This window comes from Snodgrassella communis, from assembly GCF_914768045.1.
In the GTDB taxonomy this organism is placed as follows: domain Bacteria; phylum Pseudomonadota; class Gammaproteobacteria; order Burkholderiales; family Neisseriaceae; genus Snodgrassella; species Snodgrassella communis.
Map to the genome: position 1 here is coordinate 1 of NZ_CAJZCD010000004.1, position 115343 is coordinate 115343.

Here is a 115343-nt window from a genome sequence, read left to right on the forward strand (position 1 = left end):
TATTGGTACAATCATAAACGGTTACATTCGTCGTTGGGCTATTTGCCTCCGGTAGAATTTAACAAACGGCTACCCCTTAATTTTGTTGTTTGAATAGGTGTTGCCATTCCACTGGTTTTAAATAAGATATGCCATTAGCAATAGTATGGGAAATATTGTTATTAAATTCCTCATCTATCGACAAACCAAAGTGCGTAAGCTCAAAACCATAAACACAAATATAAGTAAAAAATGCGACCAGAAAAACCAACATCGCAATCTGGTATTTGTCATTCTGGCTAGTCTCAACATACTGCATTCAGCATCGCCTTAGTTAAAATAAAACTTATGGTTTGATGATATATATTGCACAGACTTGCTTAACATAAGCATAAAAATTCTGTGCATAAACTAAAGCTTATTTTTCCAATACAAAATTATATTCTAAATTTTATGGTGTAAATTATCAAAACAGCACGTTACGGCTAGCGTACCGCTTGTGGATAACAAAGAATGCACAAGGTTAGCGCTGTTTCCTTCTCCCTTAATAGAAAGCCTTGCCCCCCAGTGCCATAAGTATCTATTAGCAACGCATAGCGATTAGACAGGTCGGTTGAAAATTTGCACGGTTGCAAACCCGTCAATGACGTTTGGTCATGGCGGGTTTTTATGTATTTATTATATATAAGACTGATTGAAATTCTTAAGAAAATTTATTTATTTATAAATAGTATATAAATGACTTATCTAAAATTAATTTATGTAGAATAACGGTAAATTTAGTTTTGTGTAGCGCTTGAAATTTGTCAATATATATTGAAGGAAGAAGAAATGGGAAAGAAAGCTCGATTAAAAAGGGAACGTAGAGAAAATCAAGAAAAAAATATATTTAAAACAATGATTCAACAAAAAGAAGATATTCAATTCGTATCAAGTATTAATAAAATGAAATTATTATTCAGACAATATAAACTTTTAGATATAGCATTGGCGATTAGTGTATCAGAACTGTGGCCAATGAATGTTACGAGTCCCGCCAAACATGCATTGGCTTGGTCGATATTACTGGAACTATCCGAAGATGAAGTAGAGGCAAAATCTATTTCAGACTACAAAGAATTTAGCTTTTTCCTTACTGAGCTTTATAAAATATGGCCTGAATTTCCATCTTTAGAAGACTACTCTCTTCAAGCTGATTGGGGGCAAATTAAGGTACGTCTTGGTTCGGAATTTGTGCCTATTTTCTATGGTAGTGATCTTAATCGTGTGCCGGATTTTATTGAATCATTTCGGATCAGTTTTGCAGATAACCCTGAGGCATTGGCAGATATGGATCTTGTCATTGCCATTCAAAGCTATATGATTAATTCCTTTGATGGTTTTGCTAATGTGGATGTCTCCCAACCAGAAAAAGGATATGTTGAAGTGCCGCCGAAAAATTTCTGGTATTCATGTACTAAAGCACTGGTACAAACAAGACAGGAAATAAATAAATGGGTCAATGAAAACAGTGACAAGTTAATAACATCATTTGGCACTTCCTATAAAGATTTAACTCAAAAAAAATTTGTTAATAATTTTCTTGAAGGTTTTATTGTACCTTATATATTTTTGTCAACAGATGAGCTGTTAATCCCGATATCAGTACGCCAATTACCGGGTAAAATAATTGATTACTGGGCAAATAAAAACATAAATAACAGTTCTTATTTACCCCATATAAAAATTGCTGAGTTTTTAGATAAACGTTTCGCAGATGTTTATGGGTGTAGAGAACCAATTTTTATACAAATTGATAAAGAAATTATTTCAGATTTAAGAATTAGTTGTGTTGTCGGGGGAGAGAACCTATTGCATTTAATCTGTTATTGTAAACATAATTTTTATCAGGCTGCTGTAAATGCAACAAACAAAATTTATATAAAGTTGCAAAAAGAAGCAGAAATATTTTTTATATTATCAAATAACCAAATAATAAACTTAAAGGAAATCGGTAAATCAAAATATTGTGTGGATGATATTCGTATTACACTGGTTTTGGAACAAAAAAAATTAGGTAGATCTTCTGTGGATATACCTCAAGAACCGGCACAATTTTTACCATTAGCTGATTTTATTTCAATTTATGATTCAATAAAAACAATAGATGAAATCGAACAGTTAATGCAATATATACATGATAGGTTTGATGAATCAGATTCAGTCACGCAAATGTACAATCGACTATTATCTAAAGTAGACTGGTATGCTAGCTTTTGTTTTTCTAAAAATATTTCATGTGATGATTATTTTTCTGAATACAATATAAATTTAGTTAGCCCTTGTTGGGGAAATTATTGGCGATTTAAAAAGTTAGCTCAATTTTGGCATGAAGCACCAGAAAGATTTCCGGACAATGAATTAACTTGGGAAATAACAAGAAATCAAATATGGTCAATAAATAAAACAGATGCCATAAAAGGATTAGTATCTTTTTGGAAACCTTTTTATGCCTATTCTACAAATGTGGGTACTTGTACAGTACAAGCCATGTATAATTTAAAAGAAATGGTAAACATAGCAAATTTAGAAATTCACGGTTATTTTGCTTATTTGATAATCAATGTAATTACTCAAAACAGAGATTTATTAGTTAAGATGCCTTTTATGCAACAAAAACATATAGTTTTTGAATGTAAAGCAGATAAAAGATATTTGCGTAATTTTAAATTACATGAAGAAGCAATATATAAAAATGATAAACTGCTTTCTCAAGTAAGATTAATTGATGGGAATAAATATCTTTTAGTGTTTAATCCTAAAGTATTGTATTTTAACTCAATAAATATTAATAATAATTCTTTTGAAATTAGATGTTTATTGGAGTTGCTAAAGAAATGCCATGAACAAAAAAAGATGAAATTAGCTGAAAATTTCATTACTTTGATTACTGAACAGGCCTCAAAACCACAAAAACTTCAATTTTCAAAGTTTATACATGATGTTGAAGTTCCAATTAATGATTTAACTGTTTTGATTACTGAACAGGATATGATTCAGGTTAAACGAAAAATTGCTAATACACTATTCAGTAAGGGTTTGAAACCTGGAAGATACCAAGCAGATGAAGCTAAACCAAAAATAAAAGCTATCTGTGATTATTTAAAAAGAAGTATCGAATCAATGTTACAATCATTCAATAAAGAATCATTAATTATCAGGTGTATTGAACAATTAAATGCTGCTCTAGTAGTTGAAAATACAAAGCTTTTGAATATAACACAAGATTTGTTATATTCGAAAGAAGATAATGGCGTAAAAATAGCAGATAGTATCAGAACCAAAAATTTAATTTCAGCAGTACGTTATAGATATCTATTAGAAAAAGTAGTTAGTTTACATATACAAGGCCAAATCAGGGTAACTGATGATGCTTTGCGAGAGTTATATTGTTATGTTTATATTTATTTTTCTTTTAATTCTGCCAGTGATGTTTTACATCATAGCATTGCTGATGGTGGACTGATTATAAGTGAGGATTATATTCCAAATGTTTTTTTTATAAATAATTTTGAAAATGATATGTCTAAATTTCAGCAAGAGCATACTAAAAATTTATTAGGTTTGGGTGTTAATACTGACGATAACATAAGTGGTTTAAATGCTGATTTGATTGACAATAATGAATTTAATCAATTATATCGAAATGAATTGGGCTTTGAATATTGGAAATTATTATTTGTTTTAATTATATTGACTCAACCACAACGGCATGGTTTAAGCCAAAAGATAGATTTAGTTTATAATTCTAGTTTAGAAAATTTATTAATTACTCTTCAAAAGTATATAAATTCAATTACAGAAGAAGAAGCGCGCACAATTGTTGAATTTTTAACCTTACCTGAAACTAAAATTCTTCAGTTAAGTAGTAAAAATCATAATGAAAATGAAGTACCGTATTGGGAGTATAATAAACGGCCTTATCGACATTCACTCAGACCATTAGTCTATTTTAATAACAAATTTTATTGGGGCGCTGAATTAACTTATCGTACCCTGCAAATATGGCGAAACAATTTACACAATGGCTTCCTGCCAGCAGATTTCAACTGGCCTAATATTAAACGATATGTAAATGGTATTAAAGTTGAGCTAGAAAAGAAACTGGAAAAACACACTATTGAAATATTTAAGAGATATACGCAATATGTTGTAGGTGGTTTAGATTTTTACGACAGGTTTAAAGCTGAAAGATTTGATGATGTGGGCGATTTTGATGGACTGGCGTATTGGCCAGAGATAAATGTTTTAGTATATGCTGAATGTAAATATATCAAACCAGTTTTTGTTATAAAAGATAGTCGCCGCTTACGCGATGAAATATTTGGAAGTAAAAAAGATGCACATATGAAGAAAATCGCCAAACGGCGCGCATTTGTTCAGAAAAATAGACAGCGTATGCTTGAGTTGCTTGGATGGCCTGTTTCTGAAAAACCAGAGATTAATATAGAATTATATATTAGTAAGGATTTACATTTTTGGATGGTTGCTCCACCTGATGATGTACCAACTAAATTTGTCTGTATCGAAAAATTAGATAGTTGGATTAAAACTCATATTTTAAATCAAGATTAATTTAGTATATTTTAAATCTGGATTAAATATATCTTAATTTAAACTTTAAATATTTGTTAAGTTAATTTTAAAAACCCAGTGATGTTTTTAAAGGCATCACTGGATTTTTTATATTTCAATAAATTGTGATGAGAAAGTAATACCTACTCCACTGTCACCGATTTCGCCAGATTGCGCGGTTTATCCACATCGGTGCCACGTGCCAGTGCGGTGTGGTAGGCCAGTAGCTGTACGGGTATGGTGTGGACGATTGGGGAGAGTACGCCCATATGGCGCGGGGTGCGGATGATGTGGACGCCTGCGCCGGCGGTGAATTCGCTGTCAAGGTCGGTGAAGACGAAGAGTTCGCCGCCGCGTGCTGCTACTTCTTGCATGTTGGCTTTGACTTTTTCCAGCAGGCTGTCGTTGGGCGCAATGACGACGACGGGCATGTTCTGGTCTACCAGTGCCAGTGGGCCGTGCTTGAGTTCGCCGGCGGGATAGGCTTCGGCGTGGATGTAGGTGATTTCTTTGAGTTTCAGTGCGCCTTCAAGGGCGATGGGATAGTGGATGCCGCGTCCCAGGAAGAGGGCGTTGTTTTTGGCGGCAAACTGGTTTGCCCAGCTGGCGATTTGCGGTTCGAGGTTGAGTACGTGTTGTACGCTGCCGGGCAGCAGGCGCAGTTCGCTGGTGTATTGTTCTTCTTCTGCAGGGGTAACCAGTCCGCGCATTTTGCCCAGTGTTACAGCTAAGCCAAACAGGGCTACTAGCTGGGTGGTAAAGGCTTTGGTGGAGGCTACGCCGATTTCGGCGCCGGCACGGGTATACAGTACCAGTTCGCTTTCGCGCGGCAGGGCGGATTCCATGACGTTGCAGATGGACAGGCTGTGCTGTATGCCAAGTGATTTGGCATATTTGAGTGCTTCCATGGTGTCGAGGGTTTCGCCGGACTGGGAGATGGTGATGATGAGTTGCTCGGGGTCGGCGATGACTTTGCGGTAGCGGTATTCGCTGGCAATTTCGACATCGGTGGGTATCTGGGCGATGGCTTCGAGCCAGTAGCGCGCGGTAAGGGCGGCATAGTAGGAGGTGCCGCAGGCAAGGATTTTGATGCTGCGGATGCGCTCGAAGATGCTGGCGGCGCTGGCGCCAAAGTTTTCTGGCTCAAAGCCGCCAACGAGAAATACTTCGGCGGTGTCGGTGATGGCTTTGGGCTGTTCGTGGATTTCTTTTTGCATGAAGTGGCTGTATAGCCCCAGTTCGAGAGAGGCGAGTGACAGCTCGGACATTTTGATTTCGCGCTGTGCTGGCTGGTTGTGTTTGTCGAGCAGGGTGTCGATACCTTGTGTGGACAGCTGGGCGATGTCGCCATCTTCGAGGAAGACGACGCGACGGGTATAGGCGATAACGGCGGAGACGTCGGAGGCGATAAAGCTTTCGTTTTCACCCAGTGCTACTAACAGGGGGCAGCCCATGCGTGCAGCGATGAGTTGGTCGGGGTTGTCTTTGGCGATAACGCCGATGGCGTAGGCACCCTGAAAGCGTTGGCACGCGGTCTGTACGGCCTGAAACAGGTTGCCGCTGCTGGTGTGGGTGTATTCGTAATGAATGCTGTGGGCAATGACTTCGGTGTCGGTCTGTGAGGTGAATTCATAGCCCAGTGCTTGGAGGCGGCTGCGTTCGGCTTCGAAGTTTTCGATGATGCCGTTGTGGACGATGGCAATCTGGTCGTTGGAGATATGCGGGTGGGCGTTGGGTTCGGTAACGCCGCCGTGGGTAGCCCAGCGGGTATGGCCGATGCCAAGGCAGCCTTTGAGGCCGGCGGCCTGTGCGGCTTCTTCCATGAGTTTGACGCGGCCGACGCGGCGCACGCGTTCGATGCTATTTGGTGTCCATACGGCGATGCCTGAGGAGTCATAACCGCGATATTCCAGTCGTTCAAGACCGCTGGTAAGAAATTCTACTACGTTATTCTGAGCGCGAATGGCGCCGACTATGCCACACATGGTTTATCCTTTTGCTACGAACAGGCTGAGTGGTGCGGATGCGGGGTTATGGTGAGACGGGCTATGCTGTTGCTGGTTATGGGCTAATGCAGCAGTGGTAGTCTGTCTGGTGTGCATCGCGGCGCCTGTTGATGCTGTTTCTATTTTGTTTGAGAAGATGATTGTAATGGAAATGACTGGTTTGCACAGTAGTGTTTGTTAATGGTGGCTGATGCTAAGCGGTAGGTATGGCTATGTTGATGTTTTGTGGTTGTGGGTATTTTGAATAAATTATCTTTATTTATCAAATGCGTTATTTTTGTGCTGCTGTGTTGCCAGTTATTTGTTCTGGTTAATATGGATTTGACATTGATTTATGCTGTCACGTTGCTAATGTGTTTTGACTTAGATAGGGGGTAGTCAGGTGCTGTGATTAATTGGGTTGATGGGGATGGTTGTATGTGGGCTGGTGGTGATTTGATAGATTTTTTTTACGCCGTCGGGGCAGGCGATGCAGTCGCTGCATTTGTTCTGGTTACAGGCGGGCTGGCTGGGGGTAAGCTGGCGAATGGTGCCTTTTCTGAGCCAGAAAGCGAGCATTTGCTCCATGGCACTTTCCTGTACTTGAAAATGGCGCGCTAAATCTTGCAGGCTAGCCTGTCCGATGGTGTGGAGGTAATCGCGAATGGCGGTGATGAGCATGTGCTGGTAATCCTCTGGTGGGTGGTTCCTGTTGGTTGAGCTGTTGAATATTGAATAAATAGATAGTGATGATGGGGAAAATATCACTATTTGTTTGGGTAAAAATGTCCATACTATTGCAAACACTTTACAAGGTGTAAGTAACTTATTGCTAATGGCTACTCTATTGATATAAATCTGATAGCCCGAAACATTAACGGGGTTGTTAAGGTTGGTGCTCTGAAGCAGTTAGATGCCTTTACTATCATTACCCATCTGGCAGCCACAGAACGGGCTTTAAATGCCGTTGGTGGCTATCTTGAAAGCTGATTATGATTGTTCAGTTTTTTAATCGAGGAAAAGGTGGCGCAGCTGGATCCGTTAATTATTTGCTGGGGCGTGACCGCTGCAGGGAGGGCGCTAAGCTATTGCGAGGTAATGCCGATGAGTAGGTGGTGTCTGTCAGATTAGGTTTGAGCTAGTACAGCTAAACAATGAAAAAAATCCAAACGGGCTTTTTTTAGCTGTACTGGCTCATTATTATTCTTGTTCTATATGCTTTTTTGTACAAGGAGGAAAGCACCATGTTAATTGTTCTTTAACCTCTTCAAGTGCATTAGAGAAATCAGTTGTTTGTAGATATGATGGTCTCAATTCAGGATTTAAGCTATAAACAAGAGCAGATATATTAGAAATATTGTGTATGGCCTCAGCACATAGGCTAACGGTTATATCTGGGAAAAATTGATGTTCATGGCGAAGAGCAAATGCAAAAGCATTTATTGCCTGCATAAGCTCATCAGCTTTTTTTTCAATCTCGATCAACTGTGTTTCTTGTTTATTCATAATCCATTACCAATGATGATTCGCGGCACTTTCTGGTAAGTCAAAAATTCCATTTTGACCTTGGTAGTACCTAAATGCTGCATGGTATTGATGATAGGCTATATATAGTGATTAATTTTGAACGCTGTTCAATATCGAATCTTCAATATCAAATGCCGCTGTTGGGTTCTTCTGGAAGGTTAGCGCACAATGATGTTTAAGTCAGCTCATGCCTTATCTGTCCATTTGACTTGCATTTTTCAGCTCAGTTAGTAACTCGGTTCGGCGATGCGAAGCAATGGTAATTACTTCATTATGTGTATGTCATGTTTTGCTTTTCAGTGCAGCGTCAACTTTTTAGTTAGCCACTGGCTATGGTCATCGGTCTGCTGTTGAGTGTCAATATGTTTGATAGTTGGTAAAAATAGTTTGCTATTTAGTGGCAGCCGTTGTTTGTGCTGCGCGGGCTGGTTTTTATGGTTGGCTGGCTGGTCTGCCACCGGCTGCCGATGAGTTTCATGGCGCAGACGATGATGCTGAAAAGGCAGGCTACGCCGGCAATCCAGTAAGGGGCGCTGGTGCTGTGGCTAAGCTGATGGTATTGGTAGTAGATGGTGGCGCAGCTCCAGCCGGTGAGAAATGTCCAGCCGGCGACAAACAGCATCCAGCGCGCGCCTGCTTCGCGGTAGATGGTGCCAAGGGCAGCGGCGCATGGGGTGTACAGTAGGATGAATATGAGGTAGGCCATGGCTGCGGTACTGCTGCCAAAGGAGGCTTCTAGTTTGGTAATGGTTCTGGCGCTGATGTCCATATCCTGCTGTACGCTGTCGGCGCTCTGGTCCAGTGCGCTGAAGCCAAGGGGGTCGAGGAAGGAACTGGCCAGTTCTTTGATGTTGGCGGGAATGGTTTGCAGGGCTTTGATGACGCCGGCTTGCAGGTTGAAGTGTTCTTCGCCGCCATTTTCTTCTGCTTTCATGGAGTACAGGGAGTTGAGGGTGGCAATGACGGCTTCTTTGGCAAAGATGCCGGTAAATATGCCTACGGTAGCCGGCCAGTTGTGTTCGCTGATGCCCATGGGGGCAAATGCCGGGGTGATTTTCTGGCTGGCTACAGACAGGACAGACTGGCTGCTGTCGTTGTGGCCGAAAGAGCCATCGCTGCCGAGTGAGTTGAGCAGGCTGAGGATGGTTACCATGAGGACGATGGCCTGTCCGGCGCGGAAGATAAAGCCTTTGAGGCGTGACCATGTGAGGTAGAGCATGCCGCGCAGGGTAGGCAGACGGTAGGCGGGCATTTCCATGATGAATGGGGTGATGGCGCCCGGCAGTAGGGTGTGTTTGAGAATGAAGCCGGTGAGGATGGCTACGGCTATGCCGAGCAGGTAAAGGATAAATACGACGGTAGAGGCGTTGTGGGGGAAGAAGATGACGGCAAAGAGGGTATATACCGGTAGTCTGGCACCACAGGACATGAATGGAATCATGCTGATGGACATGAGACGGTCGCGGGTGCTGTCGAGGGTGCGTGTGCCCATGATGGCTGGTACACCACAGCCGAAGCCTACCAGCATGGGTACGAAAGCTTTGCCTGGTAAGCCGATGGCGCGCATGCCTCTGTCGACTACCATGGCGGCACGCGCCAGATAGCCGGAATCTTCGAGAAATGACAGGCACAGGAACATGGCGGCGATAACGGGAATAAAGGTGGCGACGGTCTGTATGCCGCTACCGATGCCGTTGGCGAGGATGGCAATCAGCCACTCTGGCGCGCCAATTCTGGTGAGTAGGGTGGAAAAGCCGTCGACAAATATGGTGCCGAAAAGGATGTCAAAAAAGTCGATGAATACGGAACCGAATTTTACTGCCAGCATGAACATGAGGTACATGACAAGCAGGAAAAATGGGATGCCGCTGTAGCGACCAAGGGTGATGCGGTCGATTTTGTCTGAAAGTGACAGGTTGGCTTCGCGTGGTTTTTCGATAACGCTACGGCTTAGCTGGTCGATGGCGTCGTAACGGGCGCTGGCCAGTGCGATGTCGATTTCGTGGTTGCACCAGTCGGACAGGGCATCGCGGCACTGTTGTAAGGTGTGGTTTTCTGCTTCGCTGAGGGGGATGGGATTTTGTTTGAGTAGCAGTTCAATCAGTGCCCACTGGTCGAGCTGGTGAACGGCGCTGTCTGCGGGCAGTTGTGCCAGATGGTTGCGGATGATGCTGCTATGTTTGCTGCCAAGGGTATCCAGCTGTGGGTTGGCTGGTACGGGATGGGTAATGGCTGCGGTTATGGCTTGTTGCAGTTGGGACAGGCCGGTTTTTTTGGCGGCAGAAATGGCGATAACCGGACAGCCGAGCTGCTGGGTAAGGGTGCTGATGTTGATGTTTTCGCCTATGTTGTGCAGGGCATCCATCATGTTGAGTGCCACTAGCATGGGACGTTTCAGGTCAAGTAGCTGAAAGGTAAGGTATAGGCTGCGTTGCAGGTTGGTGGCGTCGATGATGTTGATAATCAGGGTGTCGGGTTCGTTGAGGACGAATTCGCGCGCTATCATTTCGTCCTGTGAGGCGGCTATGTCTAGGTTTTCGATGGCATAGGTGCCGGGAAGGTCGACGATTTCAATTGGTTGCTGGTTTATCTGGATGCTGCCGGTTTTGCGCTCAACGGTGACGCCCGGCCAGTTACCTACTTGCTGGCGGGAACCGGTAAGGGTGTTGAAGAGGGTGCTTTTGCCGCTGTTGGGATTACCAATTAATGCAATTTTCATTTTTTTACCTCAACTACGCTAATGGCTTTTGCTTCGCTACGCCGCAGACATAGGTAGAAACCACGGGTTTTGATTTCCAGCGGGTCGCCCATGGGTGCGGTGCGGATAACGGTGACGTGGCTGCCGGGGGTGATGCCCATGGCTAACAGGCGGCGGCGAAATGGTAGGGATTCTGGCAATAGGTGGGTAATCACTGCCGGTTGCCCAAACGGTAGTTGATCGAGGGTAAGTGTTGACACTGCGCTAAACCTTTGGATATAGGTATTTTGTTGTTGTTTTAAGTGGGAATCATTTTTATTGTGCATGATATTACGTTTGGTTGTTAATTTGCATGCATGGATGGCTAAGTGAAGCAGTTTTGTTAGGGGTTTGTGTCAATAATATGGCTTTTTATGTAATTATTATGCGGTTTATGATTCTGTTTTATTTAATTTTGTTGTGATTATGTGTTTTGTGTATCTGGTTTTTGAGTGTTTAGTTGATGTTTGATGGGCTGTTTGTGTGGGTGAAGAAGGGTGGCGGTAGGCAGCCATCAACTCGTCATGCGGTTTTAGCATGATGGGTTGATGGTGTGAATAAGGAGGGGGATTACCCTTTGGCTGGTTTTTCAGGACGCTGCCATTCTGGCAGGGTGGTTTGGCGGCTGCGCGCCAGTGTGAGTTTGTCGGCTGGGCAGTTTCTGCTCAGGGTACTGCCGGCGCCGGTGGTGGCGCGGTCGCCGATGGTGATGGGCGCAATCAGCATGTTGCCGGAGCCGATGCGTACCTGATTGCCGATGGTGGTGCGGTATTTGTTGACGCCATCGTAGTTGCAGGTGATGGTGCCGGCACCGATGTTGCTGTGTTCGCCGATGGTGGCGTCGCCCAGATAGGTTAGGTGGTTGGCTTTGCTGCCATAGCCGATGATGCTGTTTTTAACTTCGACAAAGTTGCCGATGTGTACGGCGTCGCCAATCTGTGCCTGTGGGCGCAGACGGGCAAATGGACCAATCTGGGCATTGCTGCCAATGATGCAGTTATCCAGATGGGAGTTGGGGTGAATGGTGGTGCCGGCGCCGATGGTGGCGTTTTTAATTATGCAGTTGGCTCCGATGGTTACGTTGTCGCCCAGTTCTATGTTGCCTTCGAGTACGACGTTGATGTCGATTGTTACGTCCTGTCCGTGGGTGAGCTGGCCGCGTAAATCGAAGCGTGCCGGGTCGCGCAGGGTAACGCCGGCCTGAAGCAGGGCGGTGGCCTGCTGCTGTTGCAGGATGCGTTCTAGTTGTGCCAGTTGCTGTTTGTTGTTTACACCTGCTGCCAGCCATGAGGTGCGTACCTGTAGCGGATGTACGGGGATGTTGTCCTGCTGTGCCAGTGCAATTACATCGGTGAGGTAGTATTCCTGCTGGGCGTTATGGTTTTGCAGGGCGTTGAGCCATTGTGCCAGTTTGTGATTGGGCAGTACGAAGATGCCGGTGTTGGTTTCGCGGATGGCTTTTTCGGTGCTGGTGGCATCTTTTTCTTCGACAATGGCTATAACGTTACCTTGTTCGCGAATGATGCGGCCATAGCCGGTGGGATTGTCGAGTACGTCGGTCAGCAGGCCGATATCTTCACCGGCAATGCTGAGTAAATTCTGTAAGGTTTGCTGGTCAATTAGGGGTACGTCGCCATACAGGATCAGGGTACGTCCGTTGCTGCTCAGGTGTGGCAGTGCCATTTTTACTGCATGGCCGGTACCCAGCTGCTGGTTTTGTTCAACCCAGTGCACATCTGCCTGAATGCGTTGCCGCACTAATTCTTTACCATGGCCGATGACGACGCTGATGTTGTCGGGGTGCAGGCTCTGGGCGGTGTGGATAACGCGCTGGAGCATGCTGATGCCACCGATTTCATGCAGTACTTTGGGCAGGCGGGAGTACATGCGGGTGCCTTTGCCGGCAGCGAGGATAACGATATTAAGGGGTGTAGTAGGCATAAATCAGTATGTATTCAGATGTTTAAACGGGCTGCCGGAATTCATGTCTGATTCTGGCAGCCCTGTATGTGGGTGTAGGTGGATTATTCGGCACTGCTGTCTGGGTTTGCCCAGTGGGTATGTGCCGGTAGTTTTTCGTTGGCATCACCTACGCTGGGTTTCATGACATGAGGTTCGGGACGCATGCTGTTGTAACGCATGTTGTGCGAGTAGGTACCATCCTGATATACCACTCGTGTACCCGGCTCGTATTTCTGGCGCAGTCTGGTTTGGCCGGTGGCATCCTGATAGGTTTCCCATGTACAGCCACTGAGAGCCAGTAAACCGCATAATAAACAGATTCCCGCACGCATGGTGTTGTCCTTTGTGGTTGGTGATTTATAGGCTGTTATTGTAGAGAATTTGTGTGCTGGCGTATAGCGTCTCACAATAGGTCTGAGGCGATGTGCAGTAGGCTGGACATGTCTGGGGCTGTGGCATTGATTTCAGGGGTGGGATGGCTGTGCTTTCCATACCATACGGTACGCATGCCCAGTGTATGTGCGGTTTTCAGGTTGGCCAGACTGTCATCTACCATGATGCATTGTTGTGGCTGTATATGCAGCTGCCGGCACAGGTTGTGGTAGGCTTGAGGGTGGGGTTTGTGGTATAGCTCAAGGTTGTCTGTGCCAAGCAGGGCATGGAAGTGTGGCTGAATTTGCATGGCGCTTATGAGTGCCTGCACGTAATGGCTGGGCCCGTTGGAAAAAACTATTTTGTGTCCGGGCAGGTGTGCCAATGTGTACTGTAGCTGTGGCATGGGCTGCAACAGGGGCAGAATCTGCGCCAGTGGATGACAGGCAAGCAGAAAGTCGTGCAGGTTTATTTGGGGATGATGCAGTCTGAGCCCCGCCAGTGTGGCGCCGTAGTCCTGCCAGTATTGCTGGCGCAGTTGTGAGGCTGCTGCGCTGTTTATGTGCAGGTTAGTAGCCAGATAGGCGGTCATGTGCTGATTGATAATGCTGAAGATGCCTGCATCCGCCTGATGCAGGGTATTGTCAAGATCGAAGAGCCAGTAATGGGTTGTCATGATTTGTAAGTTGGCGTCAGGTTTGTACTATGTACACGTAAAACAGGTATGATTGTACACAGGATATGGATAATTTTAAGTACAGGAGGCTGGGATGAAGGCAGGTAGGTGGTTAATCGGGGCATTATGTATGCTGATGACCGCATGGGCACAGGCGCAGCCTGAAGTGCGTCTGGCAGTGCATGATTCTTTTGCTTTGCCGAAAAATGTTCTGGCTCAGTTTGAGCAGGATAATCAGGTTAAGTTAACTGTGATTAAGGTTGGCAGTGGCAATGAGATGCTTAATAAGCTGATTTTAACGCGTGCCAAACCGATTGCCGATGCGGTGTATGGTCTGGATAACAGTAATATCAGCAAGGCACAGCAGTTTAAGCTGTTTGCTGCCAGCCAGCCGGCCAGCCGCGCGGTAAACGTGGACTTGCCGCAGGTGCTGGCAGTGGATTATGGCTATATTGCTATTAATTATGATAAGGCATGGTTCCAGAAACACAAGAAACCTTTACCGCGCTCGCTGCAAGAGCTGGCCAGCCCGGCTTACAGGGATTTGCTGGTGGTACCTAGTCCGGCCACTTCAACGGTGGGGCTGGGGTTTCTGCTGGCCAATATTGGTGGCCTCGGTGAACAGGGTACGTGGCAGTGGTGGGCAAAAATGCGCCAGAACGGGGTGAAAGTGGCCAAGGGCTGGAGTGAGGCTTATTACACTGATTTCACGCTAAATGGTGGTAGCCGGCCGATGGTGGTGAGCTATGCTTCCAGTCCGGTAGCCGAGGTGTATTATGGTAAAGGCAAATACGAGACGCCGCCAACTGGGGATTTGCGCTTTAAGGGTGCGGTATTCCGCCAGATTGAAGGTGCTGCGGTGCTGAATAATGCCAGCCAGCCGGTACTGGCGGCGAAGCTGGTGCAATATCTGCAAAGCAATCAGGTACAAAGTGCCATACCTACATCAATGTGGGTTTATCCGGCTGTGAAAGGGGTGAAGCTGCCACCGGTATATGCTCATATGAGTATTCCTACTATTGTTGCCCAACCGAGTATGGCTGATATGGCCGCAAAACAGCAAGGCTGGGTAAAGCAGTGGGTGAAGGTGGTGCAACGCTAGGCAGATGTTGGGCGCTGCTCTGAAATAGGGCTGTCTGCCATCGCTAGATTAGGGAGTAACAACAGGGCATGGTGGTGCCCTGTTTGATTGTACAAATGGTGAGTTTAAAGGTAATGAACAGGTGCATATGAAGGTAAACGGCATTAAAGCAAACGCTGGTGGTATGGCGCAAAAATTGCTGCTGGGAATGCTGTTACTGTTGCCGCTGCTGTTTTTACTGGCTGTGGTGCTGCTGCCGTTGTGGACGATGCTGCAACAAACGGATGCAGACAGTTTCCGTATGGTTTGGCAGGATGAGTATTTGCGCCGCTTACTGGGCTGGACAACTTGGCAGGCCGCTATCAGCAGCGGGCTGACTTTGTTGCTGGGGGTGCCGGTGGCGTGGGTGGTTACCCGTTTGCAGTTTGCAGGCCGAAGCTGGGTGTTGCGTTTGCTGATGCTGCCGTTTGTGATGCCAACGCTGGTGGCTGGTATGGGGATTCTGGCACTGTTCGGGGCGCAGGGGCTGTTGTGGCGTGGCTGGGAAGAAACACCGTGGTTATTGTTGTATGGCAATGTGTTTTTTAATCTGCCAGTGATGGTACGTGCGGCCTATCAGGGCTTGTGTCAGGTACCGGCGACGCGTTTGTATGCGGCGCAGACTCTGGGTGCAGGGGTGTGGCAGCGTTTTGTTTATGTTGAGTTGCCGCAAATGTTGCCGTGGTTGGCCGGTGGTATGTGCATGGTGTTTTTGTACTGTTTCTCTGGTTTTGGTTTGGCTTTGTTGCTGGGGGGGCAGCGTTACATTACGCTGGAAGTGCAGATTTACCAGCTGATTGCCTATGAGCTGGATATGGCACAGGCCGGTGTGCTGGTGCTGTGGACGCTGGCAACGACTTTTCTAGCTGGTGTTGTGTATGCCTGTCTGAGTAAATATACGGCACAAACGGCAGTGGTGCAGATGCGACCTCCACAAAAACCGACTGCACGGCAGAAACTGGCGCTATTGCTGGCATTGCTGCTGTTGCTAGGCTGTTGTGTGCTGCCGCTGCTGGCGGTTGGCTGGCGTGCTGGGCTGGCGGGCAGCTCATGGCTGGTATTACTGGAAAGCACTACATGGCAAGCGTTTTGGAATACTTTGCGCTTTACTGCAATGGCAATGGTGTTAGCGCTGCTGCTGGGTTGTACGCATGCGGCACTGGCGCGGCGGCTGGTGTGGTTGCGCACGCTAACTTTCTTGCCGTTTATGGTGTCGCCTGTGTGTGTGTCGTTTGGACTGTTATTGTGCTACCCGGATTGGGCGGCATCATTAAGCATGCTGGTATGTGCCTATGCGCTGCTTGCCTATCCGTTTATTACTAAGGATGTGCTGGCGGCGTGGGATAGTTTGCCGCGTAGTTATACGCAGGCGGCGCGGACTCTGGGAGCTAGTCGCATACAGGTGCTGCTGTATGTGATTTTACCGCTGTTGCGTCCGGCTATACAGCGCGGGCTGGCACTGGCGGCGGCTACCTGTGTCGGGGAATTTGCGGCCACGCTGTTTTTATCGCGGCCTGAATGGCAGACGTTAACTACGCTGATTTATTATTATCTGAGTACAGCAGGGCGTGATAACTATGACCGTGCGATGGTGCTGACCTTACTGCTGATGTTGCTGGCAATGCTGATTTTTGCCTTGCTGGAGTGGGGTAGAGACAGAAAGGAACAACGCATATGCTGAGCTGGCGGCAGGTTCATAAGAAGTTTGCTGGTAAGGTGGTGGCAGAGGGTTTAAGTCTGCAAGTGGCCGATGGCGAGCTGGTGGCGGTATTGGGTGAGAGTGGCAGTGGTAAGTCGACTTTGCTGAATATGGCAGCAGGTCTGACGAAACCGGATAGTGGCAAAATATTGATTAATGATACAGATGTCACTTTCTTACAGCCAGAACGGCGCCGTATCGGATTGATGTTTCAGGACTATGCTTTGTTGCCACATCTGAATGTCTGGCAGAATGTAGCTTTTGGCCTGCGTATGCATGGGGTAAGTAAATCAAGCGCCCGGCAGCAGGCACAACAGCTTTTAACTGAAGTGGGGCTGGCTGAGGCAGCTACTCAGCCGGTAGGGGTATTATCCGGCGGGGAGCGGCAACGGGTAGCGTTGGCGCGGGCATTGGTTCTGCAACCACAGGCATTGCTGTTAGATGAACCTTTTTCAGCACTGGATACGACTTTGCGTGCCAGTTTGCAGCAATTAACCTTGCGTTTGCTACGCCAGCAGAAATGCCCTACTGTGTTGGTTACTCATAGTCCGCTAGAGGCATTTGCGCTGGCTGATCGCATTTGCCTACTTAGGTATGGTCGCTGGGTGCAGCAGGGTAAGATTTCTGAATTGCTGGCGCAGCCGGCAGATGCTTGGGCTGCGCGTCTGCTGGGCTGCGATAATGTCAGTGATACCTGCTATATACCGCAGAATGCGCTGCAATACGACCGGCAAAACGGGGTGCAGGTACAGGTAATTGAGGTGGGTTTAACCGCCAGATTATATGATGTGAAGTTGCTGCATCCGCAATACGGGGTATTACGCTGGTGGCTGCCACTGCATCAGGCAGTGAATGCAGGTGACTGGCTGCCATTGACTGTACGACGCGAACAAGTCGTTTTTTTTCAATAATTCCTGTGGTTATTTGTTTAGATATGGGTTTGCCGAATAGTTTATGCTCAAGCCTACAAATATGGCTCATGGTGGTATAATTACGCCGAATTTTTACCCATTATTGCTAAGTACACACGGAGAATCTCATGGCTTTAGTTTCTATGCGTCAACTGCTGGATCATGCTGCTGAAAACAGTTATGGTCTGCCGGCGTTTAATGTCAATAATCTTGAACAAATGCGCGCGATTATGGAAGCGGCCGATGAAGTTAACGCTCCGGTGATTGTGCAAGCCAGTGCCGGTGCGCGTAAATATGCTGGTGCACCATTTTTGCGTCATTTGATTCTGGCAGCTACTGAAGAATTTCCGCATATTCCGGTGGTCATGCATCAGGATCACGGTGCATCGCCAGAAGTTTGTCAGCGTTCTATTCAGCTGGGTTTTTCATCAGTTATGATGGACGGTTCGCTGCTGAGTGATGCTAAAACACCTTCAACTTATGAGTACAATGTGGATGTTACGCGTAAAACTGTGTATATGGCACATGCCTGCGGGGTATCAGTTGAGGGTGAAATCGGTTGTCTGGGTAATCTGGAAACGGGTGAAGCCGGTGAAGAAGATGGTGTAGGCGCTGCTGGTAAGCTCAGCCATGAGCAGATGCTCACCAGTGTGGATGAAGCTGCGCGCTTTGTGCAGGATACGGGTGTAGATGCGCTGGCAATTGCTATTGGTACCAGCCATGGTGCCTATAAATTTACCCGTAAGCCAACTGGTGATGTATTGCGTATTGACCGCATCCGCGAAATTCACGAACGCCTGCCCAATACCCATTTGGTGATGCATGGCTCCAGCTCGGTACCGCAGGAGTGGTTACAGGTTATCAATGAGTATGGTGGCAATATTCCGGAAACTTACGGTGTGCCGGTGGAAGAGATTGTGGAAGGGATTAAATACGGTGTGCGCAAAGTAAATATTGATACCGATTTACGTCTGGCCAGTACGGGAGCCATCCGCCGTTTTCTGGCTACACATCCGGCAGAATTCGATCCACGCAAATACTTTACTGAAACCATTAAAGCAATGAAACAGATATGTATCGATCGCTATGTCGCATTTGGCGCTGCTGGTCATGCAGACAAGATTAAACCGATTTCTTTGGAAAAAATGGCTAACCGCTATGCAGCGGGTGAGCTGGTACAGATTGTAAAATAAATATTTCTGCCAGTGATAACGGACTGTACCTGTATGGACGGTCCGTTTTTGTTTATCAGTGCTAACAGGTAGTAATAGCCAGTTTGGTAGATAAATGATTTAGCCGTAGCTTGTTTGATCTGTTAGTGCAGTAGTTTGAGCAAACTGCCGCTGAAAATACACCAACCCCTGATTTTCCTGCGAATTCACGTGGATATGTTCAATGGCTATATAAAACACGCTGTGACTGCCCATATCATGGCTGTCGATAATATGACCATGTAAATGTGCCAGTGCACCTACTAGCTGAGGCTGGGTGGTATGCTGATGATTTTGCCACTCATTCTGCAAAAAGCGCTCAGTTGCTGGAATAGATGTCATGCCGGCAAAGTGTTCGGCTACATCTTGCTGTGTAGTGGCCAGAACATTAATACACAACTGCCTGTTGGCACGCAGAATTGGCTGAATACGCGCATTGCGGTTAATACATAATAAGAGTGTGGGTGGGGTGTCCGTTACTGAGGTGACAGCAGTGAGCGTGATGCCATAACGGCCGGCAGAACCTTCTGTGGTGACGACAAATACTGCTGCCGCCACTTTGGACATGGCTTCCCGGTATTGCAAAGCCATAGCTGAAGATGGTTGATCCATGTTATCTGGCTTCTTTTTCTTCTTTATCAACAGCGATATTGGTAAATTCTTTCAGCAGTTTACCCAGTTGTTGCAGCTTTTCCTGAGTAAAGCGCTGTTCCAGTACTTTGTAGCGCGCATCTACTTCAACACAGAAATCCTCATACAGTTTTTCTCCTGTTGGTGTCAGTTTCAGAAATACTCTTCGCTGGTCATTGGAGGGTTTGAGGCGAACCACATAATTCAGTTTTTCCAGTCGCGTCAAGATACCAGTGAGGCTTGGGCGCAGAATGCATGTCTGTCTAGCCAGATCCTGAAAATCCATGATACCATTTTCTGCCAGTAGGCGGATAATACGCCATTGCTGGTCGGTGATGCCGATATCGTTCAGCATGGGGCGAAAATGGGAAAGTAATGCTTCACGTGTCTGAATCAGGACGATGTTGAGGGACGAGTATTTAGATGTATTTACCATCTTATTGCTCCAATCTTTCAGTATATCCAGTTCATATGTCTTTGGAATAATAGACCAAAAAACAAATCATTATTGCTGAATTTTACATAAGATTATTATAAAATAAAATAATAATGTGTAAATCAAATACAAATTAAATATATTGTACTTGCTTAAATGTATGTTTTTAAAAAAATAAATTATTTTCGCCTAATATTAAATTATACTTAATTGATATGAAAATTTGGTATGAAAAACCACCAGACTGAGCAAATATATATGCTTATGGTCTGGTGGTTGCTATGACAAAGTAAATAATTTAATTAGCGGTATTTCTGCAATTGCAAGTTGATTTTGGCCATTTTGTCCTGCAGTTGTGCCAGTTCGCTACGGTCTTTCTCTACCAGATGTGCCGGTGCTTTATCGGTATAGCCCGGTTTGGCCAGCTTAGTAGTAATTTTATCAATGTTTTTCTGGAGTTTTTCTGCTTCTTTTTGCAGACGTGCGGTTTCGGCAGCTTTGTCTATCTCTACTTTCAGCATCAGGTGTGCGCCCTGACATACTGCTACAGGAGCATCATCACTTTCCGGCAGCTGTGCTATTTGTCTGGCTTCACTCAGGCGAGCCATAAGCAGTAGATAGGGCAATAATGTGCTCAAATCTGTTGAACTTTCTACCAGCAGCGGCACTTTTACACTCATGGCCAGCCCCATTTCACCACGCAGATTACGTACGGAATTCACCAGCTCCTGCAAATAATGCATCTGGTTTACTGCCTCGGTATCAGTCAGGCTGTTGTCTGCCTGTGGCCATGCTGATAGCATGATGCTTTCGGTATGCTTTGCATTGGCCAAAGGCGCGATGGTTTGCCACAATTCTTCCGTAATAAATGGCATAATCGGGTGCAGCAGCCGCAACACCACTTCCAGTACCCGTACCAGTGTACGCCGTGTTGCGCGCTGTTGTGCTTCGTCACCACGCTGGAGCTGGGTTTTGGCCAGCTCTACGTACCAGTCGCAGTACTCATTCCAGATAAATTCATACAGTGTTTGTGCGGCCATATCGAAGCGGTAGGTATCCATTGCTTCGCTCACTGCGGTGATAGTCTGTTGCAGTCGGGTCAGCAGCCATTTATCAACGAAACTGTAGTTTAATGGCAGGCTTTCGTTCTGTCCGCAATCATGATTTTCAATGTTCATCAGAACAAAACGGCTGGCATTCCACAGTTTATTGCAGAAGTTGCGATAGCCCTCGGCACGTTTGAAGTCAAAATTAATGCTGCGACCAAGGCTGGCATAGCTGGCCATGGTAAAGCGCAGTGCATCTGCACCAAATACCGGAATGCCATCAGGGAAAAGTTTTTGTGTGGCTTTGATTACTTGTGGCGCTTTTTCCGGCCGGCGCAGGCCAGTTGTGCGTTTTACCAGTAGTTTTTCCAGATCAATGCCATCAATCAAATCTACCGGGTCAATCACATTGCCCTCGGATTTAGACATTTTTTTGCCTTCATGGTCGCGCACCATGCCATGAATATAAACATCATGAAATGGTACTTTACCAGTGAAGTGGGTAGTCATCATAATCATGCGCGCTACCCAGAAGAAAATGATTTCATAGCCGGTTACCAGTACCTGAGACGGCAGGAATGCCTGCAATTCGGGTGTGTCTTGCGGCCAGCCCAGAGTAGAGAAGGGTACTAGTGCGGAAGAAAACCATGTATCCAGTACATCTTCATCGCGGGTTAATACTGCATCTGTTCCGGCCTGTGCACGTGCTTCGGCTTCATTGCGTGCAACATATACGCGGCCGGTCTGGTCATACCAGGCCGGAATCTGGTGTCCCCACCATAGCTGGCGCGAGATGCACCAGTCCTGAATATTGTTCATCCACTGGTTATAGGTATTTACCCAGTTTTCCGGGATAAAGCGTACCTGTCCGCTTTCCACGGCATGGATACATTTTTCGGTTAAGGTTTTACCTTTGAATTCTGATTCTGGTTCCGGATGGGCAACATTATTGTTGGCACTGCGGGTCATGGCGACAAACCACTGACTGGTGAGCATCGGTTCAATCACACTGCCGGTACGGTCGCCTTTTGGCGTCATCAGTTTGTGTTCTTCTATCTTAACCAGTAAGCCTTCTGCTTCAAGGTCGGCTATCATCTGTTTACGTGCAGCAAAACGATCTAAACCAGCATATTTCGCCGGCAGGTTGATAGCTGTCTGTGCCTGCCCCTGAAAATCAAACACTTCTGCCTGCGACAGGATTTTGGCATCCAGACTCAGTACATTAATCAGTACAGTTTGGTGGCGTTTACCCACTTCGTAATCGTTAAAATCGTGTGCCGGTGTGATTTTTACACAGCCAGTGCCAAAGTCTTTATCCACATATTCATCGGCAATCACTGGAATAGTGCGGCCGGATAATGGCAGGATTACCTGTTTACCAATAAAGCCGGCATAGCGTTCATCTTCAGGATGTACAGCCACGGCTACGTCGCCTAGTAAGGTTTCTGGGCGGGTAGTGGCTACAATCAGGGCATTGTTCGGGTCGTCAGCCAGTGGATAGCGGATGTGCCACATATGGCCGTTTTCCTCGATGTTTTCCACTTCCAGATCGGATACCGCTGTACCCAGTACCGGATCCCAGTTTACCAGCCGTTTACCACGATAAATCAGTCCCTGCTCAAACAGGCGTACAAATACTTCGGTTACCACCTCAGCACGGACTTCGTCCATGGTGAAGTATTCACGGCTCCAGTCTACTGAGCAGCCGACGCGACGCATTTGCTCGGTAATGGTGCCACCGGAGAATTTTTTCCAATCCCAGATTTTGGCAATAAACGCTTCACGACCCAAATCATGGCGGGAAATATTTTCCACAGCTAGCTGGCGTTCCACCACAATCTGGGTAGCTATACCGGCATGGTCGGAACCGGGTATCCAGCAGACGTTTTCGCCTTTCATGCGGTGATAACGCGTTAATCCATCCATGATGGTCTGGTTAAACGCATGTCCCATATGCAGGGTACCGGTAACATTTGGTGGTGGCAGCTGAATAGCGAAAGAGGGTTTACTTAAATCTAGAGACGGGTCGAAGTAGCCGCGCTGTTCCCACTGCTGATACAAACGGGTTTCGATTTCACTGGGAGAATATTGGGTGTTTAACATGGTTACTGAGTTAGGAAAAATCAAAAAATAAGACTTCAATTATAACTCATGCATTAATGCATGGTTTAAGATGATGCGCTTTTGTTAGCGTCTGAATAATATGGCAGCAAACTACGCGTTATTAGTGTGCGAAAGTAAATAAGATGAGTAATGATTTGTCGATAAGATCGGTGAAAAAGTGAAGTGCAGTGTATATCGGTATGGTGATTGGCTGATATTGGTGACAGCATAGCCCAATTGCTGTATCTGTTGATTATTTGCCCATCAATCAGCTATGCAAAAGCAATTAATAATTTTCCGGTATGCTGGTAACACTAGTAGCATACCGGAAGATAGCAATTAAAGGCTGATTAAATCAGTAACGATACAAGTGGCAGACATCAGCGGAAATAGTCATGTCTGTTGCTGCCATCGAAAGCAGCCTGTTTTTAGGCAACATTTTTTGAAAGCTGCGGCCAGAACCGCATGGACAACGATCATTGCGACCCAGCTTTTCATGCAGAATTTTATCGCCATGAACAATCCGTACTAATCCGCGTTTAACGCTGGTTTCGGACGGGAAACCTTTACGGCGTTTACTGGTTGGCTCGAAAAAAGCCTTTATCGTTAAATTTACGCATAATATTACTCCTTTTTTAAGTAGAGTGATTGAACAGAAAAAATCAACTGTCCTAAATAATTTACAATAAAAATATCAGTATGTACAGGCTGAATTAAAACTGTCTGTTGAGGTGGCACCGATAGTAGAAATAAAAAACTGCCTGAACTAGTCAGGCAGTTTGGGATGATTATTGAGGGATGATGCCTTTTATGCCTTTGGCCAGACGCATCAATTTACCCATTCCGCCTTTAGTAAATGATTTCATCATTTTCTGTGATTGCTCAAATTGTTTGAGCATTTTGTTTACTTCCTGCACGGTAACGCCAGAACCATTGGCAATGCGGCGTTTGCGGCTGGCTTTAATCAGCTGTGGGTTGGCACGTTCTTTGGCTGTCATTGAATTGATGATGGCTTCTACCCGGCTCATGGCTTTTTCTGCTGTGCCTTCCGGTACCTGTTTGGCCATTTGTCCCATGTCGCCCGGTAGTTTGGCCATAATCGATTCAATCCCGCCCATTTTGCGCATCTGCTGAATCTGTGCTTTAAAGTCATTCAGGTCAAAACCTTTGCCTTTATGCAGCTTTTTGGCCATCTGCTGTGCGGTTTTTTCATCAATGCCTTTTTGTACATCCTCAATCAGTGAGAGTACATCGCCCATGCCAAGAATGCGTGAAGCCAGACGATCAGGATAAAATGGTTCCAGACCATTGATTTTTTCGCCGACACCGATGAACTTAATCGGTTTGCCTGTTACATGGCGTACTGATAAGGCAGCACCACCACGGGCATCACCGTCCATTTTGGTTAATACTACACCGGTTAGGGGCAGGGTGTCATTAAAGGCCTGTGCCGTGTTTACAGCATCCTGCCCTTGCATGGCGTCCACCACAAACAGTGTTTCCACGGGATTAATTGCTGCATGAATCTGCTGGATTTCGTCCATCATTTTCTGGTCAATAGCCAGCCGACCAGCGGTATCGACCATTAATACATCATAGAAATGTTTTTTGGCGTGATCCAGTGCATTCAGGGCAATGCTAACTGGTTGTTCACCTTCATGAGATGGAAAAAAATCCACCTCAACCTGCTGAGCCAGCAATTTTAACTGTTCAATCGCTGCTGGTCGGTACACGTCGGCGGAAACCACCAGCACTTTTTTCTTTTGTTCGTTTTTCAGCAGCCGTGCCAGTTTGCCTACAGTGGTGGTTTTACCTGCCCCCTGCAAACCCGCCATCAGGATGACAGCCGGCGGTACCGCGGCCAGATTCAGGCTGCTGTTCTCAGTACCCATCAGCTCGGTAAGGGCGTCATTCACCACCCCGATAAATGCCTGTCCTGGTGTGAGGCTGCCAATGACTTCCTGCCCAACTGCACGTTCTTTTACAGAAGCCATGAAATTTTTTACAACTGGCAGGGCAACGTCTGCTTCCAGTAGCGCCATGCGTACTTCGCGCAGGGCATCTTTAATATTGTCTTCACTCAAACGCGCCTGTCCGCGCAGGGTTTTCGCAATTTTACTAAAGCGATCGGATAAATTGTCTAGCATCGAAACCATCTCCAGCTATGTGTAAGCAGCCTGTATATATCGGGTGAAAATTGGCTGTTGTCTGTAATTGACGCAATAAATGGGTAGGACAAGAAGCGATTTGGTTATAAAATGGCGTCCTGTTGCGATGCCTGCCCAAGTCTGGAGCAGGCATCGTGATAAATAAATGCCTATTTTACACTATGCGCGCCAAGTTTTGGCGCGCTATTGCTGCGGAAAAATCATGAGCTTATTGTTGCTGGTGCTTATTCTTGCCTATGCTGTGCTTTCTGTACTGGCATGGCGGTTTTGGCAACGCCATACTGATGTGGCTTATCCGTTGCGAGGCGAGCAGTTGCTGTTGTTGTTGGTATTGCTGCTGCATACTTTTGTGGTGTGGCAGCCCATGTTACAGCAACGAGTGCTGCTGGTGGGGTTTGGTCATGCGCTTAATCTCATTACCTGGCTAATGGTGCTGCTGTACTGGGTGGGTAGTTTTCGTTATCGGCTGCAAGGGTTGCAGCTGGCGTTGTTTCCCTGCTCAGCAGTGGTGTTGCTGGTTGCTTGGCTGTTGCCGGGGCAGCCTACTGCTTATCCGATGCACAATAGTGCTTTCATGATACATGTGTTGTCGGCTTTGCTGGCGTATGCCTTGTTTGGCATCACCACACTGCTGGCCGGGCTGATGCTGGTGCGTAACCATTATCTGCACCGGCGCAAAACGGTACCGCAGCAATCATTCCTGCCGCCATTGCTGGCAATTGAAAAATTAATGTTTCAAGGTCTGCAAACGGGATTTGTGCTTCTGACTATTGCGGCTATCAGTGGCACAGTATTTTCCGAGGCTGTATTTGGTGAACCGGCACGCTTTAACCATAAAACGGTGTTTGGCGTGCTGTCGTGGCTGATCTATCTGGTTATCCTGTTCAGACACCATACGCAGGCCTGGCGCGGGAAAAAAGTGGCATGGTGGGTCATTGTGTCATTTGTCAGCCTGATGCTGGCTTATTTCGGCAGCAAGTTTGTGCTGGAAATTTTGTTTTAACCTTTTGTTTCTAAGTAGTATTACCCTGATTTGTAACCATAGGATATTTGAATGAGTGACTTACAATCGTCAGTTGACAGCCATAAGCAGAGCGCAGCTGAACAACGTTTAGCCACCCCCGAAGGACGACTGGAATTTATTAAGGCAACACTTTCCTGCTGGCTTGGTACCACCATGGAATATGTGGATTTTGCCCTGTATGGCCTGGCCGCAGGCCTAGTATTCAGCAAAGTATTTTTTCCGGATGTTAGCCCCACAGTTGCTTTGTTATCAAGTTTTGCCACTTATTCAGTTGGTTTTGTTGCCCGCCCGATTGGTGCCATTTTCTTTGGCCGGCTGGGCGACCGTAAAGGACGGAAATTTGTACTGGTAACCACCATTGCCCTGATGGGGATTTCCACCACCCTGATTGGCTTTATTCCCAGCTACGCCACTATTGGTCTATGGGCCCCCATGATTTTAGTTGTATTACGTTTTGTACAGGGCTTTGGTGCCGGTGCCGAGCTTTCAGGTGCTACGGTTATGCTGGGAGAGTATGCACCGCCAAAACATCGTGGCTTAATTGCTTCCATTATTGGTATTGGTTCCAACAGCGGTACGTTGATTGCTTCTGCGGTATGGCTATTGGTATTAAGGCTGAATGAAGATGATATAATCACTTGGGGCTGGCGTATCCCATTTATCCTCAGTGCCCTGATTGCCGTCGCTGCAACCCTTATCCGCCGGCATGTACGTGAAACACCCGTTTTCGAACAGGAACAAAACGAATTAAAACAACTACAAGCACAACCTAAAACCGTTACTTCTACCCAATCACCAGTTGATACTCTGTCCAGCAAAACTTCGTTCTGGGCAAGGAATAAGGCCTTTTTTGTGATGCTGGGCTTGCGCATCGGCGAAAACGGCCCATCTTATCTTGCGCAGGGTTTTGTCATTGGGTATGTAGTTAATGTTCTGAGCGTTAATAAAACCGTTGCCACTACAGCGGTATTCGTTGCCTCGTTGCTCGGTTTCTTTGTGATACCTTTTGCTGGCTGGTTGTCTGATCGTTATGGTCGCCGTATTGTTTACCGCTGGTTTTGTTTCTTGCTGATGCTGTATGCCGTTCCGGCCTATATGTTTCTGGAAACCCGTGATCCCTTTATTGTAGCCAGTATTATTGTTATCGGTATGTGTCTGGCTTCACTGGGTATTTTTGGTGTGCAGGCAGCCTATGGTGTGGAGCTGTTTGGTGTACGTAACCGCTATTCCAAAATGGCACTGGCCAAAGAACTCGGTGGAATCATATCAGGTGGCACCGCATCATTAGTCGCCTCGGTATTACTTAATCATTATCATACATGGTGGCCGATTGCCATATACTTTGCAGCCATGGCCGGCATTGGTTTCTTCACCACATTCTTTGCCCCGGAAACCCGCGGGCGCGATCTGAATGCGGTAGAAGACGCCATTTAATCGTTTTGACAAACTGATTGAAACATATGTACCGGAGTCAGCTACTGACTCCGTTACCATTGACGCATAGGTAATACTTATGAAGCGCATCGTGATTGACTGTGATCCCGGTAATGGCATTGCAGGGGCAAATGTTGATGATGGTCTGGCACTGGCGCTGGCATTGGCCGCAGATTCAATTAAACTTGAACTTATTACTATTGTAGCCGGTAATACCCCACGTGATACCGGCTATCGGGTAGCTCGCCAGCTATTGCAAGAGCTGAATAAAGATATACCGGTAGTTAAAGGTGCGGCACAGGCATTGATTGAACCGGCTGCTCCATGGCGCGAACAGTTGGATAATAATGTTCGCAAACAGGGGTTGCTCTCTTTATGGGACAATCTGCCGCCATTGCCCGCACTCAATGACTACAGCGCACCTCATGCGGCGCAGGCGATTGGCGAACTGGTGTGTGGCAACCCTGGTGAAATCACCGTGGTAGCCATCGGCCCTCTGACCAATATTGCCCATACCATTCAACTATATCCGGATTTTGCCCGTTCGGTAGCTGAAATCGTTATCATGGGCGGTGTTTTTCAGTTGGACGGCTATCTGAAAGATACCAACTTTGCAGTCGACCCTGAAGCGGCCAAAATTGTAATTGAAAGCGGTGCCAATATTACACTGGCGCCTCTGGATGTCACCACCCAGACTATGCTTACCCATCAGGATTTGGATAAACTGCAAAGCTTTGCTAATCCGCTAACCGACTTTATCGTGCGCACTTCACGCCCATGGATGGATTATTCCATCCAGACCCGCCATCTGGCGGGCTGCTGGATTCATGATGTTTTATGTGTGGCCAAACTGATAGACAGTGATATCGTTACCAGCTCGCCCTATATTGTTGACGTATCCACTGCGCGCGACTGTACTCGTGCCAGTAGCCGACGCTGGAAAGAAGGTGCTTTAAGACTTACTGTGGGTATGCCTGAAGTAATTCATCAGCCTGTCAATGTCATGGAAAGTGTGGATAATCAGCGCTTGCTTGAGATTATATTCAACGCATTAGGCCAGTATTGCTGCTAGGCAGTCAGAAAACTGATTTAGGACGTTGCATATACTAAAAACATAGCTAATACGGCAACAATAATAACTATGATCGTTTTATTGCTATGCCATTATCGCTAATCTGTGCCAATGATATTGCATTTGTTTATGCTCATGATTAGGATAAACGGGCAATATTAAGAGAAATCAGCAGGTTTATTATGCATGCAGTGAACAGATATATTTCTGTTTTTGTTTTGTTGTTCCAGTAAAACAGGAGCGCAGAATGTTAGCTAGGATCAGCCAGAAATTACCTGAATTATCCTCGGCAGAGCGCCGGGTGGCTGAGTGTGTGCTGGCTCAGAGTAAATGGTTTGTGCAAGCAGCTGTTGCCAATATTGCCCAAGAAGCCCGTGTCAGCCAGCCTACTGTTATTCGTTTTTGTCGCAGTATGGGCTTTAGTGGGCTTTCAGAATTCAAACTCAACCTGTCAGCCAGTATTGGCCATGACGGTATGCCTTATGTGCATGAAGAACTGAACAGCACAGATTCTATGCAGGATGTGCTCAATAAAGTTATCGCTAACACTGCGGCCACTGTGTTGGGCAGTCGCAATTCGCTTAATGCCGCTGATCTGGATACAGCAGTAAAGCTTATGGCTAAAGCCCGCCGTATCGAATTTTATGGTGCCGGTAATTCCGGTATTGTAGCAATGGATGCTCAGCACAAACTGTTTCGTTTTGGCTTGTCTACAGTAGCCTATACTGATAGTCATGTGCAGCTGATGGCTGCTGCTGTGCTGTCTCCACAGGATGTACTGGTAGTTATTTCCCATTCCGGTTCATCACGCGATTTACTTGATGCCATCAAAATTGCCAAAGGAAATGGTGCTAAAATTATTGGTCTTACCCGCGCCGATTCACCGGTAGCCCAAGCTTGCGATTGCGTGATTAGTGTTATCACGCCAGAAGACAGTAAAAAATACACGCCAATGATTTCTCGCCTGTTACAGCTGATGGTAATTGATATGCTTACTATCGGTCTGGCCTTGCATCTGGGGGAAAATGTCAGCGAAATGTTGGCGAAAACCAAAGCAGGCGTTAAGCTGAAATTTCTGCAAAACTAGGTTGTTTTAGGGGATAGTTACGTAATATATCTACGTAAAAAAATGTTTCTTCGTAAGAAAAAATCATTTTATTCCTATTGGCAATAAAAAGAATACTTGTTTCATCACTAGGATAAAAAAAATCATCCCATGATTTTACGAAAATATCCGTAGGTATAATCGCACTTGCTTTTTTACTCCAAAAGAAAAAAACAAGTGAGCTGTCTGTTAATCTTTTTTTAAAGAATAAAGAAGATTCTTTAGGATGCTCAAAATTTAAATTAATTTTTTCTATAACTGAGAAGAATGATGAGTCCATTTTAATTATATGCTCAAATGGAAATGTCATGTTCCAGAGATGATCAGATTCTTCCGGATCAAGAAAAACAATTTTGCTTTTTTCAGCAGAAGACAGTAAGCAATCTTTAGAATTAAATCTCCATGCAATAGGGTATTTTTTTCATCAATAGTTAGTAATTTTTTATTCATGAAATTTATGTCCTGTTCTACTCGTTCTTTTACCTATATGCCAAGCTTTTTATTTTATATAGTGTTGATTATTCTTCAATAAACTCTTTTGCCTGATTGGCTGATGCAAAGGTCTAAAGCGGGTGCGAGCAAATTATATTCTTTGATCAATTAGCTGCATGATTTTCCTTGCTGCTAAGGTGTAATCATTTGCGCTTTGAAATCAGTACTGAAAATTCGGCTGGCATATTGTTGTTGATGTATTTTTTTCCCTTTCTTGTGTGAAGTCTCTCCTAATAAGGTTGTATGAATTGGTGTAGTCTATCCAATTGCTTTTTGTACGGTATAGGTGGTTATGTGGGTTGTAACGCTACCGGTATGGTTTTACTGGTAGCGTTTGTTATGGTGATTGCTGGTTTAGCGTGCGCCGAAGCCGGTGAGCATGGTTTTGAGGGTCTTAAAAAATATGAGTATGTCCAGTGAGAAGGAGAAGTGTTTGATGTAGTAAAAATCGTGTTCGATTTTTATCTGGGTCTGTTCGGTGTCGGCGGCATAGCCTTGGGTGACCTGAGCCCAGCCAGAAATGCCGGGTTTGACGATGTGGCGGTAGTCGTAGAAGGGGATTTCCTGAATAAACTGGTCGACAAATACTTTTTGTTCGGGGCGTGGGCCGATAAGGCTCATGTCGCCTTTGAGGATGTTCCAGAACTGGGGGAGTTCGTCGATGCGGGTTTTGCGAATGATGTGTCCGATGCGGGTGACACGGGCGTCACCTAGTTGTGCCATTTGGGCGCCATTTTTTTCGGAGTCGCTGCACATGCTGCGAAATTTGTAGATGCAGAATTCGTGCCCGCCGCGCCCGACGCGATTCTGGCGGAACAGGATGGCACCGGGGCTTTCGAGTTTGATGGCGATGGCGGTGATAAGCATTACCGGCAGGGTAATGGGGGCAGAAAGCAGGATAAGCAGGATGTCTGTGACGCGTTTAATGAGGACGTAGGTAGGTGAGGGTAAAAGGGAACCGAGGTCGTTTTCGTATAGGTGATGAATTTTGACGCGGCCGGTTAGAAATTCTTCTACCTGACGGATGTTGTAGACGGGCATGCCGTTGAGGGTCTGGCGTGCAAGGAATTTCTGCCAGTGATGATCAAGTTCGGGTTCGTGCAGGTCGGCGACGATGCCGTTGATGGTGGTGGCTGCGGGCAGGCTGGGGCTGGTAAGTTTTATCCAGTTGACGTTGGGCAGCTGGTCGGCATTTAAGGCACGGCCATAGGGCAGGTAGGCGTAGGTGGTGATGAATTTGTTGCGGTAGTAGATGTAGGCTACGCATAGAAAGAGTGACACGCAGCCGGCTATAAACAGGAACCACACGGTATAGGGTAGGTTGAAGAATTTGGCGGCCATCCACATGCCGAAAAACCAGAAGTAAGTATGCGGCAGGGCAATGACAGCGGATTTCCTGCCGGGAAAATTGCTGAATACGGACAGGGATTTGGTGTTGAGGATGTGGGCAATGCCGGCAAGGACGATGCTGGTGAGGAAGGCAGCACGCCCCTGAGAGAAGCCTTTGATAGGCTCCATGATGGCTAGTGGCAACAGCATGACCAGCAGGGTACCGAAGAAAAGGCGACTTTTGTAGGACAATAAACTTCGCATAATAGGTGCTTTATTTGTTCAGGCGCAAATGTTGGTAGAGGTTGCCCAGCAGATTTGCAGGCAGCAGACGGCTGCTGCTGCGCAGGACAAAGCAACTTAGGGCAGGTAATAGGGGCTGGCTATGGAGGCGGTGTTTAAGCCGCAGAAGCTGCCATTCGCTGCTGAGGTAGCGCAGTCCGCGCCGGCGTGCATGCATGTTGTGGCCAGCGCGGGCGTAGACGAGGATTTCGGGCAGGTTGGCAGCGGGAAAACCGGCAGCTAGCAGACGCAGCCACAGGTTGTAGTCTTCCATCCACTGGTGGTGCTGATAGCCGCCTACTGCCTGTACGGCACTTTTCCGATAGGCGGCAGCCATGTGGTTGATGGGATTGCGCCATTGGGCATAGTGGCGGATGGCACTGTCGCTAAGGGGCACTTGTCTGACGGCACTGGTGTGTTCCGGGGTGGTACTGAATTCGGCTATCTGGCCGCTGAACAGGGCTATTTGGGGGTGTTGCTGGATATATGCCCATTGGTGCGCAAAGCGTTCTGGTGCGCAGATGTCGTCGGTGTCCATGCGCATGATCCATTCATGCTGGCAATGCTGCAAGCCGATATTGAGGGCGTTACCAAGGCCGACGTGTTGTGGCAGGGGGATGATTTGCAGCGGCAGCCGGGTTTGGTAGTGGCTGAGTACGTGATGCAATTCGGTGCCAATGCTGCCATCCAGTACGATGATGATTTCTTCTGGTTGTATGCTCTGCGTGCACAGGCTATCCAGACAGGTGCTGAGCCAGTCAGGTTGTTCCTGTGCATACAGGGAAAGCAGAACGGAAAAAGGACGGGTTCTCATTGTGCTGGCAGCAGTGGGTGTCTGTACCGGTAATCTGTGAAGATTTGTTTATTATATCGCAACAATGTTGGTCGGTGCCGCTTGGGTGGCCGGCGCGGTGGGTTTGTGCTGTTAAATTAAGGATAGCTGTTGATTTTTTTATAATTATAGATGCGATGGCAGTGGCAACTGGCTGCTGTTTTGTTCGAATGAGGCCGGGTTGGGCAGGTAGTGTTCGTAGAATGTGTTCTGGATAGTGTTGAGTTGTGCCAGTTCGCTGCTGTTATTGCTGGTGCAGGTGTCGTTGAGGCAGACAAAACGGATTTCAGGATGTTGGTGCAGGTATTCGATGGCGCTGTTGAGTTCAGCCAGATTGCTGATGTTGCGTACGAAGCCATCGTTGTGTTTATGAGGGACGAAAGCACCGCTGGCCAGATGCCAGTAGCGGTTGAGGTAGATGGTGAGGTCGTTGTGAGCTCGAAAGCGGTTGGCCGTGCAGGCGAGGATTTCCGGCTGGAAATGCTGATAGACCTGTTGCAGGGTGCTGCGGGTATATGGCTGGGGCAGGTGCCAGTGGGCAAACCAGAAGTAGTGGCGGTGGAGATATTTAAGCAGGGTGTTGCTGAGTTTTTCGCGCAGGCTGTAACTGGGGGCAAAAAGTTGCTGTGTGTTCAGGGTAGCGGGTTTATAGATGCGGTTAATCAGGGCGATGTTGTTGTTGAGGGCGTCTACCCAGCTGTTCTGACCGCGTAGACGGCGAAACAGGGCACTGCGCTTGAGCCAGCCATGGCAGAGAAAGTCGACCGGCAGGCCGTGCTGAAACAGGCGTTCACGCGGGGTGGGACGCAGGATAACGGTGTCATCATTGAGGTAGACGAAGTGTTCGCTCAGGCCTTTGAGGTTGACCAGATTCATTTCGATGGCAGATGAGTTGAATACGGGCAGGTTCTGCGGCTGGATAAACAATTGCTGATGGCTGACAATTTCGATTTTTGGATGGCCGGTTTGTAACCAGTGCGGGCGCTGATCGGCGGTTATCAGGTAAATTTTATGATACCACGGGCAATTTTGTTCAATAGAGCGCAGTACGTAGCGCAGGGTACCGAAGTCCTGATAGCGGTTGCTGCCGGTGGCATCGCTGCGCCCATGATGCTGGGGCAGGTAGTGGTTTTTTTCAGCCTGCCATGCCGGGTCGCTGCCATCTACCCATGGCAGGACGAAATCAATCGGGGCATTGTCGGTGTTGGTGTTCATTAATGTTTCCGTTTGAGCAGGGTGATGAGTTTCTGGCTGTTGTGGGCGCCGAGGGTGGTTCTCAGGAGGTTGAGTAGCCGGCGTTTGAGCTGGTCGATGCGTTTGCTGTCGTTAAGCCATGTGCCATCGTAGTGATGAATGCAGACGGTATTGGCGGTGCGGTTCAGTTCATGGGTATAGGCGTTTTTGGCCATGAAGTAGTCGCTGGGGTAGACGCAGACGTAGCCGGGGACTTCCTGCTGCTGGTTGTTGAGGATAATGCCGTGCTGCTGGTAGAGCTGTTTGAATAGCTGATTGATGGTGATGAGTTGCTGCGGGTTGAATTCGAGGTTCTGGTATTGCTGCCAGATGTCCTGCATGAGGGTGCTGCCGGCTTCACAGCCCATGACGCCGGCCTGTGGGTTACAGGTGAGCTGGCGGGTGTAGGGATTCATGCCCTGCTCGAAACCAGTAAAGCAGTGATGGTGCAGGAAAGGGTCGAATGAGGCCACCATCTGTACGTCAGTGTCCAGATAAATACCACCGTGCTGATACAGTACCTGAATGCGACAGACGTCGGCAACAAAGGCATATTTGCCGGCGGCGTAGGCGGCGCGGGCGTAGGGATTGGCCTGATAGTCGAAGTTGTGTTCGTTCCATAGCTGGATTTGGTAGTCGGGCAGAAACTGGCGCCAGCTATCCAGATAGCGCTGGGTGGTGGCAGGTAGTGGCTGAGAGCCAAACCAGCAGTAGTGAATCAGTTTGGGTATCATTGGGCAGGACGGCGATAGATGAGAAACAGCAGAAGGGCGAAAGGTATGGCGGTGCTCAGGCCGGTAATGCAGCTCAGTTTAATCCAGTCCAGATAGTTGTGTACGCTGATGCTGCTGACGGGTTGCCAGCCGATGGTGATGGTGATGGCGATGGTGGCAAATACCACCAGCCATAACAGGTAAGGGCGTATGCAGGACAGGGACAGGATATGTTTGCAGGTGTAATGTACCATTTCGCTGCTGCGGTAAAGGAAGGATACCAGTGCGGCCAAGAGGATGCCGGCACTGCCCCATAACTGGATAAAGCACAGGGAGCAGGCAATGTTGAGACCTGCTTCAAGCAGTGCCTGTGGTTTGGTGGCTTTGTAGCGGCCAGCGGCCATGATGATGGTCATGCTGGGGATACGGCTGTTTTCGATGATGCCTACCAGTAAAAACAGAATGGCCAATGCTGGCTGGTGGTAGTTGGCATCAGTCATGTTGTGGGTGTAGAGCTGAATAAAAGGTGTCAGCAGTAGGCCGGTACAGGTGTAAACCCAGCCGAGAAAGCACATGAAGAGGCGATTATAGCGGCAGAAGTTGTGCCGGACACGTTCGGGGTTGGTGGCGAGACTATGGCCGAAGATGGCTTGCATCCCCTGCGACAGGGATTGTAGAGCCATTTTGATGGCACCAAAAATCAGGGCATAGACGGCGTAAATGCTGGCATCTTTTAGTGACAGGAAAAGGGTAATCAATACCAGTGGGGAGCTGAATATAAGCAGGCCGGTAAGCTGGTGGGTGAGGGCATCCCAGGTTTGTTGCAGCTTGTAGGCGTTGTGTTTGTTGTAGTACTGATTCAGGTTGTCGTAGTGGTGTTTGACATACTGGCGGTAGAGCAGGAATTTACTCGCCTGTATCAGGGTAGAGGCTATCTGTACGGTAAGGATGTTATAACCGGCGCTAATCAGCCAGTAGCAGACGGCAATGTTGGCGAGGATGCTACCAGCCTGTATGGTGGAAATGATGTAGGTTTTCTGGTCGGCGGTGAGCAGTGCGCGGTAGCTGCCAAACAAGAAGAAATCAAGGATGTTGACCGCACCCATTACCAGTACCATATAAAAGGTGAGGCTGGCGCTGATTTCGTTGTGGGTAAGCCATGCAAGCAGGATGGCCAGTGCCAGTAGCGCAATGACAAACAGGCTGCCACAAATGCGATAGAAGTGATGGGTGGCTGCGAGAATGCGATTACGCAGCTGGTTGTCGCGGGTGGTGAGTGCCTGATAGAGGGCAACAATAGCGGCGGCGCCAATGCCAGCCTCAAGCAGGGTGAGATAGGCAATAAACTGTTTGATGGAGGCGAGCATGCCATTGGTAGCCGAACCATAGGTAACGACAATCAGTGGCGGAAGAATGAATCCGCCCAGTGCAGTTATCAGTTGTAGTAACAGATTGGCGGATATGTTTTTCAGGATAACTGCACGGGTACTCATGAAGCCTCTGGGCGATTTGCTAGCTTACTGACAGTTACCGCTGCGTTGTATACGGCCGTAACGACCAGTAATGGCGTTAATGTCATGTATGGCTGAGTTGTCCACGCTACTGAATACAACGCGCATTTTGGCAATGCTGGTGGCGGAGTGAGCAGACTGGCTGTCACTATCACTGTCACTGCTGCTGCCGCCCAGAGTGGTGACGAAAGCATCGCTGAATCCCTGCATTTTGGCGCGTGCCATTAAGCTTTCGGCGTCTTCGCGTCGGTTGAATACACCGAGGCTGACTTTGCCCTGATTGATTCCGTAGTCAAAACCTTGCTCCTGTAGACGCGCACGCGTGTTGCTGTCGCTACTGGAGGAGAGTGCCACCATGTAACGGGTGGGTGTGGGTGCACGATGTGGTTTGGTTGTGTTGCTGACCTGTTCGATGAAGCGGCTGGTGGTAAACGGCCAGTGATTAAGCAGACCTTTGATTCGGTGAAAATCATCTTCTGGCAGGGTGACTGTGGCAGTACAGGTATTGGTTGTGGGTGTAGTCGGTTTTTCCGATTTGTCGGACTTGTCGGATTTGTCCACGTTAGTGGGATTGTCTGTCTTTGGTTTGTTAGCCGCAACGGTATCGATTTTGCTGGCGGTTCTGGCAACCGGCATGCTGCTGGCAGTCGCCTCAACATCGTGGCGCACACTGATGTCCGGATTGGCTGGTGCGACCGTTTCAACAGCAGGGCTGGGGGCACTGGCCACACTGGCCACAGCGGGCGAGGCAGAAATACCATGTACCAATTTACCAGCTATCATGCTGCCGAAAACAATAATATTTAATGCTACTAAGATTGCAAACAGCCATTTCATGCGTATTCAACCCAATTGAGTAAACCGTAAATCACTAAATTATCCACAATTTCAATGCGGTTGTCTAAGACAAATGTATTGGGTAATGCCTGAGCTACTTTATTGGCACCGCCGCCGGTGATAATGATGTCGACAGGCTTGCCGGCGCCGATTTTCTGTTGTAGGCGCGTATGCATCAGTACGATGGCACCACAGACTGCATCCATGATGCCGCTGGCCATGGCATTCGGTGTGGTAGTGGCAAAAGCATAGGGTTTGCCTAGTGGGCGGTTGAGGTTGGCTGTGCGTTTGGATAAGGCTTCTTTCATTAAGTGAAATCCCGGCAGGATGCTGCCACCCAGATAATGATTGTTATCGGTAAGCGCATCTATTGTGACGGCTGTACCACAGCTGATCACGACGCAGGCCTGCTGGCTGTAACGCCGGCAGCCAATTACGTTAAACCAGCGATCGGCACCATGTTCAGCCGGATTGCGGTAATGATTATAGATGCCAAGCGCTTCCGGCATGGAGGACAGCCACGTTACTGAGCACGGCAGTATGCTGGCAATTTGTTGCTGACGTACTTTGCTACAAACAGCACAGCCGATAATGCGTTGTACGCTGGCACCATGTTGTGCCCAGTCCTGTATTAAAGGTTGCAGGTTGTAATAGGCTGCTTTGCCATAGCTGAGTATGCAACCGTTTTCTACCCATGCCCATTTAAGTTTGCTATTGCCCGCATCCAGCAGTAGATAACGTTTTTTGCTGCTCTGTGTCTTGGGGCACTGCGCTGCGCCCGGGCGCAGGCTGATTTCGCCGGTAACAAAGCTACGTTCACCGCTGGCAGTTTGCAGCAGCAGGGCTCCAGACGCAGCAATGCCACTGACTGTGCCTTCGGCAAGGTTACAGCCATCGACTAACAGATGTACCAATTGTCCCTGATCACGATGCAGCAGATTGTAATCATTCAGAAACGGGTTGAGTCCATGCTGATTGAAGTGTGGAAGGTATTGTACCAGCCGAGCCAGAATACCCTGAAAAATCTGTGTTACCTGTGCCTGCGGCTGTAGTGACTGAATGGCAGTGGCTGTGCCTATCTGATCGGGAATACTGAAGTTTAAGCCAATACCGATGATGGCGGTAGTTTGTTTCTGTTGTGGTATGGTTTCAATCAGGATGCCACCGAGTTTGCTGTTATCCAGCATCAGGTCATTCGGCCATTTGATTTGTGCTGTTATGCCTAGCTCGCGCAGGGTTTGGGCTACAGCCAGTGCTACAACCAGTGCCAGACCGCCTAATTGAGCCTGTGGACGCAGGAATGACCAGCTCAGGCTGAACATCAGGCATTCGCCGATACGATTTTGCCATGACTTACCCTGCCGGCCACGGCCAGCAGTCTGTTCATAGGCCAGACAGATTTGGGGCGGGATGTCAGTAGGGGCGTGGCGCAGTTGCTCCAGTAGGATGGTGTTGGTGGAGGTGGTTTGTACCAGCAGGCGCGGATTAAACCCATGCTGGCGGGCACAATCATTAAAAATGTGTTCTGGTATCAGTGCCAAGGTTTTGGTGAGTTGCCAGATGTCATTGTGTTGACGCAGCAGATTTTGGATATGGACAGGCATTTCCTGCCAGGCTGCATTGAGCTGGGGAATTTTTTTATTCAGGGTATTTGCCAGTGTTCGGACATTATGTGCCTGACCATCAGCAAGTAGAGCCAGTAAAGGCCAAAACGGTGTGTTCATAAAATGGCATCACCATAGTTATTATGGATAACAATGGGTTAGCCCGGTATTGCTGCTTCTGCTGCGTAGCCGGGCGCGGGTAGACTATGTCAACGGTTGTGCAGTTGCAACCGCTATGAATATTAGCGCATGGTTGGGAAACTGTCTCTGTTTGTTGAGGCTTATTCAACCACAATTTTGGGGAAACGCTGGCTGTAGTCTTTGCCCTGATCTGCCAGTGCCTGAACCAGTTTCCATGCGGCTTGTTCGTACAGATTGGCAATTTCAGGCTGCTGTTGTGCCAGTATGCAGGCGGTACCGTTATCCATGGCTTCACGTACAGTCAATGTTAATGGTAGCTGACCCAGCAGGGGAACGCCAAGTGTGGCTGCCAGTTCTTTACCGCCATCCTGCCCGAAAATGGATTCAGTATGGCCACATTGAGAACAGATATGTACGGACATGTTTTCGAGCACGCCAAAAATGGGAATATTGACTTTCTGAAACATATTCACAGCTTTGCGTGCATCAATCAGAGCCACATCCTGCGGGGTGGTGACTACTACAGCACCGGTAACCGGAATTTTCTGTGCCAGTGTCAGCTGGATATCGCCGGTACCGGGTGGTAAATCGATAATCAAGTAATCCACATCATCCCACTGACTTTGAAACAGTAGCTGCTGCAAGGCCTGACTCACCATCGGACCGCGCCAGATAACTGCCTGATCGGTATCGACCAGAAAGCCCACTGACATCACCTGAATTTCACCGGCAGCCATCACTGGAATCATCTGACCTGCATGCTGGCACGGTTCTTGTCCGGCCACACCAAGCATAGTGGGCTGGCTGGGGCCGTAAATATCGGCATCAAGCACACCTACGCGCGCACCCATACGGCTTAAAGCTACCGCCAGATTGGCGCTGGTGGTGGATTTACCTACCCCACCTTTGCCTGACGCTACGGCGATGATGTTTTTTACGCCGGCAATGGTCTGTACGCCAGGCTGTACTTTATGTTTGCCGATAGCCAGCTGTACCTGTACAAATAATGGTGTATCGCCAAATTCGGCAGTGATAGCCTGATCGATACGCTGTTGCAGTTCTTCAATAAGGTGTGCAACCGGATAGGGAAAGGTAAGGTCAAGATGAATGCCATCACTGTCGATGGTAACGTTACTTACGGCTTTTTCACTGCCCAAAGTACGGTTACTGGCTGGAATGATGATGCTGTTGAGTAAGGTCGTAATGGATTGTGTGTTCATATAAGTTTAATTTGCAACTGTATTGCTGGCGCATATTTTACCCTATATTAGCCAGCAGCCAGTGTTTGCTTGAGGCTGCGCCGGTTAATCAGGATGGTGACTGAGTGCTTGCAGGTTGGCCGGAGTTATCCGAATCATCCATACTACTGTGCTGCCGATACCGGATCCAGAGTAAATGCAGACACAAGCCAGCCGGATACAGTAACAGGATTGAAACCATGAGATAATGCAGATTATGCCATTCAATGACATGATGGCCGTGAACCAGTGCCCATAATGCCCATAACCATTGCCACCATGCAGGCAGGCTGAAAGCCAGTACAATCAGCAGTGCGGCCACTCTTACCGGTGTCAGTGGCCAGAACTGATGTCGCTGCACGGCACGATTCAGTTGCAGCAGGATGTAGAAGGTAAAGCTGAGGGTTAATACCATGCCTCCATTGGCGATTACTTGCAACCAGCTGAAAGCGATTTCTGGTGATACCGGTAAATTATTTCGTGGCACCGGTGTTGGTTCTAGTGAAATGCTGGCAACAATATTCAGGCCGAAACCGTAAATCAGATCCAGCCATAACAATAATAATGGCCAGGTACGCTTCAGTCGTTGAAACATTGCTGTGTAACCATGAGAACCAAGAATAATGTGACAGTGTAACCATTGGTACAGGCTGCTGTAAATGGCTTTCAAATGGATGCTTCCGAAAAAAATGGCCGAAATTACGGTTGCGCTGTTTGTAATACTTTGTTGTACAGGTTGCCTTGGTATGCGGCAGCTGCTGTATAAAAAATAATTAATGATTGCAAAGTCGGGCAAATACAGAAGTGGTGCAGTAATGGGCTTTGATGTTTGGCTGTATCAAGTTTTTTATAATTATTTTCTGGCTGTATTTGTGTTTTGAATATTTATGGCTTCTCAGTTAGCTGATGACCATCACTGGCATGGGACTTAGACAGCAGGTTTTGCTGCACATATATGTTTCAAGTTTGGGTGGATTAAAATAATTTCGCTGTTATTTGATTTTTGTGGTTTTAATTTGTCAGTCTGATTTGCAGGTGTTTATATGTTAGTGAGGTTTAGTAATTTCAATTTATACAGGAATGGCCGTTAGGTTGAATTCTTATGCCTTTAGGGTGAAGAAGAATTATATTCAGATATCAGGAATTTAATTTAGTTGAATAATTGTAAGACTATTAAACGGCAATTTTTGTTTTTTTGAGTTAGAATAAACACTCAAATTTAGTTGATTTTCAATTTTTATTGAATTTTTATTTGTTTTCAGACCTTTAATTAGGTCTTTTTTATTTTCGGCTTTTGAGAAACAACACGATGATAAGACGTTTACCAGTTGTGATGAAGATAAGCACTGCATTTATGAGTGCTGCTATGATTATTTCTCCTGTATATGCTTCTGGATATCATTTAGGGTTACAGTCGGTAACAGCGGTAGCAACCGGTAATGCGGCAGCAGCAGAGGCCGCAGATGCGGCAACTATAGTAACTAATCCGGCCGGACTGGTGAATCTGGATGGTACGCAGATTGATACCAATCTGTTTGTAATCAAACCTGAGATTAAATACCATAATGCCCGTGGTACGTTTACAGACGGCTCTTCAGTGCAGGGACCTGAACACGGCAATATTGCCAATACGGCACAACTGGTGCCGCAGCTGTATTTTTCCCACCGCCTGAATGATAAATGGGGTATGGGGCTGGGGGTATATATTCCGTATGCAGCCAGAACCAATGACAGTTCAGATTCGGTGCTGCGTTATAATGTGAATAAAACTAATGTGAAAGCACTGGATATTAATCCGGCTGTGGCATATAAAATTAATGAGCGGCATTCAATTGGTGTAGGACTGATTGCGCAATACCTGCATGCGGAAGTGCAGAAATATGCCGATTTTGCGCCGGTAGGCAGTGCAAAGTTTGGCATCCCGCAGGCTGCATTGCATCAGAAAGCGCCAGGCGCATTTGATGCGCGCGCTACAGTTAAGGGCAATGATTGGGGTTATGGTTTCAATGCCGGCTGGCTGTGGGATATGAATGATGATGTGCGGGTGGGTATCAGCTATCGTTCCAAAATTAACCAGCATTTGCACGGTACTGCACGCTGGCAGCCAATGGGCAGCTACGCGAAAAACTATGCACCGTTGTTTGAGCAGTTTGGCTTTAAATCTTTGGAAAGTGCAGAGGTACAAATTACCACGCCGGAAGTGGTGTCGCTGCACGGCATGTGGAAAGTGAATCCGCAGTGGAATGTGTTTGGTAATGTGAGCTGGACACGTTCGTCGCGTCTGCATCAGCTGGATATTCAGTTTGAACATGATAAAACGATTGACCCGGTACATGGGGTTACTTCGAATACCACACATATTGCCACCAACTGGCGAGACACCTATGCGGTTGGGGTAGGCGCTTCTTATCAGCAGAATCCGCATTTGCAGTGGCGGTTTGGCGTTAATTATGACCAGTCGCCGGTGCGTAGCTCAACCACACGGCTGTCAACCATTCCAGATGGTAACCGCTGGCTGTTTGGTGGTGGCGTGAAATATGATGTAAACAAAAACGATACTGTAGCCGTGTCGTACGCTTATCTGCATATTCAACATACACATATGAACCAGCAGGATCAGGGCGCACATGTATCAAGTAACGTACGTGGTATAGCTGACTACCGCTCAAATGCACATATTGCTGGTGTTTCGTATACGCACCGTTTCTGAGGTTTACCGCAGCAGGTTGTTGTGCTGGATATGGATAATTACGTTTAGTATTCATCCTGCTTTGGTTATATTCTGTCATAATGTGTATATAAAAATCTAAGCCATTGAGATTAATAAATTTTAACTACAATGTTGACATAAATTACAGGAAACTTTCTTTGCTCGCATAATAATCTGTCGTATGATGGTTTTGCTGTTCCATTTGGATAAAGCATTGTTAAACATGGAGATGTATTATGAATCATCAAGAAGGTTTACAAGATCCAAGAACCAAGTACTATCATCAAGATTTTTCTAAACAGTCTCAGTCTGCACCGGGTCTGCAAAGCAAAATGGATCCGGTTCCAGATTGTGGTGAACAAAGTTATGAAGGTCATGGCCGTTTGTGCGGACGAAAAATTCTGGTGACTGGTGCCGATTCGGGTATCGGGCGCGCTACAGCTATTGCTTACGCCCGTGAAGGTGCAGATTTGGCAATTAACTATTTGCCCGAGGAAGAAGAAGATGCAAAACAGGTTGCGGCACTGGTGCAGGAAGCCGGCCGTAAAGTGGTCTGCATTCCCGGTGATTTAAGTGATGAGCAATTCTGTAAACAGTTGGTTGAAAAAGCGCGTACAGAGCTGGGCGGATTGGATGGCTTAACTCTGGTTGCCGGCAAACAGACTGCAGTAGAGCGTTTCTGTGATATCAGTACGGAACAGTTGAAAAAAACATTTGAGGTTAATGTATTTTCCCTGTTCTGGGTAATTCAGGCTGCTATGCCTCATCTGCCCGCTGGTGCAACCATCGTTACCACCAGTTCTGTACAGGCTTTTGAGCCCGGTGCCAATCTGGTGGATTATGCTGCAACTAAAGCAGCGATTGTGGCCTTTACTCAGGCATTAGCCAAACAGGTAGCCGCAAAAGGTATCCGAGTAAATTCTGTGGCACCAGGCCCAATCTGGACTGCACTGGAAATCACCGGTGGCCAGCCTACTGAAGCAATTCCAAAATTTGGTCAGAGTGAATCTATACTTGGTCGTGCCGGGCAGCCTGCTGAACTCGCACCTACCTACGTTTTCTTGATGTCTGATGAATCCAGTTATGTAACAGCTCAGGTATATGGGGTTACTGGCGGTATCGTACTGTAAAGCAGTAATTTGCTTGTAATCCAGATTAATCCGTACGGGATCTTTCCATCTGTTCTGGCCGAGTGTCAGCAGGAAAAATGAGTTTCCGTACGGATTTTTTGCGGCTTTTAAATGGCTAGTATGAATAGCTATTTTTAATGCCTGAATTATGTAAACAGGCCTTTATTATATTTTATATGAATAAAAATATATTGTTTGTTGGTGAAGTACTACACAAATAATTGTAATTAAAAATTAACCTATTAACTAAATTTGTGTATTTATCATAATTTTATTTAGTATAGCCATCAATTGCGGGTCTAAAAAATACAGGATAGTAAGAAATTTCGTTTAAAAATAAATATGATGGTAAATCTGTATTTGTAAACTATTAAGAATAGCGGTATTAGCTTGATCAGAATAATCAGTTTATAGGTTAATTTTGTAATCTGTTGCAGTTTACGCATATCATTAGACAGAGGCTGAATCATCATTATTATTAGATTATTTTTTAAATGATGACTATTAAAACATGAGGAAAAACGGATGACTGCCCAAAAATCAGGCCGTACAACTATGCCCTTAAAAATTCTGTCTACAGGTGCCGCTGTACCGGCAAGATGTGTGACGTCATCTGAATTAGACAGGCGTTTTAACAAGCCTGATGGTTATGTGCAGCGACGTTCCGGTATTGAGCACCGTTTTCATATTACTGATGATGTCAGTCAGGCACAGCTGGCCGTTATGGCGCTGACCGATGCGTTGCAACGCCAGCAGATTGCACCGGAATCTATAGATCTGCTGATTTCTGCTGCGGCAATCGGTACACAGGCTTTACCCTATACAGCCGCGCATATTCTGAAAATTAGCGGTTTGCCTCAGCATATCGCCAGTTTTGATATCAATAACAGCTGTATCGGATTTATGACTGCGCTGGAAATGGCAGCCTGTCTGCTTAATCAGGGCGTATATCGACGCATTGCTATTGTTGCTGCGGATCTGGCGTCGCGCGGGCTTAACTGGGATGATGAGGAATCTGCGCTGATTTTTGGTGATGGTGCAGCATGTGCAATTGTGGAAAAAGGCGATGGCAGCAGTGGTATTCTATCGTTTTTACTGGAAACCTATCCTGAAGGGTTAAATTTGTGTGAGATCCGTGCTGGCGGGACGCGGCGTAATCTGCGGATAGGGATGGAGGACAGTGATTTCCTGTTTGATATGAAAGGTAAGCAGCTGTTCAGACTGGCCTCCACACTAATTGAAAGCTTTGCCGAACGTCTATTGCAACAGGCCGGTCTGAGTATGCCACAAGTGGATTGTGTGCTGATGCATCAGGCCAGCCATCTGGCGATTAAACACATTTGTAAGCAGCTACATATCAGGCCGGATCAGTATGTGGATATTTACCGTTATCGCGGTAATCAGGTAGCCGCTTCCCTCCCTTCGGTAATGCATGAAGCATGGACGACAGGTCGGGTGCATGTGGGTAAACCACTGATGCTGTTTGGTACAGCTGCCGGCCTGACACTTGGAGGCATGGTGTTGCTACCATGAAAATATTGGTCACGGGTGCCACCAGTGAGCTAGCACGGGCTGCCTACCTGATGATTCATCATTCGAAGCGCACAAAAGCCATTTTATAGGTTAAATATAGTTAATAAATAAAAATATTTTATAATTTTTCGACCTGCAATGGGAGATCAGGAAGATTTTAATAAATGATGATAACCATTATTGTTCTAATAATTTGTTTTAATTGAATATTATCTATAAATATAGAAATTTTAAGTGAATAATGATGAAAATTAGTCTCATTTAGATAAAAATCGTCATGAAATTTAATGTTATGATAAGTCGAAATAGATGCATGGATTATTGTATTTAAAGTATTGCGTAGTTGATACAAATGCTTAAAGGGATGCAGGTCGCAGATTGAACTGAGTGTGCAATCTAGGACTACTCAAAATACTGATACTCATAAATTTTCATTGGATACAGGACTGTGATGCAAATATATGTTTAATATGCTAAATAAATATTTTTTTGCGGCGCACGTATGAAAATTAATAGCAAAATTTATCCTATTTAAATAATTATTCTGGTAATGATAGCTACAGGATCATGCCAGACTGGTGACAGATGTTTAATGATTAATTAAAGCTGGCTGACTATGGCAACAGAACAGCTTTGAGCAAAAAGGAAGCAGATATGGAAGGCAAAAAAGTTGTACTCGATTGTTTAAACCGTTTACTGGCAGGAGAACTGGCCGCCCGTGACCAGTATTTTGCGCACTCACGCATGTATGAAGATATGGGCTATATGCAGCTTTTTCAGCGCATAGATCATGAAATGCAGGAAGAAACCGACCATGCTCACCAGTTTATTCACCGTATTCTGATGCTCAATGGCAAGCCAAACATGGTGCCGGATGCCGTCAATGTCGGAACTGATGTAGTGAGTATGCTGCAAAATGATCTGGCTACCGAGCTGAGTGTGCGCCAGAACCTGAAAGATGCAATTAAACTATGTGAACAGGAACAGGATTATGTCACCCGGCAATTTCTGGTGGCGCAGTTGAAAGATACCGAAGAAGACCATGCTCACTGGCTGGAACAGCAATTACGCCAGATTGAAGTAATGGGTTTGGCAAACTATCTGCAAAACCAGTTGTAAGGAGAAAAATATGCAGGGTGACCGTTTGGCCTTACAGGCACTGAATAAAAATCTGGGTTTGCTACTGGTATCCATCAATCAGTATTTTTTACATGCAAGAATTTTACGCAACTGGGGCTTTGCCGAGCTGGGTGAAGTGCTGTACAAACATTCCATTCGCGACATGAAAAGTGCCGATGCACTGATTGAACGCATACTGCTGCTGGAAGGACTGCCCAACTTGCAGGAATATGGCAAGATTCTGGTGGGTGAAAACATCACCGAGATTTTACAGTGTGACCAGCAGGCGGAACAGGCCAAGCATATCGCGCTGGCCGATGCGATTGCCGTGTGTGAAAACCAGCTGGACTTTGTGTCACGTGATTTGCTTGAGCAGCAAAAAGTAATAAATGAAGAATATCTGGACTGGCTGGGTACCCAGCTAGATCTGATTGAAGAAATTGGCTTGGCTAATTATGCCCAGACAGCAGCACGGGCAGGCTAAAACCGATTGTACAGAAAACAAAAACAGCACGTCTGTGTACGTGCTGTTTTTTTATGGCAGCAAGCAGCTTATGGCTAAGCTGCTGCCGCGCCGGTGACAGAGTTGTCCTGTGGCTGAAACCACGCCAGTTGCTGGCGCAACCGTACCACCTCCCCAATAACCATCAGCGCTGGCGTAGCAGCCTGTTGTGCCAGTGCTGCTAACTGATGCAGTTCACCGGTTAATACATGCTGGCTGACCTGAGTGCCATGCGAAATTATCGCTACCGGCGTACTGCCCGCCCGCCCGTGGGCAATTAACTGCCGGCTGATTTCCGCTGCTTGCAACGTGCCCATATAAATCACCAGTGTTTGCTGTGCACGAGCCAGCGTCTGCCAGCCGTATGTTTGGCTGCCCAATTGCTGGTGACCGGTAACGAACAAAACACGCTGGGCGTAATCGCGGTGCGTGAGCGGAATACCGGCATAGGCGGTAGCCCCCAGACCGGCACTGATGCCGGGAATAATACGAAAAGGAATATTGGCTGCATGCAGGAACGCACATTCTTCACCACCACGGCCAAAGACAAACGGATCACCGCCCTTGAGGCGTACCACACGCTTACCCTGCTGTGCCCACTTTACCAGCAGTTCATTGGTTTGCTGCTGTTGCACCTGATGTTGTCCGCAGCGTTTACCTACACTGATTTTTAAGGCATCGAGACGCACCAGTGCCAACACTTCTGCCGATACCAGTGCATCGTATAACACCACATCCGCAGCCTGCATGGCTTGCAAAGCATGTAAAGTTAGCAGGCCGGCATCGCCTGGGCCGGCACCGACCAGCACCACTTCACCCTGCGGCAGCGGCTGGTGCTGAATTAACTGTTGCTGTAACAGTGCTTCTGCTGCGGCTTCATCACCACTGGCAATGAGCTGGCCAAAGCGGCTATGCTGGAATAGCTGCTCCCAGAAACGCCGGCGCTCACTGAGGCTGCGTAAGGCAGTTTTCACCTGTTTGCGCCAGCGTCCGGCTACCGCAGCCACCCGCCCCAGCGAGAATGGCAGCAACACTTCAATTTGCTGGCGAATCAGGCGCGCCAGTACCGGCGCGTGGCCGCCACTGCTCACCGCTACCTGTATCGGACTGCGGTCAATCAGTGCCGGCACAATAAAGGAACAGCAGGCCGGCTGATCGACACAGTTGCAGAAAGTGGCTGCCGCCTCGGCTGCCTGAAAAATACGCTGATTCAGCGCAGGATCGCTGGTGGCTGCAACCACCAGAAACACACCATTTAATAAATCGGGGCTGAATTCCGTGCTAATGTATTCGGCCTGTTGTGCCGCAAACCACTCTGCAAACTGAGCAGTGGCCTGCTCTGCAACCACCTGTAACTGCGCGCCGGCCTGTATTAACGCACTGGCCTTGCGTTCGGCCACCAGACCGCCGCCTACCAGTAACACCTTGCGCTGGTGTAAATGAGTAAATATCGGGTAGTGATTCATACTGGCTTATCGTTGTATTTAGTCCACCATCTTATAATCACCAGTGCCCGCCTGAAAAAGAAGCAATTTTTCTAACCAAAGCGTTGGCAGTTATATCTGCCATCGCCATGCACAGACTGGGGATTTGGTTATAAAGAAAGAAATTTTTATTCTTTCCTTGCCGTTGCCTGCGCTTGCTACTATCCGTGTGATTCAGACAGTAATCTGCTTAAGCAGTTGCTGTGATTAACAAATTATAGATTCAGGATAGTCATAACCATGTTGCGCCCCCGCCTGTGGACACCACCGCATGATGCGGCCGCCGCCAAACGCCTGCCGGCCTTAACCGCCCAGTTGCAGACACGTTTACAGCAGATTGTACGGCAGCATCAGCATATTAAATTTGCCTCCAGTCTGGCGGTTGAAGACATGGTGATTACCGATGTCATTGTGCGCGCGCAGCTACCAATTGAAGTATTTACCCTCAATACCGGCGCACTCAATAACGAAACACAGAAGCTGCTGCGTGCCGCCTATGAGCATTGGGGTATCCGCATTACCGAATACCGGCCGGATGAAGAAGCCGTTGATGCCTATGTGGCTGCTCATGGCAAACAGGCTTTTTATGACAGCGTTGCCTTGCGACGTGAATGTTGCCATATCCGCAAAATCGAACCGCTTGGGCGCGCCCTGAGCAAGGCCGATGCGTGGATAACCGGACAGCGGCGGGAGCAATCGACAACGCGTACAGCGTTAGCACTGGCGGAACAGGATAAAGCGCATGGCATCGCTAAATACAATCCTCTGGCCGACTGGCTGGAAACCGAAGTATGGGCATATGCCCGAATGCAGCAGTTGCCGGTAAATGAGCTGTACCAGCAAGGCTATCCAAGCATTGGCTGTGAGCACTGCACCCGTCCCGTAAAAGCCGGTGAAGACATTCGTGCCGGACGCTGGTGGTGGGAAAGTCAGGATAGTAAAGAATGTGGTTTGCATAAATAGGCAGCAATCAACCCAGCGTTGCAGGCATGGCCGACATGCTTGGCAGCCATAACGGAAACATCATGAGTATTCAAGACAAACATCTGGACTGGCTGGAAGCCGAATCGATTTACATCATCCGCGAAGTAGTGGCCGAAGCGCGTAATCCGGCGTTGCTGTTTTCCGGCGGCAAAGATTCAGTAGTACTGCTGGCACTGGCCGTCAAAGCATTTCAGATTCCCGGACACAGCCTGCAATTACCGCTGACACTGGTACATATAGATACCGGACACAACTACCCAGAAGTCATCGCTTTTCGCGATGCCACCGTACAACAGTTGGGCGCGCGGCTGATTGTTGGCAGCGTAGAAGATTCTATCCGCCGCGGCAGTGTAACCTTGCGCCGCGCTACCGATTCACGCAATGCCGCACAGGCCATCACCCTGCTGGAAACCATCGAAGCCAATGGCTTTGATGCATTAATGGGTGGTGCGCGGCGGGATGAAGAAAAAGCCCGTGCCAAAGAACGGATTTTCTCTTTTCGGGATGAATTTGGGCAGTGGGATCCGAAAAACCAGCGGCCGGAATTATGGGATTTATACAATACCCGCCTGCATCCGGGTGAAAACATGCGCGTATTCCCGATTTCCAACTGGACAGAACTGGATATCTGGCAATACATTGCGCGCGAACAGCTTGCCTTGCCACCGATTTACTATGCGCACCAGCGGGAAGTAGTAGAACGCGGCAATATGCTGGTGCCGGTAACCGAACTGACACCGAAAAAAGAAAACGAAGTGAGCGCAATCCGCAGCGTACGCTTCCGTACCGTGGGCGATATTTCCTGCACCTGCCCCGTAGCCAGCGTAGCGGCCACCGCCGCAGAAATCATAGCCGAAACCGCACAAACCACCATCTCCGAGCGCAATGCCACTCGTATGGATGATCAGGTGTCGGAAGCAGCAATGGAAGAACGCAAGAAAGCAGGTTATTTCTGATGGCCAATACATCAACCACAGCAGCACCGCAGGTATTTATCGTGCACGGCTTTCAGAGTAGCCCGCATGATAACTGGTTTGATTGGCTGGCCACACAGGCACGTGCTGCCGGTGCCACCGTAATCCAGCCGGCCATGCCCGAACCAGACTGTCCACAGGCCACAGTCTGGCAGCAGACACTGGATGAGATTATCGGCCAGCCTCAGGCAAACACCTTTCTGATTGGCCACAGCCTCGGCGTCATCACCTTACTGCACTTTCTCAGCCGGCACCGGCCGGCGAGGGTGGGCGGGCTGATACTGGCAGCCGGCTTTACCACTCAGCTGCCTGAATTGAAGATACTGGATGACTATATCCATGCCAGCCAGCCCGATTTCACCGTTTTGCAGCAAATCAGTATGCCGGTACACAGCATAATTTCCACCAATGACCCCTATGTTCCCGAAGCAGCCAGCAGCACGATTGCCCATGCATTGCATAGCAGTATCGATTATGTGCCGTCTGGTGGCCACCTAATGGCCGAAGATGGTTTCAGTGAATTAGCGCCCGCCTGGCAGAGCCTGCAACAGATGCTGGCGAAACAGCAACCTTAAAAAAGTGAGACACCGATGAGCACCGATTCCGTATTGCGTTTTATTACTGCCGGCAGCGTAGATGATGGCAAATCTACCCTGATAGGCCGCCTGCTATTTGACAGCCAGTCCTTACTGGCCGATCAAGTGGCTGCGCTGTATCACGGCAAACATAAACGTACCGCCGATGGCGTGCCTGATTTTGCTCAGCTTACCGACGGTCTCGCGGCCGAGCGTGAACAGGGTATTACCATTGACGTAGCCTACCGTTATTTTGCCACTCCGGCACGCAAATTCATCATTGCCGACACCCCCGGGCATGAACAATACACCCGCAATATGGTGACTGGAGCCTCAACCGCCGATGCCGCCATTATCCTGATAGATGCTACCCGGCTCGATTACAGCGAACACACACCGGCTTTATTACCGCAAACCCGGCGTCACAGTGCCATTCTCAAACTGCTTGGGACAGCACACATCATCGTGGCTGTAAACAAACTGGATTTACTTGACTACAGTGAAGAAAAATTCAACGCCATCAAACGTGCCTATAATAAACTGGCTAGCGCACTGGATTTGCACAATATTAACTACGTACCCATCTCCGCCCTCAATGGAGACAACATCGTAACCGCCAGCGCGTATATGCCGTGGTATCAGGGACAGCCATTATTGCGGTTGCTGGAAAGTCTGCCTGTTGCTAACCGTAACAGCCAGCTTTTGAGCACACCGGCACTATTTCCAGTACAGCGGGTTGCGCGGCTGGATGGCAGCAGTGCTGATGATTTTCGTGGTTATCAGGGGCGGCTGGAACAGGGCAGCCTGTGTGTAGGAGACAGTGTACGCATCGAACCGGCTGGCCAGATCAGCACCATTACCGCCATTTATACGCCGGCCGGTCAGGTTGAACAGGCACAGGCAGGTACCGTACTAACCATAGTACTGGCTGATGATATAGACATATCACGCGGCGACAGCATCGTTGCCGCAGACAGCACATTGCAGCCTGCCAGAAATATCAGCGCCTCTGTGTGCTGGTTTGACAGCAAACCATTGAATGCCACCCGACGCTACTGGCTCAAACATACTACACAAACTGTTTATACCAGAATCAGACAGGTTGATTATCTGCTGGACGTACAGAGCCTGAATCACCGCCAAGACAGTGACAGCCTGCAACTGAATGATATCGGCCGGATACAGCTCAGCGTGCAGAAACCGATCGTAGCGACTACCTACCAAGCCAATCCGGCTACCGGTGCCTTTATTCTGATTGACGAAGCCACTAATCACACAGTTGCTGCCGGCATGATTACCTCACTGGCTTAAAACCGTACTTAACTACAATGTCTGTGGCCGGAAAAATCAGGCTGGCAGCGTGCTGTGATTCATGATTAACTACCGTGGCATCTGTGTATACCTTTAGTTAGGTATTAATTAACAATATATTGGCATAGCCACGCCTATTCAAACAACAAAATTAAGGCGTGGTGGTTTGTTAAATTCTGCGGGAGGACAACCTAAGAATGAATGTAACTGTTCATGATTCAATCCATAAACATCAGTAGCAAAGATTGAGGATAATTATTATCCAGTCATGGTTTTTCTTCAGCAGCAAACTCAGTTCTATTGACTTTAAATATTGCCATCGCCGTATCATCCTGCCAGCTTTTGTTGCATAGACTACGACGACGATCTTTTTTGCTACTGTACTATTCTGCGGTTTAGTGGCAGATTGAATATAAAATTATATTTTATGGTAGAAGAAATAATTAGCCAGCTACTTTTATTTGTCGGCGATATTTCACACGTTGCCTAGCCCTAAGAATGATTTCAATATTACTGTTTTTCTTTGCGCATCCGAACGTGTGGAATATCATCTTCCAGATAGACATCAGAAACAGGAACAAATCCATATGCAGCATAGAAGTCAGTTAAATGAGCCTGCGCACTGATGACAATCGGTTTATCTGGCATCTGTGTCTTAATCACAGCCAGCGTTTTTTCTAATAATTGATTACCTAACTTCCTGCCACGATGGCTTGGACGGATAATAACCCTGCCAAACGTAACAGTAGAACCCTGATCAATGATTCGTGTATACCCAATGATTGTTTGTCCTTCTTGCATCCATGTATGCACAGCTTGCTCATCATAAGTATCAATTTCTTGATAAGGACAAGTTTGTTCTACTACAAAAACAGCAATACGTAATTTGGCAATTTCATAAAATTCTTTAGTCGATAATTCAGAGAATGTTTTAATGTAATAGTCCATATACAAAGTCCTTTTTATTACTGAAGTATATCTATATATTCAGTACTGCCTAAATAACCAAGTATTCAGTCTCATACAGCAGCGGTAATGACAGCCTATCCACCCAAAGAATGCTTAATTGCTGATATTTTATGTATATCAATATAATTTGATAAATCCGGATCACTGCTTATTACACTAATAGTACTTCTCTTAAATCTATTTAAAAACAATATTTATGGCTGCATGGGTACATAAAAAAGGTAAAAGTAATAGGTTAAGCAAAGGTACAATTGACTCATTAAACTGATTTCAGGCAGCTTTGTTCGTTGGCCAGTAATTCAGACAGCGTTTCGCGCCGGCGAATAAGGTAGTGGTCAGTACCATTAACCAATACTTCTGCTGCACGACAGCGGGTATTGTAGTTGCTGGCCATACTTGAGGCATAGGCACCAGCGCTTTGAACCAGTAATAAATCGCCTTCTTTTGCGGCAATAGTACGGTCTTTGGCCAGAAAATCGCCTGTTTCACAGATTGGCCCCACCACATCGGCGACAAATTCATCTGTTGTTGCCGTGCTGACATTAAGTATTTTGTGATAGGCCTGATACAGAGAAGGGCGCATCAGATCATTCATGGCTGTATCAACGATCACAAAATTCTTTTCTTCCCCCTGTTTGATGTATTCAACCGTGGTGAGCAAACCGCCGGCATTACCAATCAGGCTGCGCCCCGGTTCCAGCATTAACTGCAAATTGCGTCCGGATAGCAATCTGTCCACTGCGGCTGCGTATGCGGCTAAATCCGGTACGTCCTCATTCTGATAAACAATGCCTACACCACCGCCTAAATCAATATGCTCTAATTCGATATTCAGCTCAGCCAGTTTATCTACCAGCAGCAACATGCGTTCCAGTGCTTCTATCAACGGGGATAAATCGGTTAACTGTGAACCGATATGACAATCAATTCCGGTAACTTTTAAATGAGGCAGTGTAGTGGCTAATTGATAGGCTGCTATGGCATCCTGATAGGCAATACCAAATTTATTGGCTTTCAGTCCGGTGGAAATATACGGATGAGTATGAGCGTTAACGTCTGGGTTGATACGTAAGGAGATTGGGGCAATTTTGCCAAGACGGGCAGCAATTGTGTTGATGCGTGCCAATTCAGCCAGTGATTCAACATTAAAACAGCGAATGTTGTTATGCAAAGCAAATTCAATTTCAGCACTGCTTTTACCTACGCCTGAAAAAATGGTTTTGCCCGTATCGCCGCCAGCCAGTATTACCCGTTCTAGCTCACCGCCGGAAACAATATCAAAACCACAGCCCAGCCGGGCAAAGTGGCGCAGAATGGATAAATTGCCGTTAGCCTTGACTGCATAACATATCAGCGGATGTAAAGAGGCAAAAGCTTGCTGGTACTGGTTAAGGGCAGCAGTCATTGCTTGCTGGCTGTAAATGTAGAGTGGTGTGCCATATTCAGCGGCTAGGGCACAATAGGGTATTTGTTCACATTTCAGGGAATCAGTCATGTCTGGGCAGATTTTTCTGGTCAATAGGGTCGATGGTCAGGCCGGTTTGTACTACGCCATATTTGGTTTTATCGCCTTCCTTGGGTAAATACAAGTCACCTTTATAACCACAGGCAGACAGGAGGCTGGTGGCAAGTATGCTTAATAATAAAAAACGATGCATTAATCCGGCTCTCTATGGTTGAATAGCAGGTGTAGTAAAACTGCCATTGCGGATAAAACTAGGATTCAGACATATTATATGGCAAGATAACAGTTTGAATGTAATAAAATGTAGAATTACGGTAAGCAAAATGACCGAAAGTGAATTTTTACAGTATAGCGATGATCTGTTTGGACACATTGAAGAGAGTATTGATGCCGGTGGCTGGAGTCTGGACTGTGAGACCAGTGGTAATGTACTCACGATAGAAGCGGATAGTGGGGCGCAGACCATTGTTAACCGCCATGCTGCCACTCAGGAATTATGGATAGCAGCGAAAAGTGGTGGCTATCATTTTGCCTGTCAGCAAGGACAGTGGCTTTCCGCACGGGATGGCAGTGAATTTTTTGCGATATTGAGTCAGGTTTTATCTGCTGCCTGTGGTGACGAGGTGCATATTCCAGTATTAAATTAATTTCTGCTAAGGGGTGCTTATGTTACACACTTTGATTAAACATGATTTAAAGGCATTACAGGCTTTTGTGGCTATTGTGGAATGTCAGGGTGTGACCGCAGCACAAAAGCGGCTGAATATGTCGCAATCGGCGATTAGCACGCATCTGGCTCATCTTGAGGAAAGTCTGGGTGTGATCCTGTGCCGGCGGGGTCGTTCCGGTTTTGCTTTAACTAAAGCAGGGCATCAGTTATACGAAGCCTGTACCTTATTATTACAGGCAACTAATGAATTTCACCGTGAGGTGCAGAATATTAAATGGCATCGTTCGGTATTGTCTGGCACGTTGCGCATCGGGCTGGTTGAGCATCTGTCGGCGGATTTCCAGCGTGTTTTCAATCAGGTTATTGCCAGTGCCTATCAGCATTATCCCGAATTACGGTTATCGATAGATATCTGCGCTCCGCAGGATATTGAAATTGCCATAGCCAATAATCAGATGGATCTTGGCATTGGTTATTATTACAGTCTGCTGAAAAATTTACAGTATCAGCTGGTATTTGAAGAACGTGAGTATATCTATTGCCACGCTTCACATCCGGCAGCTAAGATCAAAGATTTAACGCTGAATTTATTGACTGAAGAATATCAGTGGGTAAAGCGCACTTACGCCCGCCAGCAAGAGGGAAATAGTTTGCTGAGCGGTAATACAACCGCAGCGGCTCATAAACAGCAGGCTACACTGTTGTTTATTCTTGCAGGTAGTCATCTTGGTCTTTTATCGGAAGAAGTTGCTGAACCTTATGTGCGCAGCGGTGTACTGGTACCTCTGCTAACCCAGCAGGCAGCCAATATCGTGAACTACTTTGCGCTAACCCGTCCGACTCCAGATCCGCGGGTAAACTGGTTTCTTGGTGAACTCAGTGGTCTATTGCCTTAACGCCTCATACCAGAATAAAGAATTAATTAATTTTCTGGCTGCTTGCACCAATAGTGACTATTTTCAGACAATTCTTAGTCATTTTTTTCTGGATATTTTGAGCAAAAATTTCAACACATCTTATTTCTCACAGCTAAGTGCTCTTTTCCATTAATAATTTTATTGTGTCTTGCTCAAGAATCTGCGATTTTTTCCTTTACAGGCATCATGGATTACTGATGGTTATGGTGCTGCCCAGCAGGTATTTCAAATATATAAATAACTGAAAAAATAATATTTTAATGTAAGTATTGCTGTTAAGTTCAGCTATAACTGATTTTTGGCAGCATAAGGCGTAATAAAGGTATCAATGGTTTTAGCCAGTAGTTTAAATATTGCCTGACGGTAGGCCGGTAAGTGTTGCATCCACACAGCTGCATACTCTACATGCGATTGTGCCCCCCGTAATGCTTTGAAATTTCCTGCACCGCCACTACAGTGTACGCTGCCCTGATGCCGTTCCGCTTCTAAAGAAACTTTTAACATCAGACGACGATACAATCCTTCTTTGCGCGGACGACTGAGATCATATCCAAATAGTGGCGTGCTAAACAGATTATCCCGCCGAACAATGCCGACAAAGGCACTTAACGGTGGTTTGGCGGTAGAATATTCTGTAACCGGATAACCGGCAAAATTATCTGATTGTTGAATCAGAGCTGACTTCTGTACACTTTTTGGGCGATGATCAATCACGGATTTAAGAAAACAAATTAAAATTTGAGATTTTTTAAAAATAGTTGTCTCTTCTCTTGAGAAACATTTTTAATTTTTCCCATATTTTTCCAAGTCACATTCTTAATTCCTAATTGTTTCAAAGTTGAATTAATAAAAACAGATTTAATGCTATTCCCTGCAAAGAAACGGATAAACCATGTAGGGGCCTCAGAAGTAGTTAAAACTGTAGTTGAGTTAATATGATTAATATTACCCTTTATGCCCGTTGGAGTATCAATGTAAGAAAAGTTTTTTTTAAATACTTTATCAATAAAACCTTTTAAGATAGCTGGTAAATCATACCACCAAATAGGAAATATAAAAACGATATCAGATGCATCCGTTATCATTTTTTGATATTTTTCTACTAAAGGATCTGTTGTTTGTCCGGTACTATATAACCTTAATTCTTCGGAAGTGTATATTGGATTAAAGCCGTCTTTATATAAATCAATAATATCGAAATCTTTTCCACTTTCTTTCAAAAGAGATACAATTCTTTCCAAAATAGCATGATTATAGCTCTTTTCATATGGATGAGAATAAATTATTAATGTTTTCATTGTAAAATCTCATTGTTTTTTAAAAATAAATTTGATCCTCGCCAAAAAAGTGAACAAAAGTCGCCTCTATGATATAAACAAAATTTACGGAGCGCAACCCGTAAAACTTGATAAAACCGGTGGCTACTGCTGTTTTAAAAAAAGACAGGCTATAGTCAGGATTGAATTCGGGGAATTTACCACGGTATATCTGATTGTATAAAAACAGGCTTCTTGCAAAATCTTCGTCGCTGAAATCTTCACCCGCCACCCATTCTGTTTGCGCAGCATATTTTCTTGCAAGACTTAAATCTCTTTTAATGTGCGATCGCTGGCGCCATGAGTGGTCGCGGATGTTGTCGGCAATCCATATTTGTCGGGTCGGAACCATCAGAAAGCCACTGTGCCTGAGCTGGTCAATCATTGCGGTATGCAGGGCAGGAGTGAGTGAGCGGATAATGATCGGCAAATGATTCTGTCCCTGTTCTGCTGCCTGTCTTTCCAGTACTTTTACAGCGTTGATGATACCCTGTGCCGAACGCTGAGCGGGATAAAGTGTGGTTGGTAAATACCAGTTTTCCAGAAAAATCCCACTGCCCAGACCACAGCTCTGTAATAAAAATTGAGCCGTATAGGATAAGCTGGTAAACAGCACGCGCAGCAATTTAGTGGTTTCAATTAAACTGAGTTCTGCACGCGATGAAGGGCCATAACTATTCAGCAGGCTGCATATCCAGCTGGTTTGAGCATTATTGCCGGTATTCCAGATAACAGGAATTTCTTCCCCGTCTATAGCGATGCTGGTTACCTTAAATGGTGCATTGTTGACAAAAGTGTCGCCCAGAAGACATAGTTGTCGGGTAAACTCCTGACAGGGAGTAGCTGTATCTGCTGTGTATGGATTTATTAGCATGAATTTAGTGAGTATCAGTAAAATGTAAGCGGGGCTCCATCCCATTCAATATCTACAGTAGTTGCAGCCAGAAAATCAATATGTAATGACATCGCGCGAAACACGATTTCTGCTGTAGGTATAAGCTGGATTAAATACGGCAGCATATCCTGTCTTTGCCACACAGCATCGCGTGCCCGATGGTAATCATGCCAGAAAGTCTTTTGGGTAAAAAACCGCCACGTCTGCGGAGTGAACAGCATAACCAGATTATGCATAGCCGGTTGCAGAAGATCCATCTCAAGTTGAGTTGCCGGTAAGCCTGCATCTGCTTGCACGACTGCATGAGCAATAGCTGTTTGTGCTGTTTGTGACAATTGTTCCAGAAAGTGAATCCCACTGGTGGCGCGTGGGTTGCATTCAAGCACATATATTCTGCCCGCTGAGTCTTCGATAAAATCAAATCCTACCTGACCATGATAGTGAGTCTGTGCAGCAAAATGTTCAACAAACTGGCGGATTTTTATTTGCTGTACCGGGGCAAAATAAATGCCGGCACCTTGGCCGACACGGTATTTCGGATGGTAGCAGCTATGGGCAACAAGCTGTCCATGCCGGATAATGCTGTAACTGCAATATTCCTGTCCGTCTATATATTGCTGAGCTACCCAAGGTTGTTGAGGATTGGCCTGAAGTTGACTGTATTCAATTGTCTTGGGACAAAGCACAGTACGGGTAGCAAAGCGCGAATAGGCAGGTTTAAACCCCCACTGCTTATCAGCCGAAAACTTTTGCTGTTTAAATGCTGTAAACTCAGCCTGATTAGTCAGCAAAATCGTTTCAGGAGCAGTAACCGGCCAGTTTTGCGTCAGCTGGGCAAAAAAGCCTTTGTGATGCAGCTGTGTTAATAACGACATAGCACTGGTAAAGAGCTGGCAGGGGTGAGCCTGCTGAATAAGTGCATCAGCAGAAGTCAGATAAAATACTTCTTCGCAATTAGGAATGACAGTATCAATTTTCTCACGTAGCAGCAATTGTATCAGTTGTTCCAGCCACTGTTTGCTCTGTTGTTTTGGTGGCGGCAGACGGGTATAAGTACATGTATATTTGCTAAAACGGCCTAATGGATAGCCCAAGCTTTCAGCTATATGTACCCGATAGCCTGCCTTGGCCATCATGCGTGCCCATGTCAGACCGGCAGGTGATCTGGCTCCCAGAATAAGAACGTTGTGCATAGCTAAGTATAACGCTTTAAAAAGAAAATATCTGAATAGATGAGTATTGAGTTATTCTAGCTTTTTTCCTCTTTTCAGTCATAATTGGTGTACTTGTTTCGTGCAGTTTATCAAGTAATGAGTTGCATTTTCGGGTGTCTGAACATTGATCTGAATTTCCTGCCCGGGCTTTTCTGGCAAGATGAGCACAGAGCCATTAAAATCAGATATTGGCTTCTGAAAATAAATTGGATCTGTAGTGACAGAATTTGATTTCATCCGCTTGTATCTACAGCGTCAGCAACAAGATAGCGAACTGGTATTAGGCATTGGTGATGATGCGGCTATCATACGACCTCGCAGTGGCTATGATTTACACTTCAGCACCGATATGCTGGTAGGCGGCACACATTTCTTTCCGGATGTTGCACCCGCAGATCTGGCGCATAAAGTACTGGCAGTCAATCTGTCGGATATGGCTGCTATGGGAGCCAGACCGCGCTGGGCTTTACTCAGTGTGGCCTTGCCTGAGCTAAATAAAGATTGGTTAACTGCATTTTGTGATGCCTTGTTTACACTGGCCGCACGTTTTGGTGTCACGCTGATAGGTGGCGATACCACCAAGGGCAACTGGGTTTTCAATGTTAATATTATTGGCGAAACCCCATATCAGCAGGCATTACGGCGCGATGCCGCACAGGCTGGTGATGATGTCTGGGTATCTGGTTTGCTTGGACTGGCTGCGGCTGCTCTGGATAGGCACTGGAATAAGGTCACCTTACCGGCAACAGTTTTTGCTCAGTGCGAAGAGAGACGATTGCGTCCGGAACCACGGGTAGCCTTGGGACAGGAGCTATTGTCTCTGGCTCATGCAGCACAGGATATATCCGATGGTCTGGCGCAAGATATCGGTCATATTCTTAAAGCCAGTAAAGTCGGTGCCGAAATTAATGCAGATTTAATTCCTACACTGACAGCATTAGCGCAGCAGCCGGGTCTCACTCCTGCTCAGCTCAGACATTGGCTGTTAGCCGGTGGTGACGATTATGAGCTGGTGTTTACTGCCGCACCAGCACAACGTGAGGCAATCATAGCTGCCGCCGAAAGAACCCACACCCCCGTAACCCGTATTGGCGTCATTACCACAGGTACTCAATTGCATTTACATGATCATGCAGGTAACGTGATACAACTACAACAACAAGGATTTGATCATTTTGGCTAAACCCGAAACAACCACAACACCAGTTACACCAACATGGCGTTGGCTATGTAAGCACCCTGTCTGCTGGCTGGGCTTTGGCTTTGGTACCGGGCTGGCGTCGAAAGCCCCCGGTACATTCGGCACACTGCCGGCTATTCCACTGGCGGCTTGCTGGCTGCTGCTGGATTTACCTTTCTGGTACAGCATTGTATTGGCTGTATTGCTGTTTCTAGTAGGTATCTTTATTTGTGACTACACTGAAAAAGCATTAGGCCGGCAAGATTATGGAGGCATTGTCTGGGACGAAATTGCTGCCATGATGCTGATTTTATTCTGTATACCATCAGGCTGGATATGGTGGCTGGCTGCCTTCGCGGTTTTTCGGTTTTTTGACGCAGTGAAACCGTGGCCTATCCGCTGGTTTGACGCACGCGTCCACGGCGGTTTTGGTATTATGCTGGATGATCTGCTTGCAGCTGTGCTCAGCCTGCTGGTGTTATCGCTGGCTGGCTATCTGATTGTTTAATAGGCAGGAGCATTGAAAACAGCTTAAATAACTAAATGTTTAACCAGTAAGCAGTTAAAATAATGAGCGATGGCTAGTATAGTCATAGTCGTTGGTGATAACAGACGCAATATTGATTGGGAAAAGGAAAACAGCATGAATAGTCAGCTTTGGTTATATGTATCAGTTGCTGCAATAATCGGATTGTTGCTTGGACTTGGTCTGATGTGGTTGTTTATGCGTGGCGGTAAACAGCGTCAGCAGTATCAGACAGTAAAAGCCAGTTTTGATAGCTACCGTCAGCAGGTGGATAAACATTTTATTGATACAGCCGGTGCTATAGATGAGTTAAATCACAGTTATCAGAAAGTGTTACGACAGCTGAACAGTGATGCACTGCAATTAATGGAAAAAGCAGCCATTCAAGAACAGTTGCAGAAACGCGCCAACAAAAGCGTGACTCTGGCATTTATGACACAGTCTGAGAATAAAAATTCACAAACCGATACTGATACATCTGTACCTTATACTGATGTCACCGAAGCAACAGTAATACCAATTAATGGTATGCCGGATCAAGTACCCGATCGCATTGGACCAAATGTCGGGCATACACATGACCAGCTTACTCAGCCCAAACATACAGCACGTGACAATGCAGTAACGACCGCAAGTGAGGATTTACAGCAGAGTAAATCCTGAGCAATACTTCTTTGAGTATTATCCGTAATATCAATATCAGGCTGTAACAGTATAACTGTCACAGCCTGATATTTTTATCTCTTTCAGCGTACAAATACAATATTTGCTGGTCTTTTCAGCCGCTGTTTCAGGAGTTTCGGTAAGAGAGGATGGAAATACCAGTGCTGTTCATCTAGTCGTATACAGCCGGCCTGCGCTTCCAAAACTACTTCTGCTGCCGTTACTGCTTCGACCTCAGTAAGCTGTAACTGATGCCATCTACCCCAGTCACAAACCGGCAATAACGGCGCATATTGTAATACCAGCTCATTCTGTTTCTGCGTAGCCGCATCCAGACGACAACTGCCGTCACATAACTGCGCTGCCTGATTGGGACAGGGCTCATTGCGGGCAAGACTCTGAGGAGTGATATCCAGAACTGCCGGACATAAACCATAGCGGCGTGCCCAGTCAGCCAGTGCCCGTTTGGCAGCACGCGGATGCATGAATAATCCATAAGGTGGTTGTGACAGAATACCTTCCTTAAGCGTAATAATTCGTGCCTGTAGCTGATCATGATGGTTTGCCACAAAAGAAACCGTATACCATTTGGCTGGCGGGACTGTTTCATCAGCATAGGGTTGTGCCTGTTGTTGCAGCTGATAATGGCCTTGCAGCCATAGCGCATGTAAAATGCTGTTAGCCGGAATAAAATCAACAGTACCGGTTTGCGGCCATTGCCTTTGCACATTCTTATCCTGTAATAACGTACAGATATCAGTAAATGCCCGTTCCTGTACCATCATTGTGGTTGCCTCTTGCCGTGCTGCCTGCCACAGAATCAAGCCCGGACTATCTGGTAAAGCATATAAATGCTGGCGTAATTCAGGTTTGAGCCATGCGGGTAAATAGCCCGGTTTAATCAGAGCCTGCCATTGTGCCAGCCAGATAGCAGCAGTCTTTTCATATAAACTGCATTGCAGAAACTCTGTCAGTGCCAGTACATCTCCCATTGCACGATGACGTTCGGTAGCTGCAATATTAATCGCAAAACGCTCAATAATGCTATCCAGATTATGTTTAAAGTGCTGAGGATATAACTTACGTGAAAAGGGAACAGTATCCAGAGTTGGTGCGGCAAAGTTAATATGACAGCGTGCAAAGGCATGGCGCAGAAATGTATAATCAAAGCGACTATTATGAGCAACCAGCAGGTGACCACGTAATAAAGGCAGCAGCTCCTTAGCAATATCAGCAAAAGCAGGTGCATTTTGCACCATTTCATTGCTGATACCAGTTAATTGAGTAATAAAATCACTAATCGGCTGTTGCGGATTAAGCAGCCATTGATGACGGCTGATGTGCCCATGATGAAACCGCAGAATAGCAATTTCAGTAATCCGGTCGTGCTCAAAGTGCCCGCCAGTGGTTTCAAGATCAACAATGGCAACAGGCAAAGGCAGCGTAAACAGAACCGCTGCCAGCTCGGCAAATGCAGCGGCGTCATTATTAGCAACAATACTCATGACGCGAACAGAAGACGCAAAAGAATAACCATTTTATACCAAAATGTCTTGCTATACAGTCAATCTGCAACGTCATCAGCATTAAAAAAATCCGAAGTATTTTGTCCGGTAGATTAATACCTGCATTATCTTTTTCTAAAACAATATATTGCTTATTATTGCCATTTTTTAATGATGACTGGTATTGACAGTAATACCAATATTGCCTATACTGCACATCTTTCACGCACCCGTAGCTCAGTTGGATAGAGTATCTGGCTACGAACCAGAGGGTCGGGCGTTCGAATCGCTCCGGGTGCACCAGATTCCGCGCCCATCGTCTAGCGGTTAGGACATCGCCCTTTCACGGCGGTAACCGGGGTTCGATTCCCCGTGGGCGTGCCAATAAATAAGAAAAAGCCAGTTCATTAGAACTGGCTTTTTCTTATCTCACCGGCTTGGTTTCAGCTCAATAGAAATTTTAAACTGCTATCAGAATTGCATCATGGTAATCCTGTTACCTGAATCTTGCCATTAATATTTAACGTTAACCGTGTTTCTCCCGCAGCAGTATCCTGAACCGGAGCAGAATCTGCCACACGACTTAACAACATCGGCGCAGCATAAGCACCATAATTCTGCGCATCCTGACTACTACCCAGACTCATACTCACCACTTTATAGCCATGTCCGCCCAGTTCATGAGCAATTTGTACTGCGCGTTGCCGAAAACGCGCAATAGCCAGCTGAGTTAGCTTTGCTTCATAATTTTGCAGCGTAGTATCCGCCACCTGATAATTAATCGCCACAATGGCAGCCAGATTCTGTACATCAGCAGCAAACTTGTTCAACGCAGATAAATTCGTGCTTTTGACCTGTATCAGCGTACTATCCTGCCAGCCATTATCCACCCGTTTATCTTTCAGATAGTCAAATCTGGGTTCAACCGTGCGGGTTAACTGTGTCGTATTAAAATCATCATGCCGGCCGGCCACCGCCAGAACCTGATTCAGGCGAGTAGTAACAGTATGGCTGATTTGCTGCCTGTTGGCTCCCTGTTGCTGAATTTTTAACACCAGCACCATCTCATCACGGGCTACAGCCTGCGTAGCCTGTGCACTTAATTCAACTACACCATAATTCAATTCCTCTGCCAGACAACTAAAAGAACTGACAGACAGCAATACAGAAATTACAGATGAAAAAAGACGTATATTCATTGGGCAAACCCTTGTCGCAACCTGATTAAAACAGATTAGCAAAGCATAAGAATGAATACAACAATTAATTGATAAACAACAGAAATATGAAAGATAGAAGATGGAGAAAAGCTTGAAATGAAGGTGGCGAGCCAAACCCCCGGCACTAGTCACTTTAAGATGGGCTGCTTGCTTCCGCACCTGACCCGTTGTCCTAAATAACCATGCGGGGAGACCCGCCACAGCAGCGCATTATACCTATAGTTGTATTAATTCCCAAATTTTTTCGCAAATTACCGATTAATAAAAAATGTTTTTTTAAAAAATATAATTATTTCAAATGGCTAGATATTGGAGTTAAATACGGATTTTGGTTTTACGCGCGCCATAATTTGGCTGTAACAAAGCACATTGCGGATGATTGTGGCGGCTAAAGCGGCGCGCACGTCCCGGAATCTGCTGGCAGGGAATAGCAACTTCCTTATTATTCTGTGTCTTACTAGCGTTATTCGGAGTAGGTTTGACTGCACGTTCACGCGCAGCATCACACTCAACCCTGACGGAAGAAGCCTGTGATGCTTTATGTTTAGCCGGAGTCTGCTCCCACCAGCGTGGTTCAAAACCTTCAATCCGCTCAATCAGCAAGTCATTCCCAGTTAATTCCTTAATGGCATTAAATACTTTCTGTTCCTGCTCATCCATCAGCGAAATAGCCACACCTTCAGCACCAGCCCGACCAGTACGGCCAATACGGTGGACATAGTCTTCCGCATTCAGCGGCAATTCATAATTGATTACAAACGGCAGCTCAGCAATATCCAGACCACGTGCAGCCACATCAGTGGCTACCAGCACGCGCAGGCTGCCGTCTTTAAACTGCGCCAGTGTTTCCAGTCGCGTCTGTTGTGATTTGTCACCATGAATTGCCTGCGCACTGATACCACGACGGTTTAATTCCCGGTTAACCTGATCGACACTTTGCTTAGTATTACAGAACACAATAACCTGATTCATGTTCAGATCATTAATCAATCGTTGTAATAACGAACGTTTGCGCCCATTATCCAAAGCAATAATATGCTGTTCCACATTGGCGGAAGTCGTATTTTGTGCGGCTACCTGAATTTTTTCCGGATGATGCATAAAATCCTGAGCCAATCGCTGGATTGCCGGCGCAAAAGTTGCCGAAAACAGCAGAGTTTGACGTTGTGGTGGCAGCATTTGCATGATTTTGCGGATATCATCAATAAAACCCATATCCAGCATACGATCGGCTTCATCCAGAACCACAATTTCCACCTTATTCAGCTGGATATTCTTTTGTTGAATATGGTCAAGCAAACGCCCAACCGTAGCAATGACAATCTCGCAGCCCAGACGTAAATCCTGCTTCTGAGTTTCCATATTCATGCCACCAAACAACACCGTCTGGCGTAAAGACAGATTTCTCAGATAGCCCTGCACATTCTGGTCAATCTGGTCAGCCAGTTCACGTGTTGGCGTCAGTACCAACATGCGCACCGGATGCATGGCCGGTGAAGTGCTGCTATTGGCATAACGTTTCAGCCTTTCCAGACTGGGCAGCATAAAGGCAGCGGTTTTTCCGGTACCAGTTTGCGCAGCTGCAAGTAAATCCATACCTGCCAAAGCCTTTGGAATAGCTGCATGCTGAATTGGTGTAGGTTCCTGATAGCCCTGATCTGTCAGCGCAGAGACAATTTCCTGAGATAACCCCAGATTGGCAAAAGCATTCATATTAGACAACCCCCAGTTGCGGTCTGCAATGACATGCAACTGTTACGAATTCGATAGAATTGATGACTGTTCAAGCGTCAACATTATTAAGAAGAGCACCATAACACTAGATACCAAACATCACGTCATGGCCAAAGCAACAATACAGTCACTTATGTAAGCCAATAGTGTATCATCTTTATCAAGCCGTTATAAACTTGGCTGCTATCTACCTAAAAATTAATAAAAATTCGTAAAACATCATCCTGCTGAAATAATTGCGGTCATCTGCATTCAGCCACAGACGGGCATTTACTCCCGCAATAACAGATAACAAAATTTTAATATTCAAACAGATAGAATAACTGCACATTTGCTAAACACCTGATCAAAGGCTTATGCGATAATTGAATTATTGAAGTCAATTACAGAGTAAGTGAGCACAGCATCATGTCAGATGAAAAAGGTAAAGCATTAGCTGCTGCATTAGCGCAGATAGAAAAAAATTTTGGTAAAGGCTCCATCATGAAAATGGATGGAAGCCATACCGATGAAAATCTTGAAGTAATCTCTACAGGCTCCCTCGGGCTGGACTTGGCTTTAGGTGTGGGTGGTTTACCCCGTGGCCGTATCGTAGAAATTTATGGCCCGGAATCTTCCGGCAAAACCACCTTATGTCTGGAAGCCATTGCCCAATGCCAGAAGGGTGGTGGCGTATGTGCTTTTATTGATGCCGAAAATGCCTTTGATCCCATCTATGCACGCAAACTGGGCGTAAAAGTTGAAGAATTACTGGTATCTCAGCCTGATACCGGAGAACAGGCGCTGGAAATCTGCGATATGCTGGTACGCAGTGGCGGGATAGATATGCTGGTAGTTGATTCAGTGGCTGCACTGGTACCTAAAGCCGAAATTGAAGGCGAAATGGGAGATAGCCACGTGGGCTTACAGGCTCGTCTGATGAGTCAGGCCTTGCGTAAATTGACTGGTAACATCAAAAAAACCAATACACTGGTTATCTTTATTAACCAGATTCGTATGAAAATCGGCGTTATGTTTGGTAGCCCCGAGACTACCACCGGCGGTAATGCCCTTAAATTCTACTCATCTGTACGTCTGGACATTCGCAAGATTGGTCAGATAAAGAAAGGTGATGATGCTCTTGGTAACGAAACCCGCGTCAAGGTTATCAAAAACAAGGTTGCCCCACCATTCAAACAGGCTGAATTTGATATCCTGTACGGCGAAGGCATCAGCTGGGAAGGCGAACTGATTGATATCGGCGTGAAACTGGGAATTGTAGAAAAAGCCGGAGCCTGGTACAGCTACAATGGCAGCAAAATTGGTCAGGGTAAAGACAATGTACGCCAATGGCTCAAAGACAATCCTGAAATTGCCAATGAAATCAACCTTAAAATTCGCAACAAAGTTGGCATCACCACCCAGATTACCGAAGGGCAGCTGGATGAGACAGACGGCGAAGCACCGGTTGAAGAGTAAATTAGCCCCAAAGCTGCCTATATACAGGCAGCTTTTTAAAATTCAGCTACAGCAATCTTTAAATTAACTTAGCTACAACACATCAATAACCATACAAAATAAATTTTTTTGCTTAACCTGAAATTTCAGCGGTAGAAATGTCTTTCTGTACCAGATACCAGCATAAAAAATATCCAATAAAACACCACAATACAATCCCCAATACTGGCAATTAAATTGCCCTTTCCGGCCAGAAATGCGTTTCACTCAGAATTACGCTATGATATAAATCAGAAAAGAGCAGCAGTGCAGAAATTTTCATATTCAAAACAGCGTAACAATACCCAGACAAAGTAGAAAAACATGATTACCCTAGCTGAATACCAGCAGCAAACTGCCAACGGCTATACCCATATCCCCTTAGTACAGGAAGTGCTGGCAGATATGGATACGCCCTTATCGCTTTACCTGAAACTAGCAAATAAACCATTCAGCTACCTGCTTGAGTCCGTAGTCAACGGTGAGCGGTTTGGCCGCTACTCCTTTATTGGCCTGCCCTGTGATACCTATTTAAAAATATCCGCTAAAACCACCGAAGTTTATCAGCAGGCGCAGCTGGTTGAAGTACATCAGGGTAATCCGCTGGAATTTATTCATGCATTTCAAGCCAGATACAAAACGCCTGCTATTCCAGATTTACCCCGGTTTACCGGTGGGCTGGTTGGTTATTTCGGTTATGAAACCATTTATCATTTCGAGCAGATTGCCCATCGCCTCAAACAGGCGGATAAACCCAACCCCATAGGTATACCAGATATTTTTCTGCTGCTTTCATTGGAATTGGCTGTATTAGATAACTTATCTGGAAAAATCTACCTGATTGTTTATGCTGATACCAGTAAACCAGATGGCTATCAGCAGGCACGCGCACGGTTGGAGGAACTGCGTACCGCATTGCGCCAGAGCGTACAATTGCCGCTGTCACTTGGCAGCAAACAAACCGAACCCGTTGCAGAAACCGGTGAAGAGCAATACAAGAGCTATGTTAAACGAGTACGTGAATACATCCTTAATGGTGATTGTATGCAAGTGGTGCCCAGTCAGCGTCTGAGCATGTCATTTCATGATAATCCACTAAGCCTGTATCGCGCCTTGCGCACGCTGAATCCATCTCCTTATTTATTCTATTACCACTTTGATGACTTTCATGTTGTCGGCTCCTCTCCCGAAATTCTCGTCCGGCGCGAACAAAACAGCGTAACAGTGCGCCCGATAGCCGGCACCCGCCCTCGTGGCCAGACGCCAGAGCAGGATCAGGCATTGGCACAAGAACTGATTAACGATCCTAAAGAAGTGGCCGAGCACATCATGCTGATTGATCTTGGCCGTAATGATGTTGGTCGCGTCAGCAAAATAGGGCAGGTAAAAGTTACCGATAAAATGATTATCGAACGCTATTCCCACGTAATGCATCTGGTATCCAATGTGGCCGGTGAATTACAGGATGGAATGACGAATATCGACGTACTGGCCGCCACCTTTCCGGCCGGTACACTTTCAGGTGCACCTAAAGTACGCGCTTTAGAAATCATAGAAGAGTTGGAACCAAACAAACGTAGCATCTATGGCGGAGCTGTAGGCTACCTGAGTTTTTCCGGAGATATGGATTTATGTATTGCCATTCGTACCGGCGTTATCAGAAATAACACACTATATATACAAAGTGGTGGCGGAATCGTATTTGATTCCGACGAAGAACTGGAATGGCAGGAAACCCAGAATAAAGCCAGAGCGGTTATCAGGGCGGCACATATGGTGCAACAAGGTCTGGATAAATAATAGATAAACTTTTATAGCGCCATAAAACATTCCAGATTTAATACAAATTAGCAAAATTACATCTTTACCTTAACCACATGTTTGCTTGAAGTATTTTTTTCGCCAAGGAGTTATTTTTTTCCATACTTGATCTTTAAGAATTTTATTTCATAAAAATTACCATTAAATAAAAATCTATTGTTTTTTAGCTGTTCACCTTTTAAAACCAGTACAAATTGTATGGAGATAAACCGGAGTAATCCCATCTGGTTCAGAAAATTTAAGCCAGAAATCAGCATCAAATTTAAACAGGTTCCAGCCACACTTTAATATCTGTGGGCTGTGCATAGTAAGGTGCAGATGTGACCAGCAGTTCTGCACCCGCGCGCACATAATCTGCCACATTTAAAAGCGTAATTCCGCCAGCAGCTGACAGTAAACTGTTAGGTGCCAGTACTTGGCGTTGCATCAATACCCATGCGAATTGTTCCGGCGTAAACTTATCCAGCTGCACAATATCTGCCTGTGCGTTCAGCGCCGCCAATGCTTCTTCAACATTATCTGCCTCCACAATAACCTTTTTTTCCGGTGCCGCTCGGCGTAAGCGTGTCACCATTGCCTCCCAATTGTCCGGCTCAGCACAAAAACGCCGATGGTTAGCAAACAGCAAAATCGATTCAGCTGTACCAGCCCGATGCAAAATCCCACCACCGTCAATTATCGCAGCAATAGCCAACGATTTAGTGCCGGGAATAGATTTGCGTGTACAGGCAATTTGTACCAGCGGATTAATGGTTTGTGCAGTAGCCACCATCTGCGCCATGTACTGAGCCACACCACCACACCATTCCAGTACATTCTGTGCTACTTTCCAGCCCTGATGCAGATTTTCCATATTACCAACCGCCGTCAACAGTACCGCGCCTGCTGCTACATCATCCCCATCCCTAACATGTGTCACTACTTTCAGTGCCAGCTTCTGCAACAACCTTACCGCAATTGCCACACCACTTACCCGACCAGCCTGACGACGGCAAAATGATATCTGTCCGTTTTGCTGGCCAATACCTAAAGCGCGGGTAGTTAAATCGCCATAGGCAATATCATCCAGTAACAATCTGTCTAGTTCAGCATCAGATAGATAAAACATGCCTATATTTCCCTTGCATAATTAATTTCTCAACCCAAAAATTTCAAATTGGTATAGCCATTTTGTCATAAACCATTAGGCGCCTCAATGAGTTGGAAAAGGATTCAAATATGAATAAATGGCCGAACGCTAATTCTATCCATATTAAAACAGGTTGAAGCTGGTATTGCTGTTAAGGAGCTTTGCTTAAGTCCGGCATAAATAATTAGATATTTTATAAGATTAATTCAATCTGGTTGATTTAATTAATCTTTGTCTTTATTCATTTGTGTTTTAAATATGATTATTACTACGATATTTCAGTATAAAACCAATCATTGACGGTTTTAATTTAGTTATAACTGTTCTACTGGCGAGTTGTTGATAATTAGCGTGCTTATGCCGCTTACTGTATCCATCTTCACTGTGAATCACATATTTAGCGTCAAAAATATAGTTAAAGCAATTTCTAAGCCGCCTGTTGGTTTGATGTATTGATATTATGGTTGATATAGATATGCTATCAATATAATGATGATCACAATTAACACTGGTGAAATAATCGCTAATTACTGCTTTTACTGGCTGCCCTATTATATTTTCTCTGTTTTGCAGTCAAGTGCTAGGGGTAGGTTTGGAATATTTATCAAAAATTTCAATATTCTCATTACTATTAAAATAATTCCTTACTCCAGTATATTCCCGCAAAGCCCTTTGATAGAGATACCAGTTTCGGTTTTTTAATACAGATATGAATGGATAAGTGTTACCTATTTGCTGTTTAAATCCTCTGTGAGTTAATGGAAAGCATTTTATATTTTGGAGCTGTACTATTTTAAGAGGTAGTTACAGCTAAATTATTTTTCGCTGCTATTATAAATTTCCTTAGCCAGACTGAATGCTGATCAGGCTTTCGGCCAGCCGACGTAAAAGGCTAGATGAGTAATTATTTCAACGTTTTCTGATTGGCTAATACCGTTCTGTTTGCCAATACTTAAATGCGCACTTAATTGCTCGAAATTACCGGCACTGATTAGGGCAGCAATAGTAATCATGCTGCGCTGATGTGCTGGTAATTGCTGCTCTCGTGACCAAACTTCACCAAATAATAGCTCATCATTCAGATGGGCAAACTGTGGGGCAAATTCACCTAATAAATCATGACCTGCTGTCTGCTTTTTCATTGGGTTTTCCTGTGAATAGAATAATTACAGTGCGTTGTAATCGCTGCTGGTAACAGGTTCGAGCCATTCACTTTGTCCTTTGGTAATGGCTATATGACTGAACCAGCTGTCTTTGGTTGCACCATGCCAGTGTTTTACACCAGCATGGATAACCACTACATCGCCCGGATTAAGTAAACGTGCCGGCTTGCCGGCTTCCTGATACCAGCCCTGTCCGGCAGTGGCTAACAGAATCTGATATCCATGCTGGTGTTTGTGCCAGTGGTTGTGGCAGCCAGGTTCAAAAGTTACATTGCTTACGTCAACATCAACATTGCCATCCATAGCAGCCAGATTGCATAAATAACTCTGACCGATAAAATACTGCGCAAAATTGCAATTAACCGTACCTTGTGGAAAAATCTGCTTGAATGCTAAGGACATGTATTCGCTCCTGTTGTACTATGCATTACAGTCTAAAACTTCAAGTTCACTTTAACTCAAGTATTATTTTGTTTAGGGTTGAAGCTTGTTGTTTTAAAGTTGAATCATTTGCAGCGAGTATATTCACAAGTAAGGCAGTTGCCGGCTTTGTTTTCGCCGTTTAGCTAATGTTTTCCGATGCATTGGCTAAGGGCGTTGCAAACGTAACAATAATGTTGATAGTGGCTAGGTGTTATCGTACGCTGGTCAGGCAAACATGGTGTTGTTACGGGAATACTGTATGTCACAGGCAGTTGTTCGACGATTTTTCTCAGCTCTCCAGACAGCCTGCTGCAATATCGATGAAATCTGTGGGTGGTTGTTTACTGATATTTTCTGTACTTCGGGTTGGCTGCCAGCTGCTATGTTTGCGGTATTTTCTTTAATATGGAAAAGGTTTTTCTGTTTATTTGGGCTTTGTTTTGTACATGACTAATATTTCTACATCAGGCAAAATGCTTAGTATTCGCGCTTTTGCCGATATTTTTGGTTTAACGCCAGCTACGGTACGCTATTATGAAAGTCTGGGGCTCATTGCACCGCAGCGAACGTCGGGTCAGCGTCGCTATTTTACGCAAAAGGACGTTGATTGGATGCGTTTTGTGTTACATCTGAAAAATACTGGTATGAGTATGGCTCAGCTTCAGCAGTATGTATTACTGCGCAGTCAGGGCGACGCGACAATTGGGCAGCGTCTGGAATTGCTGTTGCAGACGCGTGCGGCTTTTTTGCAGCAGCAGGCGCAGTTGGAACAGCATGTGCAGATTCTGAATAATAAGATTGACTGGTATCAGCAGCGTCAGCAAGGGACGCTGTCTGATCAAGTAAGCTTTGCTGAATATCTGAGCAGTATCGGGCATCATTCTTAAATTATTACGGGTGTAATTCGTAAAAATATCATATTATTATGTGGATAAATATGTTTATTCACTACGGTGATATCTGGCCGGAAGTGGAAGAAGAATAGCTTATATATTATCTTTTGTTGCATTGTAGTCTGGACGAATACCACTTGTTTGAGGATAAACAGCATTTTTTGCCTATACCGGATAATGCCCATTAATTATTATGGCATGAGATGAAGGCAGCTAGTTGTCATAGTTCGCTGTATGACGGATTTTGTATATGTGACTTATCTGGCCGATATTGCGGTGGATGGTTATTATCAGCAACAGGATATTGGCAAGTAGTTAATTAGGAAAATTCAGAAAAATACTGATTATGATGCCAATGTAATATAAATTGCTGCGTCGCAAGTAGTCGATTATTACGGCCGTATTGATTTTACTGCTTATCCGTCAGCTTGGATTTTAAATGCGCCAGTGTGACGGCAGATTATCTGGTGTTTATTTGTTTTCGGCTTTGGTGCAGCTGGTTAGGTTGTCGTGGCGGCAAGACAGGTATGAGCTGGCCAAATCGGCACAGCAGCCGCAACAGGTGGCTACGCCAAGCTGTGCCTGTAAGTCGGTAAGGCTGGAGGCACCGGCGGCAACGGTTTCTTTTATCTGGCGATCGGTGATGGCATTGCACAGACAAACATACATGGTTTTTCCTTTGTGGGTATGGTTTGTTTTTGCGAATGAAGATGATAATAGATTTCATTATTGTTATCAAGGGGGGTATTGCTATGGGGAGTACGGTAAGAATAGTTGTTTGGATAAGAATAAAGCCGACTGGTAAGGCCGGCTTTATGGTTTCGTGTGCTGGATTTAATCTTCCGGGGCATCCAGTACATCTACTTCGGTGTTGCTGTTTTCTTCCGGCTCGGCAATGCGCTCCAGACTCACCAGTTTTTCGCCCTCATCAAGATTGATGAGTTTTACGCCGGCCGCAGCACGGCCGGTAGAACGTATCTGATCGACTTTGGTGCGAATCAGTACGCCACCGCTGGTAATCAGCATGAGGTCGTCGCTATCGGCTACAAGGGTGGCGGCCACGAGGTCACCGTTGCGTTCACCGGTATCAATGGCAATGACACCCTGAGTACCACGGCCGGAACGGCGGTAGTCGTCAACGGCGGTACGTTTGCCAAAGCCGTTGGCTGTGGCGGTGAGTACCAGTTTGTTGCTGTCTTCTTCGGCATCGTATGCCAGCAGGCTGATAACTTGATTGTTTTCGGCCAGTTTCATGCCGCGTACGCCACGAGCACTGCGCCCCATTGCACGAACGTTGTCTTCGCTGAAGCGGACAGCTTTACCGCCATTGGAAAACAGCATGATGTCGTGTTTGCCGGCGGTTTTGACGGCACCAATCAGGTGGTCGCCTTCGTCCAGTCCGAGGGCGATGATGCCGGCGGTACGTGGACGGGAGAAGTCGAGCAGTGAGGTTTTTTTGACGATGCCTTGTTCGGTACACATGAAGACGTATTCGTTTTCGCTGAATTCGCGTACTGGCAGGATGGTGTTGATTTTTTCACCCTCTTCGAGCTGTATCAGGTTGTTAACCGGCCGGCCACGGCTGTTGCGACCGCCTTCGGGCAGTTTGTATACTTTTATCCAGTGACATTTGCCCAGACTGGTGAAGCACAGCAGGTAGTCATGGGTGTTGGCGATAAACAGGGTTTCGATGAAGTCTTCGTCTTTGGTGGCGGTAGCCTGTTTGCCACGGCCGCCACGCCGTTGTGCCTGATAGTCGTCTACCTGCTGGGTTTTGATGTAGCCGCCATGTGTGAGGGTAACAACCATGTCGCGCTTGGGTATCAGGTCTTCGTCGGCAATGTCGCCACCAAAGGCATTAATTTCGCTGCGACGTTCATCACCAAACTGTTCCTGAGTGGCAGTCAGTTCATCATGGATAATCTGGTTGATGCGTACTGGATTGGCGAGAATGTCGAGCAGGTCGAGAATAATATCGAGGACGCTTTTGTATTCATCAACGATTTTATCCTGTTCCAGACCGGTAAGGCGTTGCAGGCGCATGTCGAGGATGGCCTGTGCCTGTGCATCGGAGAGGAAGTAGTCGTTGCCAAGCAATCCGGTATTTTCGGGTAAATCCTGTGGTTTAACCAGTTGTGCATCGATGTCGCTGCGGGCAAGCATCTGAGCAACCAGACCTGAGCGCCACGGACGTGAGGTTAAGGCAGCCTTGGCTTCAGGTGGGGTTGCGGAAGCTTTAATCAGGGTGATGATTTCGTCAAGGTTGGACAGGGCTACGGCCAGACCTTCAAGTACGTGGCCACGTTCGCGTGCTTTGCGCAAGGCAAACATGGTGCGCCGGGTAACGACTTCGCGGCGGTGACGCAAAAATTCGTTCAGTATCTGTTTCAGATTGAGCAGACGCGGCTGGCCGTCTACCAGTGCCACCATGTTGATACCGAAGCTGTCTTGCAGCTGTGTTAGTTTATAGAGTTGGTTGAGTACGACTTCGGCATTTTCGTTGCGTTTAAGTTCGATAACGACGCGCATGCCGGATTTGTCTGATTCGTCGCGCAGGTCGGAAATACCTTCGATAACTTTGTTGTGTACCAGCTCTCCGATTTTTTCAACCAGTCTGGCTTTGTTTACCTGATACGGGATTTCATCAATGATGATGGCTTCGCGGTCGTCGTGTTTGCCGATTGGTTCGATGTGGGTTTTGCCACGCATGATGACGCGACCACGGCCGGTACGGTAGCCTTCGCGCACGCCGGAAAGGCCATAGATGATGCCGCCGGTAGGAAAATCAGGTGCCGGAATCAGGTCGATGAGTTCGTCAATGCTGAGGTTTTCGTTGGCCAGTAGGGCTTTGGCGCCGCCAAGCACTTCTTTGATGTTGTGTGGCGGTATGTTGGTAGCCATGCCGACGGCGATACCGGATGAGCCGTTAACGAGCAGTGCCGGAATCCGGGTAGGCAGTACGGCTGGTTCGCTTTCGTTGCCGTCGTAGTTGGGAATGAAGTCGACGGTTTCCTGATCGATATCGGCCAGTAATTCGTGCGCAATTTTGGCCATGCGGATTTCGGTATAACGCATGGCTGCGGCGCTGTCGCCATCGACGGAACCAAAATTACCCTGTCCGTCTACCAGCATGTAGCGCATGGAGAAGTCTTGTGCCATGCGTACGATGGTGTCGTAAACGGCGGTGTCGCCGTGCGGGTGGTATTTACCGATAACATCGCCGACAATACGTGCCGATTTTTTGTAGGCACGATTCCAGTCGTTATTCAATTCGTGCATGGCGTACAGTACGCGGCGATGAACTGGTTTCAGGCCATCGCGCACATCGGGAAGGGCGCGTCCCACGATAACGCTCATGGCGTAATCTAGGTAGGAACGGCGCATTTCTTCTTCGAGAGATACTGTTATGGTTTCTTTGGCAAAAAGTGCATCAGACATAATGGCTTTACTACTTTGGAGAGCATGGTTTATTTTACCATAGCAGTCATGGGTTTCTGACTATTTTTCGTTGTGAGGATGATTTGATGTAAAAAACCTTGTTGTTAAAGGAGTTAAAAATATGCTCACAATATCTGTGGATAAATCTGTGGAAAATGAAAGCTGTGCTTGGATAATTGCCTGTAAATCAAGACTTGTAAGTGGTTGCCTAAAAAATAACCCTGAAAATTAAATCTTTTAAAAACATATATTTAAAAATATATAAGACTGTGGTGAGCCTGTTCCATTTTTTTATGTGTTTGGGGGCAATCAGTTTAATTCATGTGGATAAAATCAGTTTGTCAAGTCTGTTTTGCTCTTGACAGGATGATGATTGGTCATGGTAATGCGTTAAGTTATGCTGTTGGTAAGGAAATTTTATGCAATCTCTGAATTTGCCTGTGTGTGCACCGCCGGCTGATTTTGCAAATGAGGCATGGGTATTTGTCCGGGTCATTGATAATTTTGGTGATGTGGGTGTGGGCTGGCGCTTAAGCTGTCTGCTGGCGGAATTCTTATGCCTGCGGGTGCGTTTGTGGATTGATGATGTGGGTGCGCTGGATAGGTTGGTACCAGAACGCGCAGTCTATCAGGCGCAGATTGTGGTGGAAGTGTGGCAGGATGATGAGGCTGTGGTGCAACGGCAACTGGCCGATGTTACTGATCCGGTGCTGGTGATAGAGACATTTGGTTGCGATTTACCGCCAGCGGTGCTGGCACGGATGGCTGAATGCCGACCTCTGTGGCTGAACTGGGAGTATCTGACGGCAGAGGACTGGGCGGTGGATTTACATGCTATGCCATCGTTGCAGGCCAATGGCTTGGCTAAGTATTTCTGGTTTATGGGTATTGATGCGGCCAGTGGTGGTTTGTTGCGTGAAGCTGATTATGTGGCTGAGCGAGCTGCATTTTTGCAGCAGCCGGAGCTACAGCAGGCATTCAGGCAGCAATATGGTTTGCCGTTACGGCATAATGGTCGGTTGTGGCTGGTGTTTGCCTATGCTGCGGTGTGCTGGCCACAATGGATGCTGATGTGGCAGCAGGCTGATACGCCGATAACGCTATGGCTGGCCGGCGGGCAGGTGATAGACAGTTTGCGCGCTCAACAGGTAATCGCTCCAGATGCTTTGCAACAGGACGGGGATGTTCTGGTGCTGGATAAGCTGACGCTGGTGCGCATTCCGTTTGTGCCACAGGCAGCATTTGACCGCCTGCTGTGGCTGGCTGATGCGGCAATTGTGCGCGGTGAGGATAGTTTTGTGCGCGCATTATGGGCCGGGTTGCCGTTTTTCTGGCATATTTACCGGCAGGATGATGAAGTCCATATCCACAAGTTGCATGCATTCTGGAACAGGGCTACGGCAGGCTGGCCTGTCGGATTGCGCGAGGCTTTTATGGCGTTGTCGGATGATTTGAACGGCACAGGCAGTCTGGACGGAGCAGGGCGTGTAAGGGCGTGGCAGAATTTGTGTGCGAGCTGGCAAATTTGGGTAAAATTGGCCGCAGTATGGTCTGAAATGCTGCATGTACAGGATAGTGCGCTGGAAAAACTAGCCAGATTTAGCCATCTTCCGCTAAAATAATATACTTAATTATTTGCTGAACTTTATTGGGAAATTAGATTAAAGATGAAAACCGCACAAGAATTGCGCCCGGGTAATGTATTTATGGTGGGCAATGATCCAATGGTGGTGCAGAAATCCGAATACAATAAATCCGGTCGTAATGCTGCCGTGGTGAAAATGAAACTGAAAAATCTGCTGACTGGTGCTGCTACGGAAACAGTGTATAAAGCTGATGAGAAGTTTGATGTGGTAGTACTGGATCGCAAGCAGTGTACTTACAGTTATTTTGCTGACCCGATGTATGTTTTCATGGATGATGAATTCAATCAGTATGAAGTGGAAGCTGAGAACATTGGCGATGCCATCAAGTTTATTGTGGATGGCATGGAAGAAAAATGTGAAGTGACTTTCTATGATGGCCGTGCTATTTCTGTGGAATTGCCTACCATTATCGTACGCGAGGTGGAATACACTGAGCCGGCGGTGAAAGGTGATACTTCTGGTAAGGTAATGAAGAATGCCCGTCTGGTAGGTGGTGCCGAGATTCAGGTAGCTGCTTATATTGAAAATGGCGATAAAGTGGAAATTGATTCGCGTACTTTTGAGTTCCGTAAACGCGCTTAACTGATTTTCTTGCTGGCAGGCTGTCTGAAGAATTTCAGGCAGCCTGTTTTGTTGTGATATATGCGGCATCATGCTGCCTGATGATTATGACGGCTTGCCGTCTTTTATTGTTTGTATTATTTGAGTTTGTAGGTGTGAAAAATGTTGTTTGAACTGAATCAGCATGGCCGGGGCGAGTTGCTGGTCGAATGCCGCAGATTATTGCGGCTGGCGTTACCGATTCTTATCGCACAGGCGGCGCAGGTAGGTGTGGGTGTGGTAGATACGGTGATGGCTGGTCACGCCAGTGCCAATGATCTGGCTGGGGTGGCTTTGGGTTCGAATGTATTTATTACGCTATATATTACTTTTCTGGGCGTAATGACAGCATTGCAGCCGATACTGGCACAGTTGTATGGTGCCGGAAAAACCACGGAAATTGGCGAACAGGGGCGGCAGGGGCTGTGGTTCGGGCTGTTTCTAGGGGTGCTGGGTATGCTGCTGTTGTGGGCGCTGATTGCGCCGATGCAGCGCTGGCTGAATATGGGTACGTATGTAAATGGTGTGTTTGGCGAGTTTGTGTTCTTTATTGCGCTGGGTATGCCGGCAGCGATGATTCATCGGGCTTTTTATGCCTTTGCTTCGTCTTTAAACCGCCCAAAACCGATTATGGTGGTGAGCCTGATTGCGCTGTTGCTGAATATTCCGCTGAATTATGTTTTTGTTTATGGTAAGTATGGTATGCCGGAGCTGGGCGGGGCGGGCTGCGGTCTGGCTTCGGCTATTTGTTTCTGGTTTAATGCGATTGTGTTGGGTATCTATGTGGTGCGCCAACGTTTTTTCGCTCCATTTGCGCTGTTTGCCCGCTTTGACTGGCCAGACTGGCGTTTGCAGGGCTCTCTGTTGCGGCTGGGTATTCCGATTGGGATGTCGTTTTTCCTTGAGGTGAGTCTGTTTACTTTTATTAGTTTACTGATTGCGCGCTTTGGGGTAACTCAGGTAGCTGCGCAGCAGGTGGTAATCAGTATTACTTCTCTGATTTATATGTTGCCGCAAAGTGTGGGTATTGCGCTGGCTGTGTGTGTCGGGCAGGCTGTAGGCGCGCGTAAATGGCAGCGTGCCCGCTTTGTTTCGGGTGTGGGGTTGAGCATGGGGCTTTTGGGCGCCTGTTTCACCGGGGTGATACTGTTGTTGTTCCGGCATTTCTGGGTGAGTCTATATACTGCTGATCAGGAAGTAATCCTGCTGGGCGGGACACTGCTGATTTTTGCGGCGGTTTTCCAGTTATCGGATGCCACACAGACAATTGCTTCTTATGCTCTGCGCGGCTACAAGCTGACTAAGATTCCGATGGTGATTCACGCATTCAGCTTCTGGGGGCTGGGGCTGGGCTTTGGCTGTCTGTTTGGTTTGTATTTCGGTATGGCGCTGTATGGTTTCTGGCTATCGCTGGTACTGGCATTAACGGGTGCGGCTGTGGCACTGGTATGGTATCTGCACTGGCAAAGTGAAAAATTTGCGCTGGCACATGCGGAAAAAGAATGATGATGGATGTGATTGAACATGCAGATTTACAGCCCTTAAATACTTTTGCGTTGCCGGTACGGGCACGCTGGCTGGTAACGCTAAATGATGCTGCTCAGCTGCCGGACATTATGGCATTGCCCCAATTTGACCGGCAAAGTGTGCTATGGCTGGGCGGTGGGAGTAATATCCTGTTTTGTGCGGATTATCCTGCGCTGGTGGTTCGTGTTGCCAACCGAGGTATCCGGCTGATAGCAGATGATGGTGAGCGGGTGCTGGTAGAAGCTGCTGCGGGTGAAAACTGGCATGAATTTGTGCAGTATACGCTGGCACAGGGCTGGAATGGTCTGGAAAATCTCAGTCTGATTCCCGGTACAGTGGGTGCTGCGCCCGTACAGAATATTGGTGCTTATGGTGTTGAAGTACAATCCTGTATTGAGGCGGTGCAGTGTTTTGACCTTGAAGCACGGCAACTGCGCTGGCTTAGCTGCGCTGATTGCTGTTTTGCCTATCGTGACAGTATTTTCAAACACGGTGAACCGGGACGTTATGTTATTGTAGCGGTACGGTTTGGGCTGTCACGCTGTTTTACGCCACAGTTGCATTATGGTGATCTGGCGCAGGTAGTAACAGAACAGGCTCAGGGACAGACGCTAACGGCCAGTATGGTGGCACAGGCTGTATGCCGTATCCGGCAGCAGAAGCTGCCTGATCCGCGTGTGCTGGGCAGTGCCGGCAGTTTCTTTAAAAATCCTGTTGTGCCGGCTGCGCTGGCGACTTCTTTATTAGACTGCTATCCGGCTTTACCGCATTATCCGCAGCCTGATGGACGGGTGAAGCTGGCTGCCGGCTGGCTGATTGATCAGTGTGGTCTGAAAGGTTATCAGCTTGGTGGTGCCGCGGTGCATGAACGGCAGGCTTTGGTTCTGGTAAACAGGGGTCAGGCCAGTGCCGCAGATGTGGTTGCGCTGGCTAAACACGTTCAGGACTGTGTGGCACAACGTTTTCAGGTGCAGCTAGAACCAGAACCGGTATGGCTGCCATGAGCACGGGGATGTATGGCGAGTTGTTGAAGGTGCCATATGTATGTTTTGCGCGATGATACACTACATAATCTGAAAGAAATTAATATGGTGAAAGAGTCACGCCCTAATACTTATAATCGTATTATTGATGCCAGCCTGAAGCTCTTTAATGAGGAGGGTGAACGTAACATCAGTACCAATCACATTGCTTCTTATCTGGGGATCAGTCCGGGTAATCTGTATTATCACTTTCGTAATAAAGATGAAATTATCATGCAGCTGTTCAAGCGCTACAGTGAGGAGCTGTTGTGCTATCTGCAACAGGTTAAACCGCCACAGGATACGGATGCTATCAAGAATTATATGCTGGGTGTTTATGATGTGTTGTGGAATTACCGTTTTTTGTTCAGTGATTTAAATGCGATGTTGTCGCGCAGTGCTGATTTGCTGGGCGAACACAATAATTTCACCCGGGTACAAGTGTCGCCAATGCTGCAAAATCTGTTGCAGCAGCTAACCGATACGGGGTTTATTCTGACAGATGAAGTTGCCCGCAAGGAAATGGCGGTTAATATCTGGCTGATTACCAAATATTGGTGCGATTATGACAGCACTTTGTATGCAAGCAAGCTGACGGAAACATCGAAATTCCGCGGGACGCACCAGACGCTTACGTTATTACGCCCCTATGTTGCTCCTGCTTACCGTGAAGAGTTTAATCGTATGATGGCTGATTTAAGTAATCAGGTGTAAATGTTAAAGCGAATCTCATTCGGGCAGTGGAGGTTTATTCTGGTGGGTTGATGCTGAAAGTTTATATCAGGGCAGTAATTTGTCAATCTAATCATGCTGTTAGCCGCCCTATATGTTTGGAAAATAAGTGCTGCTGGCTTTTGCAATTTAGTCTTTCTCTTAATTCACTAAAGTTGTAGGAGTTAGGCTGGCTTATTCAATATAAAAAGCGCAGGCTTGTAAAAGAATAAATTCTGGTCAAGACTAATAATATATTATTGTGTTTTCTATGCCAATGATAAGCAAGGTAGTCATTTTGATGCATTAAAATAGGTGCAATCAAAATGTGCTAAATCATTAATATAGAAGAGGTGTTGTTATGATGTCTTTGGCTTCTTCTATAGAATCATTCAGCAGTAAGATTATGCTTTTGTCCTTATTTTAATTAATTTTATTTGGGGAAATAAAAAGCACGACAAAATTTATTAGCATATTGTTTGGTTAATTAATTAAATATTGTCTTGTTGATGTTGAGATAGGTCTGCTTGGGGTGATTGTAATGCTGAATTTGATGTTATGTTCTATTGTGATATTAATGGAATCAATTAATTAATTGATAAAAGCTTTTTATTCATGAATAAAACATGGTTGGTTGCTTAGTTTATTTTCCTGAACAAATGAATAAATATCTACATTGAGCCTTATTCATGCATTGTTTTAGCATGATTTTCCAGTCTGCATAAAAGATATCAGTATGGTTTGTAATAAACACTTCCATTATATGTTGATAAAATCGAATACAATTCTGAATCTTCATAAGATTGTATAAAGTATGCTGGATTAGGCTAGTAGTGTTTTCAGTAAAATGCCCATGAAAAATCAAGTTTTAGGAAGAGATTGCAGCTTTTGCTGTTGCTGTACAAGATCAGGCAGGAATGATGCGGCTGGCTCCCATTTTGATACTTTCGAAGCGACCGGGGGCAAGTTGTTGCTGCGCACAGGCTGAGGCCAGCAATTGTGGCGGTTCATCCAGTGGTTCATCGGTCAGTTCAAAAGCGCCCCAGTGGATACCAATGGCCTGCCGGCATTGCAGCATTTTAAAAATAGTTACTGCCTGCTGTGGGTCGATATGCTGATTGTGCATAAACCAGCGCGGTGCATAGGCACCTATCTGGATGGCGGCCATGTCTATGGGTGCAAAATGTTCAGCTATCTGCCGGAACATTATTTCGCTGAATCCGGTGTCGCCACTGAAATAAGTGCTGCTGCCCTGAGTGGTTTGCATGATCCAGCCACACCACAGACTATGATTACGGTCGATGATACCGCGCTGACTCCAGTGATGTGCCGGTACGGCATGAAACTGAATATTTTTGATGCTTACCTGTTCCCACCAGTCCAGTTCAACTATGTTATTAATGCCCAGTTTTTGTAGAATATTTTTCAGGCCTAATGGCACAACGGCTGTGATGGACGGAAAACGGGCAGCCAGCTGGCGGATACTGGTTTTGTCCAGATGATCGTAATGGTTGTGTGATAAGACGATAACATCAATGGGAGGAAGCTGGGCGATGCTGGCTGCTGGCTGGGTACGGCGTTTCGGACCGGCAAAGGTGACAGGTGATACTCGCTGTGAGAATACCGGGTCGGTAATAATCATGCAGTTTTGTAAACGCAGCAGCAGTGTGGCATGACTAATCCACCACAGGCGGTTGCCACTGAGGGTAAAGTCTGGTGTCTGATACCAGTTGCGGGCAAAAAGCTCATAGCCGTGTTGCGGTGGTTTGGGCAGGTGCTGGCGGTGTCTTTCCCAGCTCCAGCGCCAGACTTCAAGCTGCTTGATGACGGTTGGTTCCAGATTGCGGAAGCCATAGGGGGTGTGATGGGCTTTCGCCGGATTGTAGTATGGGTTTTTTCTTTTAAATAGCATTATCAGTTATCTTTAGTTGATACGATTAGGGGCGTGATGGATTGCTATCGCAGGGTGTGGGTTTTTGAGGAAGCTTTCGATCGGTTTGCTGCTATGGTATCTGTATTTTAGCTTAATTTCAGCACATCAGAATGCTTACTGCATTGTTGTGGTTCAGTGTCGCAGTTTTTGCTATCAGAACGGTGGCTGTATTGGGTGGTTTGCGTCAGTATTCTGATGCAGAAATGATGTTTGTACGATATGGGGTTATTCGAGTAGGGGTATTGATTGTCGGCTTTTTTAGTCAATGTTAATATGCGGTTTTATTTTTTGCCAGATGCTTGTTTTTATAGTTGAGGGGATATCTCTATGAGGAAACTTTTACTGGTTGTTTTGTGTTTGTTTTTGGCAAGTTGTGTGCTGCCGGTTAAGCCGGAAGACAAGTTTAAAACCGGTGACTATATCGGTGGGGTGAAAATTCTGGCTACTAATTTTAATGCGAAAAGCCAGAAGCTCAAGCAACAGAATAAACCATGGAAAGACAAGGATATTCTGTATTTGCAGGCTACAGTTGGCAGCCTGACCGAAATGGCACAGAAAAATATTCAGCAGGCGGCTGCTACGGATTATGATACGCGGATTAAGAATTATCAGTTGTTGCTGGCGCTGAAAACTGAGCTGGAAGATAAAAGCTACAGTTCTTATATAGAGCAATATTTAAGCTTGTATACGGTAGACGGGCTGAAAGAATCTCTGGCGATGCAGTTTTACCAGCAGGCCAGTGCTATTGTGGCGACTAATAGTCATGATTATCTGCGCAAGGCCAAGTTGTATCGTCAGGGCTATGAATATTTTAATTATAAAGATATCCATAAGCGCGCTGAGGATAATCAGAAGCTGTATTATAAAACTGCTGCACAGGAATTTTATGCTGATGCGCAGGCGGATGTGAAAGAGCGCAATTATAAGCAGGCAGCAGAAAATTTCCGTAAGGCGCATGAGGTTTATCTGCCTTTAGGTAAATATAAGGATAGTGCTAAGCTGGCTGATATCTATGAAAAAAAATGGCGCACTATTGAGGCAGAAAACCAGTATCAGCGGGCGCAGACTATTGTGCGTAAAGCAAAACATTTGAGTGAGTACCGTGAGGCAGCCAGTTTGTTCAGTGCGGCCAGTGAGGTATACAGTCCTTATGGTAATTCATATAAAAATGCAACTAAACTGGCTGATGTTTATGCACGTAAGGGGCAGGTACAGATCTTTGTCCGCGGCAATAGCTATCTGGCTGATCATATCCGCTCTGCGCTGCAAAAAAATTATGTGAGTTTTGTCAGCAGTGCCGGTGCGGCTAATCTGGTGATTGATGTGAGTATGAGTCATGGGCAATTTCAGCAGTATAAGGAGAATATTGAAACCCATGACAAGCATGAAAATCTAAGGGTGGGCACGAAGCAGGTGGCTGATGATAATGGCAATATGGTGGATCAGCCTGTTTATGAGGATTTTTATTTTAAACAGTATAGTGTGAAGACGGTTAATGAGGCAGAAATGGTGGCGGAAGTGCATTCCAGCGGGCTGTATGATTTAAACCGTAGCTATAGTGCAAAAAGTACTTCATCGCAGACTTATTACTGGTTTGATGGTCATGTGCCAAGAAAATATACAGCTTTTACTGAAGGTAAACTGCTTGGCCGTGAAGAGCAGTTTGGTCAGGCGCGTGAAAATCTGTGGTCTCAAATGCGGGGCGATTTTTATGAGATGAGTAGGGCGCTGGCTAATCTGTAGCGCGGGGATGACGGCCACCTTTAGATTGGCAGATGTTTGTCTACACAGCTTACCAGATGATGGTGTGTATTGAGGTCTGAGTTAGACAGGGTTTTGGTTGGTGATAACTTTGATAGTGATAGCCTCTGAAGTCTGGTGTTACCATTTTTTATACAGAATTTTTAAGTCAGTATACGCTAACCGGGCACAAGGAATTTCTGGTGCGCTGGTTTTACCGGCAGGTTAATTCTCATTGTGGGCACTAATGGGGAAGTTGCTGTACAAGACTAAATGATGCGGTTAAGTTTTTGGAATTTACTTATGCCGCATTCTGGTTAGAAAACATTGGTGTGCTAATTTTTAGGGTGTATTTTGAATTGAATCGTGAACTTAGATTGGCTATGTAAGCAATCTAAGTTCTTTTAGGTATCAGCCTACTATGTTTAATAGTCTGAGACGATAATCAGCTTAATGAGCGATTATGTGGTTACTTTAATTATTGCTATACATATAAACAGGTTCATTCTGCTATGTGCCAATATAGTAACGATTGTTATGAAAAGCTAATGCAACGGCACCGGGCAAAGATGAAACTATTGTGCTTACGGTTTTTGTTTTTACATCAATTTTTCGTATTTTTAAATCCAGCGCAATAATTTCCCCACTTGATCGATTAGTAATAAGTAATTTTCCTGAGTTAGAAAAAGCAATACCTGTTGGTGTGTGGTAGCCATCTGAAATTTTTGAGACTTTCCGTTAGTGACTATTTTTAAAATATCATTATCATGATATGAGGAGATGCAGATATTATCATCAGCATCAATCGCAATGCCGGCAGGAGCAGAAATATCTGTATAGACGGTTTCATGCTCACCACTGGCTTTAATCTTAGTAACCGAGTCGCCAGACCAATTGGTGACATGCATTGCGCCTGTACTCTCAAATGCAATTCCAGTGGAGCTTTAAAAAAGTGCCCACTGTTTTTAATCGGCTTGTCCTATCTGCGGACGCTTTCGAAGAATTTTCTCTGGTCGTTAATTTGTCCATAGCAACTTTTCCATATAAATATAAAGAACATAAGATGAGAAAAGTAAGTGCAATAGGATATAAAAAGTTTTTTTCATTATTTGAGTATTTGACTAACAGCTACATTAATATTGCCCTGATTTTATGTCATTGGGTTTGGTTGAGGTGTTATTGATGTTCAGCGTAATTCTCAGGGGTGATCTTGCTGCTAGAGCGTACACAGAAACTGGAAAATGCTGAAATACTAAATTAGTGATACAGAATAGATATTAAGGGTAGGCTGTTAGCCCGGTTAAGAAAGTTGATCTATCTATGTATTCTGTTTATATGGCTGTTGTTATTGCCAGCTTGTTTTGCGGATTTGGATGATGGCTGTTTTTTAGTTTGGCTTGCTATCTGTGCGGATGAAATGACAAAAAATTGCTTGGGTTGTCATGCATATCTGATATCTGATTCAGGTAATGGGTGATTGGGTAAGTTAAATCAGAACTGGAATGGTGGTGGTAAGTGGATATATCCGGCTGACTAATGTTTTTTCATGCAAAAGTTGATGTAGTTTGTGATATGGTGAAACGAAGTAAATTATAATCGTTAGGGATAAAGTAAGTGCAGCGGTTGCTGCTGGTATTATTTAGACGAAAGGGATAGTTATGTCGCAATTTTTGCTGGTGCCAACCGGCGCTCAAACAGGTCTGACCGCGGTAGGTTTGGGCGTAGCACAGGCTTTTGTGCAGGCCGGACATGTGCCGCTGTATTTCAAACCAGTTGTTGCGGATGTGGCTGCGGATAATACATCTGCGTTGGTGCAAACTGTATTACAGCAAAATTTGCCTGCGCCACAGTCTCTGGCCAGTCTGGATGAGCGTGTGTATCAGGGGCAGGCAGATGATGTAGTAGAAGAGTTTGTTGCTGCTTTTTATCAGATGGCAGAAGCGAAACACGATGTGGTGGTGGTTGAAGGGGCTGTGCCTGAAGCCGGCCGAACTTATCTGCCAGCACAAAATGTGAAGATTGCGGCTGCATTAAATGCACGGGTGATTCTGGTGGCCGCAGTAGCGGAACAGACGCCGGCAGCGGTGGCTGCCCAGCTGCAATTGGCTATGCATGATTATGCATATGGGCATACTGAAATCAGTGGTTTTATTTTAACTGCTGATGCTCAGCATACACCGGCAGCCGGTTTTGCCGCTGAAGTGCAGGCTGCACTGGCTGCACACGGCAAAAAGCTTGAATGTATCGGTGTGGTTACGGCTATATCCGCTGGTGTGGATGTGGTTCAGGCTCAAGATGTAGCCAAGGCTGTAGCTGCTCAGTTAAATGCTGAGCTGCTTTGTGGGGAGATGGCAAAACCGGTAGCAGAACATTTGGCACCGGCGGCATTCCGTTATCAGATGATGGCGCGTGCCCGTGCTGCGAATAAACGCATTGTTCTGCCTGAGGGTAATGAACCACGCACGATTGCTGCGGCTGCCATTTGTGAAAATAAAGGTATTGCCCGTTGTGTACTGCTGGCGAAAAAAGCTGAGGTGGAAGAAGTAGCGCAGGCGAAAGGAATTACTTTACCCGCCACGCTGGAAATCGTTGACCCTGACAGTATCCGTGAACGTTATATTGCACCGATGGTGGAATTGCGAAAGAGCAAGGGATTGACACCGGAACAGGCTGCGGAACAGTTGCAGGATACGGTAGTTCTGGGCACTATGATGCTGGCTACAGGTGATGTGGATGGTCTGGTATCCGGTGCTGTGCACACCACAGCCAATACTATTCGCCCTGCCTTGCAGCTGATTAAGACTGCTCCGGGTGCCAGTCTGGTATCCAGTGTATTCTTTATGCTGATGCCGGATCAGGTGTTGATATATGGTGACTGTGCGGTAAATCCGAATCCTACAGCCGAGCAGCTGGCTGATATTGCTATTCAGTCTGCGGATTCTGCTAAAGCATTTGGTATTGAACCAAAAGTGGCGATGATTTCTTATTCTACTGGTTCATCTGGCAGTGGTGCTGATGTGGAAACGGTTACGGCTGCCACTAAACTGGCACAGCAAAAACGCCCCGATCTGCATATCGACGGACCTTTGCAGTATGATGCGGCTAGTGTGCCGAGCGTGGGCAAACAGAAAGCGCCAGACAGTAAGGTTGCCGGTCAGGCAACGGTATTTGTGTTCCCCGATTTAAATACCGGTAACACAACTTATAAAGCGGTACAGCGCAGTGCACATGTGCTGAGTGTAGGGCCGATGTTGCAGGGTCTGAACAAACCGGTGAACGATTTGTCTCGTGGGGCTCTGATTGAAGATATTGTCTACACTGTTGCGCTGACTGCAATTCAGGCAGTACAGATGAGCTAAACGGCTTATTGTATTTAAGTTGTGCAGTATATGGGCAGATGATGGTTATATCATCTGCCCTTTTTTGCTTATGTAGCTATAAAATTCGATAATTTGCTATTTTTGAGCAATATCAATAATAGTATTTAAGAAAAATAAGATGATTGTTGTCTTTTGTCGCGCTGGTTTTACAGACTATTGCCAAAATTGTGCTTATAAATTACAGTGTGTAACACAGGCGTTTCGTCTGAAAAAATCCAAGAATACAGAGGCATAATCTAAAATTTAGAGGATCTTGAAGGTTTTTGATACTCGCCTGCGAATGTTTGCAGGCGGTTTATTTTTTTCTGCTGTAGCGTTTGTCCAACTGTAATTTTAAGGTGTGCTGGCTGGTTTTTTAGTGCCACCAGTATTCTGAATTATTTATGGTACGTTACGCTGAGGCTATCTGCTGTGGTGTGAATACAGGCTATGGGTGTTGCGGCTATTGCTGCTATGTTTATGTGGTCTATTACTGGTAATTGTTTATTTGATTCAGAATAGATGTCTTAGTAAATATTATGAGCCGGTTTAAGGAAATTTTTTGCGGTATGGGTTCTAACAGTAGGGTGTGATATCAGGGAAGTTGAGCTATTTTTTTAAAGCCAGTTTGATGTGGGGCTTTTGTGCTTTGATTTCTGGCGCGAATGATTTACTGGTTATGGCAATTTGCGCGCGCTGTGCGTCGGAGAGTAGGCCAGACCAGTCTCCATCCAGATACCACTGTTCGCCGAAATCCTCACAGGGATGAGGAATACGGATGCTGCCATTACCGCATTGCAGATCATCGGCACGGCAGTATTTGTCGCAGCCCCAACAGATTCGTTCGGGATGTTTAGGATGTAATGGAAAAACCTTAGCCATGATAGGGGATACCTGTTATGAGTTATATAGAGGTTATACTTGCTGGGCTGGATTTATTCAAGAAACGGATAAATGAATACTGTGTAATGTTTTGTTTGGATTAATTGCTGGCGCTAAGGGATACAGGCCGATACCTCGGGATAAGGCTTCAGCTCAAAGAAAATAGGTGCGCAATGAAACAATTTGATGTTGCGGTGCTGGGTGGTGGTTTATTGGGGCGTCTGACTGCGTGGTTACTGGCAGATCAGGGCTGCAAGGTGGTATTGCTCAATGCTGGTAAGCGTAATGGTGAAGAGGCTGCTGCTTTTGCTGCTGCCGCGATGCTGGCACCAACAGCTGAAGCGGTGGACGCAACGCCGCTGGTGGTACAGCTAGGCTATGCCAGCTTGCCCATCTGGCGCCAGTGGGTGAATTCATTTCCGACACCGGTATTCATGCAGCAAAATGGTTCGCTGATTGTGTGGCATGCGCAGGATCAGGCTTTGGCCAAGCAATTTTCCCAGCATTTGCAACGAGCCCATCAGGACAGTAGTGTCTGGCGGCTATGGCACAATCAGGAGATTAGTGAACACGAACCACAGCTGGCCGGCCGCTTTCAGCAAGGACTGTTTTTGCCGACGGAAGGGCAACTGGATAACCGTCAGATTCTGCTGGCTCTGGCGGATGAGCTCGACCGGTTACAGGTGAACTGCCATTGGGGGTGTAGGCGTGATTTGGCGGAATGTGCTGCTTTGGCACACTGGACACTGGATTGTCGTGGCTACGGTGGCAAAAGTAACTGGAATCGCTACGGTCAAAGCCGCTTACGTGGGGTACGAGGAGAAGTATTACGTGTTTATGCGCCGGATATTGAGCTTCGGCGACCAGTTCGGGTATTGCATCCGCGCTATCCAATTTATATTGCACCCAAGCAGAATAAGCTGTTTGTTATTGGGGCTACGCAGATTGAAAGTGAAGATGACAGTAATCTGAGTGTACGCAGTGGTTTGGAGCTGATGTCTGCTCTGCATACGGTTCATCCGGCCTTTGGTGAGGCACGGATTCTGGAAAGTCTGGCTGAGCTGCGGCCTACGCTTAATCATGAAAATCCGGAAATACGCTATGATAAGCTGAGTCGTGTTGTCATGGTTAATGGTCTGTTCCGACATGGTTTTATGATTTCACCTGCGGTGAGTATTGCTACGGTGCGTGTATTGCAGGCTTTGATGCAACAGCAGCCATTACCTGATGCTCAGGCGTGCTATGACATTGATGTTTTACCCGTCAATCAAAATGGGGAAGGGAATTGATGCATATTTGTGTTAATGATGAGGTAATTGATTTTGATGGCCAGACTGTCGCTGATCTGGTGGAGTATCTGATGCCTGAAACGCCATTTGCTGTTGCTGTAAATACATCTTTTGTGACCAGAAAGCAGTATTCAAGCTATCATTTACAACCGCAGGACAGGGTGGATATTGTAAGCCCGGTAGTGGGCGGCTAGTATATTGGCTGCGGTTCTGATTTTATTTTAGAAGCTCCGCTTGAATACAGGTTTTTCGCTATTCGGCTAGGGATAGTCTTTGCATGCTGATAAATCAATTTAGTCTGTTAATTTCTAAATGAATTGATGTTTGTGGCTGGAAAGATATGCTAAAAATATGCTTTTGTGTTTATAAATAAAATCAGCTTGCAGATAGATGAATGAGCAGACAGATTTTTTTGCCACTGGTATTTAAGTTGCTGTGGCTTTGAAGGGTAAATTAGCTTGAATTAGTCTCTGATCTACATTTACACTTGCGACTTTGTTATAAACTAATTAATAAAAAATAATATTAATTATTATATTAAGAGGAATTAAGTTTATGTCTGATCTGTTTGCTCGCACTCAGCCAGCCAGTCGCCATTATGGGGTGGCTTTTCTGGCCGGTATTATGGGTGGTCTGATTTCAGCTTTTGTGAAATCCGGTACGGAGGGCGTGATGCCGCCACGCACGCCAGACCGTGTGGCTCCGCCAATTCAGATGATTCAGGATATGGGCATTGATATGCACAATATGATCTACACTTATTCTGATCAGGTAGTGAACTGGGGCGGCAGTGCTGTGCATATTCTGTTTTCGATTGCATGGGCGGTGATTTACTGTGTGGCTGCGGAGATTTTTCCTAAAGTCAAGCTGTGGCAGGGGCTGGCGTTTGGTATCGGGGTGACTATTCTGTTTCACGGTATGATGTTGCCGATACTGAATCTGTCACCGGCACTATGGAATCTGCCGTTTGATGAGCTGTTTTCTGAGCTGGTAGGTACGCTGTTATGGATGTGGACGATTGAGGTTTTCCGCCGTGATCTGCGTAGCCGCCTGACCAAGAAACCAGATCCGGAATTTCAGTAAGCTTTGTCTGATTTTCCACACGTGGCGGTTAAGTATAATTGTCGGCTGGCAGGTCAAATCTGATATCTGTAGTTAATCGCATTGTGCTCATGTTTATTCTGAGATTGGGAAATATCTGTTGTTTCTGACCGCTATTTTCTTATTATGAAGATTTACATGGGCATAACGGTAAGTAGTGTTACGAGTTATTATTTTAGGTACTGTATCACGCCATAAACATGAATAGTTATCAGCGGTAATTCTTTTGGCATAAGCTGGCGTGTGGTAAGCTTATTCAATGTTATTCTGTCTGATAAAACAGATGCAAAGTGGTTGTTCTGGTTATAAAATCTAATTCTTTTCACTCAGGATGGCTGCCGGTTGTTTGGGTGTATTTGTTAATGTTATGTGCAGAGGGGAAGGCTTATGGCTTTGCAACTTTATGATAAGCAGTTTGATAGTCGTTTGTTGTTGGGCACTGCTGCTTATCCTAATCCGGACGTGCTGCGCGCAGCAGTAAGAAAAGCGCAACCAGCCATGATTACTGTAGCGTTACGCCGGCAGGCGGCTAGCTCAGCCGAGCATGGGCAGGGTTTATGGGGTTTGTTACAGGAGCTGGCTTTGCCTATTCTTCCCAATACCGCCGGTTGTCTGAGTGTGGAAGAGGCGGTGACTACGGCACAGATGGCGCGCGAAGTATTTGAAACTGATTGGATCAAGCTGGAATTGATTGGTGACGATGATACTTTGCAGCCAGATGTATTTCAATTGGTACAGGCGGCGGATATTCTGATTAAGGCTGGTTTTAAGGTATTACCGTATTGTACAGAAGATTTAATTGTCTGCCGTCGTTTGCTGGATGTTGGTTGTCAGGCACTGATGCCCTGGGCTGCTCCGATTGGCACAGGTCTGGGGCCGGTACATGAATACGCCCTACATGTGTTGCGTGAACGTTTGCCAGATATTCCGCTGCTTGTGGATGCTGGATTGGGGTTACCTTCACATGCAGCAAAAGTCATGGAATGGGGCTTTGATGGTGTATTGCTTAATACGGCAGTTTCGCGCAGTGGTTATCCGGTAATGATGGCCGAGGCGTTTGCGCAGGCGGTTAATGCTGGTCGGCTGGCTTATGAAGCGGAACCAGTAGTGCCACGGCATAATGCGCAGGCTTCTACGCCACAGGTTGGGCAGCCATTCTGGCACTATCCTGAATACGAATAATAGAAAATAAAGCGCGAAAGCGCTTTATTGTTTATTGTCAATCATCTTGTCCTGTTTAGCTGCATTTATGGCAGTTAAACAGGACAGATTTTTCTGTTAATGGGATTTATTAGTGCTGTCTGAATAGGCAATGCATTTTTTCAGTTGCTGACGATACAGGGGCAGGAATATGGTCAGCAGAATGAACCAGACCGGTGTTGCTACTAAGCCGGTAAGGGTATCCTTATCCTGGCTGAACAGGTACAGCGCAAATATAAAGAAAATCAGACATGCATAACACATGGGTATGCCAAAAGGCATTTTGTAGACTGAGCGCGCATGAGCCTCTGGATAAAGCTTGCGGTAACGCAGGTAGGCAATCAGAATAACTGCCCAGACAAAGATAAAACAGATGCTGGATACAGTTGTAACGATGGTGAATACTTTCATAACATCACCTTCGGCATAGAGCAGTCCAATACCGATCAGCAGCAGCGCGCAGGAGTAGAATAAACCGTTTTGTGGTACGCCACTGGCAGACAGTCGCGCAAAGGCTTTCGGCGCAACGCCATTTTTCGATAAACCGTACAGCATACGGCCAGTGGAAAACATGCCACTATTGGCCGAGGATAAGGCTGAAGTCAGCACGACAAAATTAATAATCGATGCTGCGGCACTGATGCCAATCAGGGTGAACATATTCACAAACGGGCTACGGTCTGGTGCCACCTTGCTCCACGGGGTAACTGTCATGATGATGGTTAAGGCCAGTACATAAAAGACAATCACGCGCACTGGTATTTTATTGATGGCTGCTGGCAGGGTAGTGTTAGGATCATCTGTTTCGGCAGATGCGGTGCCAACCAGTTCAATACCAACAAAGGCGAAGATGGCAATCTGAAAGGCAGCAAAAAAACCAGACCAGCCATGTGGCATCCAGCCACCATAGGACCATAAATTGCTGATTCGTGCCGGAATGCCGCTGGGGCCGACAAAGCCGCTGAGTAATAGATAGCCGCCACAGCCAATCAGTGCCAGAATAGCCAGAATCTTGATCAGTGCAAACCAGAATTCCAGCTCACCAAACAGTTTGACGGATAACAGATTCAATGTCAGCAGGACAATAATACATATGATACCGGGCAGCCAGAGTGGGATTTCTGGCCACCAGAACTGGGTATAGCCGGTAATGGCCACGATATCGGCCATGCCAATCACAACCCAGCAAAACCAGTATGACCAGCCAACATAATAGCCAACAGTGGGATTAAGAATATCAGTGATGAAGTCGACAAAAGATTTGTACTGCAAGTTGTGCAATAGCAGCTCACCCATGGCACGCATAACGAAAAACAGAAATGCGCCGATGATGATATAGGTAAGCAGTACAGATGGTCCTGCCAGACTGATGGTGCGGCCTGAACCCATAAAAAGGCCGGTACCGATTGCTCCGCCAATGGCAATTAGCTGTAAATGTCGGTTTTTCAGTGTACGTTTTAACTCGGGTGGCCGGTTCATGGTGTATCCTCTAGAGACTGGAAAACAGGAATCAAAAACATGGTTTAATTTTTGGGATAGTATCCCCTGTATTAAGTTATTTATACTAAAAAAGGATTTCGGGCACTGGCAGATCTATATTCATATATTTAATATAGGGCGTGCTGTTAACTGCACAGCCAGCTTGAAATCATCATACTGTATCACAATTTATTGCAGTTGCTGGCAATATCTTAATGTATGGGTTATGAATGAGGTGATGTTGTATTAAATAAGTGCGGATTAGATAAGAATAGTTAATGTTATCAATAACTGACATTTATTTAATTTGCAGGAAGTTTGTTAGCCCACCGCGAATAATATTAATTTAAGTAATGTCAAACATTCTGAAATTTTTAGATGTTGTCGTTAGAGCTGATGATGGTTGGAAAGGTATGAATATGACCAGTCAAATATGGCTAAAAATATTCAGAAAGCATTATATGGTTGTATAATGATGAAAAACTATCGCTGTTTGTGTTGTTGTTTTTGCCAATCTATTGTCTGAACTAAACTGATTTTATTTATATTGTTCTAATTCATTTTTTAAAAGGGTTGTTAGTGCTGAAAAAGTTATCAATAGACTACTTTTTCTGCCACAGGAAAAATTAAACTATTAATCCACTTGTATAAAATTCATATAAATCAACTTTTTTCCGGCCAGAATGGTATAACTTTTTTACCCTTTCTCATTGATAACTGTAATCAGCCATTTTTCAAATAAAATATTCAAGTCTTTCATGTGTCTCTGATGGCATTACATTTACTGCTTTTGATTATTCATAATGGTTAATACTTTGTCTGACTGTTCCCGCCGCACAATATTATTTTAATTGCGCTGATTTGATGACTGAAACTATTGATGATATTACTGTTCGAATTTTTTGTTATATCCTGTATGGGTATGGTAGTTATTATTTTCCGTCTGACTGGTTTTATTGCAGGTGTTTTTCTGATTCATTCGATTTTGTGATTGATTAACTGCATGGTTAGGCTGCTTACTGTGGGTATAATGATGCAGTAAAGCTGGCGTTATCTGTGGCTGGATTATTACTGTTGTCGATTACGAAAAACGGTAGTCGTATTGGTGGCCTTGACGACTATCAGATTAGATATGAATAGTACCTGTTTGATGCAAGTGGTACAGATTGTGTATGGCAGGAATTGTGTCCGGGTAATAATGGCTGCATGTTCAGGCGTAAATGTTATTGCCATTGTGCATGGTGGTGATGGGGTTGATTGTGTGCATGGTAGCCGTACAATAGACAGAACAGATTTGGATATTAAGAGTGTTAAATATGAGTGAAAATAAAGTTGTTCATTACTTAAAAGATTATCAGGCACCGGATTTTGCGGTAGCTGATATTAATCTGACTTTTTCTCTGGAAGATGCTTATGCTACTGTGCTCAATCGCATGACTGTTGTGCCGCGGCAGGCAGACAAACCTTGTGTACTGGATGGTAGTGCTGAGCTGTTGCAGATTGTTTTAAATGGTAAGTGTTTGTGTCCGCATGAATATGCAGTTGCAGATGAAAAGCTGATTATTCATGTGGTGCCAGACAGCGAATTTGTGCTGGAGATTACCACCAGATTGTATCCGGCACAGAACAAAACGCTGATGGGGCTGTATGAGTCTGGTGATAATCTGTATACCCAGAATGAACCTGAAGGCTTTCGCAAGATTACCTATTATTTTGACCGGCCGGATGTAATGAGCCAGTTTACTACTACGATAATTGGCGATAAGCAGCGTTATCCGGTTATGTTGTCCAATGGTAATCTGATTGACAGTGGTGAGCTGGACAATGGCCGGCACTGGGTATGCTGGCGTGATCCGTTTGCCAAGCCAAGCTATCTGTTTGCACTGGTGGCCGGACAACTGGCGATGCTGGAGGGCAGTTTTACCACCCGCAGCGGTAAAGAAGTGGCACTGAAATTTTATACCCGTCCGGAAGACCGTGCCAAGGCCGGTTTTGCGCTGGAGTCATTGAAGCATGCGATGCAGTGGGATGAAGAGCGTTTTAATCTGGAATACGATTTGAATATTTTTATGGTCGTGGCCGTGAGCGATTTCAATATGGGCGCCATGGAAAATAAAGGCCTGAATATATTCAATACTAAATATGTGCTCGCCAGCAGTGACACGGCTACTGATGCAGATTTTGAAGCAATTGAAGGTGTGATTGGTCATGAGTATTTCCATAACTGGACGGGTAACAGGGTAACTTGTCGTGACTGGTTTCAATTGTCGCTGAAAGAGGGGTTGACGGTATTCCGTGATCAGGAATTTTCAGCCGATCGTGCCAGCAGGGCGGTGCGCCGCATTCATAATGTCAGGGTGCTGCGCAGTATGCAGTTTGCCGAGGATGCCGGCCCGATGGCACATCCGGTACGGCCGGCTTCATATGAAGAAATGAATAATTTCTATACGTTGACTGTGTATGAGAAAGGTGCTGAAGTGGTACGCATGTATCATACACTTCTGGGCGAAGCCGGTTTTCAGAAAGGTATGCAATTGTATTTTCAGCGCCATGACGGTCAGGCGGTGACTTGTGATGATTTCCGTGCGGCTATGGCTGATGCCAATGGTGTTAATCTGGAGCAGTTTGCTTTATGGTACAGTCAGGCCGGTACACCGCAGATTAAGGCGCATGGTGAATATGATGCAGGTAATCGCACGTTCAGTCTGCATCTACAGCAGTATATTCCTCCCACACCTGATATGGCGGACAAGCAGCCGATGGTGATTCCGGTTAAAGTTGGGCTGCTTGGTCGGGATGGTACATCTGTGGTATTCAGACTGGCCGATACGGACGCGGTGGTAGAGGAAACAGTGCTGGTATTTAATCAGGCACAACAGACATTTGTGTTTCATGATGTTGCACAGGAGGTGGTACCATCATTGTTGCGCGGTTTCAGTGCACCGGTAAGACTGGATTATCCGTATAGCGATGCTGATTTGATGTTGCTGCTGGCACATGACAGCGATTCCTTTGCCCGCTGGGAAGCTGCGCAAACCCTGTACCGGCGTGCTGTAGCAGCTAATGTGGTTGCACTGGAAGCAAATCAGCCAGCTCCTCATCATGCTGAGCTGGCCGAGGCCATTACGGCAGCACTGAATGCAGATATTGATCCGGCTTATAAAGCAGTATTACTACAGGTGCCGACTGAAGCGGAATTATGGGAAGATGCGCAAAGCATTAATCCTGAGCTGTATGTACGTGCACGGCAGGCATTGTTGCAGGATTTGGCTGCCAGTATGGAAGACACGCTGACGCACTGGCGTACATGGGCTGATACACAGGAGCAGAACAGTAAGCACGCTGCACCACAGGAATATCACCCTGATCTGGCCGGTGTTCGCAGCTTACGCAATACTTTATTGCAATGGGGAGTACAGGCCAGTGCGCAAGTACTGCAAACTATTGCAAGTGAATATACGCAGCGCGCCACTAATATGACGCATGAATTCGGAATGCTGTCGGCCATTAATCATTTATCTGATGACAAGCGCGATGAGTTATTAAACCAGTTTGCTCAGCGTCATGCGCACGATGATCTGGTGATGGATAAGTATTTTGTTCTGATTGGCAGCAGCCAGCGTGCCGATACCCTGCAACAGGTACAGGCAGCATTGCAGCATCCGGCTTTCAGTCTGGAAAATCCGAACAAGGTACGTTCATTACTGGGCAGTTTTAGCCGTAATATTCAGCATTTTCATGCTGCCGATGGTAGTGGCTACCGCTTTATTGCTGAGCATATATTGCGTATTGATGGATTTAATCCGCAGGTGGCGTCGCGTCTGGTACAGGCATTTAATCTGTATGGCCGGCTGGAACCGCAGCGTAAGGCATTAATGGCTGAACAGTTGCAGCGGATTCAGCAGCATGAAGGGTTATCCAAAGACAGCCGTGAGATTGTGGATAAGATTTTGCGTGACTGAGATGATGGCAGGTGAATGCCCGCCTGAATAAATAAATCAGAGCACCACAGCTTATGCTGGGGGTGCTCTTTTAATATGGATATGCTTCTGGCTATTCAGGCTTAGATAGGAATGAGGTATGTTCTCATTACTTGCTGATTTATCCTTCAAGCAGCTGCTTGCCCAGATAATCGTTTTCTCTGGCCATTCCGGGTAATACAAAGAAAAAGCCACCACCAAATGGTTTGATATAGCGTTCCAGTGGTTCACCATTTAGGCGGTTCTGAGTATCGATAAAGCCTTTTTTCAGGTCATTCTGGTAGGCAACAAAAATCAGTCCCATATCAAGCTGGCCACTGGGTAAGATACCCAGTGAGTAACTGAAGCTGCGCCGGCGCAGCTTGGCTACATGCCGTTCCGGAATACGTGGTTCAGCACGGCGCATGTGGGAATCAAACAGAATACGGTCGCCATGCGGGTCGAGATTCATTTGCGGATCATCCATTTCGTGCTGCATGCCGATAGGTGCGCCACTGATTTTGTAACGGCCAAAATCGTTTTCCTGATCTTCCAGTGGTGTTCTGTCCCAGAATTCCAGATTAAAGCGAATCAGGCGGATAGCCTGATAACTGCCACCCAGACACCATGCAGGTTCATGGTTAGCGGCAGTTACCCATACCAGTTCATCCATCAGTTTGCTATCGGTGATGGGTGCATTGCCGGTGCCGTCTTTAAAGCCAAACAGATTGATGGCTGTACTGTGCCTGTCGATATCGCGAGCCGGCAGAAACCCGTCCATTTTCCAGACCGGTACCATGAGCTTGTTGCAGTGACTAATCAGGTCGCGCAAGGCGTAAATCACGCTTTCGCGGCTGTTGGCACAAAACTGAATCGATAAGTCTCCGCCACACCAGTTTTTTTCCAGTCGGTCATTGGGAAAGCGAGGCATGGGAATCAGTTTTTTCGGTCTGTGCTTGGCCAGACCAAAGCGCTGGTCAAACAGGCTGGCACCTACCGCTACGGTAATGGTAAGCGAATCGGGTGACAGGTTATGGCCGAGCAGCCCTGATTCCACTGGTGGTAGCTGATCATTTTTTCCTGTGGTCAGTTGCTGAGGTCGGGTGAGATAGGCGATGCGTTGAGAAATAAGCTGCAATAATTGTTGTAGCTGAGCTTTTTCCCGTGTGGTGACATTAAAGGTAACAAAGATAGCTTCTTTAGTGTCTGGTGTGATTACGCCGGCCTGATGGCTGCCCCAGTAATCGACTGCCTGATTATAATCGTGTGTACAGTTGCTGGCCGCACTGGCTGGTTTGCTGGCACCGATACCGGCTATGCCCAGTCCTCCGGCCAGCAGCATTTTCATGCCGTGGCGGCGGCCGAGACTGGCAGGATTGTCTTCAGGCGTGGCAGCTGAGTCTGGCTGATGTCTGAAGGTATTCTTTTGCATAACTTAAACCTTAATGAGGGTACTTGTAATAAACACGAACGCCTAATTGTGCCCGCAGTTGCGCCAGAAGACTGGTCTGAATGCTTAACAGCGAATACAGGCTGTCATGGTCAGTCTGGCTGAGTTGACTGAAGCTCTGAAACTGATTCTGTGGTAACTGATAGCGCTGGAGAACAGCAAAAATCTGCTGATAGCCACTATCAAGTGCTGCTCGTTGCTCGGCTGGAATAAAGTCAGCGAGCTGCTGCACAATCTGGGCTGAACCGGTTACATTGGCTTGAATATCGGCTAAATCGCTATGGCTGTACTGATTTTCCTTACCGGCAAGTTTGGTTTGCAGAATCATTTCCAGAAAATCAGATGCCGCTTGGATAACCTTGGCTATATCCAGCTCATCTGATGCCACCCGTTTCTGTAAATCAATGATTCCATATTGCAGATTGCTGGCTTCTGCCTGTGCCTGTTGCAGGTCTTTGCGTACAAACAGTTCATATTCCAACCGGTGAAACCCGCTGAAACTAGGGTTATTGATGCCTTGCAGATAGTAATCAGCGCGTGAATTGATGTTCTGGTCGGCATTGCCAAACAGTTTGACTATCACTCGTACCTGTTCGTAGCTCTGGTGTGCGCGGACATAATTCTGCTGTGCCTGTAATAATTGCCCGCTCTGACTGGCATGTACAATGGCATTAAGATATTGCTGCGTGGTTTTCAGTTGCCGGACAACCTGTTGCTGATAAGCCCTGATAGCTGAATGGTATTTGGCAGGGGTGGGAATATCGCCTTTGGCTGTGACTGCATTGGTGTCGTCGATAAGAGGTGCCCTTAAGCCGTGTGCCGCTGATATTGCCGGTAGCAACAGCGAGCACAGGAACAGAGCATAAAACCTGTGCTGCTTCATTTGGATTTTTTCCTTAAAAAAAGTATTGCCATTAACAGCCAGAATACGCCAAAAGTAATGACGCTAATCCACATTGGCTGCGAACGGTAGGCAAAGAGTGAAGACGTGAAGCTGCCAATCAAACCGCTATCGTCAATCAAGTATGAGGTATCCCATGCCGGGCTAATCAGGAAATCAGGGATGGAAATGTCATGTTCCAGTAACATATTGGTGCCATCTTCAACTGCCCTCATAAGTAATGAGATGGCCAGAAATAATAGTATGATGCCGGTTATGGTAAAAAATTTTTTCCACTGAATGAAGCGGCTGGTCAGAATAAAGGCATAGAAAGTTAGCGCTGATACTGCGATACCGATAAGTACGGCAATGCAAAAGCCGGCGTAATTATGACTGTTAAGCTGCATGATTTGCCCAGACAGGAATACAACGATTTCACTGCCCTCACGGGCAATGGCAATCGCAATAATAAATAATGCTCCCCACCATGAATGGCGGGCTACCTGTTGCGCCATTTCCTTTTCCAGTGAGGATTTCATGCTGCGGGCGTGTTTGTTCATCCAGTACACCATCTGTACAATCAGCATACAGGCCAGTACAGACATCCCCATCATAAATATTGTTTGATGGTCATCGCTAAGTTCTTTAAATATACCGTTGATAATCAAAGCCAGTATGATGGATATCAGTACACCGAGTCCTATTCCGCCATACAGGTAGGGCATACCATTACGGCTTTCGGGGTTGTGTTTAATCCATGAATAAATAATACCCACAACGAGCAGTGCTTCGAAGCATTCGCGCCAGACAACAAAAATGACTTGTCCCATTTATATCCTGTTCTTATTTTACGATTAGCTGCCCTTTGGGCTTATTCAGATGGAAATCATCGAAAAAGATATAGGTGCCGGGTTTTTTCGGAGCTATTACCACCACTGATGAAGCGCCCGGTGCCAGTACTTTTTCCTTTACCAGCTGAGTGCTTTCAAACTCAACCGGACCCTTGCCAATATTGGTGATTTTAATCCGAATAATTTTGTTGGCCGGAGCGTTGAGAATTAACGGCATCATGTCACCATCTTTCATTTTCAGTTCCAGAGTGACTTTGTCATCAGCCGTAGCAGAATATGAAAGCATGAAACCGCATAAGCTTAAAATAATAAGAAAAAATTTTTTCATGTTGGATACGCTTACGGGAAAGGATTGTGGTCGTAATCATGTCATAGAGGATTATTCTGCCAGTTAAAACCAGAATAATCCCCGTACTGACCAGTACTATTAGTAGCTGCCTTTACGACCAACACCGGCGTAATCAAAGTCCCAGCTAACTTCAAATGGTTTGAACCACGGTGCCACACCTGTTTCTTTGTCAATATGACGTGCCATTTGGTTGGCAGTGGGTGGGGAAATACGGTAGGTAACACGATATTTCCCCTGACCGTTCAGTTTAATGTTGTCCCCATAGTGAGGGCCGTCATTGGCAACCATAGACATGAATTTGCCGGAGTGCTCAAATTGACCTTTAGTAAGTTTAGTGACGGTGTAATCGATATTCAGATTAGGAATCCAGTCCCCTTCGGCAAAACCGTTTGGATTACCTTCTGTCGCATGAATATCAGCTTCCATATGTACATCAGCTTTGCTGGCCGGCAGATGCATATTGCTGTGATCCATACCTTCGGTATCCATAGTGATGGGCGGCAGATAGACGCCAGCAATTTCCATTCCGTTTTTGATGATGGGTTTACCCATTGGGTATTCCTGAGCAAAAGCTGCCATAGAGATAAGGGCAGCACTAGCTATGGCAAATTTTTGTAACAGCATTCTTGATTTTCCTATTTTAGTTCTGTTAATTAATATCAATCAGATTATGACTGGATGACAATTGATAAGGATTATCAATATACATCTTTTGCAAATGTTAGGAAACAATTAAATTATGTCTTTTATAAATATTTAATGTTATTTATTAACTTGCTAAAATAATTTATGGCTATTTTTGTAAATATATTTTAATCAGAATGGTTGCGGATACATATACCCGCTAATCATGTTACCCGGATTAATGGTGCTAAATTTTAGCTAACAATGATGTCGTCTAGCTAATAATAGAATGTTCGTTATAAATAAGAAGTCCGGCTGGTCAATATTCACAATATTGCTATTGTGGTAAAGCCAAACTATTGATATATAAGTTAAGAGATGTTAAATTAAAATGGTAGTGGCCATAAATATTGGTTAAAGGTATTGCCGGCCTGAACAGATTGAGAATATTACCTGTTCAGGCTGGTCTGGTTGGGGAAATAAGACAGCTGCCTATGATGATGTCACCATAGGTAGCGTATGTTAGGGCTTATATACTGCCTGCCATATTTGTTGTGCTAAGGGTTCTATACCATGCCACAGCAAAGGTTGCCAGTTGCGCTTTTGGCAAAATGAAAACACCAGAGTTTCGGCTCTGATAATGCTGTTGCAAGGTTTAAAAACCAGTAGCCCGCTGTCCTGCCAGTCTGAGTCAACCCTGATGATATAAGGTGACAGGATATAAGCCGTGTATTCGGTAGCTTCCTCTGGTTCGTCAGGCCACGGATTGCCGATTGATGTCGTTTGTTGTAAATAGTAAAGTGCAAAAGGTTGCTGTAGCTGTAAGTTGTCATGCAGTGCACTGGACAGTGCATCCTTATCTGGTGCAAGAAATCTCATTGCCTGTCTCCCTGTGCACATTTATTGATGATAAATATATTATTTGTATTTGTCATGTAATTTATCTCTGTGTACTGACGCCACCTGCGTGCGCACAACCGTTGTGCAAGCAGATTAGATTGCCGTACGTGATGGGAGAGATTCGCCTTGTAGATATTCATGTAATTGCCTTTCTCTTTGGTCATAAAGCCGCAATAGTGCTGTCAAACACGGATGGCGGCAGACAAATGGCAGGGTTGACAGACCGACAAAGAGAACCGGTAGGCGTAAAGCCTCCCTGCCATTGTCCACCATAAGTCAGGTGAAGCAATGAACATTTACAGACAAAAAAGCTATTCCATAAGTGAATAGCAGCGTGTCTGCCTCTTTAATCAGCCTGTCAAAGCTGGCTGTGCTATTGAACACAACGGCTTTATCTTGCCGTTAAAGCTTAATACTGTCAATTATTGCTGCATACCAGATGTTTCGGTTGTTTGCTGTGTATTTTCATTCTAAGTAAAAGCTTTCTGCCTGCTGATTTTATTGTGCTTGTTTTATTGCTGAAAATTGATTTCAAGTTAATTTTTATTTGTATGGCATGTTGGATCTGTTACCGATCTGGCAACAGGCTGTAACAGCAAACCGTCACTTTTCGGCTTAGTGATTTTTGTCTTCATCATAAGGTGTACTGAAAATTGTCAGTGGGTTTAGCTGGATAAACCGGCTGGCTGTTAATCATGGCAATAGAAGTGAATAAAGCAATGCACGCAAGATGCCGCATAATTCAGACAGAATATATAACTTATTTTAATTTAGTGATTTCGCTTATCCTGTATGGATGATGGTGAGCTATTTTACACTAATAGCATTATTTTAATAGGCACTCAGAATAAATCAATTTAATAAATAAAGTAGCCGTTTAAATTATTAAAATTAATATCAATCAATTACCAAAATAGATTATGATTATTTTTTCATTAAAAAATCGGGCTGATGCTAGTGGCCTAATACTTAAATTTCTGTTCAGTGGTTACATTTATAACCGATAGCCATTTCAAGCTGCTCCGGTGGTGGTATTGTCAGAGCTTCTTCAATCAAAACCTATTGCCAGCCGTCTATTTATGTCTGAGTGATAAGCGCATTACCTATAACATTGAAAAAACCGCTGTTGCTGTAATCCAGAAATATCAGATTGCATGTAAGCTTTCTCCCCAAATATAGCCTGAAACCCATTGTCATCCATTAGATGATTGCAATAGCATATAAACAGAATTCTTGAACAGACTAGTTTTTTGGGTAAAGAACTTAAATCACTTCATTAAATTTAAGCATGTCCATTATTAAAGCATTTGTATTAAATATGCTTATATTATATTGACACCGCCTGAAACACACTAATCCGGCAGTTTAAGAGTTGATTTTCGACATGGCCGGATGCAGTCAACCAGTAATCCCCGTCTGGATTTAAAAGCCAGCGTTATCGAAACTGCTTTGCAATCAAAACCAGTTATTGAGCTGTTTGTTTAAAATAGGAGCAATAGAGAAAGCATCAGACAGAATCCAACGCTTCCTCTACTGCTGTATTCTGATCATTCAGCGTAATTAGTCGTTCTGTTTGTGGGTATTGGTTAACAGCGTATACACAGCGATACTGTGTACCACACCGGCGGAATCATATTCATGCCGCCGCGTCGTCTCAATCACATAGCCCTGATTGCGTAATTCATTGATACGTGGTGCCGGACTGCAAATACCTAATGCGCGCAGCTCCAGAGTACTATGCGGATGTTCACGCAAACGTTGCAGGATAAAACTGCGCTGAGTGGCGTAACTGGTGCCTGGCAGTGGCTGAGCGGTAGCATCACTGTATTTTTGGGCTGAAATAGCAGCAGTAGGGATATTATTCATTATCTGCCCTCCGCATTTATTGACAGCTTGTTCGGTGATATCAGATGAGAATGCAGCCGGTAATATTGATTTGCCAGCCAGGCTTGGCTGGATACTGGTAACAGGCTGAGCTTGAGAAAATATGTTTTATCAAGCTTATGATTTAAGATAGTTTTGACCCATGCGCTATTCCTACCTGATGCCTTGATTGTGAAAATTATAGTTGCTTTTACTGGTTGAGTTTTCATGCTGTTTGCCTCTATTGTGGCTGTTGAACATAGGCAAAAGATTAATTAACACGAGCAATTAGTTAAATGAACCAGCATGCTGATTTCCTGAAATAGCGTGTTGATTTCCAGAATCAGCTTGATGATTTCCCTATTTCCTGCTCAAAATCTTTTATCCAGTTTCTAATTGTTTTGTCGGTTAAATTGGCATCTTTGGGCATAGGTAAAATATTTGTCAGCGCTTTTTCGTGCATATCATCTATAAATTTTTGCTTTGCTCCTCGCTGTGTAAAACTATCTTTTGCCTGTAACCAATACACTTTCATTGCTTCTTTGGTACCGACTTTTTCGTATGGGCTTTTTTTGGCTTTACTAGCTTTGCTGGCTCTTCTTGTGAGTGTATTAGCAACTTCTTTTTTCTCATTTTCTAATTCAATAGCTAAAGTATGAGTCAATACCTAAACTTGATACAATTAAAAGGTAACCTTATCAGTTACCTTTTAATTGTGTTAACTTGTTAATATTACTTTTTATTTGGATGAGGATCTTTTACTGCATCACCTTGTCCAGACATAATATACCAACCATTTTTGCTATGCGGTTTTTTATTATAATCAGGGCAAGGAGGTAACGATTTTTTGCTTTGGTTTGAATATGTATAACCACAATCAGCACACTTATAAGTACCAGCCGAAACATCACTACCATATGGAGCAAATTTTTGTACCATGATAAGTTTCCTTCTAGTAAAATTGGTGATAAGCCCAATTGCTTATCAATGTATATATAAGCGCTGATTTTAAAAAAAAGCAAGTATAATTTTTCAACAAAAAATAAGTAAAATACTTTTTTAAATGACACAGAAAATAGTCAGAGAGAAGCATTATTCAGACGCTTTAATTTTTTCAACCCGAATATTTTTTTCTACCACAATAGGTTTAGTTCTTTTTAATGTTCTTAATTCTAGCTGTAAATTTTGAATTTGTAGTGCTAATTGTTTATTGTCAAGAGTTAGATCATGAATGATTGCAGCCTGTGCTGGACTATCCTTTTGTTTCTCCAGCTTTTGAATTTTAATATTTGCTGCATTTAATTCTTTTGTTAGTAATTCATTCTGTTTTATTGTAGGTTTTAGCAAAGATTCTAGTTTTTTGATTTTTTTATTTGTTTTATGGCTATTTCCATATAATGAATTATATTTTTTAAGTAATGCCTCTAACGAGATAAATTTTGGTGCTGATTTTATTTCTTTCCCAATGGCCTCACAGGTATAAATAATTTTATCGTTTTCGTTTTCGTTTTCGTTTTCGTTTTCGTTTTTAGCCTCATTCAGTTGTTTTTCAATCTTAAAAATGGAATATGAATGACTATCTTCAGACAGAAAATCAATGGGTTCTAATTGTTCTTTGCTCTTCATTTTTTTATTCCTTAATTGCATCAAACTGACAGGTAATTAAAAAATATTTTATTCCAGATATAAATTAAAAATTTATTTTAAATTTCACAATATTTGTTTTACAGATTCCAGAATAACTGTGTAGGTAGAGTATTGTAGTTTGATTTTGGGAAATATTTGATGGTTATTTCATTGCATCAGCAACTTTTATAAATTTAATTTCATTAAAATGGAAAAATTCTTTTTATATTCGAAATTTTAGATTTCATGCGATTATCTGATTTTTTTATACTTTTAACAGACAAAAAAATAACCGCATTCAGCGGTTATTAATGGTGGCCAGAGGCAGGATCGAACTGCCGACACACGGATTTTCAGTCCGTTGCTCTACCGACTGAGCTATCTGGCCATCGGGGAAGAGTGCGCATTAAACCAGATATAAGCGTACTTGGCAAGTGTTTTATATGTGCGATTGTATATGTGGCTGTTTCTTTAACAGAAAAATCTAATTTTGCTAGCTGTGCATATAGGCTGTTCTGGCCTGTTTCTGGTTAATTATTATCGTGTACAGATTCTGACCTGACTTTTTGCTAAATGTGGACGATTAAACAAAGCTGTATTAAGGTAGGGACTTTTATTATAAAGGCGAAGAGGATGCAGGGCGAACAAAAGCCACTATGGGCAGACGGCTGGTTGCAGCAGTGTACGCATATGCCGTCACCGAATTTCAGCCAGCGCCCGCAGCCGGCTGAGGTATCGCTGGTGGTATTACATAATATTTCCCTGCCACCGTTTGAATATGGACAACAGGCTGTGCAGCGTCTGTTTACTAATCAGATTAAGCCGGATGAGCCGGATGATTTTATGCGTTCGCTTATCAATTTGCGAGTATCAAGCCATTTCCTGCTTGAGCGCAGCGGGGCATTAACCCAGTTTGTTTCCTGTGATGATGCGGCTTTTCAGGCGGGAGTGTCGCGTTTTGACGGACGTGAAGGCTGTAACGCATTTTCAATTGGGATTGAGCTGGAAGGCTGTGATTTTGAGCCGTTTACAGAATCTCAGTATATGCAGTTAAATGAATTATTGCAGGTACTGTGTAGGCACTACCCGATTCAGGCTATCACTGGGCATCAGCATATAGCACCGGGGCGAAAGTCCGATCCGGGGCATTTTTTTCAATGGCACCGGTTGCGTGCATGGGGTTTGCCGGTGATAACGCAATATCAGTGGCCGCTATAGTTTAAGGCTGCCGGCGGGGGTATTTTTGGTTATAATTCTGTTTAACTGTTAATTAACCTGCGGCTTCCGCAAATTGCCTAGTAGGAATGTAATGAGTGATTCTGTATTGATTGTGTTGGTAGTGGGTGCGGCGTTCATTCTGGCAGTGCTGATCTACAATATTTATCAGGAAAGCCAATACCGCAAACAATTGCGTGATCAGTTTGGACATGCCAATAAGGATGCCTTACTGGACAGTCAGGTGAGCTCGGTACGTGATGGCACTCAGGTGCAGTCTGTGCCAAATGGCAATACGATGCCGCCAGTAAATGAGGCAGATACTGCTGCTGATGCATCTGAAGCGCAGCCTGAACCTGTGGCTACTGATAAGCAAACTGTGCCAGAGGCCAGTGATAGCTGCATACAGGATGATGCCGTTACTGCTGCGCAACCGGTAGCCGTGGCCGATGAGAAAGAGGCAAGCTCAGAAAATCCGGCCGTACGCAGCGATATGGAACCATTATCACGGACTATGCCGATAAAAGGCCGTAAAACCTTACTGGATGTGCGCGATATGTCTAAACAGCCGCTGCCATGGTTTGATATGCGTTTTGACTATCTGGCCTATATTGCCTTGTACGAACCCAAAGAGTTGCACGCCATGCCGCGTTTGAGCAGCCGTTCACGTTTTCGGCTGGTGGGCTGTACCATGGATGACCGTTATCAGGTGGCTGAACCGATTCCCAGTGTTTATTATCAGGGTTTTGTGGTTGGTTTGCAGGCCATTAGCCGCAGTGGTTTGCTCACGCATGAAGAGCTGGCACATTTTGGTGAACAGGCTAATCGTTTTGCTGAGCAAATGGATGGCCAATTACTGTTAACGGATATTAATACTTTCCTGAATGTGGCGCGGCCGTTGGATGAGCTGTGTGCACGGGTTGATCAGACAATTGCTATTCATCTGGTGTCACGCACGAATGTAAGTGGTATGGAGTTGCGTACAGCGGTTGAGAAACTGGGTTTTGAACTGGGGCATGATGGGGCATTCTATTATGCCGATAGTAATGGTGAACCTTTGTTCAATATTGTAACGCTGGATAACTCACCGTTTACGGCAACATTGTTAGCAAATCAAAATTATCGTGGATTCAGTATGTTATTTGATATAGTACACATACCGAACGGCGAAAAATGTTTTGATCAGTTTATGGATATGGCGGTTAAGCTTTCCAGCCAGCTGAGCTTGGATCTGGTCAATGATAAAGTTGAAGAGCTGTCTACGGAATGGCTGCGTGAAGTACGCCGCTATGTAGTGGAACGGCAGAAGGAAATGAAGCAGGTTGAGTTGAAGCCCGGAAGTGAGCTGACGAAAAGGCTGTTTTCCTGATATTGCCTGTATTGTTAATTTTGTGATGAGATGGCAAGCCGCAGAATGGGGGTTGCCATTTTCTTTATAGCTGTCTGAAGGAATAACCGGAATGGATACAGTAAGCGAACAGCAAATTATTGATTTAACTGCACTGCTTAATCGCTATGCACATGAGTATTATGATCTGGATGCGCCTACTGTACCGGATGCCGAATATGACCGGCTGTTCCGCGAATTACAGGCTCTGGAAGAGCAGTATCCGCAATGGCGCCAGCCAGATAGTCCCAGTATGCGCGTGGGCGGGCGCGCACAGCAAAAATTTACTGCTGTGGTGCATCAGATTCCCATGTTGTCACTGAATAATGCGTTTTCGCCACTGGACGATAATAATCAGTTTGACCATAGTGAAATGTATGCTTTTGATAAGCGCGTGCGCGATGGTCTGGGTGCGGAGCCTGAATATATTGTCGAACCGAAATTTGATGGTCTGGCCATCAGCTTGCTTTATCGCGATGGTCTGCTGGTGCAAGCATCAACCCGTGGTGATGGCTATACCGGTGAGGATGTCACCGCTAACGTGCGTACCATTGTAAATATTCCTTTGCGTCTGCATGGGGATAATATGCCCGATGTACTGGAAGTGCGCGGTGAAGTGCTGATGCTGAAAGCGGATTTTGAGCGGCTTAATGCACATCAGCAGGCCGAAAATCAGAAAACATTTGCCAATCCGCGCAATGCAGCGGCCGGCAGTTTGCGTCAGCTAGATCCGAAAATTACTGCACGCCGGCGTCTGCACTTTTACGCTTACGGAATTGCCAGACTGGACGAGCATTTTGTAGCGGATAGTCACAGTGAAGAGCTGGCGCTGCTGGCACGTTGGGGCTTGACCGTGCCGCCACAGAATACCTTGTGTTATCAGGCTGATATCAAAAAAGTGCTCGCTTTTTATGAGCATATTTATCAAATACGCGCAGATTTGCCGTTTGGTATCGATGGTGTGGTAATCAAAGTGGATAATCTGGCACAACAGGAACAACTGGGTTATGTGGCGCGGGCACCAAGGTTTGCCATTGCGCAGAAATTTCCGGCTGAAGAAATGCTCACCACAGTTGAAGCAATTGATGTACAGGTTGGACGTACTGGTGCAATTACCCCGGTAGCGCGTTTAACGCCGGTATTTGTTGGCGGTGTAACTGTCACCAATGCCACTTTGCATAACGAAGGTGAAGCACAGCGTAAGGATGTACGTGAGGGTGATACCGTCATTGTACGGCGTGCCGGTGATGTGATTCCGGAAATTGTGTCTGTGGTACTGGCACAGCGACCAATGGTGGAAGAAAAGACAGATTTGCTCACGCCGGCACAGGCCGTACCCAAGTTTCCGCCTTTCCGTATGCCGCAACATTGTCCGGTTTGTGGACATGAAATTGTGCGTGAAGAGGGGGAGGCTGTGGTGCGCTGTAGTGGTGGCATGTTATGTCAGGCACAACGGGTGCAGGCACTGATTCACTTTGCATCACGCCGAGCGATGGATATTGAAAATCTGGGCGAACGGCAGATTGAGCTGTTGGTAGCACAGGGACGTGTGCATCATTTTGCCGATGTGTACCGTTTGCAACTGGCTGATTTGCTGGCTATGAAACAGCAGGCCAAACAGGAAGCAGCGGATAGTGCAGAAGCAGCGGCGGATGAACTGGCCTTAGTCACTACCGGTAAGGCGGCCAAACAGCAACCTTCCCGCTGGGCAGAAAATATTCTGGCCGGCATCGAAGCCAGCCGCCAGCGTCCGCTGGCCAATCTTATCTATGCTTTAGGTATCTTTCATGTGGGTGAACGCACTGCCAAGCAATTAGCACAGGCGTTTGGCGATTTGTCCACGCTAACTCAGGCTACTGAACCATTACTGGCCTGTTTGCCGGATATCGGTACTGTTGTGGCGCATTCGGTAGCGTATTTTTTCAGTCAGGAAGATCAGACTGGTCAATTGCAGGAATTGCTTGATGCGGGCGTAGAACCACAGGCAGAAACCCGCCGGATACCGCTGCGTGAATATTTTGCCCCTGAGCGGGTACTGGCACGCCTGCCCGGTGCGGGCTTAACCGAAACGCGGGCGCAGAAACTGTGGCAACTGGTGGGGATGGACTGGTCGCAGCTATTAACAGATAAAGCTTTACCGGAAAGCTGGCAACACTGGTGCACCCAGCCGGAAAACCGCTTATTACTGCAAAAAACCATTGCTTTACGTGAGCAATTACTTGCCGGCGAGCCAGAAGAAATAGCGCCGGCGGCCAATGAAGCTGTTGCCGGTAAAACTTTTGTGTTAACCGGCACATTACCAGACTGGTCGCGGGATGTGGCGCAGCAGCACATCGAGGAAGCCGGTGGCAAAGTCAGTAGCAGTGTGTCGAAAAAAACCGATTTTGTCGTGGCTGGTGCTGAAGCCGGCAGCAAATTGAGCAAAGCCGAGGCGCTGGGTGTTACCATACTGGATCAGGCTGCGTTGATGGCTATGTTAGGAATTAAAGAATAGAAGCAGATGAAAACAGAACCAATCCGTAAATGTGTGTTTCCGGTAGCAGGTATGGGAACACGCTTTTTACCGGCTACCAAAGCCAGCCCGAAAGAAATGCTGCCGATAGTGGATAAACCACTGATTCAGTATGCAGTGGAAGAAGCCGTTGCTGCCGGCTGTACCGAGCTGGTATTCATTACCGGCCGTAACAAACGCTGTATAGAAGATCATTTTGATAAGGCATATGAGCTGGAAACCGAGCTGGCTTATCGCAATCAGAATAAATTACTCGATTTTGTGCAGGATATCCTGCCACCTAATGTCACCTGTCTGTATATTCGCCAGCCGGCTGCGCTGGGACTGGGACATGCGGTGTTGTGCAGCCGTGCTGCTGTGGGCAAAGAAAACTTTGCCGTAGTGCTCGCCGATGACTTGATTGATGCCCAGTCCGGCGCATTAAGCCAGATGATGGATGCTTATCACCGTACTGGTTGTAATGTGCTTGGTGTGGAAAATGTCGATCCCCAACAGACTGGAGCTTACGGTATTGTAGAAACCGCCCGCGAAGATAGCTTTGATTATGTCAAAAGTATTGTGGAAAAACCGCATCCAGACGAAGCACCTTCGCATCTGGGGGTAGTGGGACGCTATATTTTATCTGCCCGCATTTTTGATTTTCTCACTAATTTACCGCGCGGGGCGGGCGGAGAAATCCAGTTAACCGATGCGATTGCCCGCTTGCTCACCGAGCAGAAAATGATTGCTTATGCTTTTGCTGGCAGACGCTATGATTGTGGCGATAAGCTTGGCTATCTGGAAGCAACAGTAGCGTATGGAATGAAGCATCCTCTGGTGGGTGAAGAGTTTAAAAAACTGCTACAGCGCATGGTGTGTTAATCGAATGACTGCCTGCTTACCGTTTTGCCGGCAGTCTGATTTTTTGTGGTTATGATTTTGAGGTAAGTTATCAAGAATAATCGTTTCCGATAAATTACCTCATATTCAAATTTAAGCAGTTATGCTGTCTTTAAATTACGTAATGACCACTATCTTTCTTTTATCTGCTCCCAGCTTAAATCAAACTTGGCCAGATATTTTTTCAGCCTGTCGGCATCATTGGCGCGTTGTTTCTGTGCCCGCGATACAGCAAACAGATAACGGCCGGCCTCGGATAGCGTTCGGCTTTTACGGCATACTTCAATTACCTTTTCCAACTGATAGCGGTCGAATTCATCAATTGCAGCCGGAATCAGTGTATGAGAGGGCGTAGCCTGCTGCCAGTGTTGCTGTAGGCGCTGAATTTCATCTTCAACCTGTGTCAAAGTGATATTACCTTGCGTGGCCAGTGTAGCCATGCGGGTAATGGAAGCAGTGAGTTCGCGGAAATTACCTGTCCATAGCGCGCTGGCCGAAGTAGCAAAGTTTACATAGCGGGTTCTGGATTGCTGATTAAAGCGTGGCATGGTGCCATATTCCTGTGCATAGCGCGCCAGCTCAAAATCAATATTCGGCTCAATATCCTCTTTGCGTTCTGCCAGCCCGGGTAATTGATAACTCCATAAATTAATCCGCGCGTATAAATCTTCCCTGAACGTACCACAGGCAATTGCCTGTTTTAAATCTTTATTAGTGCCGGCAATCAACTGAAAGCGGCTGGAGACCAGCTTATCCGAACCCAAAGGGTAAAAATGTTTTTCTTCGATAGCTTTTAACAAAATCGCCTGCTCATCCAGCCCCAGTTCACCGATTTCATCCAGAAACAAAAGGCCGTTATCAGCCTCTTTGAGTAACCCGCTTCTGGGCATAACTGCACCGGTATAAGCCCCTTTGCTATGACCAAACAAAGTTGACATGGCATTATCACCGCTCAGCGTAGCGCAGTTAATTTCCACAAACTGGCCACTTATCTGATGCTTATTCAGCTTAAGCTGATAAATTTGCCGGGCAAGAAAGGATTTACCGGCGCCGGTAGGGCCACATAGCAGGATGGGCGCATGGGAGCGGCTGGCTACCTGCTCTATTTCAGTAATCAATTGGTTATAGTGCTGGTTTCTGGTAGCAATGCCGGATTTAAGTAATTCAGTGGCTTGGCTGGCGTATTGCTGAAAGCGAGTCAGAATCTGGTCGTAACGATTCAGATTCAGGTCAATGATATTGATTTGTCCGCGGCAGCATAACTGTTGATGCGCTGCCGGCTCAGCTAACGCCATTTCATGCCGTGCTGCTCCTTTGGTCGGCGATAATTGCAGCAGTCTGGCCGGATAAAAGCGTGATTCTGCCAGCAGAAACCAGCAAATCTGCATAACGTGCGT

At 45.9% G+C, this 115343-nt stretch carries 98 protein-coding genes, 3 tRNA genes, 1 other RNA gene and 1 pseudogene (1 of these 103 running past the window's edge); 46 read left to right on the top strand and 57 right to left on the bottom strand.

Going from position 1 to position 115343, the window contains the following annotated elements; translation table 11 throughout:
- Nucleotides 1-76: 76 nt before the first annotated feature.
- Nucleotides 77-298, bottom strand: a complete 222-nt coding sequence (locus MJ761_RS05245) for a hypothetical protein (protein WP_093091750.1) — start codon at nt 296-298, stop codon at nt 77-79.
- Between the two features lie 512 nt (nt 299-810).
- On the opposite strand from MJ761_RS05245, the gene MJ761_RS05250 reads away from it, so the two are divergent.
- Nucleotides 811-4593 carry a hypothetical protein gene (locus MJ761_RS05250; protein ID WP_093091752.1) on the top strand — a complete coding sequence of 1261 codons (3783 nt, stop codon included), beginning with the start codon at nt 811-813 and terminating at the stop codon, nt 4591-4593.
- A 143-nt stretch (nt 4594-4736) separates the two neighbouring features.
- Here MJ761_RS05250 and glmS read toward each other — a convergent pair whose 3' ends face one another.
- From glmS to MJ761_RS05290, 8 genes are all read right to left on the bottom strand, one after another.
- The gene (gene glmS / locus MJ761_RS05255; RefSeq protein WP_093091754.1) at nt 4737-6578 is read right to left on the bottom strand and encodes a glutamine--fructose-6-phosphate transaminase (isomerizing); all 1842 of its coding nucleotides are present in this window, start codon (nt 6576-6578) and stop codon (nt 4737-4739) included.
- 399 nt (nt 6579-6977) lie between these two features.
- Nucleotides 6978-7259, bottom strand: coding sequence for a FeoC-like transcriptional regulator (locus MJ761_RS05260; protein WP_080701825.1), 282 nt, complete (start codon nt 7257-7259; stop codon nt 6978-6980).
- 519 nt (nt 7260-7778) lie between these two features.
- A complete protein-coding gene (locus MJ761_RS05265; protein ID WP_093091756.1) occupies nt 7779-8084 on the bottom strand; it encodes a hypothetical protein in 306 nt (101 codons plus the stop codon).
- Between the two features lie 415 nt (nt 8085-8499).
- Nucleotides 8500-10824 carry a Fe(2+) transporter permease subunit FeoB gene (feoB, locus tag MJ761_RS05270; protein ID WP_093091758.1) on the bottom strand — a complete coding sequence of 775 codons (2325 nt, stop codon included), beginning with the start codon at nt 10822-10824 and terminating at the stop codon, nt 8500-8502.
- Nucleotides 10821-11063, bottom strand: coding sequence for a FeoA family protein (locus tag MJ761_RS05275; RefSeq protein WP_037407550.1), 243 nt, complete (start codon nt 11061-11063; stop codon nt 10821-10823). The genes feoB and MJ761_RS05275 overlap by 4 nt, the downstream gene beginning before the upstream one ends.
- A gap of 349 nt (nt 11064-11412) precedes the next feature.
- Nucleotides 11413-12783, bottom strand: a complete 1371-nt coding sequence (glmU, locus tag MJ761_RS05280; protein WP_093091760.1) for a bifunctional UDP-N-acetylglucosamine diphosphorylase/glucosamine-1-phosphate N-acetyltransferase GlmU — start codon at nt 12781-12783, stop codon at nt 11413-11415.
- An 83-nt stretch (nt 12784-12866) separates the two neighbouring features.
- Entirely contained in the window at nt 12867-13136 is a 270-nt protein-coding gene (locus MJ761_RS05285; RefSeq protein WP_093091762.1) for a hypothetical protein, read from the bottom strand.
- A gap of 71 nt (nt 13137-13207) precedes the next feature.
- The gene (locus tag MJ761_RS05290) at nt 13208-13852 is read right to left on the bottom strand and encodes a pyrimidine 5'-nucleotidase (RefSeq protein WP_093091764.1); all 645 of its coding nucleotides are present in this window, start codon (nt 13850-13852) and stop codon (nt 13208-13210) included.
- Nucleotides 13853-13946: 94 nt separating this feature from the next.
- Here MJ761_RS05290 and MJ761_RS05295 point away from each other — a divergent pair, with 94 nt between their 5' ends.
- The 4 genes from MJ761_RS05295 to fba all read left to right on the top strand — a co-directional run bounded on the left by MJ761_RS05295 (nt 13947) and on the right by fba (nt 18775).
- Nucleotides 13947-14954 (top strand): thiamine ABC transporter substrate-binding protein, encoded by a 1008-nt coding sequence (locus MJ761_RS05295; protein WP_093091766.1) that lies wholly within the window; start codon nt 13947-13949, stop codon nt 14952-14954.
- Between the two features lie 163 nt (nt 14955-15117).
- Nucleotides 15118-16653 (top strand): ABC transporter permease, encoded by a 1536-nt coding sequence (locus MJ761_RS05300; protein ID WP_093091979.1) that lies wholly within the window; start codon nt 15118-15120, stop codon nt 16651-16653.
- Nucleotides 16647-17582 (top strand): ABC transporter ATP-binding protein, encoded by a 936-nt coding sequence (locus tag MJ761_RS05305; protein ID WP_093091768.1) that lies wholly within the window; start codon nt 16647-16649, stop codon nt 17580-17582. The genes MJ761_RS05300 and MJ761_RS05305 overlap by 7 nt, the downstream gene beginning before the upstream one ends.
- Nucleotides 17583-17710: 128 nt before the next feature.
- Nucleotides 17711-18775, top strand: coding sequence for a class II fructose-bisphosphate aldolase (gene fba, locus MJ761_RS05310; protein WP_037407455.1), 1065 nt, complete (start codon nt 17711-17713; stop codon nt 18773-18775).
- A gap of 99 nt (nt 18776-18874) precedes the next feature.
- Here fba and hpaC read toward each other — a convergent pair whose 3' ends face one another.
- The 5 genes from hpaC to ffh form a co-directional block, all read right to left on the bottom strand.
- Nucleotides 18875-19405 (bottom strand): 4-hydroxyphenylacetate 3-monooxygenase, reductase component, encoded by a 531-nt coding sequence (hpaC, locus tag MJ761_RS05315; RefSeq protein ID WP_239366470.1) that lies wholly within the window; start codon nt 19403-19405, stop codon nt 18875-18877.
- A 1-nt stretch (nt 19406) separates the two neighbouring features.
- Complete coding sequence (gene hpaR / locus MJ761_RS05320; RefSeq protein ID WP_037407454.1) at nt 19407-19859, bottom strand: homoprotocatechuate degradation operon regulator HpaR; 453 nt, start codon at nt 19857-19859, stop codon at nt 19407-19409.
- A gap of 302 nt (nt 19860-20161) precedes the next feature.
- Nucleotides 20162-23008 (bottom strand): valine--tRNA ligase, encoded by a 2847-nt coding sequence (locus MJ761_RS05325; RefSeq protein ID WP_093091770.1) that lies wholly within the window; start codon nt 23006-23008, stop codon nt 20162-20164.
- 355 nt (nt 23009-23363) lie between these two features.
- Entirely contained in the window at nt 23364-23657 is a 294-nt protein-coding gene (locus MJ761_RS10940; RefSeq protein ID WP_218060208.1) for an SEC-C metal-binding domain-containing protein, read from the bottom strand.
- A 139-nt stretch (nt 23658-23796) separates the two neighbouring features.
- On the bottom strand, nt 23797-25155 hold the full coding sequence (gene ffh / locus MJ761_RS05330; protein ID WP_093091774.1) for a signal recognition particle protein: 1359 nt from the start codon (nt 25153-25155) through the stop codon (nt 23797-23799).
- A 223-nt stretch (nt 25156-25378) separates the two neighbouring features.
- Here ffh and MJ761_RS05335 point away from each other — a divergent pair, with 223 nt between their 5' ends.
- From MJ761_RS05335 to MJ761_RS05350, 4 genes are all read left to right on the top strand, one after another.
- Nucleotides 25379-26179, top strand: a complete 801-nt coding sequence (locus tag MJ761_RS05335; RefSeq protein WP_093091984.1) for a cytochrome C assembly family protein — start codon at nt 25379-25381, stop codon at nt 26177-26179.
- 51 nt (nt 26180-26230) lie between these two features.
- The gene (locus MJ761_RS05340; protein WP_093091776.1) at nt 26231-27634 is read left to right on the top strand and encodes an MFS transporter; all 1404 of its coding nucleotides are present in this window, start codon (nt 26231-26233) and stop codon (nt 27632-27634) included.
- 79 nt (nt 27635-27713) lie between these two features.
- Entirely contained in the window at nt 27714-28706 is a 993-nt protein-coding gene (locus MJ761_RS05345) for a nucleoside hydrolase (protein WP_093091778.1), read from the top strand.
- A gap of 247 nt (nt 28707-28953) precedes the next feature.
- Nucleotides 28954-29793 (top strand): MurR/RpiR family transcriptional regulator, encoded by an 840-nt coding sequence (locus tag MJ761_RS05350; RefSeq protein WP_093091780.1) that lies wholly within the window; start codon nt 28954-28956, stop codon nt 29791-29793.
- Here the strand turns inward: MJ761_RS05350 and MJ761_RS05355 are convergent.
- From MJ761_RS05355 to MJ761_RS05400, 10 genes are all read right to left on the bottom strand, one after another.
- Nucleotides 29768-30121, bottom strand: coding sequence for a hypothetical protein (locus MJ761_RS05355; protein ID WP_218060200.1), 354 nt, complete (start codon nt 30119-30121; stop codon nt 29768-29770). The two genes, MJ761_RS05350 and MJ761_RS05355, sit on opposite strands and share 26 nt — an antisense overlap.
- Before the next feature lie 536 nt (nt 30122-30657).
- The gene (locus MJ761_RS05360) at nt 30658-31896 is read right to left on the bottom strand and encodes an exopolysaccharide biosynthesis polyprenyl glycosylphosphotransferase (protein WP_093091782.1); all 1239 of its coding nucleotides are present in this window, start codon (nt 31894-31896) and stop codon (nt 30658-30660) included.
- A gap of 10 nt (nt 31897-31906) precedes the next feature.
- Complete coding sequence (locus tag MJ761_RS05365; RefSeq protein ID WP_093091784.1) at nt 31907-32728, bottom strand: glycosyltransferase; 822 nt, start codon at nt 32726-32728, stop codon at nt 31907-31909.
- 144 nt (nt 32729-32872) lie between these two features.
- Nucleotides 32873-33961: a stealth family protein gene (locus tag MJ761_RS05370; protein ID WP_093091786.1), complete on the bottom strand. Its 1089-nt coding sequence runs from the start codon at nt 33959-33961 to the stop codon at nt 32873-32875.
- Nucleotides 33961-34713, bottom strand: coding sequence for a glycosyltransferase family 32 protein (locus MJ761_RS05375; RefSeq protein WP_093091788.1), 753 nt, complete (start codon nt 34711-34713; stop codon nt 33961-33963). Before MJ761_RS05375 ends, MJ761_RS05370 begins: the two co-directional genes overlap by 1 nt.
- Nucleotides 34710-36185: a lipopolysaccharide biosynthesis protein gene (locus tag MJ761_RS05380; RefSeq protein WP_093091790.1), complete on the bottom strand. Its 1476-nt coding sequence runs from the start codon at nt 36183-36185 to the stop codon at nt 34710-34712. Before MJ761_RS05380 ends, MJ761_RS05375 begins: the two co-directional genes overlap by 4 nt.
- A gap of 24 nt (nt 36186-36209) precedes the next feature.
- Nucleotides 36210-37040: an SPOR domain-containing protein gene (locus tag MJ761_RS05385; protein ID WP_093091792.1), complete on the bottom strand. Its 831-nt coding sequence runs from the start codon at nt 37038-37040 to the stop codon at nt 36210-36212.
- Nucleotides 37037-38764: a biotin--[acetyl-CoA-carboxylase] ligase gene (locus MJ761_RS05390; RefSeq protein ID WP_093091794.1), complete on the bottom strand. Its 1728-nt coding sequence runs from the start codon at nt 38762-38764 to the stop codon at nt 37037-37039. The genes MJ761_RS05385 and MJ761_RS05390 overlap by 4 nt, the downstream gene beginning before the upstream one ends.
- Nucleotides 38765-38925: 161 nt before the next feature.
- Complete coding sequence (gene apbC, locus MJ761_RS05395; RefSeq protein ID WP_093091796.1) at nt 38926-40005, bottom strand: iron-sulfur cluster carrier protein ApbC; 1080 nt, start codon at nt 40003-40005, stop codon at nt 38926-38928.
- A gap of 88 nt (nt 40006-40093) precedes the next feature.
- A complete protein-coding gene (locus tag MJ761_RS05400; RefSeq protein ID WP_093091798.1) occupies nt 40094-40693 on the bottom strand; it encodes a hypothetical protein in 600 nt (199 codons plus the stop codon).
- Nucleotides 40694-41377: 684 nt separating this feature from the next.
- Between MJ761_RS05400 and MJ761_RS05405 the strand changes: the two genes are divergently transcribed.
- The 5 genes from MJ761_RS05405 (at nt 41378) to bfr (MJ761_RS05425) (ending at nt 46999) form a co-directional block, all read left to right on the top strand.
- Nucleotides 41378-42733 carry an OmpP1/FadL family transporter gene (locus MJ761_RS05405; RefSeq protein ID WP_176715061.1) on the top strand — a complete coding sequence of 452 codons (1356 nt, stop codon included), beginning with the start codon at nt 41378-41380 and terminating at the stop codon, nt 42731-42733.
- A gap of 236 nt (nt 42734-42969) precedes the next feature.
- The gene (locus MJ761_RS05410) at nt 42970-43863 is read left to right on the top strand and encodes an SDR family oxidoreductase (RefSeq protein WP_093091802.1); all 894 of its coding nucleotides are present in this window, start codon (nt 42970-42972) and stop codon (nt 43861-43863) included.
- Between the two features lie 525 nt (nt 43864-44388).
- Complete coding sequence (locus MJ761_RS05415; protein ID WP_093091804.1) at nt 44389-45396, top strand: 3-oxoacyl-[acyl-carrier-protein] synthase III C-terminal domain-containing protein; 1008 nt, start codon at nt 44389-44391, stop codon at nt 45394-45396.
- 654 nt (nt 45397-46050) lie between these two features.
- Complete coding sequence (bfr, locus tag MJ761_RS05420; RefSeq protein ID WP_093091806.1) at nt 46051-46515, top strand: bacterioferritin; 465 nt, start codon at nt 46051-46053, stop codon at nt 46513-46515.
- Between the two features lie 10 nt (nt 46516-46525).
- Nucleotides 46526-46999, top strand: a complete 474-nt coding sequence (bfr, locus tag MJ761_RS05425) for a bacterioferritin (RefSeq protein WP_093091808.1) — start codon at nt 46526-46528, stop codon at nt 46997-46999.
- 74 nt (nt 47000-47073) lie between these two features.
- On the opposite strand, the gene cysG is transcribed toward bfr (MJ761_RS05425), so the two are convergent.
- Nucleotides 47074-48483, bottom strand: a complete 1410-nt coding sequence (gene cysG / locus MJ761_RS05430) for a siroheme synthase CysG (protein WP_093091810.1) — start codon at nt 48481-48483, stop codon at nt 47074-47076.
- A 258-nt stretch (nt 48484-48741) separates the two neighbouring features.
- Between cysG and MJ761_RS05435 the strand changes: the two genes are divergently transcribed.
- From MJ761_RS05435 to MJ761_RS05450, 4 genes are all read left to right on the top strand, one after another.
- Nucleotides 48742-49464, top strand: a complete 723-nt coding sequence (locus tag MJ761_RS05435; RefSeq protein ID WP_093091812.1) for a phosphoadenylyl-sulfate reductase — start codon at nt 48742-48744, stop codon at nt 49462-49464.
- A 62-nt stretch (nt 49465-49526) separates the two neighbouring features.
- Nucleotides 49527-50441, top strand: coding sequence for a sulfate adenylyltransferase subunit CysD (gene cysD / locus MJ761_RS05440; protein ID WP_093091988.1), 915 nt, complete (start codon nt 49527-49529; stop codon nt 50439-50441).
- Nucleotides 50441-51034, top strand: a complete 594-nt coding sequence (locus MJ761_RS05445) for an RBBP9/YdeN family alpha/beta hydrolase (protein ID WP_093091814.1) — start codon at nt 50441-50443, stop codon at nt 51032-51034. The genes cysD and MJ761_RS05445 overlap by 1 nt, the downstream gene beginning before the upstream one ends.
- 15 nt (nt 51035-51049) lie before the next feature.
- The gene (locus MJ761_RS05450; protein ID WP_093091816.1) at nt 51050-52345 is read left to right on the top strand and encodes a sulfate adenylyltransferase subunit 1; all 1296 of its coding nucleotides are present in this window, start codon (nt 51050-51052) and stop codon (nt 52343-52345) included.
- A gap of 510 nt (nt 52346-52855) precedes the next feature.
- Here the strand turns inward: MJ761_RS05450 and MJ761_RS05455 are convergent.
- The 3 genes from MJ761_RS05455 to lptM all read right to left on the bottom strand — a co-directional run bounded on the left by MJ761_RS05455 (nt 52856) and on the right by lptM (nt 54972).
- A complete protein-coding gene (locus MJ761_RS05455) occupies nt 52856-53293 on the bottom strand; it encodes a GNAT family N-acetyltransferase (RefSeq protein WP_093091818.1) in 438 nt (145 codons plus the stop codon).
- Between the two features lie 280 nt (nt 53294-53573).
- Complete coding sequence (lysA, locus tag MJ761_RS05460) at nt 53574-54809, bottom strand: diaminopimelate decarboxylase (protein ID WP_093091820.1); 1236 nt, start codon at nt 54807-54809, stop codon at nt 53574-53576.
- On the bottom strand, nt 54802-54972 hold the full coding sequence (gene lptM / locus MJ761_RS05465; RefSeq protein WP_051608227.1) for an LPS translocon maturation chaperone LptM: 171 nt from the start codon (nt 54970-54972) through the stop codon (nt 54802-54804). Before lptM ends, lysA begins: the two co-directional genes overlap by 8 nt.
- Nucleotides 54973-55102: 130 nt before the next feature.
- On the opposite strand from lptM, the gene cyaY reads away from it, so the two are divergent.
- Both cyaY and MJ761_RS05475 read left to right on the top strand, forming a co-directional pair.
- Nucleotides 55103-55426, top strand: coding sequence for an iron donor protein CyaY (gene cyaY / locus MJ761_RS05470; protein WP_093091822.1), 324 nt, complete (start codon nt 55103-55105; stop codon nt 55424-55426).
- A gap of 19 nt (nt 55427-55445) precedes the next feature.
- Nucleotides 55446-56345: a LysR family transcriptional regulator gene (locus tag MJ761_RS05475; protein ID WP_037407401.1), complete on the top strand. Its 900-nt coding sequence runs from the start codon at nt 55446-55448 to the stop codon at nt 56343-56345.
- A 306-nt stretch (nt 56346-56651) separates the two neighbouring features.
- Here the strand turns inward: MJ761_RS05475 and MJ761_RS05480 are convergent, their stop codons facing one another.
- Genes MJ761_RS05480 through MJ761_RS05495 form a run of 4 tightly spaced genes read right to left on the bottom strand, consistent with a single transcriptional unit; the run spans nt 56652 to nt 59770 of the window.
- Entirely contained in the window at nt 56652-57080 is a 429-nt protein-coding gene (locus MJ761_RS05480; protein WP_093091824.1) for a hypothetical protein, read from the bottom strand.
- A 17-nt stretch (nt 57081-57097) separates the two neighbouring features.
- Nucleotides 57098-57664 carry an NAD(P)H-dependent oxidoreductase gene (locus MJ761_RS05485; RefSeq protein ID WP_065610530.1) on the bottom strand — a complete coding sequence of 189 codons (567 nt, stop codon included), beginning with the start codon at nt 57662-57664 and terminating at the stop codon, nt 57098-57100.
- 19 nt (nt 57665-57683) lie between these two features.
- A complete protein-coding gene (locus tag MJ761_RS05490; RefSeq protein WP_141683413.1) occupies nt 57684-58601 on the bottom strand; it encodes a hypothetical protein in 918 nt (305 codons plus the stop codon).
- Entirely contained in the window at nt 58571-59770 is a 1200-nt protein-coding gene (locus MJ761_RS05495; RefSeq protein ID WP_093091828.1) for an ATP-grasp domain-containing protein, read from the bottom strand. Before MJ761_RS05495 ends, MJ761_RS05490 begins: the two co-directional genes overlap by 31 nt.
- 238 nt (nt 59771-60008) lie before the next feature.
- Here MJ761_RS05495 and thiL point away from each other — a divergent pair, with 238 nt between their 5' ends.
- From thiL to MJ761_RS05510, 3 genes are all read left to right on the top strand, one after another.
- Nucleotides 60009-60974, top strand: coding sequence for a thiamine-phosphate kinase (thiL, locus tag MJ761_RS05500; protein WP_093091830.1), 966 nt, complete (start codon nt 60009-60011; stop codon nt 60972-60974).
- Nucleotides 60958-61479 carry a phosphatidylglycerophosphatase A family protein gene (locus MJ761_RS05505; protein ID WP_369796844.1) on the top strand — a complete coding sequence of 174 codons (522 nt, stop codon included), beginning with the start codon at nt 60958-60960 and terminating at the stop codon, nt 61477-61479. Before thiL ends, MJ761_RS05505 begins: the two co-directional genes overlap by 17 nt.
- A gap of 69 nt (nt 61480-61548) precedes the next feature.
- A complete protein-coding gene (locus tag MJ761_RS05510) occupies nt 61549-62160 on the top strand; it encodes a ZapG family protein (protein WP_080701820.1) in 612 nt (203 codons plus the stop codon).
- 83 nt (nt 62161-62243) lie between these two features.
- Here the strand turns inward: MJ761_RS05510 and MJ761_RS05515 are convergent, their stop codons facing one another.
- On the bottom strand, nt 62244-63665 hold the full coding sequence (locus tag MJ761_RS05515) for a 3'-5' exonuclease (RefSeq protein ID WP_093091833.1): 1422 nt from the start codon (nt 63663-63665) through the stop codon (nt 62244-62246).
- Nucleotides 63666-63891: 226 nt separating this feature from the next.
- Between MJ761_RS05515 and MJ761_RS05520 the strand changes: the two genes are divergently transcribed.
- Nucleotides 63892-63968, top strand: a tRNA-Arg gene (locus tag MJ761_RS05520).
- A gap of 6 nt (nt 63969-63974) precedes the next feature.
- A tRNA-Glu gene (locus MJ761_RS05525) sits at nt 63975-64049 on the top strand.
- A 98-nt stretch (nt 64050-64147) separates the two neighbouring features.
- On the opposite strand, the gene MJ761_RS05530 is transcribed toward MJ761_RS05525, so the two are convergent.
- From MJ761_RS05530 to MJ761_RS05540, 3 genes and pseudogenes are all read right to left on the bottom strand, one after another.
- Nucleotides 64148-64864 carry an SIMPL domain-containing protein gene (locus MJ761_RS05530; protein WP_093091835.1) on the bottom strand — a complete coding sequence of 239 codons (717 nt, stop codon included), beginning with the start codon at nt 64862-64864 and terminating at the stop codon, nt 64148-64150.
- 122 nt (nt 64865-64986) lie between these two features.
- An RNA gene (gene ffs, locus MJ761_RS05535) (signal recognition particle sRNA small type) lies at nt 64987-65084 on the bottom strand.
- Nucleotides 65085-65427: 343 nt separating this feature from the next.
- Nucleotides 65428-66598: pseudogene (locus MJ761_RS05540) on the bottom strand (DEAD/DEAH box helicase); the annotation flags it as partial.
- Nucleotides 66599-67027: 429 nt separating this feature from the next.
- Between MJ761_RS05540 and recA the strand changes: the two are divergent.
- Nucleotides 67028-68077 carry a recombinase RecA gene (gene recA / locus MJ761_RS05545; RefSeq protein WP_037407382.1) on the top strand — a complete coding sequence of 350 codons (1050 nt, stop codon included), beginning with the start codon at nt 67028-67030 and terminating at the stop codon, nt 68075-68077.
- 342 nt (nt 68078-68419) lie between these two features.
- Nucleotides 68420-69895: an anthranilate synthase component I gene (trpE, locus tag MJ761_RS05550; RefSeq protein WP_093091839.1), complete on the top strand. Its 1476-nt coding sequence runs from the start codon at nt 68420-68422 to the stop codon at nt 69893-69895.
- Nucleotides 69896-70178: 283 nt separating this feature from the next.
- Here trpE and modD read toward each other — a convergent pair whose 3' ends face one another.
- From modD to MJ761_RS05565, 3 genes are all read right to left on the bottom strand, one after another.
- Nucleotides 70179-71024, bottom strand: a complete 846-nt coding sequence (gene modD, locus MJ761_RS05555) for a ModD protein (RefSeq protein ID WP_093091841.1) — start codon at nt 71022-71024, stop codon at nt 70179-70181.
- Between the two features lie 884 nt (nt 71025-71908).
- A complete protein-coding gene (locus MJ761_RS05560; protein WP_093091843.1) occupies nt 71909-72187 on the bottom strand; it encodes a carboxymuconolactone decarboxylase family protein in 279 nt (92 codons plus the stop codon).
- Between the two features lie 24 nt (nt 72188-72211).
- The gene (locus MJ761_RS05565) at nt 72212-72610 is read right to left on the bottom strand and encodes a cupin domain-containing protein (protein WP_093091845.1); all 399 of its coding nucleotides are present in this window, start codon (nt 72608-72610) and stop codon (nt 72212-72214) included.
- Nucleotides 72611-73077: 467 nt separating this feature from the next.
- Here MJ761_RS05565 and MJ761_RS05570 point away from each other — a divergent pair, with 467 nt between their 5' ends.
- Complete coding sequence (locus tag MJ761_RS05570; RefSeq protein WP_218060201.1) at nt 73078-73518, top strand: MerR family transcriptional regulator; 441 nt, start codon at nt 73078-73080, stop codon at nt 73516-73518.
- 477 nt (nt 73519-73995) lie between these two features.
- On the opposite strand, the gene MJ761_RS05575 is transcribed toward MJ761_RS05570, so the two are convergent.
- Both MJ761_RS05575 and gyrA read right to left on the bottom strand, forming a co-directional pair.
- Nucleotides 73996-74193 carry a (2Fe-2S)-binding protein gene (locus tag MJ761_RS05575; RefSeq protein WP_093091849.1) on the bottom strand — a complete coding sequence of 66 codons (198 nt, stop codon included), beginning with the start codon at nt 74191-74193 and terminating at the stop codon, nt 73996-73998.
- Between the two features lie 165 nt (nt 74194-74358).
- Nucleotides 74359-76962, bottom strand: a complete 2604-nt coding sequence (gene gyrA, locus MJ761_RS05580) for a DNA gyrase subunit A (RefSeq protein ID WP_093091851.1) — start codon at nt 76960-76962, stop codon at nt 74359-74361.
- A gap of 419 nt (nt 76963-77381) precedes the next feature.
- On the opposite strand from gyrA, the gene earP reads away from it, so the two are divergent.
- From earP to MJ761_RS05605, 5 genes are all read left to right on the top strand, one after another.
- The gene (gene earP / locus MJ761_RS05585) at nt 77382-78584 is read left to right on the top strand and encodes an elongation factor P maturation arginine rhamnosyltransferase EarP (RefSeq protein ID WP_093091853.1); all 1203 of its coding nucleotides are present in this window, start codon (nt 77382-77384) and stop codon (nt 78582-78584) included.
- Between the two features lie 45 nt (nt 78585-78629).
- On the top strand, nt 78630-79190 hold the full coding sequence (gene efp, locus MJ761_RS05590) for an elongation factor P (RefSeq protein ID WP_025331610.1): 561 nt from the start codon (nt 78630-78632) through the stop codon (nt 79188-79190).
- Nucleotides 79191-79331: 141 nt separating this feature from the next.
- Entirely contained in the window at nt 79332-80714 is a 1383-nt protein-coding gene (locus tag MJ761_RS05595; protein ID WP_093091855.1) for an MATE family efflux transporter, read from the top strand.
- The gene (gene murB / locus MJ761_RS05600) at nt 80714-81739 is read left to right on the top strand and encodes a UDP-N-acetylmuramate dehydrogenase (RefSeq protein ID WP_369796849.1); all 1026 of its coding nucleotides are present in this window, start codon (nt 80714-80716) and stop codon (nt 81737-81739) included. Before MJ761_RS05595 ends, murB begins: the two co-directional genes overlap by 1 nt.
- Before the next feature lie 78 nt (nt 81740-81817).
- Complete coding sequence (locus tag MJ761_RS05605; RefSeq protein WP_093091998.1) at nt 81818-82471, top strand: TetR/AcrR family transcriptional regulator; 654 nt, start codon at nt 81818-81820, stop codon at nt 82469-82471.
- 904 nt (nt 82472-83375) lie between these two features.
- Here the strand turns inward: MJ761_RS05605 and MJ761_RS05610 are convergent.
- On the bottom strand, nt 83376-84380 hold the full coding sequence (locus MJ761_RS05610) for an MBL fold metallo-hydrolase (RefSeq protein WP_093091857.1): 1005 nt from the start codon (nt 84378-84380) through the stop codon (nt 83376-83378).
- A gap of 131 nt (nt 84381-84511) precedes the next feature.
- Between MJ761_RS05610 and MJ761_RS05615 the strand changes: the two genes are divergently transcribed.
- Both MJ761_RS05615 and MJ761_RS05620 read left to right on the top strand, forming a co-directional pair.
- Nucleotides 84512-84673, top strand: a complete 162-nt coding sequence (locus tag MJ761_RS05615; RefSeq protein ID WP_176715063.1) for a hypothetical protein — start codon at nt 84512-84514, stop codon at nt 84671-84673.
- 55 nt (nt 84674-84728) lie between these two features.
- Nucleotides 84729-86144 carry a hypothetical protein gene (locus tag MJ761_RS05620; RefSeq protein ID WP_141683414.1) on the top strand — a complete coding sequence of 472 codons (1416 nt, stop codon included), beginning with the start codon at nt 84729-84731 and terminating at the stop codon, nt 86142-86144.
- Between the two features lie 617 nt (nt 86145-86761).
- Here MJ761_RS05620 and MJ761_RS05625 read toward each other — a convergent pair.
- Nucleotides 86762-87049 carry a hypothetical protein gene (locus MJ761_RS05625; protein ID WP_093091861.1) on the bottom strand — a complete coding sequence of 96 codons (288 nt, stop codon included), beginning with the start codon at nt 87047-87049 and terminating at the stop codon, nt 86762-86764.
- 750 nt (nt 87050-87799) lie between these two features.
- Between MJ761_RS05625 and pta the strand changes: the two genes are divergently transcribed.
- On the top strand, nt 87800-89500 hold the full coding sequence (gene pta, locus MJ761_RS05630) for a phosphate acetyltransferase (protein ID WP_093091865.1): 1701 nt from the start codon (nt 87800-87802) through the stop codon (nt 89498-89500).
- A gap of 609 nt (nt 89501-90109) precedes the next feature.
- Here pta and MJ761_RS05635 read toward each other — a convergent pair.
- Complete coding sequence (locus tag MJ761_RS05635; protein ID WP_093091867.1) at nt 90110-90382, bottom strand: DUF3079 domain-containing protein; 273 nt, start codon at nt 90380-90382, stop codon at nt 90110-90112.
- Between the two features lie 173 nt (nt 90383-90555).
- On the opposite strand from MJ761_RS05635, the gene MJ761_RS05640 reads away from it, so the two are divergent.
- The 4 genes from MJ761_RS05640 to MJ761_RS05655 all read left to right on the top strand — a co-directional run bounded on the left by MJ761_RS05640 (nt 90556) and on the right by MJ761_RS05655 (nt 93954).
- Entirely contained in the window at nt 90556-91671 is a 1116-nt protein-coding gene (locus MJ761_RS05640) for an FAD-dependent oxidoreductase (protein WP_093091869.1), read from the top strand.
- Nucleotides 91671-91865, top strand: a complete 195-nt coding sequence (gene thiS / locus MJ761_RS05645) for a sulfur carrier protein ThiS (protein ID WP_093091871.1) — start codon at nt 91671-91673, stop codon at nt 91863-91865. Before MJ761_RS05640 ends, thiS begins: the two co-directional genes overlap by 1 nt.
- Nucleotides 91866-92226: 361 nt before the next feature.
- On the top strand, nt 92227-92754 hold the full coding sequence (locus tag MJ761_RS05650) for a YagU family protein (RefSeq protein WP_093091873.1): 528 nt from the start codon (nt 92227-92229) through the stop codon (nt 92752-92754).
- Between the two features lie 405 nt (nt 92755-93159).
- On the top strand, nt 93160-93954 hold the full coding sequence (locus MJ761_RS05655) for a thiazole synthase (RefSeq protein ID WP_093091875.1): 795 nt from the start codon (nt 93160-93162) through the stop codon (nt 93952-93954).
- Between the two features lie 96 nt (nt 93955-94050).
- On the opposite strand, the gene MJ761_RS05660 is transcribed toward MJ761_RS05655, so the two are convergent.
- Nucleotides 94051-95451 (bottom strand): amino acid permease, encoded by a 1401-nt coding sequence (locus MJ761_RS05660; RefSeq protein ID WP_093091877.1) that lies wholly within the window; start codon nt 95449-95451, stop codon nt 94051-94053.
- Nucleotides 95452-96583: 1132 nt separating this feature from the next.
- Here MJ761_RS05660 and MJ761_RS05665 point away from each other — a divergent pair.
- Together MJ761_RS05665 and pepN are read left to right on the top strand one after the other, a co-directional pair.
- Nucleotides 96584-96775 carry a hypothetical protein gene (locus tag MJ761_RS05665; protein WP_141683415.1) on the top strand — a complete coding sequence of 64 codons (192 nt, stop codon included), beginning with the start codon at nt 96584-96586 and terminating at the stop codon, nt 96773-96775.
- Nucleotides 96768-99413: an aminopeptidase N gene (gene pepN / locus MJ761_RS05670; RefSeq protein WP_093091879.1), complete on the top strand. Its 2646-nt coding sequence runs from the start codon at nt 96768-96770 to the stop codon at nt 99411-99413. Before MJ761_RS05665 ends, pepN begins: the two co-directional genes overlap by 8 nt.
- Before the next feature lie 139 nt (nt 99414-99552).
- Here the strand turns inward: pepN and efeB are convergent, their stop codons facing one another.
- From efeB to MJ761_RS05725, 11 genes are all read right to left on the bottom strand, one after another.
- Nucleotides 99553-100842, bottom strand: a complete 1290-nt coding sequence (gene efeB, locus MJ761_RS05675; protein WP_093091881.1) for an iron uptake transporter deferrochelatase/peroxidase subunit — start codon at nt 100840-100842, stop codon at nt 99553-99555.
- A gap of 10 nt (nt 100843-100852) precedes the next feature.
- Nucleotides 100853-101743: an EfeM/EfeO family lipoprotein gene (locus tag MJ761_RS05680; protein ID WP_093091883.1), complete on the bottom strand. Its 891-nt coding sequence runs from the start codon at nt 101741-101743 to the stop codon at nt 100853-100855.
- Entirely contained in the window at nt 101740-102570 is an 831-nt protein-coding gene (locus MJ761_RS05685; RefSeq protein ID WP_093091885.1) for an FTR1 family iron permease, read from the bottom strand. Before MJ761_RS05685 ends, MJ761_RS05680 begins: the two co-directional genes overlap by 4 nt.
- A 13-nt stretch (nt 102571-102583) precedes the next feature.
- Nucleotides 102584-102919: a cupredoxin domain-containing protein gene (locus MJ761_RS05690; protein WP_093091887.1), complete on the bottom strand. Its 336-nt coding sequence runs from the start codon at nt 102917-102919 to the stop codon at nt 102584-102586.
- 99 nt (nt 102920-103018) lie between these two features.
- Nucleotides 103019-103564 (bottom strand): iron transporter, encoded by a 546-nt coding sequence (locus MJ761_RS05695; protein ID WP_093091889.1) that lies wholly within the window; start codon nt 103562-103564, stop codon nt 103019-103021.
- Between the two features lie 522 nt (nt 103565-104086).
- Nucleotides 104087-104443 (bottom strand): hypothetical protein, encoded by a 357-nt coding sequence (locus MJ761_RS05700; RefSeq protein ID WP_093091891.1) that lies wholly within the window; start codon nt 104441-104443, stop codon nt 104087-104089.
- 1581 nt (nt 104444-106024) lie between these two features.
- Nucleotides 106025-106330, bottom strand: coding sequence for a helix-turn-helix domain-containing protein (locus MJ761_RS05705; RefSeq protein WP_093091893.1), 306 nt, complete (start codon nt 106328-106330; stop codon nt 106025-106027).
- 340 nt (nt 106331-106670) lie between these two features.
- On the bottom strand, nt 106671-106991 hold the full coding sequence (locus MJ761_RS05710; protein ID WP_093091897.1) for a hypothetical protein: 321 nt from the start codon (nt 106989-106991) through the stop codon (nt 106671-106673).
- Nucleotides 106992-107059: 68 nt separating this feature from the next.
- Entirely contained in the window at nt 107060-107266 is a 207-nt protein-coding gene (locus tag MJ761_RS05715) for a hypothetical protein (protein ID WP_085247947.1), read from the bottom strand.
- 153 nt (nt 107267-107419) lie between these two features.
- Nucleotides 107420-107953, bottom strand: coding sequence for a hypothetical protein (locus MJ761_RS05720; protein ID WP_093091899.1), 534 nt, complete (start codon nt 107951-107953; stop codon nt 107420-107422).
- A 312-nt stretch (nt 107954-108265) separates the two neighbouring features.
- A tRNA-Phe gene (locus MJ761_RS05725) sits at nt 108266-108341 on the bottom strand.
- A 245-nt stretch (nt 108342-108586) separates the two neighbouring features.
- Here MJ761_RS05725 and ampD point away from each other — a divergent pair.
- From ampD to galU, 4 genes are all read left to right on the top strand, one after another.
- Nucleotides 108587-109171 carry a 1,6-anhydro-N-acetylmuramyl-L-alanine amidase AmpD gene (ampD, locus tag MJ761_RS05730; protein WP_093091901.1) on the top strand — a complete coding sequence of 195 codons (585 nt, stop codon included), beginning with the start codon at nt 108587-108589 and terminating at the stop codon, nt 109169-109171.
- 106 nt (nt 109172-109277) lie between these two features.
- Nucleotides 109278-110537 (top strand): cell division protein ZipA C-terminal FtsZ-binding domain-containing protein, encoded by a 1260-nt coding sequence (locus MJ761_RS05735; RefSeq protein ID WP_176715067.1) that lies wholly within the window; start codon nt 109278-109280, stop codon nt 110535-110537.
- A 91-nt stretch (nt 110538-110628) separates the two neighbouring features.
- Complete coding sequence (ligA, locus tag MJ761_RS05740; RefSeq protein WP_093091905.1) at nt 110629-113049, top strand: NAD-dependent DNA ligase LigA; 2421 nt, start codon at nt 110629-110631, stop codon at nt 113047-113049.
- A 6-nt stretch (nt 113050-113055) separates the two neighbouring features.
- Nucleotides 113056-113928: a UTP--glucose-1-phosphate uridylyltransferase GalU gene (galU, locus tag MJ761_RS05745; protein ID WP_093091907.1), complete on the top strand. Its 873-nt coding sequence runs from the start codon at nt 113056-113058 to the stop codon at nt 113926-113928.
- A gap of 149 nt (nt 113929-114077) precedes the next feature.
- Here galU and rtcR read toward each other — a convergent pair whose 3' ends face one another.
- Nucleotides 114078-115343, bottom strand: the 3' portion of a protein-coding gene (gene rtcR, locus MJ761_RS05750) for an RNA repair transcriptional activator RtcR (RefSeq protein ID WP_093091909.1). It continues 348 nt past the right edge of the window; only the last 1266 of its 1614 coding nucleotides appear in the window; the start codon falls outside the window, past its right edge; its stop codon occupies nt 114078-114080.

Bases quoted from the DNA above. Each gene is read 5' to 3' on its own strand.
- MJ761_RS05245 (WP_093091750.1), bottom strand. From the start codon at position 298: ATGCAGTATGTTGAGACTAGCCAGAATGACAAATACCAGATTGCGATG.
- MJ761_RS05250 (WP_093091752.1), top strand. From the start codon at position 811: ATGGGAAAGAAAGCTCGATTAAAAAGGGAACGTAGAGAAAATCAAGAA.
- glmS (WP_093091754.1), bottom strand. From the start codon at position 6,578: ATGTGTGGCATAGTCGGCGCCATTCGCGCTCAGAATAACGTAGTAGAA.
- MJ761_RS05260 (WP_080701825.1), bottom strand. From the start codon at position 7,259: ATGCTCATCACCGCCATTCGCGATTACCTCCACACCATCGGACAGGCT.
- MJ761_RS05265 (WP_093091756.1), bottom strand. From the start codon at position 8,084: ATGAATAAACAAGAAACACAGTTGATCGAGATTGAAAAAAAAGCTGAT.
- feoB (WP_093091758.1), bottom strand. From the start codon at position 10,824: ATGAAAATTGCATTAATTGGTAATCCCAACAGCGGCAAAAGCACCCTC.
- glmU (WP_093091760.1), bottom strand. From the start codon at position 12,783: ATGCCTACTACACCCCTTAATATCGTTATCCTCGCTGCCGGCAAAGGC.
- MJ761_RS05285 (WP_093091762.1), bottom strand. From the start codon at position 13,136: ATGCGTGCGGGAATCTGTTTATTATGCGGTTTACTGGCTCTCAGTGGC.
- MJ761_RS05290 (WP_093091764.1), bottom strand. From the start codon at position 13,852: ATGACAACCCATTACTGGCTCTTCGATCTTGACAATACCCTGCATCAG.
- MJ761_RS05295 (WP_093091766.1), top strand. From the start codon at position 13,947: ATGAAGGCAGGTAGGTGGTTAATCGGGGCATTATGTATGCTGATGACC.
- MJ761_RS05300 (WP_093091979.1), top strand. From the start codon at position 15,118: ATGGCGCAAAAATTGCTGCTGGGAATGCTGTTACTGTTGCCGCTGCTG.
- MJ761_RS05305 (WP_093091768.1), top strand. From the start codon at position 16,647: ATGCTGAGCTGGCGGCAGGTTCATAAGAAGTTTGCTGGTAAGGTGGTG.
- fba (WP_037407455.1), top strand. From the start codon at position 17,711: ATGGCTTTAGTTTCTATGCGTCAACTGCTGGATCATGCTGCTGAAAAC.
- hpaC (WP_239366470.1), bottom strand. From the start codon at position 19,405: ATGGATCAACCATCTTCAGCTATGGCTTTGCAATACCGGGAAGCCATG.
- hpaR (WP_037407454.1), bottom strand. From the start codon at position 19,859: ATGGTAAATACATCTAAATACTCGTCCCTCAACATCGTCCTGATTCAG.
- MJ761_RS05325 (WP_093091770.1), bottom strand. From the start codon at position 23,008: ATGTTAAACACCCAATATTCTCCCAGTGAAATCGAAACCCGTTTGTAT.
- ffh (WP_093091774.1), bottom strand. From the start codon at position 25,155: ATGCTAGACAATTTATCCGATCGCTTTAGTAAAATTGCGAAAACCCTG.
- MJ761_RS05335 (WP_093091984.1), top strand. From the start codon at position 25,379: ATGAGCTTATTGTTGCTGGTGCTTATTCTTGCCTATGCTGTGCTTTCT.
- MJ761_RS05340 (WP_093091776.1), top strand. From the start codon at position 26,231: ATGAGTGACTTACAATCGTCAGTTGACAGCCATAAGCAGAGCGCAGCT.
- MJ761_RS05345 (WP_093091778.1), top strand. From the start codon at position 27,714: ATGAAGCGCATCGTGATTGACTGTGATCCCGGTAATGGCATTGCAGGG.
- MJ761_RS05350 (WP_093091780.1), top strand. From the start codon at position 28,954: ATGTTAGCTAGGATCAGCCAGAAATTACCTGAATTATCCTCGGCAGAG.
- MJ761_RS05355 (WP_218060200.1), bottom strand. From the start codon at position 30,121: ATGACATTTCCATTTGAGCATATAATTAAAATGGACTCATCATTCTTC.
- MJ761_RS05360 (WP_093091782.1), bottom strand. From the start codon at position 31,896: ATGCGAAGTTTATTGTCCTACAAAAGTCGCCTTTTCTTCGGTACCCTG.
- MJ761_RS05365 (WP_093091784.1), bottom strand. From the start codon at position 32,728: ATGAGAACCCGTCCTTTTTCCGTTCTGCTTTCCCTGTATGCACAGGAA.
- MJ761_RS05370 (WP_093091786.1), bottom strand. From the start codon at position 33,961: ATGAACACCAACACCGACAATGCCCCGATTGATTTCGTCCTGCCATGG.
- MJ761_RS05375 (WP_093091788.1), bottom strand. From the start codon at position 34,713: ATGATACCCAAACTGATTCACTACTGCTGGTTTGGCTCTCAGCCACTA.
- MJ761_RS05380 (WP_093091790.1), bottom strand. From the start codon at position 36,185: ATGAGTACCCGTGCAGTTATCCTGAAAAACATATCCGCCAATCTGTTA.
- MJ761_RS05385 (WP_093091792.1), bottom strand. From the start codon at position 37,040: ATGAAATGGCTGTTTGCAATCTTAGTAGCATTAAATATTATTGTTTTC.
- MJ761_RS05390 (WP_093091794.1), bottom strand. From the start codon at position 38,764: ATGAACACACCGTTTTGGCCTTTACTGGCTCTACTTGCTGATGGTCAG.
- apbC (WP_093091796.1), bottom strand. From the start codon at position 40,005: ATGAACACACAATCCATTACGACCTTACTCAACAGCATCATCATTCCA.
- MJ761_RS05405 (WP_176715061.1), top strand. From the start codon at position 41,378: ATGAGTGCTGCTATGATTATTTCTCCTGTATATGCTTCTGGATATCAT.
- MJ761_RS05410 (WP_093091802.1), top strand. From the start codon at position 42,970: ATGAATCATCAAGAAGGTTTACAAGATCCAAGAACCAAGTACTATCAT.
- MJ761_RS05415 (WP_093091804.1), top strand. From the start codon at position 44,389: ATGACTGCCCAAAAATCAGGCCGTACAACTATGCCCTTAAAAATTCTG.
- bfr (WP_093091806.1), top strand. From the start codon at position 46,051: ATGGAAGGCAAAAAAGTTGTACTCGATTGTTTAAACCGTTTACTGGCA.
- bfr (WP_093091808.1), top strand. From the start codon at position 46,526: ATGCAGGGTGACCGTTTGGCCTTACAGGCACTGAATAAAAATCTGGGT.
- cysG (WP_093091810.1), bottom strand. From the start codon at position 48,483: ATGAATCACTACCCGATATTTACTCATTTACACCAGCGCAAGGTGTTA.
- MJ761_RS05435 (WP_093091812.1), top strand. From the start codon at position 48,742: ATGTTGCGCCCCCGCCTGTGGACACCACCGCATGATGCGGCCGCCGCC.
- cysD (WP_093091988.1), top strand. From the start codon at position 49,527: ATGAGTATTCAAGACAAACATCTGGACTGGCTGGAAGCCGAATCGATT.
- MJ761_RS05445 (WP_093091814.1), top strand. From the start codon at position 50,441: ATGGCCAATACATCAACCACAGCAGCACCGCAGGTATTTATCGTGCAC.
- MJ761_RS05450 (WP_093091816.1), top strand. From the start codon at position 51,050: ATGAGCACCGATTCCGTATTGCGTTTTATTACTGCCGGCAGCGTAGAT.
- MJ761_RS05455 (WP_093091818.1), bottom strand. From the start codon at position 53,293: ATGGACTATTACATTAAAACATTCTCTGAATTATCGACTAAAGAATTT.
- lysA (WP_093091820.1), bottom strand. From the start codon at position 54,809: ATGACTGATTCCCTGAAATGTGAACAAATACCCTATTGTGCCCTAGCC.
- lptM (WP_051608227.1), bottom strand. From the start codon at position 54,972: ATGCATCGTTTTTTATTATTAAGCATACTTGCCACCAGCCTCCTGTCT.
- cyaY (WP_093091822.1), top strand. From the start codon at position 55,103: ATGACCGAAAGTGAATTTTTACAGTATAGCGATGATCTGTTTGGACAC.
- MJ761_RS05475 (WP_037407401.1), top strand. From the start codon at position 55,446: ATGTTACACACTTTGATTAAACATGATTTAAAGGCATTACAGGCTTTT.
- MJ761_RS05485 (WP_065610530.1), bottom strand. From the start codon at position 57,664: ATGAAAACATTAATAATTTATTCTCATCCATATGAAAAGAGCTATAAT.
- MJ761_RS05490 (WP_141683413.1), bottom strand. From the start codon at position 58,601: ATGGGATGGAGCCCCGCTTACATTTTACTGATACTCACTAAATTCATG.
- MJ761_RS05495 (WP_093091828.1), bottom strand. From the start codon at position 59,770: ATGCACAACGTTCTTATTCTGGGAGCCAGATCACCTGCCGGTCTGACA.
- MJ761_RS05510 (WP_080701820.1), top strand. From the start codon at position 61,549: ATGGCTAGTATAGTCATAGTCGTTGGTGATAACAGACGCAATATTGAT.
- MJ761_RS05515 (WP_093091833.1), bottom strand. From the start codon at position 63,665: ATGAGTATTGTTGCTAATAATGACGCCGCTGCATTTGCCGAGCTGGCA.
- MJ761_RS05530 (WP_093091835.1), bottom strand. From the start codon at position 64,864: ATGAATATACGTCTTTTTTCATCTGTAATTTCTGTATTGCTGTCTGTC.
- recA (WP_037407382.1), top strand. From the start codon at position 67,028: ATGTCAGATGAAAAAGGTAAAGCATTAGCTGCTGCATTAGCGCAGATA.
- trpE (WP_093091839.1), top strand. From the start codon at position 68,420: ATGATTACCCTAGCTGAATACCAGCAGCAAACTGCCAACGGCTATACC.
- modD (WP_093091841.1), bottom strand. From the start codon at position 71,024: ATGTTTTATCTATCTGATGCTGAACTAGACAGATTGTTACTGGATGAT.
- MJ761_RS05560 (WP_093091843.1), bottom strand. From the start codon at position 72,187: ATGAAAAAGCAGACAGCAGGTCATGATTTATTAGGTGAATTTGCCCCA.
- MJ761_RS05565 (WP_093091845.1), bottom strand. From the start codon at position 72,610: ATGTCCTTAGCATTCAAGCAGATTTTTCCACAAGGTACGGTTAATTGC.
- MJ761_RS05570 (WP_218060201.1), top strand. From the start codon at position 73,078: ATGACTAATATTTCTACATCAGGCAAAATGCTTAGTATTCGCGCTTTT.
- MJ761_RS05575 (WP_093091849.1), bottom strand. From the start codon at position 74,193: ATGTATGTTTGTCTGTGCAATGCCATCACCGATCGCCAGATAAAAGAA.
- gyrA (WP_093091851.1), bottom strand. From the start codon at position 76,962: ATGTCTGATGCACTTTTTGCCAAAGAAACCATAACAGTATCTCTCGAA.
- earP (WP_093091853.1), top strand. From the start codon at position 77,382: ATGCAATCTCTGAATTTGCCTGTGTGTGCACCGCCGGCTGATTTTGCA.
- efp (WP_025331610.1), top strand. From the start codon at position 78,630: ATGAAAACCGCACAAGAATTGCGCCCGGGTAATGTATTTATGGTGGGC.
- MJ761_RS05595 (WP_093091855.1), top strand. From the start codon at position 79,332: ATGTTGTTTGAACTGAATCAGCATGGCCGGGGCGAGTTGCTGGTCGAA.
- murB (WP_369796849.1), top strand. From the start codon at position 80,714: ATGATGGATGTGATTGAACATGCAGATTTACAGCCCTTAAATACTTTT.
- MJ761_RS05610 (WP_093091857.1), bottom strand. From the start codon at position 84,380: ATGCTATTTAAAAGAAAAAACCCATACTACAATCCGGCGAAAGCCCAT.
- MJ761_RS05615 (WP_176715063.1), top strand. From the start codon at position 84,512: ATGCTTACTGCATTGTTGTGGTTCAGTGTCGCAGTTTTTGCTATCAGA.
- MJ761_RS05620 (WP_141683414.1), top strand. From the start codon at position 84,729: ATGAGGAAACTTTTACTGGTTGTTTTGTGTTTGTTTTTGGCAAGTTGT.
- MJ761_RS05625 (WP_093091861.1), bottom strand. From the start codon at position 87,049: ATGCATGTCACCAATTGGTCTGGCGACTCGGTTACTAAGATTAAAGCC.
- pta (WP_093091865.1), top strand. From the start codon at position 87,800: ATGTCGCAATTTTTGCTGGTGCCAACCGGCGCTCAAACAGGTCTGACC.
- MJ761_RS05635 (WP_093091867.1), bottom strand. From the start codon at position 90,382: ATGGCTAAGGTTTTTCCATTACATCCTAAACATCCCGAACGAATCTGT.
- MJ761_RS05640 (WP_093091869.1), top strand. From the start codon at position 90,556: ATGAAACAATTTGATGTTGCGGTGCTGGGTGGTGGTTTATTGGGGCGT.
- thiS (WP_093091871.1), top strand. From the start codon at position 91,671: ATGCATATTTGTGTTAATGATGAGGTAATTGATTTTGATGGCCAGACT.
- MJ761_RS05650 (WP_093091873.1), top strand. From the start codon at position 92,227: ATGTCTGATCTGTTTGCTCGCACTCAGCCAGCCAGTCGCCATTATGGG.
- MJ761_RS05655 (WP_093091875.1), top strand. From the start codon at position 93,160: ATGGCTTTGCAACTTTATGATAAGCAGTTTGATAGTCGTTTGTTGTTG.
- MJ761_RS05660 (WP_093091877.1), bottom strand. From the start codon at position 95,451: ATGAACCGGCCACCCGAGTTAAAACGTACACTGAAAAACCGACATTTA.
- MJ761_RS05665 (WP_141683415.1), top strand. From the start codon at position 96,584: ATGAATAGTACCTGTTTGATGCAAGTGGTACAGATTGTGTATGGCAGG.
- pepN (WP_093091879.1), top strand. From the start codon at position 96,768: ATGAGTGAAAATAAAGTTGTTCATTACTTAAAAGATTATCAGGCACCG.
- efeB (WP_093091881.1), bottom strand. From the start codon at position 100,842: ATGCAAAAGAATACCTTCAGACATCAGCCAGACTCAGCTGCCACGCCT.
- MJ761_RS05680 (WP_093091883.1), bottom strand. From the start codon at position 101,743: ATGAAGCAGCACAGGTTTTATGCTCTGTTCCTGTGCTCGCTGTTGCTA.
- MJ761_RS05685 (WP_093091885.1), bottom strand. From the start codon at position 102,570: ATGGGACAAGTCATTTTTGTTGTCTGGCGCGAATGCTTCGAAGCACTG.
- MJ761_RS05690 (WP_093091887.1), bottom strand. From the start codon at position 102,919: ATGAAAAAATTTTTTCTTATTATTTTAAGCTTATGCGGTTTCATGCTT.
- MJ761_RS05695 (WP_093091889.1), bottom strand. From the start codon at position 103,564: ATGCTGTTACAAAAATTTGCCATAGCTAGTGCTGCCCTTATCTCTATG.
- MJ761_RS05700 (WP_093091891.1), bottom strand. From the start codon at position 104,443: ATGAGATTTCTTGCACCAGATAAGGATGCACTGTCCAGTGCACTGCAT.
- MJ761_RS05705 (WP_093091893.1), bottom strand. From the start codon at position 106,330: ATGAATAATATCCCTACTGCTGCTATTTCAGCCCAAAAATACAGTGAT.
- MJ761_RS05715 (WP_085247947.1), bottom strand. From the start codon at position 107,266: ATGGTACAAAAATTTGCTCCATATGGTAGTGATGTTTCGGCTGGTACT.
- MJ761_RS05720 (WP_093091899.1), bottom strand. From the start codon at position 107,953: ATGAAGAGCAAAGAACAATTAGAACCCATTGATTTTCTGTCTGAAGAT.
- ampD (WP_093091901.1), top strand. From the start codon at position 108,587: ATGCAGGGCGAACAAAAGCCACTATGGGCAGACGGCTGGTTGCAGCAG.
- ligA (WP_093091905.1), top strand. From the start codon at position 110,629: ATGGATACAGTAAGCGAACAGCAAATTATTGATTTAACTGCACTGCTT.
- galU (WP_093091907.1), top strand. From the start codon at position 113,056: ATGAAAACAGAACCAATCCGTAAATGTGTGTTTCCGGTAGCAGGTATG.